This is a genomic window from Flavobacterium sp. N1994 (assembly GCF_025947145.1).
Lineage (GTDB): Bacteria > Bacteroidota > Bacteroidia > Flavobacteriales > Flavobacteriaceae > Flavobacterium.
The window spans coordinates 287,310-402,652 of sequence record NZ_CP109999.1 but is presented as its reverse complement, the minus strand read 5'-3'; the positions used below and the strand labels follow the sequence as shown (position 1 = coordinate 402,652).

The following is a 115,343-nucleotide window of genomic DNA, read 5'->3' as shown; positions in this document are numbered from 1 at the left end:
AAAGCCAAAGTTCTAGATTTAGCTTGTGGTAAAGGAAGACATTCGATTTATTTAAATCAGTTGGGCTTTGATGTTATTGGTGCCGATTTATCTGAAAATAGTATTGCAGAAGCCAATAAAAATGCTAATGATACGCTGCACTTTGTGGTTCATGATAAGCGTGAACCGTTTGAACAAAAATTTGATGCTATCTTCAATTTGTTTACCAGCTTTGGTTATTTTGAAAATGTAGAAGATGATATCAAAACCTTAGCCTCTATAAAACAAAGTCTTTCGGAATATGGGTTTGCAGTGATTGATTTTATGAATGCCCATCAAGTCATTGAAAATTTAATTCCAGAAGAAACCAAAGAAGTAGATGGGATTGTCTTTCATATCAAACGCTTTGTCATTGACGGTTTTATCATTAAAGAAATTGATTTTGAAGCCGATGGAAAAAAGTTTCACTTCACCGAAAATGTTCGAGCCTATACCTTAGAAGATTTTCAGAATATGATGAACCAAACGGGTATTTATCTGCTAGATACTTTTGGCGATTACAAACTGAAAAAATACCACAAAAACACTAGCGAACGTTTAATCATGATATTTAAGTAATGAATTATATTCTACCCTTACTATCAGTACTATTAGGCTATGGAATTGCGCTTGTCATAAAACCAAAAGACAAGCAGAATCTCAAATTATTACTAGCCTTTAGTGGTTCTTTCCTTTTGTCCTTAACCGTGATGCATCTTTTACCAGATGTTTATGAAAGTGGCAACAAAAGTGTAGGGGTTTTTATTATGCTTGGCATTCTATTCCAAATCATTTTAGAATTTTTTTCCAAAGGAGCAGAACACGGACACGTTCACGGACATGATAAAATGCTACAAATCCCATGGTTATTATTTATCAGTTTGTGTATTCACGCTTTACTAGAAGGATTTCCTGTAGGACATCATCACGAATTAGCCTACGGAATTGCTATTCATCATTTACCCATTGCGATTATCCTAACGACATTTTTTCTTAATGCCCAACTGAATAAAACCGCTTTGTTTTTCTTTATGTTGACCTTTGCGATAATGACTCCACTAGGGACATTAATTTCTGATAATTTCCCGATACTTAACGACTATTATACTCAAATTACTGCCGTCGTTATTGGGATACTATTTCATATTTCTTCCACTATTATCTTTGAAAGCAGCGAAGGACATAAGTTCAATATTGCTAAAATATCGATGATTATTTTGGGAATTGCTTTGGCATCCTTTCTTTAATGAAAATATAAAATCTCACAAAGTCACAAAGCAGCAAAGTTTCTTCAGTTAAATTTAATTTGATTCCCTTCTATTTGTTATTTTTGAAAGATAAAACCAATTAATTTGCGCCTTTGCGCCTTTGCGAGCAAAATGAACTTCACCAAAACCACAGAACAATCCTCACATTACGAGCATTTAGAGCAAATGTCGGTGGCCGATTTGTTAGCCAATATCAATAAGGAAGATAAAACCGTTCCGATAGCTGTTGAAAAATCTTTACCACAAATTGAAGCTTTAGTGGCTAGAGTAGTCGAGAAAATGAAACTCGGAGGTAGACTTTTCTATATTGGAGCCGGAACTTCAGGGCGATTAGGAATTGTAGATGCTTCTGAATGTCCTCCTACTTTTGGTGTTCCTTTTGATTTGGTTAATGGTATTATCGCAGGTGGTGACAAGGCCATAAGAAGAGCTGTTGAAAATGCCGAGGACGACGCTATTCAAGCCTGGATTGATTTACAAGAACATGGCATTACTACCGATGATGTAGTAATTGGCATAGCCGCTTCTGGAACTACTCCGTATGTCATTGGTGGTTTAGAAAAATGCAATGCTAAAAATATTGTTACAGGATGTATTACTTGTAATGAAGGAAGTCCGTTAGCCTTAACAGCTACCTTTCCTGTAGTAGTTGTCGTTGGACCAGAATTCGTAACAGGAAGCTCTCGTATGAAAGCTGGAAGCGCTCAAAAATTAGTGTTGAACATGATTTCTACTGCTACTATGATTCAGTTAGGGAAAGTAAAAGGCAACAAAATGGTCGATATGCAACTGAGCAACGACAAACTTGTGGACCGTGGCGTAAAAATGATTATGAGTGAAATTCCGGTTGATTATGAAAAGGCTTCTGAATTGCTCAAAGAATATGGCAGCGTTAGAAAAGCTGTAGATCATTGGAAATAAAATATAACTATAAAAACTATGCAAAAATTACTTCTAGCCCTTACTTTATTATTTGGATTAACTGCTTTTTCTCAAGGATTAACCTTGGACAATACGGCTCCCAAAGAAGTTAAATACGAACGAGGAAGATATTATGTCAATGGCATTCAGATACCCAGTTATCAAATGAAAAAAGTATTTGCTCCCAATTTGCATTCGGTAAAACTTTACAAAGAAGCTAAATCCAAAGAATCTATTGGTGGATTAGTCCTTGGTGTTGGGATAGCAATGAGTGTAGTTGATTTAGCCATTGGATTGTTTTCAGATATAAAATATCCAACGGCTTTAACTTATATTGGTGTTGGAGCAATAGCGGTCTCTATCCCCATTCTTTCGGGAAGAAGAGCTAAGATTGAAGAAGCTGTTAAATCCTATAACGACAGTCTTAAAAACACTGGTAGTTCGGAAAGCAATTTCGACATCAATGCGGTGGCCAATCAAAACGGTATTGGGATACAAATCAAATTTTAAAAACCATGAACAAGCCCCTATTAGAAAAAGGAATGAAATACCTATTGTACGCCTTACCCTTGATGTTCATTGGACCGTGTGTGATTTATAATGCATTTCAGAATAAAGATAATGTTTGGCATTACTTGGTTTTAGCAGTTGGAATTACTTTTTGTTTTTTAGCCGTGTTTTTTATGTTTAAAGGAGTGAAAGCAGTAACCGATTCCCTTTTTAATGATGATAAATAAATCCTATTTAGAAAGCGTTACCAAACAATTTCTCTACTACAAAACGTTGGGAGAAAAAGCGATGGAACAACTTGCACCAGAGCAATTATTTGTTTCAGTAAATGAAGATACTAATTCGATTGCTGTGATTGTAAAACACCTTTCGGGCAATATGATTTCACGCTGGACCGATTTCTTGACTTCGGATGGTGAGAAAGCATGGCGCAACCGTGACGGCGAATTTGATGAAACGATTACCAATAAAGAGGAACTAATGGAAGTTTGGAACAAAGGCTGGACTTGCTTTTTTGACACGCTGCATTCGTTAACCCCTGACCAATTAGAAACCATCATTTACATCCGCAACGAAGGTCATACCGTTATTGAAGCTATTAATCGTCAGTTGGCACATTATCCTTATCATATTGGTCAAATCGTGTTTTATGCCAAAATGCTAAAGCAAGGCGAATGGGATTCACTATCGATTCCAAAAAACAAATCGAATAGTTACAATGCCGATAAGTTTGCCAAAGAAAAAAGCATCAAGAATTTTACGGATGATGAATTAGATAAACTAAAATAAACTAGCCCCGATTGTAGCAAACTACCATGTAGTGCGGAAAGCGGGAAACAGCTCCTAAAAACAACGGAACTAAATTCAGCATAAATGAAAAAAATTACCTTACTCCTATTTGCCTTAGTCCTAATTTCTTGCAATAACCACGAACGAAACTGCAAAGAGTTTAGAACCGGGAAATTTGAATTTGCACAAACTATTAATGGTAAAAAACATACCTCCACTTTTATCCGAACTGAAAAATTACAAATCGAAACCTATAACGGTAAAACGGATACGGCAACAGTGCGTTGGATTAACGATTGCGAATTTATTTTACAAAAACTCCATCCTAAAAGCATGAAGGAAGAAAAAGCCATCAGTATGAAAATTTTGTTTACTGAAAAGAATACCTATACTTTTGAATATTCCTTTGTGGGAAGCAACGAAAAACAACGTGGTGTTGTAACAAAACTTGATTAACTCTTTTTAACCGCAACCCGAGGCGTAGCCGAATTGTATGGAGCGCAGCGGAATAAAACTCAAAAATAATAACATGGACATTTTATTTACACCCAATGCTTTAATAGCTTTACTTACTTTAACCTTTCTAGAAATCATTTTAGGGATAGACAACATTGTCTTTCTTTCTATCGTTTCAGGGAAATTACCACAACAAGACCAGCCAAAAGCACGTCGTGTTGGGTTATTATTGGCGATGGCGTTCCGAATTATTTTGTTGTTTGGAATTACTTGGGTGTTAAGTTTGCAAGACACTATTTTATCAATTGATTGGGGCTTTTTTGAAGCGCATATTACGGGACAAAGTTTAATCATTTTTGGAGGAGGTTTATTTTTGTTGTACAAATCGGTTACCGAAATTCACCACAAACTAGAAGGCGAAGAAGAAAGCGAAAAAGGAAAAGCCAGCAATGGTTTATCGGCTGCTATATTGCAAATTGCTCTATTGAACATTGTGTTTTCGTTTGATAGTATCTTGACAGCAGTAGGTTTAGTAAGTATGAAAGCCCCTGCGGAAGGTGGTTTTGGGAAAGAAGGTGCTATCATTATCATGATTTTAGCCGTAGTGATTTCGATATTTATCATGATGATTTTTGCTGGACCCGTTTCTAAGTTTGTCAACGAGCATCCTACCATCCAAATCTTGGGATTATCTTTCTTAATCTTAATTGGCGTAATGCTAATTGCAGAAGGCTCTCACCTTGCCCATTTTAAATTTGGCAATGACACTGAAGTCGGCACCATCCCAAAAGGCTACTTGTATTTTTCTATCTTCTTCTCGTTATTCGTAGAGTTCTTAAACCTGCGCATGAAGAAAAGCAAAAATGCCGTAAAACTGCATAACAGCGAGATAGTAGACAAGAAACTAAAAGATTCTGACCTTACCAATTAACTTCTTTTGAGTCAGTTCTAAAATTATTTTAGAGTGTTCCAAAACTATTTTAGAGTGTTCCAAAATTATTTTAGAGCGGTCAAAAATTATTTTAGAGTGTTCCAAAACTATTTTAGAGCGTTCGAAAACTATTTTAGAGTGTTCCAAAATTATTTTAGAGCGGTCAAAAATTATTTTAGAGTGGTCAAAAACTATTCTTGAAAGGTCAAAAATTATTTTTGAAGGTTAAAAAACTTTTTTTGAAGGTTAAAAAACTATTCTTTAAAGGTCAAAAACTTTTTATTAACGTTAATAAATAATTCTTTAAAGGTCAAAAACTATTTTTGAAGGTTAATAAATCATTTTTGAAAGGTCTAAAATAATTATTCCTTAAGAATTTTTATCTTTATCATATAAAAAGTTCTGATGTTCACTATTTTTTGAAGCAGCAGAAAGTTAGCATTAAGTATTCACAACTTATGAGAAAAACATTGATTTTATTGATTTTACAACTTGTGATTTCAAATGCTTTTGCTTGTAGCTGCAAATCTTTAGATTTTATTCAGAGATTTCAAACCTCTGAATTCATTGCAAGAGCAAAAATAATATCAATTAAAGATGATAAAGCTAACTCTCAATATTCAATTGCCACAATTCAAATATTGGAATTATTTAAAGGTTCAAAAGTCACTTCAATAAGAGTAAGCAAAGTTAGCTGTCCTTTATCTTTGAACATAAATACAGTTTGGCTGCTTTATGCTTCAGAAGAAAAAGGGAAATATCTTGAAACTAATGGATGTTCCGGAAGTTGGCAAATAGAAAAAATAGCAAAAAACTCTTCTGAAACAGATATTTTTTTTGACAGATTAATTCATCGACAATTAGAAATGTTACGATATTTAAAAAAATATAAAATTCAAAACGAGAATCCATATAGATTAGAATTTGGTTTTTATTCTGATTGCTATAAATCCTTTAAAGGTTATTTATTAAAAAAAACTTATGCGATTTATGAGGTTGAGATTTCAAAAAATCTTTCTGTAAAAAATATCAAAGAAATTAGAACGTTTGAAAACAAAGAATTGTCCTTAAAGATCGTGAACTGCATGCATAAAAATTTAATAGCTTTTAAAAGAGATATTAAGTCAATTCAAAAACCAATTAAATTATTAATTGCTTTTTATTATTTCCCAGCAGAAAATGGAAAGAAGAGTTCAATTAGCATAAGTGATGAAATTATCTATTAAGTAATTGCTAATGAAAGTATCTCACTCAATTCCAAATTTTGTAGTAAGTTCACTTTTACGTTTCGCAAGAAATTTTATCTTTAACAGAAAATAAAAGTTGAGATGTTGGCCTCTACTTATGATTAGTTAACGTTACTAGCACTATTTTATGACGAAATTCTTAAAATGCACTTTATTACTTTTTCCAATATTGACTTTTGGACAATATCCATTTGAGAAATGTAAAAGCCCTAAATACAAAACTTTGGAATTCGAAATTAAGGAAAAGGAAAATGTATTAGAGTATTCTAAAAATGTAACATCCTTTTTCAATGACAAAACAGCTTTAGAAGTCACCATAAATGGAGATTTAGAAAATTCAAAAAAAACATATATTAAAGTCAAAACAAAACTCAATAGTAAAAAGTATTTTGAAGAAATTCCAGTTCACGGCACTGATGGTTTTTATATTGCTGACTTCAATGGTGATGGAAAAAAAGATTTTAAAATTGTTTGTTTTTATATGGGTTGTGGACTCGCTTCTATGAATGTAAGGGTAATTTACTTTTTTCAAAAAGAAAATAAAGAATTTACCAAAATATCATTTGATGATATGATGGATGGAAATCGTATAGAAAGAGATTTAAATGGTGATGGAAACTTTGAAATAATTACAATGACATTACAAGATCATTTGAATCATAACTATTGGCTATTTAACGTGTACAACTTTGTAAATGGTAATTTGGTTTGTTTAAATGAGAAAGTTAATTACCCAATAATGGTACAATATTTATTTCGAGATAATTACAAAATATCTGAAAAATTAAGCCGAAAAGAAATGAAAAAGTACCAACTCAAAAAACCAGAAGCACTACTAATTGATAAATGATACTATCGCTAACAACCGTTTATAGTAATTGTAATGAAAAAAAATACTATCAAAACCCTTTCAGTTCTCTACTTATTAGCATTTCTTCTTTCCTGTGATAGACCCGTTTGTAAAAACACCAATCCAATATTTGATAAATACACTCCAGACACAAAAGAGTATAAAAATGAGTTAGGTAAACAATTAGCCAAAGTCGATACCTCCCAACTAAGTTATTGGATGGACAAGTATCAAGAAAAAAATAAGGCACCTTACCTATGGGTATATATTCAAGGAGATGGTCTCTGTGCTGAAGTTGTTTTAAAAGTAAATGACTCCCACAAAGGAATCGAAGGAATACTTGAAAATAAAGGCAAGGGTTATGGTGGTGCCGAATTAAAAAACCTAAAGTTTGATATCAAACAAGATAGTATAAAAACAGAATTTAGTTTTAAAGAAATTAGCGGGATTGTTGATTAAATAATTACTTGAAATAACAAAGAACCAAAGCTAAATGAAGCATCCCCGTAGCTAAATAGAGTATCCCCTTGGCTAAATAGAGCATCCCCTCAGCTAAATGAAGCACCCCCTAGCTAAATAGAGTATCCCCTTAGCTAAATGAAGCACCCCCGAAGCTAAATAGAGCATCCCCGTGGCTAAATGAAGCACCCCCGTAGCTAAATGATGCATCCCCGTGGGGTAAAAGAATATCCCATGGGGTGATTGAGCATCCCCGTGGGGTGATAGAGTTTCCCATTGTAAAGATAGGACTGGGCATAAAGGATAGAGAAGTAAGACCCCTTTTGTAACTAATAAATCCCGCCATAAGCGGGATTTACTTTTTATTCCAAGGATAAGGTTATCTGTCCATCGTCATCAGTCTCAGTTTGAATATCATCAGCAATAGGATTTTCCTCAGGCACTTCCATTTCTTCAGGTTGCTCTGGTTCTAGTTCTTCATAAGGAAGAGGATCCAAAAGATTCACCTGTTTTAATTTATCTGAGGTTAGTTGGTTTCCTAAAGCTTTAATACCTTTTACTGCAATGAATTCCTCTAAATTAACCGTTTGATTGTCTTTCTGAACACCTTTTACTTTAGCATAAACTATTTCTGCCATTGGGCGCCAATCGGTAGAAACGATTTCTAATTGCGACTTCTCATGTTCGGTAATAAAGATTTCTTCTTTGTTTTCGTTTTCCACCAAGAAGCGCTTGATAAAATAACGTTCCTTATCTCCATCATAATAAATGGCAGAAATAGGTTTGTTCGGATTCCATTTTTCCATCACAACGATATCTTCCTCAAAATGCGTAGTCAGTTCCGGAATAATCGTTTTTAGTTTCCCTGATTGATTGATAAGCAGTAAGCGGTCATTGGGTCTAAATTCACCAAGCAACTCCCCTCTTCCATCTACATTCAATCGTTGTACGGTATCATCAAACCAAACTTTACGCGGACGCAAAGTAGAGATTCCTTTTTCTTTTAATTCTATTTTCTTGATAGGATATTTAGTTACTGTATTTCCACGAGAAGCTCTTCCTTTGATAGCAATATCAGAGAAATCTAAATCCCATTTCAATTTCTTAATACTTCCCACTTGGCGAAGCAATACTGTAATTACTTCCGCTTCTCCATTTGGATTGGCAGAGAAATACAATACTTGTGACCCAGCTTTCTCTTGCGTTAAATCATAGAATTTATCACGAGTCACTCCGGAAACATTAAAACGTTTGATAAAAGTAGAACCATTTTTACCATCACGGTACATCATATTGTAAATGGTACGCTTATCATTCTTATCAAAAACAGCTATGTGAATAATATCTTTGCCTACAAATTTCTTGTCATCTACTTTAGCAATCATCATCTTACCATCTCGCAAGAACACAATCACATCATCAATATCCGAACAATCGGCTACATATTCATCTTTCTTTAAACCGGTTCCAAAGAACCCTTCTTCTTTGTTTACGTACAATTTAGTATTACGCAACACCACTTTCGTGGCTTCAATAGTATCAAAACTTCTAAGCTCTGTTTGACGCTCACGACCTTTACCGTATTTGTCTTTAAGCGTTTGGAAGAAGTTAATGGCGAAATCGATAATATGGTCTAAATCGTGTTTCACTTGTTCCATTTCGGCTTCCAACTTAGCAATCGCATCATCCGCTTTATCTGAGTCGAAACGAGTAATACGAATCATTGGAATCTGCGTCAACTTTTGCAAATCATCATCATTGATTTCTCTAACAAATGATTTCGAAAAAGGCTTAAACCTATCGTACATATATACATAAAGCGATTCTCTATCGGAATACAATTTGAAATAAATATACATTTCTTCCCGAATGAAAATCTTTTCTAGGGTAGAGAAATGCCATTTGTTTTCGAGTTCGTCTAATTGAATTTCTAACTCGCGTTTCAATAAATCAACCGTTCTTAATGTTGAAATTCTCAACATATCCGAAACACCAATAAATCTTGGTTTATGATCTTCAATAACGCATCCTAAAGGAGCGACTGAAGTTTCACAAGCAGTAAAGGCATATAAAGCATCAATAGTTTTGTCTGGAGAAACCCCTGGTGGAAGATGAATTAAAATCTCAACTTCTGCTGCAGTATTGTCTTCTATTTTTTTGACTTTTATTTTTCCTTTTTCATTAGCCTTCAGGATACTATCAATCAAAGTGGAAGTATTGGTGGAGAAAGGAATTTGGGTAATCACCAAGGTTTGTTTGTCCAATTGCCCAATCTTAGCACGCACACGAACACGTCCACCTCGCATCCCATCATTGTAACCCGAAACATCGGCAATACCAGCGGTTGGAAAATCAGGAAATAAAGTAAAGGGCTTGTTTTTTAAAACTTTGATCGAACAATCTATCAATTCATTGAAATTGTGTGGCAACACTTTCGTGGATAATCCTACAGCAATTCCTTCAGCTCCTTGCGCTAATAACAACGGAAACTTAACCGGAAGATTAATGGGTTCCGCTCTTCTCCCATCATAAGACATCCCCCATTGGGTAATTTTTGGAGAATACAACACATCATGACCAAACTTAGAAATACGAGCTTCTATATAACGAGAAGCTGCAGCACTATCTCCAGTGAGGATATTTCCCCAGTTCCCTTGCATGTCGATGATTAAATCTTTTTGACCAATTTGCACCATGGCATCTCCAATACTCGCATCTCCGTGAGGATGATACTGCATGGTATGTCCAACGATGTTCGCCACTTTGTTGTAACGCCCATCATCCAACTCTTTCATGGAATGCATGATACGACGTTGCACCGGTTTGAAACCATCTTCAATAGCAGGAACGGCACGCTCGAGGATTACATAAGAAGCGTAGTCCAAAAACCAATCTTTGTACATTCCTGTAACCTTGGTAATGGTGTCTTCTGGGTTTTCGTCGTTTTCGTAGAAATGATTGCCTGAAGATCTAATGTCTTCAAAACCTTCTTCTAGGGAATCCTCATTCGGTGACTCGTTCAACGCTTCGTTGCTTTCGTCGTCGTTTGGGATGTTATCGTCTTCTTCTTCGTCTTTCATATTTTTGTAGCACTATGTTACTCAAAGTTTTGCGCTAAGTTTCACAATGTTATAGTATTAATCTTTTTATTCCGTCCTTTAATGATTTTTTATAAAAGTTGAGAAGCAAACCTAATCTGCATTCAGAAAGTCGCATGTAAGTTAAACACTGGGCTGTATGTTCTATTGTAAAATCTTCAACTACTTTTAGTTCAACAATTACTTTATTATTTACTATTAAATCAACTCGATATCCACAATCCATTTTTATATCTTCATAAATGACTGGAAAAGGTTTTTCTTGCTTAACATCTAATCCGCACTTTTTTAATTCATAAGCCAAACATTCCCTATACACTTTTTCCAATAATCCTGAACCTAATGTTGTATGAACTTTAAAAGCACAATCCAAAATGATTCGGCTAATTTCATTTTCTTCAGTCATAATTATTCCTTTTGTTTCACAATGTCAATCAAAGTTTTGCTGTAAGTTCCACCAAGTTTTTAAAATTTATTTTGTGTGACTTTGTGTTAAACTTTGTTAAACTTTGTGCTACTACTTCTCCACCACATCCAATTCCACTTTCAAATTATTGATAATGAAAGTCTGTCTGTCAGGCGTATTTTTACCCATATAGAATTCCAATAAGGTTTCTATGGAGGTAGCTTTATCTAACATTACTGGATCTAATCGTATACTTTCACCAATGAAGTTTTTAAACTCATCTGGGGAAATCTCTCCCAATCCTTTGAATCGGGTGATTTCTGGTTTGGGTTTTAGTTTTTCTATGGCATCAATACGTTCTTGTTCGCTATAACAGTAAATCGTTTCCTTTTTATTTCTTACACGGAACAAAGGCGTTTGCAGAATATACAAATGACCATCTTTAATCAACTCAGGGAAGAATTGTAAAAAGAAGGTAATCAACAGTAATCTAATGTGCATTCCATCCACATCGGCATCGGTAGCAATTACGATATTGTTGTACCGCAAATCGCCCATGTCTTCTTCAATATCTAAAGCAGCTTGCAATAAGTTGAATTCCTCGTTTTCGTAGACAATCTTTTTGGTCATGCCATACGAATTCAAAGGTTTACCACGCAAACTAAATACCGCTTGTGTATTCACATCCCGTGATTTAGTAATAGAACCAGAAGCCGAATCTCCTTCAGTAATGAAAAGGGTACTTTCTAAACTTCGAGGGTTTTTGGCATCGGTCAAATGTACTCGGCAGTCACGGAGTTTTTTATTGTGTAAACTTGATTTTTTAGCTCTGTCTTTAGCCAGTTTACGTATTCCAGATAGCTCTTTACGTTCGCGTTCTGCTTGCAGAATTTTGCGTAATAATAAATCAGCTACTTCTGGATTTTTATGTAAAAAGTTATCGAGTTTGGTTTTGATAAAATCATTAACAAAGGTTCTTACTGAAGGACCATTCGGACCAATATCAGTGGAGCCTAATTTGGTTTTGGTTTGTGATTCAAAAACAGGTTCTTCTACTTTAACTGCAACAGCAGATACAATCGATTTACGAATATCTGAAGCTTCGAAAGGTTTGTTATAAAATTCCTTGATGGTTTTTACAATCGCTTCACGGAAAGCTCCTAAATGCGTTCCACCTTGAGTAGTGTTTTGTCCGTTGACAAAGGAATGGTATTCTTCTGAATATTGCGATTTACTGTGGGTTAAAGCGATTTCAATATCATCTCCTTCCAAATGAATCACAGGATATTGCATGTCTTCCTCAGTTATGGTTTCTTCCAGTAAATCTTTTAGACCAAATTCAGAAATGTATTTTTCACCGTTATAATAAATCGTTAAACCGCGATTTAAGTAACAGTAGTTTTTGAGCATCTTGATGATGTACTCGTTTCGGTATTTGTAGTTTTTAAAAATGGTTTCATCAGCCACGAAAGAAACTTTGGTTCCTCTACGTTTGGTAGATTCGATAACGTCTTCTTCTATCGTCAGATTTCCTGCCGAGAATTCCGCTGCTTTTTGTTGATTATCTCGAACCGATTCTACTCTGAAATAATTGGATAAAGCATTTACTGCCTTAGTCCCTACTCCATTCAAACCAACCGATTTCTTAAACGCTTTGGAATCGTATTTCCCACCGGTATTCATTTTGGAAACTACATCTACAACCTTTCCTAATGGGATTCCACGTCCGTAATCACGAACAGTAACCATTTTATCTTTGATTGTTACTTCAATTACTTTTCCAGCGCCCATGACAAACTCATCGATACAGTTATCAATGGTTTCTTTAAGCAGAATATAAATTCCATCGTCAGGAGAAGAACCATCACCTAGTTTCCCGATGTACATTCCGGGACGCATACGGATGTGTTCTTTCCAGTCTAACGAACGAATATTGTCTTCAGTATATTGATTTTGGTCTTGCATTGAAAATTATCGATTTTCAGCTAATATAGTGGAATTAGGATGATTTTTACAATGATAATTATCAAAGTTATTAAGAATGATATTGACAAAAAAACAAGAAAGTAAAGAATACAAGAAGCAAGAGAAAACATAAATTAAAAAACATAAAAAAACCGCTAAATTTCTTTAACGGTCTATTCTTTTTACTTCTATTCCCTTAACTTATACATTAAAACGGAAATGCATCACATCACCATCTTTTACAATATATTCTTTTCCCTCAACGCGAAGTTTTCCAGCTTCTTTTACTTTGGCTTCTGAACCAAAATTTGAAAAGTCTTCGTATGCAATAACTTCAGCACGAATGAATCCTTTTTCAAAATCAGTATGAATTACTCCTGCTGCTTTTGGTGCTGTATCTCCAACATTAATGGTCCAAGCGCGCACTTCTTTAACTCCAGCGGTAAAATAGGTTTGTAATTTCAACAATTTATAGGCAGCACGAATTAATACTGCCGAACCTGGTTCAGTCAATCCCATATCTTCTAGGAAAACTTGGCGTTCTTCGTAGCTTTCTAATTCAGTGATATCAGCCTCTGCTCCTACTGAAAGAATGATTACTTCTGCATCTTCATCTTTAACCAATTCGCGAACTTGGTCAACATATTTATTCCCGTTTACTGCTGCACTTTCATCTACATTACAAACATATAAAACAGGTTTGTTTGTGATTAATTGAAAATCTTCAAGTAACTCTACTTCGTCTTGATTTTGTGGTTCTACTGTTCTAGCAGATTTGGCTTGCAATAAGTTTTCGCGAATTCTATCTAAAAGTGCTTTTTCTACTTGTGCTTCTTTATTCCCAGTTTTGGCAGCACGATTTACTTTTTCTAAACGTTTTTCAACAGTTTCTAAATCTTTTAACTGCAATTCTATATCAATGGTTTCTTTGTCTCGAATTGGATTTACATTGCCATCTACGTGAACAATATTATCATTATCAAAACAACGCAATACATGAATAATAGCATTACATTCTCTTATATTAGCCAAGAACTGATTTCCTAAACCTTCCCCTTTACTGGCACCTTTTACTAATCCTGCAATGTCAACAATATCAACCGTTGCCATTTGAACTCGCTCTGGCTTTACTAATTCTTCTAAACGAGTAATTCTTGGATCAGGAACATTTACGACTCCAATATTAGGTTCTATAGTACAAAATGGAAAATTAGCGCTTTGTGCTTTGGCGTTTGACAAACAATTAAATAAGGTTGATTTGCCAACATTGGGTAATCCTACAATTCCTGCTTTCATATCTCTTTGATATTGATTTTATTATTAAAGAGCGCAAATATAGCGTAATAAAATCAAGATACAAAACCACAACATTTAAGCTACTTGACTTCTAAAAAAGTACTTTTTTTAAGTATATTTTATAAGGTTGCTATTATCAAAGCTACTGCTTTAGTTGGCTTTACTAAAGAATTAATCTAATTCACAATTTGTATAGTTTATATATACTTTAATTTGATTGGATGATTATTTGCACATGAGTATATTTGGATTTTAAAATTAAATTACGATTTATGAAAAAAATTACTTTATTGTTGTTTTTAATGCTCTTTTCGAAAGGGTTTTCACAAAATTTACCATTAGATTTTGAGTCTACTACAATACCTTACCCTTTTACCGATTTCGACGGAGGTGTTGCCACAAGAATTGCAAATCCACAAATTTCAGGCATTAATACTAGTGCCACTGTCATGCAAATGGTTAAAGGTCAGGGAGCAGTTTGGGCTGGTAGTAAAATCACCATGGCGGCTCCAATTAATTTTTCAACAGAAAGGCTTTTTAAAGTAAAAGTGTTTTGCCCTGTAGCCGGAAAAAGACTTTTATTAAAGTTTGAAGGCGCTGGATTTTCATTTGAAAAATTATCAGCACCAATAACTACAGCTAATGTTTGGGAAGAATTAACGTTTGATTTTTCATTAGATGCAGTAAACAATGTAAATAATCAAATTGTATTTATATTTGACTTGGGTACACAAGGTGATGGAGGTCCAAATTCAACCTATTTGTTTGACGATGTAACACAATCACTTGCTACTGGACCTATTTTAGATTTACCAGTTTTACCTTTAACTTTTGAATCAACTACAGTTGCTTATCCGTTTACTGATTTTGCAGGTGGCGCAACAACAATTCTACCAAATCCGTTTCCAGATGCTGTTAATCCAAGTGCAACAGTTGTTAGAATGATAAAAAACCAAGGTGAAACTTATTCAGGTAGTGTCATTCAAATGGCTGGACCAATTGATTTTTCTACCAATAAAATAGTAAAAGTAAAAGTTTGGTCACCAATTGCTGGAAAAAAATTAATGCTAAAGTTTGAAGGAAGTCCTGTTGATTTTGACAATGGAGCATTTGAAACAGAGGTAGCAACAACGGTCGCTAATGCTTGGGAAGAATTAACGTTTGATTATACTTCTCCTACTTTGTTTCCTCCAGTAAATAATAATGATAACAAAATTGTTTTTTTCTTTGATTTTGGTAATCAAGGCGATGGAAGTGCTAATTCAACCTATTATTTCGATGATATAGCTTTTTCGGATGGTTTATCAGCACCAAACTATTTCATTTCAAACTTTACTATGTATCCAAATCCAACTTCTAATCAACTGACTTTAGAAGCAATTGGCTCAATAGAAAAAATAACCATTTATACTATTTTAGGACAAGAAGTATTGACAAAAAACACTAATATCAATAACTCAACTATAGATACTAGTAGACTTCAAAAAGGGGTTTACATTGCAAAAGCAACAATAGACGGAAAAGAATCAATGATGAAATTTATAAAAGAATAAGATAAATGAATAGTTGAATTTATTCTCTAAATTCAATTTTCTTAATTATTTCTTCCTCTTCATCTGTAGCAGTTAATCCAGAAACTTCCCAATAATTGGTAAGGATAGAATTTTTCTTGTTGTAAAGCGTTTTATCTTTAAAGACATCGCTTTCTTTATAAACAAAATTTTTATCGCTAAAATTAGTTGTCACAAAACAATTTTTAACTTCGATATTGGTGGTTTTCTTTTTCTCTATTTTTTCGAAGCCAATTTCTTCTTTTGAACTTATCAAATAATAATCAAAACCATTTATGCGATACATAGCTTTAAAAAGAGATTTATAAATATTTTTGGAACCAACTGTTGTTTTATCTTTCATATTGGCCAAAGTTGTGGGAGAAACTACAGTACTGACTTCAATTATTAATTTTTTCTTTCTATCATAAAGGATGGAAAAATCATCTAGCAATCCTTTTACCTCTTTTTGAGGAGTTACTATCATTAAATTATATTCCGAATTGGAAGAGTATCCTTTTATCAAAAAATCATATTGCTTCTTGCTACTGGCCTCTAAAAGTGGATTAAGATATTTGAAGTTATAGTAATTCTCCATGATGTTATTCAAGTTATAACCTAAAGCATCATCCCCAAATTCATCGTAGACCAAACCATAGGATCTATTTTGCTCTACTAAAATAGTGTTTTTGAAATTTTTATAATTTCCATCCAATTGAAAATTAAGTAACCCATCATTATAATATGCATAGTCTCCGTTGAGTTTCATAAACTCTCTAGAATACACTTTCAATCGAGCTGGTATAGTTAATTTTTTAGTAGAATTAAGGACTAATTCTGTTAGAATTTTTTGTGGTGGAATTTTGGTGATAATAATTTCATCCAAATCGTTTACATTGTTTTTTAAATAAAAAACATTTTGTTTGTCTTTTAAAATACTTGATCGCAATTTGATAGGATTATAAGAAGAATGCGTTATTTGAATCGTTGTAATTCCATTGATAACAAAAGTAACTTCTCCTTCTGCATTACTCAATAAAGTCTGCTTAGTTTTTGCAATAAAAACCGTCGCGTCTTCTATGGGAAGATTGGTGTCAACGTCTTTTAGGATGATTGATTTTTCAACGTTTTGCGATAAGGCAACAACATTGCAAATCAAAAATAATAACAATGTAATTCTTTTCATAAGCAAACTTGGGTCAAAACAAATTTAACAAAAAAGTTATAGATAAAACAAAATTCTGATATTGTTAGTTAATTTGTTAAAAGCATTTCATGTTTTTTCTTAAAACAGTAGTGAAAAAATAGTAAATTGCAAATCAAACATCTAACCTCAATATTTATGAAAAAAATTACTTTACTATTATTAATCACTCCCTTTTCGGCAGTTTTTGCCCAACAAAAACCCAGCGAAACAAAGTCGGACAGCACGAAAGTTCAAGCGCTTCAAGAAGTACAAATTGTAGGTTCTAGAAACTCTAAACGAACTGTTTTAAACTCAGCAGTGCCAATCGATATTATCAATGTAAAAGACGTTACCACCCAAAGTGGTAAAATTGAAATCAACGAATTACTTCAATATTTAGCCCCCTCTTTTAATGCTAACAAGCAATCAGGTTCTGATGGTGCAGATCACGTTGACCCAGCTTCATTAAGAGGAATGGGACCCGATCAAACTTTGGTGTTAATTAATGGAAAAAGAAGACACCAATCTTCGTTAATCAATTTATTCGGTACTCGAGGTCGCGGAAATACTGGAACAGATTTGAATGCTATTCCAGCAAGCGCTATCAAAAGAATTGAAATACTTCGAGATGGAGCTGCGGCTCAATATGGCTCTGATGCCATAGCAGGTGTAATTAACATTGTATTAAATGATAACGTAGAGGAATTTAATGGTTCAATAACAACTGGAATTTATAGAAATGATCCTCAAGGCGATTTTCTTCCAGGAACTCCCAATACGCCAGGTTATCAATTAGATCAAGGCGGAAACGGAAACTCATATGGTAAAGATCATAAGTACGATGGTTTTTCTTTAAAAGCTGGTGCCAATTATGGTGTCAAACTTGGAAAAAAAGGTGGATTTGTAAATATAACAGGAGAATATCTATCTAAAGATAAGACACTACGTCCAGGTTTTGATTTCAGAAAAGGATTTGGTGAAGCCGAAATTAAAAGCTATAATGTAATGTTTAACATGCAAGTACCTCTTGCTGAAAAATTGGACTTCTATGCTTTTGGTGGAAGAAATGACAGAAATACGGATGCCTATGCTTTTACCAGAAATGACGGTCCAAGAGTTGTAGAATCTATATATCCTGGTGGATATACACCAAGAATTACTTCTAAAATTGTTGATAATTCAATTGCTTTTGGATTTAAAACAGAAGCTATGGGATGGAAAATTGATTTGAGTAATGCTTATGGAAAAAATGCATTTGATTATAGAATAAAAGGAACCATCAATGCGAGTTTAGAGAGTTTGTCACCAACTTCTTTTGATGCTGGTGGATTTAGCCTTAGTCAAAATACTACCAATCTTGATTTTTCAAAAAACTTTAAATCGGTTTTAAATGGTCTTAACTTTGCTTTTGGGGCAGAATATAGAGTTGAACAATATCAAATTACTGCCGGAGAAGTAGGTTCTTATGCTACTTATGATACAAATGGAAACCCAATAGACCCAAGTGTTTATCCTCAAACACATTTTGCTCCAATTGATCCTATATCAGGAGAACCTAGACCAGGAGGTTCTCAAGGATTCCCCGGTTTTAGCCCAGCTAATGAAGTAAATAAACAACGAACAAGCACGGCTTTATATGCTGATGCAGAATTAGATGTGTCAGATTCCTTTTTGTTAGGAACAGCCCTTCGCTATGAAAATTATAGTGACTTTGGAAACACATTAAATTTTAAATTAGCCTACAAACTAAAACTGACTGATAATGTGAGTTTAAGAGGTTCTTTTGGTACTGGATTTAGAGCACCATCATTGGCGCAAATCTATTTTAACACAAGCTTCACCAACTTTAACGGCAGCGGTGCTTCAGAAGTTTTGTTAGCCGCTAATGGTAGTGCTGTGACACAAGGCTTTGGTATTGATAAATTAAAAGAAGAAAAATCTATAAATGGTTCCGTTGGTTTGACAGGAAAGTTTGGAAAATTTACAACTACCGTTGATGGCTATTTGATTAACGTTAAAGATCGTATTGTACTTACTGGATATTTCGATGCTTCTGCTTTAAACTTAAATGTTGATCAAGCACAATTTTTTGTGAATGGTGTGAATACAGTTACCAAAGGAATTGATGTTGTTTTGGCCTGGAAAGATGCTATTGGAGCTTCAAAATTTGGTGCTACATTGGTTGGAAACATCAACAATATGGAAGTAACTAAAGTTAAAAACGGAAATCTTGATCAAGAAACGTTTTTTGGAGCACGTGAAATAGCCTTCTTAAAAGCTTCTGCTCCTAATAGTAAATTTGGTTTAAACCTAAATTATGCCAGAAAATGGTTTGATGTTGGAACCGCGTTTACACGTTTCAGTAAAGTAGTTCTTGTTGATTATGCTGGTTTAGATAATGTGTATGATCCAAAAATTGTAACCGATTTAACACTAGGATTTCAATTAATTAAATCTGTAAAATTGAGTGTGGGAAGCAACAACTTATTTAACGTTTATCCTACTAAACAAGATGAATCGGGAAATACTGAAGCTGGAGGATATTGGGATGCTGTTCAAATGGGCTTTAGTGGAGCTTATTATTATACCAGACTTAGTTTCAGATTTTAAGATTAATACACTCATTTTAATAAAAATCCTGAATCAACTTCAGGATTTTTTTATGGGTATTCTATAACTATTAAACAGAAAAATGTAACATACACAGGCGTCTTTCGAAATAGATTTGTAGTATACTAATCCATAAAAATAGTTGTTATGAAAGTTATATTCTTAAGTGCGTTTATTTTCCTGTTTTCAATTGCTGGACAGGCTCAAAACACCAATGTGAAATCGGAAATAAAAACAGTAACTACGACTGTAAAAGACTCTCGTGGAAAAAAGAAAATTGTAAAATCAGAAGAAACCAATGAAGTTCAAAAAATTGCTTTGGAAGAAGAAAAACCCAACACCTTAAATATCCCAATCAAAGATAGTCCTGTAGATGTAACTACTAAAACAAAAGTCATTGTCGATGGAGTTATTAAATCAGAAGAAGTAAATCATTCTTCCTATTACAGTTTAGGTGGTGAAAAATACCAAATACAATCTGATAAGACTGGCTATGTCATGACAAATCCCAAAACTAATACCTTATCTCTTTTGAGAAAAACTTCGAATAACAATTATATTTTTAAAAACAAGGATAATTTCTCTGTAGGCTATTTTGATGTCGATGGAAATCTTATTTTAGAAACTTATGATGAAAAGACAGATTCCGTTATTCAGGAAAAATATAGTGTCGTGAAACCATAATATAGTTCGATATCATAAAAAAAGCCCGAGTAAATTACTCGGGCTTTTTTTATTCATTATGTAAGAAGGATTGTCGGTTAAAGAGTGTTTCTTCACTTTCAACATGATTGTCATCAGGAACACAACAATCTACTGGACAAACTGCCGCACATTGTGGCTCTTCATGAAAGCCTTTACATTCGGTACACTTTCCTGGAACGATATAATAGATATCATCGGATATTGGTGTTTGAGCTGCATCTGCATCGACTTCAGTACCGTCAGGTAAAATTACTTTTCCTTTAAGTTTAGTTCCATCTTTATATCTCCAGTCATCTGCTCCTTCATATATCGCTGTATTGGGACACTCAGGTTCACAAGCACCACAGTTTATACATTCGTCTGTTATAATGATTGCCATAGCTTATTTTTAATTAATTTTGTGCAAAATTACAATCAAAACCATTCATAAACAAGTTACCTATGTTACAAATCGAGAAAAAAAAATGTTTTGTTGAATTAGGAAAGTTTTTAAGCCAATTTTCATTAGATATAAATACCAAAAACGAAACAGTACTTCATAATGATTTGTATTTTGATACGTTCAAAGACTTACTAGAACTTTCACAATCTCATAACGGATGGTTTACACCTGAACAAGTTTATTTTGCCGTTCAATCTTGGGCTGAAGCTTTAACAGAAGAGCATTTAAATCAATGGTTAGCTGCTTATAACTTAGAAGAAGTAAAATCAAAAACAGTCGGATTGATTTTAGCGGGGAATATTCCTTTAGTAGGCTTTCACGATTTTCTTTCGGTGCTAATTTCTGGTCATAAAGCTTTGGTAAAAACGTCTTCAAATGATCAACATTTAATTCAATTTTTAGCAAAGTATTTGATTACTGTTGAACCTGAACTTTCGAATTACATCACTTTTACAGATGGAAAGCTAGAAAACTTTGATGCTATCATTGCCACTGGAAGCAATAACACAGCACGTTATTTTGAGTTTTATTTTAAAGATAAACCAAGCATTATTCGCAAAAATAGAAATTCAGTAGCCGTTTTAAATGGAAAAGAAACCCATGAGCATTTGGTTCAACTTGGAGAAGACATCTTCCGTTATTTTGGTTTAGGTTGTCGAAATGTTTCTAAATTGTTTGTTCCGAAGGACTATAGTTTTGAAGCATTCTTTAAAGCCATTTATGAATACAAAGATGTCATTTTCTACGAAAAATACTCCAACAACTACGACTACAACAAAGCAGTATTCCTGATGAGTAATTTCAAATTATTGGATAACGAATTTCTTACCTTGAAAGAAGATACCAGCTATGCCTCTCCTATTTCTTCTGTATTTTATGAATATTATGAAAACATTGCTGATTTGCAAATACGCTTAACAAATGAAGCCGAGCAAATTCAGTGTATTGTTTCCAATAATCTAATTGAAAATTCCATTCCTTTTGGTAAAACTCAAAAACCCGAGCTATGGGATTACGCTGATAATGTGGATACTATAGCATTTTTGTTGTCTTTATAAAATTCGCAGCAAATGTTATAAACTATAACGTTTTCGTTAATAACATCGCTTAATTATTGCGAAATTCTAATCCCTTTTTCAAGTACGGTTTCCGAAATTTGCAACTCAATTTATTAGAAATCAAGCAACATGAAAAAACATAATTACAGCGCCGGTCCATGTATTTTGCCACAAGAAGTATTTGAAAAATCAGCACAAGCCGTTTTAAATTTTAACCATTCTGGTTTATCAATTCTTGAAATTTCACACCGTAGCAAAGACTTTGTAGCGGTTATGGATGAAGTTAGAGCTTTGACTTTGGAACTTTTAGGATTAGAAGGAAAAGGATATCAAGCTTTATTTTTACAAGGTGGAGCCAGTTTAGAGTTCCTAATGGTGCCACAAAACTTGATGAAAGTAGATGGAAAAGCAGCCTATTTGGATACTGGAACTTGGGCCAATAACGCTATCAAAGAAGCTAAGTTTTTTGGTGAAACCGTAGTGGTAGCTTCCTCTAAAGAACAAAATTACAATCACATTCCAACAGATTATACGATTCCATCTGATGCTAGTTATTTTCACTGCACTAGTAACAATACTATTTTTGGAACGCAAATGAAATCCTTTCCTAAAACCAACATTCCAGTGGTTTGTGATATGAGTTCTGATATTTTTTCAAGAAGTTTAGACTTTTCACAATTTGATTTGATTTATGCTGGTGCTCAGAAAAATATGGGTGCTGCCGGAACCACATTGGTTGTTGTAAAAGAAGAAATCTTAGGAAAATCAGGTAGAGCTATTCCAAGTATTTTAGATTATGAAAAACATATCAAAGCGGAAAGTATGTACAATACGCCAGCCGTTTTTGCTGTTTATACTTGTTTATTGACTTTACAATGGTTGAAAGCTCAAGGTGGAATTGCCTCTATTGAAAAAGTAAACGAAGCTAAAGCGAATCTACTTTACAATGAAATTGATAGAAATCCTTTATTCATTGGAACGGCTGATAAGAAAGATAGAAGTAACATGAACGCTACCTTCTTATTGGTAGATGAAAAAAACCAAGAAACATTTGACAAAATGTGGAAAGAGGCTGGAATTTCAGGAATTGCGGGTCATCGATCTGTTGGTGGATACAGAGCTTCTATGTATAATGCGTTGCCATTAGAAAGTGTTCAAGTACTAGTAGATGTGATGAAACAATTGGAAGAAGTAGTTAAACAAAACGAAGTTACTGCCTAAGCCATATCCCTAGCCCCGATAGGAGCTAGCTACCATGTAGCGCGGATAGCGGGAAACAGCTCCTAAAAATTTATAATTTATAATTCAAAAATTAAAATAATAGCATGAAAGTATTAGCCAACGACGGAATTTCTAAAAGTGGTATTGAAGCTTTAGAAAAAGGTGGTTTTGAAGTGATTACAACCAAAGTTGCTCAAGAACAAGTAGCCAATTATATCAACGAACATAAAGTGGATGTTATCATTGTGAGAAGCGCCACAAAAGTTCGCAAAGATATTATTGATAATTGTCCCAATTTGAAAATCATCGGTCGCGGTGGTGTTGGAATGGATAATATTGATGTGGAATATGCTCGAAGCAAAGGTTTACATGTAATTAATACGCCAGCATCTTCTTCTGAAAGTGTGGCTGAATTGGTATTTGCTCATTTGTTTACTGGTGTTCGTTTCTTGCAAGATTCTAATAGAAATATGCCTTTAGAAGGAGATTCTAATTTTGATGGTTTGAAAAAAGCTTATGCTAACGGAATTGAGTTACGCGGAAAAACATTAGGAATTATTGGTTTTGGACGAATTGGTCAAGCTGTTGCTAAAATGGCGCTTGGTCTTGGAATGAAAGTAATTGCTGCCGATAAATTTGTTGACAAAGCCGAAGTAAAAGTAGATTTCTATAACGGACAATTTATTAATGTGGAGTTTGAAACCGAACCTATGGAAGATGTTTTTAAACATGCCGACTTTATTACGCTTCACGTTCCAGCGCAAGAAGGATATGTGATTGGAGAAGCTGAATTACAATTAATGAAAGATAATGTTGGTATTGTAAACTGTGCTCGTGGTGGTGTGATTGATGAAGTTGCATTAATCGCTGCATTAGATGCTAACAAAGTATTATTTGCTGGTTTAGATGTTTTTGAAAACGAACCTACTCCAGAAATCAAGATACTAATGCATACAAAAATTTCATTAACACCCCATATTGGTGCGGCTACTTTAGAAGCTCAAGACAGAATCGGAACCGAATTAGCGGAACAAGTTATCAGCTTACTAAAAACAGAAAAAGTATAATAGCATTTTTTAATTGTAGAATATTTAATTAAATTTATTCCTCAATTTAAAAACTAAAAACATGTTTGAACAATTAACCGACCTAGTAAAACAGTTTGGCGGTGATGCTGTAGTAAACAATACTGCGGTTCCTAACGAACATAATGAAGCTGTGATGAGTGAAGCCAGCTCTTCTATTCTTGATGGCTTAAAAGAAATGGTGGCCAATGGAAATACAGCTGATTTAGCTGGTTTATTTCAAGGCGATAATGCTTCAGATGCTTCGAATCCTGTTGTAAAACAATTGACGGATAAATTATCTGGAAGTTTAGGAGAAAAATTTGGATTGGATAGTGATGCTGCTTCTGGAGTTGCAGGAAGTTTGATTCCAAAAGTACTAGGTTCTTTAATTGGTAAAGCAAAAGATCCAAACGATAGTAGCTTTCAAATATCGGATGTGATTAGTGCTATTTCAGGAGGCGACTCACAAGCGAGTGGCGGAATTATGGATGCCATTTCAAAATACGGAGGCCAATTGGGTTTAGACCAAGATGGAGACGGACAAGTTGGAATAAGTGATGCTGTGGCTGCTGTTACCAAAAAATCGGGAGGTTTAGGCGGATTATTGGGCAAACTTTTCGGAAGATAATTAGAATCAAAATATATTTAAAACCACGCTTTTAGCGTGGTTTTTTTTATGTGTTAAAATTGAACAAGCCTTGTTGGTTTTTAGTAATTTTATAACAAATAAAAATGTCATGAAAAAAATAGTGCTTTCATTACTCATCCTTATTGTCTTGGCTTCCTGTCATTTCGATAAGAATATGGTATCAAAAGCCAAAACTGATGAAGCATCAAAAGTTTCAGATACTGTTAGAATCGCAAATGATTCTTTGCAATATGAGGTTATTATTATTGATGGTGGATTTAACTCTTGGTTAGCTGGACATGGGAAACCAAGAGGTTTTTATTCGGAAACCTATTTAGAAAACCGAAACCAAACATACGTAAGCGAATGGAATAGCCGGGTTTCACAACCTCAGCGTTACAACCCCGATTTATATGAAATGCGTATCAATTACGATTCCAATATTCATTATGGTTATGAAGTAAACTATTTGATTTATAACTATATGATTTATTTTCAAATCGTCAACAAACAACAATTATCAGGATTTGTACCGAGACCATAAATTGAGTAAGTTTGTGTCACTTTTACGATTATGGGAAACTTTAAGGAACGCTGGCATATTAAATCAAATTGGCAATTGTTTGTCATCATCATAATTTTTGCCATTACTGGTTCAAGTGCTGCTTATCTTTCTAAACCTATCCTAGCCACCTTTGGCATAAGTAAAAATACTGTTTCTGCATGGGAATATTATCCGTTATATATCATTCTTATCTTTCCCATTTACCAGGTATTGTTGGTTAGCTTCGGATTTATCTTTGGACAGTTTGCTTTCTTTTGGGCATTTGAAAAGAAAATCTTAAAAAGTTGTGGATTAGGTTTCTTATTCTCTAAAAAAGAAAGCCCCGAATAAATCCGAGACTTCCAACCTAAAATTATATAAAATAACCACAGTAACTTCTATTTTTCTTGTTGAATTAAATTAAAGAAATCATTTCTATTTTCTTTTTCATTAAAAATCCCACCGTATTGTATCGTTGAGGTAAAACTACTTTCGTCTTTAATGCCTCGACTTGATACACACAAATGTTTAGCTTCCATAACTACTATGACATCTTCTGTATCCAGAACTGATTTTAATTCGTTGAAAATTTGCATAATCAAACGCTCTTGCACTTGAGGTCTGCGAGAATAATAATCAACAATTCTGTTCAGTTTGGATAAGCCAATTACCTTTCCGCTAGAAACGTAACCAATATGAGCTTTACCAATGATAGGTAGAAAATGATGTTCACAAGTCGAATTGAAACTGATATTGGCCTCCACCAACATTTTATCATAATGATAAGAATTTTCAAAGACCGATAATTTGGGTTTGTTTGCAGGATTTAATCCAGAGAATATTTCCTGAATAAACATCTTAGCAACTCTATGTGGTGTTCCTTTTAAGCTATCATCAGTCATATCTAAGCCAATCTCTTCCATAATAGCATGAAAATGCTTTTCGATGGAAATCATTTTGTCTTTGTCGGATTTGATAAAAGCGTCTGGTCTAAGTGGCGTTTCCGCAGAAGTCATTTGATGATTGTCGCCTATCAATTCAAATAATTCTTTTTCAATGGTCGTGTTCATAAGAAATATTTTTGTTCAACAAATTTAACAAATAATTAAACAAATTTTTTTAATTAACACAACTTTATAAATTATTCAAGCATAAATAAAAACTATACTTCACCATAAAAAAGAAAATACTTTGTTACTTTGTGAAAAATTGATTAGGATGATAACCGCCAAAAACATTCACAAATATTACGATACATTACATGTTTTAAAAGGAGTTGATTTGCATATTCAACAAGGTGAAATTGTTTCTATTGTTGGAGCTTCAGGAGCTGGAAAAACTACTCTATTACAAATTCTAGGAACACTTGATAATCCAGCGAAATCAAAAGACACTTCACTTGAGATAAATGGAGAAAACATACTGATAATGAAAGACAAAGCATTGTCAAAATTCAGAAATACTCATTTGGGTTTTATCTTCCAATTTCATCAATTACTACCAGAATTTACTGCGTTGGAAAATGTTTGTATCCCTGCTTATATTGCTGGAAAAGACAAAGCACCAACCGAAGTAGAAGCCAAAAGATTACTAGACTATCTAGGATTATCCGAACGAATACACCACAAACCCAACGAACTTTCAGGAGGAGAACAACAACGCGTAGCTGTCGCTCGTGCTTTAATCAACAAACCTGCCGTTATCTTTGCAGACGAACCTTCTGGAAATTTAGATACTCATGCCGCTGAAAATTTGCATCAGTTGTTTTTTAAACTGAGAGATGAATTTGGACAAACCTTTGTAATTGTCACTCACAACGAAGAGTTTGCTAATATGGCCGACCGAAAATTGGTCATGAAAGATGGACTAATCATTTAGTGCTATGATACTTATTTTACTCTGTTGGGTATACATTTTCTTTAGTGCAATGGCTTTTGGCATAGCTTTTAGCAAAGCATTGCGCATATCTAAATTGGAAATCGTTACTACAAATATACTTGGTTTATTTGCTATTACGCTTTTGGCCAGTGTTTGGGCTTTCTTTGGTCCCATTAATATCGGCTTTCACTTTTTATTATTACTGCTTACATTTCTTTTTTGTTGGTGGAATAAGTCCGCTTTCACTACTGTTTTAATTACAACTTATAAAGAAATACTATCCTACTCTACTCCTTTTAGAATGCTGTTCGTTAGCTTTTGTATTTTAATACTAGCACAAAGCGCCACCTTGCCCTTCATCTATGACAATGAAACCTATTATATCCAAACGATTAAGTGGCTTAACGAATATGGTTTTGTAAACGGCTTAGGTAATTTGCATTTGTTTTTTGGACAAACTAGTGGTTGGCACATTACACAAAGTGTCTATAGCTTTTCTTTTCTTTACGATCGCTTTAATGATTTGAATGGATTTTGTTTGTTGCTGGGTAATTTCTTTGCTTTCCAGAAACTGCATTCTTATTTCACTACTGGCAATCGAATGGAGTTGCTTTTTGGATTACTACCTTTTACCTATGTCTTTCTATTCCAATTTGTCAGTGCGCCATCCCCTGATTTTCCTGTGTATATGTTTGCCTTTATACTATTTTCACTGTATTTAGAAAACTCAATCGAAGGAAAGAAAACTGCTTTTATTGTAATTACAATACTAGCTCTGTTTGCCTTTTATAGTAAAGTTACCGCGGTAGTATTGCTCTTGTTCCCCATAGTTTTATTATTCAAACATTTCCATCATTTAAAGAAACACATTATACCCCTAACTTGTATCGGTAGTTTTGTGTTCTTACTTTTTGTATTAAAAAATACTGTACTCACAGGATACCCTTTATTTCCATTGCTTAACGGCAGAATGGATGATTTAGATTATACTATCCCTTCAGAAATCATGTCTTTTTTCTTTAGTAAAAGCATGTTACATTCTTTTTATATTCCGAATAGTGCTTATGATAACGCAGCTACTTTGGAACTCTTAAAACACTACTTCTTGTATAACGGATTGGCCAGTTATATTGGTTTGGTTACCGTATTCATCCTTTTCATAACACCTTTTGTAATTATCAAAAAGCATTTATCTAAATCGCTTTGGACCATTTATGCTGCCTTTGTCATATTGGTTGTTTTGTTGTGCTTTAGTTCACCACAGTATCGGTTTTATGTTTATTTTACCTTATTCTTTTCGCTATTAATACTATCGATGTTGATTAGTACTCAAAAATGGATACTTCGCTTCTATACCGCAAGTCTTATAATAGTTGGAATAGTAGTTCTTGTTCCCCTTTCGTTTGGTAGCATGACCGATAATGAGATGTTGACTAAAAACAGCACCTTACACTTGAAGGATATCCTACTACCTGAACCAAATTCAAAATGGCAGGGCGAGTTTAAGAAGACTAGTATTGGCAATATGTCATATCATTCACCTAAAGATATGTCTTACTTCTGGCTTACTGGCAATGGCGATTTGCCTTGTGTCAGCGGCATACAGCTTGAGTATTTTCAACAAGGCTTTTCTTTTATTCCGCAACAACGAAGTATGGATATGAAAGATGGCTTTTTTGCTCAAAAAGTAAGTAACCATGAATAAGCTAGAGCTTAAAGAGTTTCTTGATGAGAAAGTCTTACTTTACAACCATCCTACATTTATTGACAGTGACCCCATTCAGATTCCGCATCAGTTTAGTTTGAAGGAAGATATTGAAATTGCTGGCTTCTTAACGGCTACTATAGCTTGGGGAAACCGCAAGATGATTATCAACAATAGCAAACGAATGATAACAATGATGGGGAATTCTCCCTATGACTTTGTGATGCACCACACAGATTCGCAACTTGAAAACTTGGATAGCTTTGTACATCGCACTTTTAATAGTCAAGACTTCCTTACGTTTATCAAAGGTTTACAGCATATTTATACCAATCATCAAGGATTGGAATCGGCTTTCGCCAAAAATCAACAAGCTCTATCTATGCAACCTAGTATATCCGAATTCAAGAAATTGTTTTTTGAAGTTAGCCATCAGCCACGGACTATGAAACATGTTTCTGATCCTATGCAAGGTTCCGCTGCTAAACGTATTAATATGTTCTTACGCTGGATGGTACGACAAGATAAGGCTGGTGTTGACTTTGGTCTTTGGAAAAGTATTCCGATGGCCTCGCTTTCCTGTCCTTTGGATGTGCATTCAGGTAATGTGGCTCGGAAATTAGGCTTACTATCACGGAAACAAAATGATGGTAAAGCATTGGCTGAATTAGATGCTTCGTTACGTCAACTAGATGCTACTGATCCGGTGAAGTATGATTTTGCTTTGTTTGGACTTGGGGTATTTGAGGGGTTTTGAAAATATAGACTAAGGAAAAGGGATAAGAAAATAACTAATCTCTTATCCCTTTTTACTTATCCCTTTACTTTAAAAAGATTTGATTATCCCAAATCGCAATCGGAAACCGCCAGTGTTCTGTTCACCGTTCATGTTTTGAATTACGGGTAAGGAAACAGTTACCGGAAAACTCCATGATTTATAACTGATGTTATTGCCTACAGTGGCATACCCCATATAATAACCCGAATTGTCATCGGCAACATCATCTTCTTTTAGTTTGTCTAACCATTCGCCGTAATACCCTGCTGAGATGGCCCAACCTAAATTCGACACTTCTTGTTTTGGTTTCTCCTCAGTTTTGTCTTCTTTTATCATAGAACAAAAGGCATTCTGCCCCAATATTCTGTAGCTTAACGATAGGTTTTGAATGGCAATGCTACTATAGTAATTATCCTTGAACCCTTTGGTGGTTTGTTTGTATAAAGCATTAGCTTGCAAAGTAAGTTTATCCCAACTTTTAGCTACAATAATTCCGACCATAGGATCATAGGAACCTGAGCCTACCACTACAGTAGTATTATCGAAATTGGCATTTTTTTGAATACCCGTTGGCAATTCAATACCAGCTTGCAAGGCTAGATTAAAGTTGTTTTTAGAAAACACATTAAAAGTCCCTAACACCACTAAATCCCCAAAACCATTATCATTCCCTGTATTGGTATGCAAGAAAACATAAGGCACTAATGCTGAAAGGGTAATCGATTTGGTTACTCCATAACGAACACCGAGTGATTGGATAATCATACTAGTTAATGGGGCTTCATCATCAGCAACATCAGTTACTGGCGGAAGGTTTTGATTTATTTTTCTGTAATCGGTATAAGTTTCTATAACGAATTGGTTTTTGTTTAGGGTTAATATCCCGTTGTTAAAATCGCCATTAGCGGCACCTGCGCCAGCGCCAGCACAACAAGCACACTGACTATAGCCATAGGTAGATAGCATAAAAGCTACCACCATCATATAGATTGTATTTTTCATTTGTAAATTTTAAGTTATTCCATAGTAAACAAGGCTATCAATACTATTGAAAGCCAAAATTGTGTTGCTTTAAGTCTATGCTAAAGGTTGCGGTGGTTTTAACAGCGTGTTTTGAAAGCCGTTAAGTGGAGACGCTGTATACTCTGAAAAAATTGTGAGTTGCTTTGAAATAACTATAGGTATTGGTAACGCTACAGTTGGCATTTCGATAAAAGTATCTAGGTTTTTTATCTTTAAAACGGAGACTGGAAATTTGTTGTTCTCAGCTTCTTCGTCTGCAGCTTTTTTAAGTTGACGGTAGAGCACACATTTACCATTACAATGCATCATCGGTTTGAATCGGTTGATACATTCCGTTTTGATGATGTTGTCCTGATTGATATTCCAATAGAGAATATAGCCTGTCTGGTAAAGCGATTGCCAGAAAAGTGCAACTATGAATGATATGGCTACTAAAGGTTTCAAAGTGGATGCGAAATTACAGTTTTGAATTGTATTTGCCTAATTTACGTTTGCGGAAATATGACTACTGTTGACTAGTATTGATTAGTGTTGACTAGTATTGACTACTGTTGACTAGTGTTGATTAGTCAAATGGGCATTTTTAGAAGGTTCTTCGGATCATGTTCGGGTCATGTTCGGGTTTTGTTCGCAAAAGGGGTGCTTTTTGCGAACAACACCCGAACAAAGTAGGAATGAAATCCGTTAGTTATTATAAAAACAAAGTTGGCAAATAGTACAGAGCTTGTATGAGGTATGTGAAAAAACAGTACTTTAGTGGTAAGCAACCTATTAAAGTTATGAATATAAAATAGTTAGTAGTAATTACTTTACCTAAGCTGCTCGACACATTCCGATGACATCAGTACACTCGAAGTGACGTTATTCACTAATACTAAATTTATACTATGAAACAGCTATCCTTTTTCATCCTACTTCTTGTTACAGCAGGCACTATTCAGGCGCAGAATGCTAAAGATTTGGCTGTCGCTTTTATGCAACGGTATACCGAATTAGCTAATGGAAGCTACAAACAATTGTATGCGGACAAACTGTCAACAAAGGACACTATTGTGCAATTTGATGTGCCCAATATTACAGCCGCCGATCATACTATTCTTAACTGGAATCCAGATGAAGTAGAATATGTACTGACCTATAATCGAAATAATCCGTTGTGTGTGAAAACGGGTAAAGAAATCATAAAGGCAATGCAAATCTTAGCTAAGAATAAAGGGTTTGAATTATTTACTACTGATGCCGATTTTTATGCCTTATACAAAGGTTCAGAAGAGATAATGACTTACTGGCATGAACAATATGTTAATATTTACCCTAATGAATATTTGCATTTTCATATTGCAGCCGCCACTCCATTTAAACATTATCTTGCTGATGAAACGGTTGGTAAACCATTTCCTCCTCGGCCAACCAATACAACAGCTGCCCAGATTATAGAAGTTCCCGATGATGCCAATAAACGAACTCTAATGATGAATGGACTTTTTGTGAAAAACAAACTCACCAAAGGTTATATCCGTCTATCGGGTTACGGCCCTTTTTTTGATGGGACTTGGCTGAGCAGAAAATGGGATTATGACGGTAAAGATAGTACTCCTGTCCATTTTGTGCCGGCTGCTACCAATGACACCATACAAGGTCAAGCATTCGGCTTGGATTTCTCGACTTTCACGGCAGACTATCGCTATTTTAAAGGCGGATTAAAAATTGCCAAAAACAGCGTCCCTTGGTTGCTAAATCAGTATCAGCCCTATTATGAAGAACGGGAGCTTAAGAAACAAAAAGACTACGAGGCAGAGGATCTAAAAAAACATAGTGTTAGCTATGAAGAAGCTCAAAGAAATATTGAAATCAATCAAAGGAAAGCAGTCCAAGGAAGCAATAGTGCTACTCCTACATCAGGAGGAGCTACTCAAACCTATTCTAGTTTTAGTAAATGCACTGTATGTAATGGCGTTGGTTATACCGAGTATGATTGCGGACAAGGAGGTGGTCATCCGTGTCGCAAATATTGTACTCCCTGCAACGGTACTGGACAGGTTCATAATTAGAACTTCTTTGTACTCATTCATCCGAAAGGAACCTTTTTAACTCCTAAATCAGAATTCCCTATCTTTGCGGCACCCGAGACCAAAAATTGGTCGAACTGATGAAATAAATTAGAACTATAATGAGCACTTTCGAGCAATTCAATCTTCCAAAATCATTACAAAAAGCCGTTGATGAATTAGGGTTAACTACGCCTACTCCTATTCAGGAGAAATCTTTTTCGGTGATTATGTCGGGTCGCGATATGATGGGCATTGCGCAAACAGGTACCGGTAAAACCTTTGCCTACCTCTTGCCTATTTTAAAGCAATGGAAGTTTGTTGCCACCGATACGCCCAGAATAGTTATCCTAGTTCCCACAAGAGAATTAGTGGTTCAGATTGCTGCAGAAGTTGAAAAACTGACTCAGTATATGTCGGTTCGTACGCTTGGTGTTTATGGAGGTGTCAATATCAATACTCAAAAAAAAGCAGTCTATCAAGGAATTGATGTGCTTGTAGGTACTCCAGGTAGAATCATGGATTTGGCATTGGACAATGTGATTCGGTTTGATAGTATTCAGAAGTTGGTGATTGATGAGTTTGATGAGATACTGAATTTAGGTTTCCGAACTCAGGTAACTTCCATTTTGAGTATGATTAGAACCAAACGACAAAACATTTTGTTTTCGGCTACGATGACCGATGAAGTAGATGCCATGTTGGATGAGTATTTTGATTTTCCAGAAGAAGTTTCTTTAGCAGCTAGTGGCACTCCATTAGAGAAAATAGAACAATTGGGTTACAAAGTGCCTAACTTTTTGACTAAGGTTAATTTGATTATCGAATTACTCCAAGACGAAGCTTACGAAAGAGTGTTGCTTTTTGTCAATAATAAAAAAACAGCCGATTTATTAGCTGAGAAATTAGAGGAAGTGTTTCCTGAGCAATTTGGTACCATTCACTCGAACAAATCACAGAACTACCGTTTACAAACCATGGCCACCTTCCAAGCTGGAGAAATCAGAGGTATTGTAACTACGGATGTTATGGCTAGAGGTTTGGACATTTCCGATATCACACACGTTATTAATGTGGAATTCCCTGAAATACAAGAACAATACATTCACCGTATTGGTAGAACGGGTCGTGCGGATAAATCGGGGATTGCAATCAGTTTAGTTAGTCCACGTGAGGAAGAAATCATGATTGAAGCTGAGCTGTTGATGGAAAAAGAAATTACATTCCTTCCCATGCCTAAGAACGTGGAAGTAGCTGTTCGTCTGCTCGAGTTTGAAAAAGACAAGAAGAAGCTGAAAGTTATTTTAAAGACTAATAAACTGGAAGGTGGTGCGTCGTTTCATGAGAAGGCCAAGAAAAATACTAAAGTAAACCTGGGGGGGCCATCGAAAACTAAGAAAAAAACGGGAACTTCGGTGAACCGAAATATTCTTAAAAATCGAGCCGCTAAAAGGAAGAAGAAATAATTGATATTTGATACTTGATAATTGACAATTGATTGCTATTTTTGACAAATCAAAGATTCACCGAATTCCAATAAAAATTAGCCTCCTATGAGGTAAACTTTACCAAGAATGCAATTCAAACACCCAGAGATTCTTTACTTTCTTTTCTTATTGGTTATCCCAATTTTGGTGCATTTGTTTCAATTGCGTCGTTTTAAGAAAGAATATTTTACCAACGTCCAATTCCTAAAAGAACTATCGATACAAACCCGTAAAAGCTCCACTATCAAGAAATGGTTGTTGCTTTTTACCCGATTGTTATTGCTTACGTTTCTGATTTTAGCTTTTGCACAACCTTTCTTTAGTGCTAAGGATAGCAAGAAATCGGGGAATGAAATGTATATTATTTTGGACAATTCCTTTAGTATGCAAGCCAAAGGAAAGCAAGGGGAATTACTGAAACGTGCGGTTCAAGATTTATTAGAACATACCCCTCAGACGCAAAACTTTTCGTTACTTACCAACTCTGATAACTATTGGAACACCGATATAAAATCGATTCAAAAGGATTTACAGGATTTGAAATACAGTGCTGCTCCTTTCCAATTGGATAATTTGATTGCTAAAGTGAATGCTAGAAAGTCGGCCTTCAACAAAGACATTATCGTCATTACAGATGCTGTTGGTTTGGAAGCTAATCAGACTAAGAGTTTCCGAAAAGAAGACAATATTTACTTTATCCTACCAGAAGCTGAGCAGAAAAACAATATTGCTGTTGATAGTGTTTATATCCAACAAACATTAGATAGTTTTTATGAGATTGGCGTTAAACTATCCGCTAATGGGGATGATTTTAAAGACATTCCGATTGCGTTGTTTAATAAGAATAAGTTAATTGCTAAAACACTAATTAACTTTGAGACCAACACTAAAACCATCAACTTTACGATTCCTAAAGAAGATTTTCATGGGTATGTTTCGATTACGGATAAGGGATTGGCTTATGACAACACCTATTATTTCAGTATTTCAAAACCCAGTAAAACGAATGTTATCAGTATTGGTGATACCGATAAAAGCAACTTCTTAGGACGTATTTATACCAGTGATGAGTTTAATTATACAAATTATCCGTTAGCCAATTTAGATTATAATTTACTAGAAAAACAAGATGCTATTGTCTTGAATGAGCTTAAAGACATTCCACAAGCGCTGCAAACCACATTGAAATCGTTTGTTACTAAAGGGGGGAATCTTGTTGTCATTCCGGCTCAAGAGAGTAATGCAACTGCTTTGAATTCCTTTGTGGCTAACTTTGGAGCGTTGCAATTTAAAGCCTTAACTATTGGGGAAAGAAAAGTGACTAAAATCAACTTTAACCACCCTTTATTCAGTACAGTTTTTGAAAAGAAAATTGATAACTTTCAATATCCTACTACTAAGGCATCGTTTGGTTTGAGTAGCACCACGCCATCGGTTTTGACTTATGATGATCAAAGTGCTTTCTTGACTTCGTTACCAGGTGACTTGTCGTCTGTCTATGTTTTTGCGGCACCTATTAATAAGGCTAATAGTAACTTTCAAAACTCGCCACTCATAGTTCCGACGTTTTATAATATGGCTCAAAGTAGTCAAAAAACGGGTGTGAATGCCATTATCATTGGCGAAAGCCAACCGTTTATAGTGGATGCTTTATTATCTAAAGATGAAATCTTAACGGTAAAGAATGCAACTGAAAGCTTTATACCTGTGCAACAATTATTGAATACGAAAGTAAAAATGACTTTTGGAGACAATCCATCAGAAGCCGGAAATTTTGGTATCTTTAACGGAGGAAACTTGGTGCAAAACATCAGCTTTAATTATAACCGTACAGAAAGCAACTTATCCTTGGCTAATCCTGATGCGGTTGCCCAATATAAAGAAATAGATGATATTGAAACCGTGTTTAACACCATTCAAATAGATAGAACCGATACACAAATCTGGAAATGGTTTGTGATTTTAGCCTTACTCTTTTTAGCATTAGAACTACTCATTCAAAAATTTGTAAAATGAACCTAATTCTCCGAAAAGCCACCATTATTGACCCTGAAAGTCCTTTTCACAATCAAACAGTTGATGTAAAAATCACGAATGGTCTCTTCGAGAAAATTGGAACATCCTTACCTCAATCCGATACCCATCAAGAGTTTCAACAAGAAGGGTTACATATTTCTAGAGGCTGGTTTGATACTAGTGTTTCTCTAGGTGAACCAGGTTTTGAAGACAGAGAGACTATTACTAACGGATTAGAAGTAGCTGCTAAAAGTGGGTTTACAGGTATTGCTTTACAACCCAACTCCTATCCTATTATTGACAATCAATCCCAAGTACATTTTGTTAAGCAAAAAGCGGTTACTTCGGCAACGGAGTTATATCCTATTGGTGCCCTAACTAAAAACAGTGAAGGCAAAGATTTAGCAGAGCTATACGATATGAAGAATGCGGGGGCTGTGGCTTTTGGTGACTATGGTAAAAGTTTGGCAAATGCTAATTTGCTTAAAATTGGCTTGCAATACGTACAAGATTTTGATGGTTTAGTAATTGCCTTTTGTCAAGATGATAGCATCAAAGGAAACGGTGTTGTTAATGAAGGAGTAGTTTCTACTAGATTGGGATTAAAAGGAATTCCTAACTTAGCAGAAGAATTGATAGTCGCTCGAAACCTTTTTTTACTGGAATATACTGGTGGAAGATTACATATTCCAACGATTTCTACAGCTCAATCAGTAGCGCTTATCAAAGCGGCTAAAGCCAATGGATTAAAGGTTACTTGTAGTGTATCAGTACATCATTTGGTTTTAACTGATGAAAAACTGGAAGGTTTTGACACCAGATATAAAGTATCCCCTCCTTTACGAACGGATGAAGATAGAAAAGCATTAATTGCGGGGATCTTAGATGATACCATCGACTGCATTACAAGCGATCATAATCCGATAGATATTGAGCATAAAAAAATGGAATTTGATTTGGCTAAAAACGGAACCATTGGATTGGAAAGTGTTTTTGGTGCTTTGTTAACTGTATTGCCTTTGGACAAAGTTATTGCAAAATTAACTTCTGGTAAACATATTTTAAATATTGAAAGTCAAATTATTGCAGAAAATAATAAAGTAGCTATTTCACTATTTACAGCAACCGATAAATGGACCTTTGAGAAAGAGCATATTTTGTCGAAATCAAAAAACAGCGCCTTTCTAGGACAACAAATGCAAGGTCGGGTAATTGGAATTTACAGTAATGAAAAATTAGTATTAGCATAAATAATATACTATATGGAAAACTTAGATAAATCAAAAAACACAGCTATTGTAGCCTACTTAACCATTATTGGAGCGGTAATCGCTATTTTTATGAATCAAGAAGAAAACAAAAGTGAGTTTGCTTCCTTTCATATCAGACAAGCCTTAGGATTGTTTATTTCTTTCTTTTTGTTGGGCTATTTTGTGGGGTATGCTAATAGTTGGACCGCTACTTCTGCCTTTTACTTGTTCTATTTTATTCTGTGGATATATGGTTTTATCGGGGCGTTACAAGGACAGAAAAAACTATTGCCACTCGTGGGTGCTTTTTTCCAAACAACATTTAAAAGTTTATAATGAACCTATCGCTTCATCATCTCGTTAGAGAACCTAAAATAAAATTGGAGAAAAACCCTTTGCTCTTATTGCTTCATGGTTATGGAAGTAACGAAGAGGATTTATTTTCCTTTGCTGCTGAACTTCCCGATAACTATTATGTAATTTCTGCTCGAGCACCTTATGATATGATGTATGGAAGTTATGCTTGGTATGCTATCAATTTTGATGCAGATGAAAACAAGTTTTCTGATATAGGACAAGCTCGTGCTTCTCGAGATATTATTGCGAATTTCATTGATGAATTGCTTGCTAATTATGCTATTGATTCTGATAACGTAACTTTAATTGGCTTTAGTCAAGGTAGTATTTTGAGTTATGCAGTAGCATTATCTTATCCTGAAAAGATACAACGAGTCGTTGCTATGAGTGGGTATTTGAATACAGAAATTGCAGTGGATGATTTTGCAACTAATGATTTTACGAACTTAAAAATATTTGCATCCCACGGAATGGTTGATCAAGTCATTCCTGTGGAATGGGCAAGGAAATCAATACCCGTTTTAGAACAATTAGGAATTCAGGTAGTTTATAAAGAATATCCTGTTGGACATGGAGTTGCTCCACAAAACTTCTTTGATTTTAAGAACTGGTTACAATCCTAAAATAAAAAAAGGTCTTGAAAATTCAAGACCTTTTTTATTATTGTTGTTCTGTATCACTATTCATTACTTTTTGCCCTATTTCACCATCACCGGCAAACATGTTCTTACCTCCTTTTTTCAGGACATACCCTTTCCATGGAACTAATTGCCAATCATTTAAAACCCATGGTTTGCCTTCTGCTGCTCTTGATAATACAATTGACGTTGTATCTTTTGGGAGAAAAACTTCAGCTTTGCTAGCGTCTTCATTAAACAACACATAAGCACTTAGCGTCTCATCATCGTTATCTTGTTTATCCATAGGGTTGAGTTGGATTCCCGAAAAGCCTTTTACACATTCTTTATTTACTTTAGACCATACATATCCTGCAGATGCTAAGCAACCATTTTCATCTTTGTCATTGACCACCGTTGAGTCTTTTACTGTAATAGCCTTATTTTGACTCTCGTTTTCATCTTCCTTTTGATCAATTAATTTACAAGAAACAACCAAGAGTAAAAGTATAAGTACACTTATTTTTTTCATATTTAAATCGCTAATAGTGTTTAATTTAAGGCAGCAGGATATAAGTAAGAATTCATAATTTCAAAAGAAATTCCCCCTTTATCATCAACAAAATATTTCAATAAAACTTCTCCCCATAATTGGCCATTGCTATAATTGGCAATAATCCAACGATGGTTTAGTATTTTTACTTTATTGATAATAAACTTCTGTTCCCCCATTTTAGGTTGGTCAGTATATTTATTTCCAGCTGCATCATCGTTGTATGCTAAAAGTGCTTGTTTCACTTTTTCAGCAAAGGCATTAATATCTGTAATGTTATTTTCTACCAAATAATTTTGAGCCCTATCATTATTTTCTAATGAAAATGCATTCGCCTCATACAGTTTATCAGATAACTTGCTGATACTATCCGATAAGGTTTTTGATGGATTATCGTTTACATCAGTAGTTATAGCATTATCACTCTTTTCCTTTGATGTAAAATATTTATAAGTAAAAACATTCATCAATGCTGCAATGATAAAAAGATATAAAAACAGTGATTTCTTCATATTCTAAATTGTAATTTTTAAATTATCGTATGCCAAAAAAACATTAGGCGGTAATTTTTTTTGTACCTCTTCATGAAAACCCAAAAGATGACTGATATGTGTCAAATAGGCTTTTTCAGGCTGAACCAAATATATAAAATCCAACGCATCCTGCAAACTAAAATGAGAATGATGTGGTTCTTCTCGCAAAGCATTAACAACCAATACTTTTATTCCTTTTAATTTTTTAATTTCAATCTCATTAATAGATTTCACGTCTGTTAAATATACGAAATCTTGTATTCTATACCCAAAAACTTGTAGGTTACTATGATCTACTTCTACCGGAATAATTTCAATTGATCCAATATTGAAAGGCTCATTATTGTTTACAACAAATGATTGCACATTGGGAGCGCCAGGGTATTTATTTTCTGTTTCAAAAATGTAATCAAATCTCTTTTTCAAATTTTCTATAACTCGATGATGGGCATAAACGGGTATATCTTTTTTTTGTTTAAAGAAAAAGGGACGGATATCGTCCAAACCAGCAGTGTGATCAGCATGTTCATGTGTAAAAAGTAGAGCATCGAGTTGGGTACAATTGGAAGTTAACATTTGTTGTCTAAAATCGGGACCACAATCAATTACAAAAGATTGATTATCGCAAACAATCCATACAGATACTCTTAATCTTTTATCCTTACTATCATGGCTTTTACAAACAGGATGGTCACTCCCTATTACGGGAATACCTTGAGAAGTTCCAGTACCAAGAAAATAAACTTGCATAATAGCACGGTTTTTGATGATGTTTTTTTGTTTATTTATAAAAGTACTTTTTTTTAAGTAATGAATAACAAAAATAGACGTTAATTCTCTTTTATAAAAAGGGTATTTTACTAACTTTGCAATGTATACAACTATATTATGGGAGCATCTGGATTAGACATCAAATTAAAAGGCGATAAAGTTATTGAGCAAATTCCTTCGTTAAAGGATAAAGCTTTACGTATCAATCTTAATGATAATATTTACGGGACTTTTGCTGAAATTGGTGCTGGTCAAGAAACAGTAAGACACTTTTTTAGATCAGGAGGCTCATCAGGAACAATAGCCAAAGCGATGTCGGCATACGATAAAGATTTTAGTGATGCCATATATGGTATTGAAGATGATGGTAGATATGTTACTGAGAGCCGATTAAAAAATATGCTTTCACATGAAGTTCAATTAATTGAAAAACGTTTAAGTAGAGATAAGCATCCTAATAAATTATTTTTCAGTTTTGCCAATACCGTTTCAACAATAGATTTCGCAAAACAATTTAAAGGACATGGTTGGGTTGGTATAAAATACCAAGTAGAACCAGACGAAGATTACAATGAGATTATTCTTCACATGCGTTTTAAAGAAAATGATGCTCGATTACAACAAGAAACTCTTGGTGTATTGGGGGTAAACTTGATTTACGGTGCATTCTATAAATACAATGATCCTAAAAAATTACTACGTTATCTATATGACCATTTAGATAAAGATCAATTAGAAATTGACACTATTAATTTTTCTGGTCCTCGTTTTGCCAATGTTGACAATCGATTGATGAGTTTACAATTGGTTAAAAATAATATGACTGATGCAGTAATGTTTGGTCCTGACGGAAAAAACATTCTTCCGGCATCGATACTTTACAAAAAAAACATATTAGCTTTAAGAGGAAGCTTTCGTCCAGTTACCCAAGTAAATATGGATATGTATGAGAGATCGCTGAAGATGTTTTTGGAGGAAAGTAAAGTAGAAAAAGACAACACTTTGGTAATTTTTGAAATCACCTTATCCAATTTACGTTCAGAAGGTGAAATTGATGAAAGAGATTTTATGGACAGAGCTGAATTGCTATGTGCACTCGGACAGACTGTAATGATTTCTAATTTCCAAGAATATTATAAAGTAGTAGAATATTTCGCAAGTTATACCAAAGCTAGAATGGGATTGGCCATGGGAGTTAATAATTTGGTTGATATTTTTGATGAAAAATACTATCGCCATTTGAGTGGTGGAATTCTAGAGGCTTTTGGGAAATTATTCTATCGCGATTTAAAAGTTTTCTTGTATCCAATGGAAGATGAAAACGGTGAAATTATTACTTCTCAAAATCTTAAAGTTCATCCAAGAATGAAAGAGCTATATAAGTTCTTTGCTTACAACGGTAAAGTTGTAGATATCACTGATTTTGATAAAGGCCATTTAAAAATATTCTCTCGAGAAGTGCTGAAAATGATTAATGAAGGAATTCCTGGCTGGGAAAAATTGTTACCAGAAGGTATTGCAGAAATTATAAAACAACATCATCTTTTTGGTTACGACCCTAATAAAGTTTTACAAAAAGCATAACAAAAAAAGCCAAGAATTACTTCTTGGCTTTTTTTTATAAATATTATTTCAATATTTGTGCAGCATGTGCTTTAGTCTTGACATCAGATATTACATCCTCAATTATTCCTTCTTCGTTGATTACAAAAGTAGTTCTATGAATACCATCGTATTCTCTTCCCATAAATTTTTTTGGGCCCCAAACACCGAAGGCATTTATAACTGATTTCTCTACATCGGCTAATAAAGGGAATGGAAAGTTAAATTTCGTTTTAAATTTAGCTTGTGCTTTAGCGCTATCAGCACTCACACCAAGCAACTCATAATTGTTTGCTTTAAATCGTTCAAAATTATCCCGTAAATCACAAGCTTCAGCTGTACAACCCGGTGTGTCTGCTTTAGGATAAAAGAAAACCACTAATTTTTTTCCAGCATAATCTTCTAATTGGTGGAACTTATTATCTTGATCAAATCCTGAAAAATCAGGAGCTTTATCGCCTTTTTTTAGTGTTGTCATAATTTTAAAAATAAGAAAGTTTAAGTTATTTTTACAGTTCAAATTTAAATAAAATGACCAAACAAGAACGTGCAACGTTTGTTATTAATACGTTAAAAGAATTATATCCAGAAATTCCGATACCATTAAATCATAAAGATGCATATACGCTGCTGATTGCCGTATTATTATCCGCACAATGCACTGATGTTCGTGTTAATCAAATCACCCCTATCCTATTTTCTAAAGCTGATAACCCATATGATATGGTAAAACTATCAGTTGAAGAAATCAAAGAAATTATAAGACCATGCGGGTTATCTCCAATGAAATCAAAAGGTATATATGGTTTGTCACAAATTCTAATTGACAAATATAACGGTCAAGTACCACAATCATTTGAAGCCTTAGAAGCCTTACCTGCTGTTGGTCACAAAACTGCTAGTGTAGTAATGTCACAAGCCTTTGGAGTTCCTGCTTTTCCAGTAGATACACACATTCATCGTTTACTCTACAGATGGAATTTATCAAATGGAAAAAATGTTATACAAACAGAGAAAGATGCTAAAGCTCTTTTTCCAAGAGAAACATGGAATGATTTGCATCTACAAATTATTTGGTATGGGAGAGAGTATTCACCAGCACGTGGTTGGGATTTAGAAAAAGATATTATTACCAAAACTATTGGAAGGAAATCAGTTTTAGAGGAATATTATAAAAAAACATCCCGATAATTGTATCGGGATGTTTCTTAATTAGCAATTGTGTCGAAGTTCATATTACCTACTTTAACGATATTCAATGCACAAGAATATTGAAGTATTAAACGTATTGTTTCTTTTTTAGGTAACATAGTTTTTTTTGCTAATTTTTTTTTAGAGTAAAGTTTTGCCATATACTAATCAAATTGGTTTTATGATGTTTATTTAATAACGCAAAAAATTACTTTTTATTGTTTATGTCGGTAAATAAATTTGATTTTTTTCTATTACCTTTCTTAAATTAGTAATAGCGTAGCGCATTCTTCCTAAGGTAGTATTAACGCTTACGCCAGTAATATCAGCTATTTCTTTAAAACTCATGTCTGAATAATAACGCATCATAATCACTTCCTTTTGATCGTGAGGTAATTTTTCAATTATATTTTTCAAGTCGATATCCACTTGATTTTTGATTAACTCCGTTTCAATATTATGTGAGTTATCGGTTATTCTTGAAAAAATCAACAACTCATCTGTATCACGTTGAAAATAAGCTTTTTTATCATTTCGGAATTTATCTACTATTAAGTTACTTGCAATACGCAATACCCAAGATAGAAACTTACCTTCTTCGTTATAGTACTTTTTACTTTTTAAAGTATGAATCACTTTAAAGAATGTTTCTTGAAAAATATCTTCCGTAAGATCTCTATCCGAAACTTTAGAATAAATGTAGCCGTAGATTTTCGATTGATGTCTATTAATAAGTATTGAAAGCGAGTTTTCATCACCATCAATATACTTGTTTACTAATACCGCATCTGGGATTTGTATTTTTGCCATAACATTACCTTTTAGTAAGGGTTAAAAAAAGATTTTTTAATCTAAAAAGTAATTGTTTTCTATAGGCAAAAGTTCTTTGTGAGTTAATTATGTACCAAATTTAACATATTTTTAATTTAAAAAACAAATTAAATTTAAAAAAAAGACTAAAAATAATTAAATCCCTTTTAAATATTATTGATAGACTCTTATATAATCTATCAAAAAATCTTGTGGAAAAATAGTGTTATCAATGTCTTGACCTCCGAAATTACCACCAACAGCTCCATTTAAAATAAGATAAAAGGGTTGGTTAAAAGGCCATGTGTTGTCATTTTTTATTTTTGGTGAAAAAGTATAAACCGAATTATTGTCAACAAAAAACTCAATTTTATCTTTAGTCCAATCAATAGCATACAAATGAAACCCTTCTTCAGCATCCTTAATTATAGTGTTTTTTGTATTTATTGTTTCTCCATGACTGTCTTGAGTGTGTATTGAAGTGAATATTTTATTGGGAGCTCTTCCCACATATTCCAGAATATCAATTTCACCACACTTAGGCCAACCTACTTCAGAAATATTCGAGCCAACCATCCAAAATGCTGGCCACAATCCTTTACCAATTGGTAGTTTAGCTCTCAACTCAATTTTTCCGTATTGAAATTTTTTCTTGTTTTTTGTAGAAATTTTAGTCGATGTATAATCATTCCCTTCTTTACGAATCTGAATCACTAAATTACCCTCTTTAATAAAATGATTGTTTTTGGTATAAATTTGACATTCATTATTTCCCCATCCACATAAACTAGGGCAACCATCACCTAATTCAAGATTCCAAACTTCTTCATTAAGCGTTTTGGCATCAAAATTTTCTTCCCAAACTAATTTACGATTTGACTCTTGAGCTACACAAGAGTTAATGACAACTATGTAAAGGAGAATGAAGTATTTCATCTAAATATATTTAATTATTTCACAAGAATAGCTTCTAATTCTTCTAATGATTTTCCTTTAGTTTCTGGTAATAATTTTAGTATAAACAATAAGCCAATCAGTGCAAAAATGCCATACCAAAGAAAAGTCCATGTGCTTCCTAATTTATCTAATTCCCATGGAAAAACTAGCTGAACTATAAAACTAACTGCAGAGTTAATAAACCCGACAAATGAAATAGCAATCCCACGAATTTTATTCGGGAAAAGTTCAGAAAACAACACCCACATTACTGGTCCAAGTGAAATTGCAAATGAAGCCACAAAACCTAATATTCCAATTAAAATTAAAATGGCATTCATACTTATAGAAGCCGAAATAAGTTCTGATTCATACTTTTTTTCAACAGCTATTCCCAATGTTTCTGATATTGCATTTTTAAATTGAGTATCCGATTGAAACGTTTTATCTTGAAGAAGGCTTATTTTCTCAACACTAATTTCTTTAGGTAATTTTGAAATAGAATCTTTTGTCAAAGTATAGGTAGCGTCATTAAAACTGTAGGCCAACAAGAACATACTTAAAGCAACACCTATAACGCCTATAGTCAGTAATGGTTTTCTTCCTAGTTTATCAATCAATGCAATAGCAATAATCGTAAATACAACATTTATTAATCCAACTAAAATGGCTTGAATAAAAGAAGTATCTGTACCAATACCTGATTGCTCAAATATCATTGGAGCATAAAAGAAAACTGAATTTATTCCTGTAATTTGTTGCAAAACTGCAATTACAACTCCAATGGATAAAACTAACTTCATGGAGGGTAAAAACAAATCTTTAATAGTACTTTTCTCTTTAGGTTTTGAATCCAATAAAATACTACTTTTTATTTCTGCAATCATTTTTTCTGACGATTCATTATCACTTATTTTTTTCAAAACAAGTAATGCTTCATCATAACGTTCTTTCATTATTAACCATCGTGGACTTTGAGGCACAAAAAACAGACAGATGAAGTATATCAATGCTGGTATAGCTTCTAAACCTAACATCCATCTCCAATTGTATTCTTTAATCTTTAATGAATGAACCCATTCAGCATCTGAACTTGCCAAATGAACTATAAGATAGTTAGTAAAAAAAGCCAAAGAAATACCAATGACAATGTTTAATTGATTAAAGGAAACCATTTTTCCTCTGTTTTCAGCTGGAGAAATCTCAGCAATATACATTGGGGCCAAAATTAATGACATCCCAACTCCAATACCAGCAATAAGCCTTGCAATAACTAAGATTAAAAAAGAAGGGGCAACCGCGGATATTATGGCCGAAAAGAAATAAAGCAAAGCAGCATATTTTAACACCACATTTCTCCCTAGTTTATCACTTATTGGACCAGCAAACATCATAGCTAATGTTGCCGTTAATGACAAAGAAGCTACTGCCCAACCTAATTCTATTTTGGACAAATTAAATTCGGGTTCAATAAATTTTACAACTCCAGAAATAACGGAAGCATCAAAACCCATCAACAATCCGCCCATGGCAATAATAAGCGCATAAAGCTGTACCGAACTTTTATTTGTTTTCATAAAATACAATTACCAATATAGGAGTTTGATAGATCTTGAAAAAACTGAAATTTTAGTTTTTTTTTGGGGGTTTTCTATTTTAGTAAGTCTTCTTGAGCTTAATTATTTTTTAATGATTTTTGAATAGTTTATTCCATGCGAGTTTTCTACTCTTAAAAAATAAATACCTGTTTTAAAACTACTCATATCAATAACATGATCTGAATTCACAACCTCTTCAATATGTGTTTTTCCTAAAATATCAGTTAAAGTAATTTTATTTTGATCATCGAACAGATGCAAATTCAAAATATTTTCAACTGGATTAGGATAGACTAATTGCTTAAATTCTGTAACATCTGCATTACTTAATGAACAATTATTATTACCTACCACATAAGAAAAATAATTGGTTACTGATAGTCCACCAGCATAAGCAAATTTAACACCGTAACTGATGATTGAACCAGGGGTTTGTCCTGTAATGGTTTTAGTAAAATTATTACCTGAAACATTGGTCATTTGTACCTCTGAAAAAGGGGTTTGTTTCCACAAATAGGCTACAACTCCAACTTTGTCCGTATCTAAAAGTTCAAAATTGATTTTAACATCAGTTCCCAAAGTTTGGAATGTATAATTATAACCCGTTGTGAATGATCCTTGCTGTGCTAAAGAAGAAGTTCCCGAACATGCAATTAATGCGGTAGTTGTAGCATTTAATACAATTGGATTATTCAATGCGGTGTTACCTGTCAAATCGCTTGCAGCAACGCTAAAACTATAATTAGTATTTGGGGTTAACCCTGAAATAACAACAGATTTTTGAACACCAGAAGTTCCAGCATAAGTAAACGTTTGTGTTCCATAAGCAACGGTATAAACAACCGATCCTGAATTATCTGTCGCGTTTAACAATAACTCTACAGTAGAACTAGTTACTGCACCAACTGAAGCTGTGAAATTAATTGGTCTTTCGGTATCAACAAGTGTATTTTGATAAACACGAACATAATCAATGTCCATAGAAGTTTGTGTGAAATTGGGATCTATATTTCCTGCAGTTCCTCCCATGGCAACATTTAGTAAAAGATATTGCTCCTTATCAAATGGCCAAGTATTAGCATCTTTAACTGCTGGATTGTAAGTGTAATAAACAACACCATCTAGAAGAAAAGAAATTTGAAAGGGAGACCAGTTGACTGAATATATATGATAACTATTAGCTAAATCGGAGGCGATTGTTCCACCATTATTTACTGAATTTCCAAAAGAAGAAGGCGTGTGTAATGTTCCTTGAATATAATTAACTGGTTGTGATGGAAAAATGCCATGCTCCATGATATCAGTTTCACCACAAGCAGGCCAATCTGTTGTTCCGTAAGTCGATGCAAAATAGGCTCCTGGTTCATTTATGTTTTTACCCAACATCCATATAGCTGGCCAAGTTCCGGCTTCGAGAGGCACTTTTGCTCTCACATCAACACGTCCGTACTTGAAAGCAAATTTTGAATTGAGTCGAGCTGAAGTATATTGCTTTGTAATTCCTTGATCTGTGTATGGTTCTTTTTTAGCAACAATATGCAGAAAACCATTATCCACATAGGAATTAGTAGTTTGATTGGTATAATGCTGCACTTCACCACTAAACCAACTTGAACCATTGGGCAGTTGCGTTTGTTGAAACCAATTAGTTGAATTTATTGGTCCGTTGGTATTGAACTCATCAGACCAAACTAGATTGTTATAAACTATATCAACCTGAGCATGACATAATTGACTTAAAAGAAAAAATAAAAATAGAACTTGAAATGGGGTGTTTTTTTTCATAATAGCTTTTTTGTTTTTTAATAAATTACTATTTTAAAAAGTTAAACTCACACCTTTTAATTTTAATAATTTGATTTAATTGAATTAAAATTTTAATTTTTCATTTTTATCCCAAATTCCCCAATAGGCTCCGACTTCTCCCTCTGCTCCTACTTTCCATGACTCGTCAAATGAGGAGAAGTAGAAAATAGCAATATCATCTTGTTGCGACCAAAGTTGAGTGTTTAAAAAATATCTAAGAGCATTTTCTTCTGAAGGATGCGAATCTTTAAAACTTTCCCCTTTACTTGGCCAACCTGTTTCTGTTATAATTACTTTTTTGCCATTTGCCGCATGCAAAGCCTGATGATACATTTGTTTCATATGGCCTAATGAATATTCTAAATTACAACCTTCCCAATAAGGGTAACAATTCGTTAAAATCAAGTCACATGCTTCTGTTATTCTTGGTTTGATACTGAATTCATAATAGGCATCTACATAGCCAACAGGAATAGATTCAGGAAGCGCTTTTTTTACTCTAGAAATAAACTCTAAAAGCTCCTCTTCTGTTAAATCCTTACGATACATTACCTCATTTCCAACAGCAGCTATATTTACGAAACCTTCATTAGACAATTTAATTAATCCCTCGATTTCTTTTTCATTAACCTCAGGATCATCACCTAACCAGGCTCCAACTAATGTTTTGATGCCATGTTCTTTAGCAATTTTTGGAATAAACTCATTCCCTTCTGTACATGAAAAAGATCTGACCCATTTAGTATAAGGAGCAATAATTTTCATTCTTCGTCGAACTTGTTCTTCTGATATAATATCTCCAGGTTTTTGTCCGTCTTCATACATGCTAAAACAAAGTCCATGCATGCCTGATTTTAAAACTTCATCAAATAGATTATTTACTTCTTCTTTTGACTTATTTGTATAATCAATCCCATTATAATTATCAATCTCATTGGTAGCATCAAACTTAATTTGATAAAGCGAATCTTCTTTTCTTCTAAACGACATTAGTTTCTATTTTAACATCAAACTTTACTTTTTCATTTTTATCCCAAATACCCCATCTTGCGCCAACTTCACCTTCTTGATTCGTTTTCCAGGACTCATCAAATGATGAAAAATAGAATAACTCTATGTTTTTATTTTTAGCCCATTCTTGGGAAGCAATAAAATATTTCATAGCATTAAGTGAAGAAGGTTTAGCACTTTCTACATTTTCTCCTTTACTTGGCCAACCTGTTTCTGTAATAATTACTTTTTTGCCTTTTGCAACTTGTAGGCTTAACTCCATCATTCTATTCAAATAAGAAAGGGCATAATCATTATCTGTGCCTTCCCAGAATGGATAACAATTTACTAAAACAACATCGCAAGCATCTACCAAACTAGGTCTATCCAAAAATTGATAATAGGCATCTACATAACCAACTGGAATGGAGCTTGGCAACACTTGTCTAACTCTTTTGATGTATTGCAATAATTCTTGTTCTGAAATATCTTGGCGATGCAAGACTTCGTTTCCTATAGCAGCAACATCAACCAAACCAGCTTTAGCCAATTCAATAAGGGTATTGATTTCCTTTTCGTTTTTTTGTCTGTCGTTGCTAATCCATGCTCCCACTAAAGTTTTTAATCCTTTTTGGTGAGCAAGTTCTGGTATCAATTCATTCCCATCTGTGCAAGAAAAAGATCTAATCCATTTGGTATATGGAGCTACTACATCCAACCTTCTTTGGATTTGATTTTTAGATAAAATATCTCCAACTACTTGACCTTCTAGATATGGACTGAAGCATAAACCATGTAATCCTTCGTTTAAAATTTCAGAAAACTGTTCTCTAATCTCAACTTCACTTTTTAAACTTAAATCGATACCCGTTAAGGTGTTTAGAGAGATTCCGTTTTGCTCTAAAGAGAGTAATTTACCTGGAAGATAAGATGATGATTGCTTCTTAGTTTGGCCTTTTCTTGCATCTAATTCTTTTTTTATGTCTCTTGCTTTCTCTTCTGTTAGGTCATAGTTTCTCATTACCCACATAGCTATTAATGTACCTAATATTGGAATACCTGAGAAAAAAAGTCTTAGACCTGTGACTGCACCCTCTGTTTGAGTTGCTGCTCCTGGATGGAAATCTACAAAGGACATAATTACACCTGTTAATAATCCAGCAATAGCAAAACCAAATTTTACCATCCACCAATAGATAGCTCCAAAGATTCCTTCTCTTCTCTTACCTGAGGTCAATTCATCCATATCACAGACATCTGCAGTCATTGACATCATCAAAGTAAATAAACTTCCTATACCAAAAGAAAAGAAAGGTAAAGCGAATATGAACATGTAAGGTTTTCCAGGAATAAAAAGAAACCAAAGTAAAATATAGCCAAAAATGGATATTCCTTGACAAACTAAAAATGTTTTCTTTTTCTCCATTTTCTTAGACATCCAAGAAACTATCGGAATTACAACAAAAGTGGTTGATAGAGCTCCTAAACATCCAAAAAGTGTAGGCCAAATTCCTGCATCAGAGGAACTTCCATTAAATAAATAGTAAACCACTATAAAAAAAGTAAAACCAGCAACAGTGTTGAATGCATTAAAAATAAAGAAAGTCGCTATACACAATTTTCTGAAAGGGCTATTTTTAAAAGCTTCTACAAAACTCGAAAAAATTTCTTTTAAACTACCGCCCATAGTTTTGAACGTTAATGGAGAAAAACTCTCTTCCTCTTTTGTTGACTTACTTTTTATAAAAATGGCTGGAATCATTGCTAAAACCATACACGAAAGTCCTACCCAAACCGCTAAGGTTCTGGTGGCGGTATCAGCATTGGGAAACCAACTTGCATCATACATTACTACCCAAAACCAAGGTGCAATTACCCATGCCCATTGTCCAATCCATTGTGAAATTGCCATAATACTGGTTCTTTCATGAAAATCATCGCTCATTTCATAGCCCATGGCTACAAAAGGAACACTAAAAATTGATAGTCCTAAATAAAATACAATGGACCATACTAAAAAATAGTAAAAATTATAATCTATACTATTTTCTCTATATAATTGCCACATTACAACAAAAGAAATTCCCATTATAATGGCTCCAATAAAAACATATTGTCTTCTTCTTCCCCATTTAGATCTGGTGTTGTCTGATATGAAACCCATAATTGGGTCAATAAATGCATCTAATATTCTTGGGAGAAAAAAAGTAATTCCCCACATCCATGTTGGCATCCCTAAATTTTCGACCAAGACAACCATAAAAATACCTAGAGCCGCAGGAAACATTTGGTTAGCTAACATACCTAATCCAAAAGCTATTTTTTGACTCATTGGAACCAAATTCTTGGTGTTAGAATTATTATTATTTGACATAGTTAATAAATATTAAATTATAGAATCATCAGGACTTTATTACTACTGTTTGAATAGCTTTAGCACTAATGGAAATATTTTTTTTACTGTTATTGATACTTATTTCAAGTGTTTGATTTTTATCTGTTGGATTGAATATAACTACTGCTATCGTTCCGTCAGGGTTTTTTACAGCTGTTGCTATTATGTCTTTGTCGTTAATTGAACAACCTATTTTTACCGCTCCAGGTCTAATAAACTTACTGAAATGCGACATGACATAATACAATGGAGTAAAATAAACTTCATCCTTTTCAGGGTCAACTATAACGGGTGCTACACACCAATTTTTGAACCAGTTAGGGCCACCATGAGTATCCAAAACCATATTCCAATCAACCCATCCGTCAACCCAATTGTTTAAACATCCTATGATGTCAACAGCATATCGATTTACTGGAGCATACTTTGGATGCAAGTATTTATCTTTTTCACTGGCCCAATCCCAACCCCAATCTGTAGCTTCCTTTTTCCAATACCATTCATCATCTTTCCAATGAGGGATTTCAGAATCTACACAAGCTTCTGTTTGTATCAAATATTTATTAGGTGCTTTTTGATGAGCATATTGTAAAGCCTCTGGAAAGACTTCATAAGTACTCTCATACCAATGAATGGCTAATCCATCATAATATTTGGATGATTTTTCATCTTTGTACATTACGTCAACCCATTCTTGTATACCAGCTCTATTTTGATCGTAACCCAATATCTTTAGATCACCCCAACCGTCATTTTCTAATTTAGGCCCTAAATGATTTTCAACAAATTGGGTCATTTCAGCTGGAGAAAAAAGAGTGCTTTCCCAATTGTTTCCGTTTCCATGAGGTTCATTTATAACGGTTACTCCCCAAATATTAATTCCTTCCTTTTTATATGCTTCTAAATATTTAGAAAAATATAAAGCGAAAGTGTCATTGAATTGTGGTAGTAATTTTCCACCTATATATTTTTTATTGTCTTTCATCCATGGTGGACATGTCCATGGTGAAGCGATTATATTAAAACCTTGTTTTGAAATAGCCTTGGCATCTAATATCATCGGAATGATATCTTCTTTATCATCTTCAATCGTAAAGTGTTCTAGTTGCAAATCATTTTCAACTTTTGCATAAGTGTAATTGCTTAATGAAAAATCACAAGAAGCAATATGTGTTCTAGTAAGCGAATAATTGGCACCTTCTTCACTAAAATAAGCCTCCAATATTTTCTTGCGATTTGCTTTACTCAATCGATTGAGTAAAGAAGCCGAAGATTCGGTAAATGAGCCCCCGAAACCAGTAATGGTCTGAAATTTTTCATTGGGATTCAAAGTAATTATCAATGGATTTTCATTTAAAGAAAACGAATCCATTTTTTTTAAGGAATTCCCATTAGCTGAAGTCTCATACACTTCCATTTCCATACTTTTTGCTGATTTACAACTATTCAAAGTAACAGTGATGATAAATGAGATTATCAAAAATTTAATGTGATATATACTATATTTAAACTTCACTATTACTACTATTTTACTAATTTATTTGGCAATTTTACATCCGACCACAATGCCTTTTCATTTCCTTTATAGGTTTTTGTGATGGGCTTCCCATTTCTTGTTAACCCATCAAATATTCCTTTATCAACAGCACCCCAAAGTGCATATTTGGCTTCTGATTGTAAATTAATTAATCCAAAATGATTTTCGGATCCAACAGGATTTGTACTGTCTTTCCAATTTTCATCAAAAGCTTCAAAGTAAAAACAAGTAATACCCTTACTATTGGTCCAATCTCGCATCAGTTTATAGAATTGAGCTGACTTGTATTCATCTGTTGCTTTAGAACCTTTGTCGCCATAAAGTACGTTATCCAAGCTAGCCCAACCTGTTTCACCTATATGAACTGGTTTGTTGACACCGATGGATTTCATATAACTAACTACACTTTCATATTGTGAAATAGCGTAGTCTCTGGCTCTCATCATAGCGGCATCAACCTTTTCTTTATCTGACAAATGCTCTTCATTTTCCATTGTCCCCCAAAATACAGGATGATAATGAGTATCGTGCATTGGATAGGTATGTAAAGAAATATAATCAACCGCTTTAATCAATTGATTTAAGTCTTCAACATGATATTCTGCATCACCACCGCCCCAAGAAGCAAAATTATCTGAGCTTGTTATCCAAACATTTTTTGGTAATTTATCTTCTCTTTTTAGGCTTTGTAAATGATTAACCCATTTTAAAATGATATTGGGTGTAACATAATAACTAGTGGCCCATTTTACCATGGCTTCATTTCCAACGGCAATAATTTTAACGATATCCGGATATTCATTAGTTAATCTAACAGCTTCATCCATTTCTACAGCATTCCGATTACTCTCTTCATTATGAACTGGAGGCAGATCAGTCCAAGCATTTTTACAATCAATCCAAGCCCCCAACATTACATACATTTCAAAATTGGGATTCTCCTTTTTTAGTTCACTTATTGCATTTAATAAATTGGATGCTTCTTTATGATGAACATTATAGGTTCTTATCACTTTAATATTCATCGCAGAAAGAATTTTTAAGTCTTCCTTTAGCTCAGTAATTGTAGGTTCATTGTCCCTTGTTTGTGTTCGATAACCACCATAACAAATGGCTTGATATTTTGTGTTTCCTAATAATTTTTCTGCGGTCATTTCCTTTGAAACTATATTTCTAGTATTTATTTGATTACATGATATAAACAAGAGTAGTATGATGCAAATCAGTTTATTCATTATCTCAAGTAATCATCATTTAAAAAAACCATTACAGTAGAAATTTCTCCAGTTCGATTGAAAATTTTACTGCTTTGGTTATCATCTAATTCTAGAGTATTATATGTTTCTTTAGTTCCATTTTTAAAATACAATTCCATACTGTTTGTAGAAGCTTTTTTATATATAACCGGGACTTGACAAACGGTAAATGCCAAACTATCTTTTTCTAAAGTCATTCTCTTTTTTGTTCCATCAATTTGAATAAATACAGCTTCAGTATTTTGCGACAAAAACTCTTTTTTGTGAAGTAAATTAGGTTGGAATTGTAATTTCCCATCATTCATTATCACTCCTAATTCACCTATACGAGTAAGAATATCTTCCTTCACTTGACCTGTCATACCTGGTTGCTGTGCTCCTTTATTGAAAGGTGTATGCGAATAGGGATCCGTTGGAAAAGCACCATAAACATCTGGAGATTTATGGACTCCTATTCCGTTGCCAATTTCCTCAAAATGAGCAATTAGTGAATTAACAACACTTTGACTTTCGTTATTATTTATTGTTTCTTTAATGACTTCTATAACGGCTAGATGCAATTTAGAAACCATGTGCCAATAAATAGATCCTAAACCTTCATAACCATAGAATGTTCCTGAACGTCCAGTGAATGCCTTATGATTGAATACCTCTTCAAAAATTTGCAAAACAGTTGTTGTCTCAGTTGCAACCAATTCTTTATATTCTTGGTGATTTGCCAGTTGAGCCAAAGCTTCTTTTAAATCGTTGGCATTATGAAAATTACCATTGAAATGATAACCGCCTTTAATATCTTGATTGATCAAATGAAGATTCCCATTTTCAAGGAGTTTTTTCAATAAAAATGATTTTTCAACCTTGTTCTTTGGAATGGTATTTTTTTCTAAAAACTTTGGCAGTTTTTTATTTGGATATAAGATATAACTGTTTTGATCAGCTCTGTACAAAGCACTATTTCTTAGGGCATCTAAAACTTGAAGTGATTCTTTACCATCTAAAAATCCAGAACTTAAAACAGCTACCTGACCTTCTAACATTTCAGGCAAATAGGATATTGATACGCCATCATTTTCTATCGACATTAAATTATAAGCGTGATATAATTTATCTTCTCTTTGATTGGCTTTTATAGCATGTTCGATGAAATCGATACTAACCGCTACAAATTTCTTTAAACCATCCATAGAATGGGTTCTTTTCTTACCCCAAAATCCGCTGTTATAAACTTGATAACGATATTCTGAAGCAGCATGACCTAATGCATCGAGTATTTTCTTTCTATCTTGATTGTTTATTGGTCCCGAAAGTAATGGTTGAAAAGCAAGAAGACTTTCTCTAATGACATGATAAAACTCAACCATCTCATTAGATATTTTTATCGTTTCTTGATTTGAATTCTCCAATAATTGTTGGAAGAACTTCAAGAATCTTCTCAAGTAATATAGCGTAACCATGGATACTCCGTTACCCACTAAAGCATTATTAGCATCGTTCCATTCTGGACGTTGCGTATTCATCCAAATACCAGCTTCTGGTATGAAGTTTGACATTTTTGCTAATACTGTAGCCAGAATTTTTTCAATAAAATTTACATGGTAAATTTCATCGTTATTGTCTCGTAACAAAGCGCCATCGGCACCAATATTATCTCTTCGTTTATTGATTTTAGCATCCCATTCATGGTTAAACAAAATGGTATCCTTTGGATTTTGTAAAATATCTTGATACGGTTTTATAGTGTAGGGAACTGCTGCATAAACAAAACATTCTTTATCAAAATAAGAATTCAATTTACCAGGTTGGTATTTTTCTATAAACTCTAAAAACTTCAATAAATAGATGATTTGATGATCTCCCCAATACCCAATATAAGACCATGGATTATCAGGCTCTATAGTTTCCCAATCAAAACCTTCTTTAGTTACTCGATATGGATTATAACCATCAAAAGTTGAGGCATTCAAGAATTTGTGAATCATTCCATCAATAAATTCAGGATAGGCATACGCTAATGCTTCCCAGTTCTGAAATATGTCTCTCCAATTTCCTTGATAATCTAATATTTTTGAACCATCAATTTCGCTTCTAGTATTAATGGAGAATTTATTCCATGGACGACTTGGATCACCGTGTCTTCTGCTAAATTTTAGAGGCAAATATTCCGTGCAAAGGCGAATTAAATCAGCATCGTTATTTTCGGACACTAACTTTTCTAAATGAGAATATTCAAAAGCTTCCGGTAAATTTTTAAAAAAAGAGGTTTGATTTTCAAAAACCGTTTTATTTGCTTTTGAAATATAGTTTACAAAATCATTTTTCTCAATTTGATAATTATTATCAAAAATTCCACCACGCATAATGTTGAATAAAACGTTGGCAAAATGGCGAGTGTCTTTGCGTTTATCAGCAGTGAATTGTAAACCATCTGCAGTCGCATTGAGTGCAATAAGATTTTCTTTTCCTAATTCTATATCCTCAATTACTTTATCTTCTAATCCTTTATCATTACAGATGGCATCTGCTAATTGAATGACTTGTGATTGATTTTGATTTACATTGGCTATTATTTTCCAAGTCTTTGATGATTTATTGACCAAAAACAAATCTGTTGAAACAAAGTATGCCCCCTTTTCACCTTTAATATCCGTTTCCGTATAGAGTTTTTGCTCCTTTCGGAAAGCAGGTATTTGCAATGCTGACAGTAAATAATTAGGATTGTCTAAACCTAATGACCAAACAATATTAGCTTTTAAAGCTTCGCTAGGTTCTGCTTTATCTACGATTATAGCACTAAGAGCAAAAATGCCTAAACCGCTTTCTGTGTGGAGTTCGTTTCTTTTATAAGCATCAACTAAATTGCTTGTGGTTGCCTGCAAATCACTACTTACGCCATGAGGCATAATATTCTGAATTCCATCAAGAAATGAAATGGAGTAATCATGATCAGAATCATTTATAATTTCAGAGGTCTTAATGAAGCCATATATATTACTTGTACTCCATTGATATCTAAATGTTAATTGAAAATCGTGATGAATTTCTTCAAAAATGATTTTATTGCCGTATAGATTTTTATATAGATTTCGACTTAAATTATAGTTTTCATTAAATCGTTCTGAGAAGGGTTCCCAAATATGAGTTTGATTATCCGAATGAATTTGAAAAATAGATTTACTTCCTGTTATGTCAGCGAACTCAGTAATTTTATCATCAGTATAATAGGGAAAAAGAGCAAACTCTGCATTCTTTCTTCCTGCGGTTAATCCACCATTACTTGAAATAAACAACCAATGATTTGAATCGCTTACAATACTCATGAAAAAAGGGCGAATGCAATCATTATTATTAATTTTATAATAATGTTCACCCTCTAAAACGACCATTTCCATTGAAACCATCTTTTTTTGGTCTTCAATTTCATTTTCAATGGATAGATTTTGATTTTTATTCATCACAATTCTTAAATAGAATAATCAATATGTTTAAAATAATTAGTTGGTTGGTTCGCTATAAACCCTTACATAATCTATAATCATTTTTTGAGGGAAAGGGGTTCCAGCATTTGGATTACCAAGATAATTTCCGCCAACAGCCACATTTAAAATCATGTAAAAAGCATGGTCATAAACCCATTCGCCTGGAACATCACTTTTATTGATGCGATTGTATAAAAATCCATCAACAAAAAAATCAATTTTAGTTGCATCCCATTCAACAGCAAAGATGTGATAGTCAACATCAAATCGGCTATTTTGCAAAAAATAATTAGATGAAATGGCGTTTGCTCCAGAATATCCTGGACCATGAATAGTACCATTAATAATACTCGGCGACTGTCCTCTTAATTCCATAATATCAATTTCACCACATTTAGGCCAAGTAAAACCAGGTTGGTCTCCATTAGCACCTAAAAGCCAAAATGCAGGCCATAAACCTTGACCATAAGGAGTAATCAAACGAGCCTCAAAGCGTCCGTATGTTTGAGAAAACAAACCTTTAGTTTTAATTCTGGCTGAAGTATATTGTGAACCTCCTAAATTTTCTTTTTTGGCAGTAATTACCAAATTTCCATTTCCATCCATCGATACGTTTTCAGGACGATTGGTATAGTTTTCTAGTTCTTGATTTCCCCATCCACTATTACCAATATCATAGCCCCATTTAGAAGCATCTGGTAAATCTCCTGCAGCACCATTAAACTCATCACTCCAAGTTAATTGCCAATTTCGAGCATCTACACTTTGTTTCGTATCGGAGTTACAAGCACAAAAGGACACTGTTATTATTGATAAAAAAGTTATTTTTTTTATTAATGCTATTTTCATTTTTTATGTTTTTTAAAAATTGATTTAATTACGGAAATAGATATTGTCTAAATAGATTTCTCCATTGCCATCAAACTTCATTTGGATAACATTACTTAAATTTACTGGTGAGAATGAGGAAAGCGGTATATCCATACTTTTCCATCCTCCTGGAGATGGCACAGTAAGGGATACCGATTTTTCAACTGGCCCAGGGCTAATAAGATATACTTTCAGACTAGTTGAATTTGCAGTATAATAATCCAAATGCAAAAAGGTTTTCGAAGCTACATTTTGAGGCGTTCCAAACTGTAAACCTTGGTAATTTAGTCCCGCATATTTAAGGGTATTGTTACCTGCAATTGAAACTTGTGTCGTTACAGTAGTTTGGCCCCAATTTGGATTAAGATCTGAACCGGCAACATTTGTATAGGCATTACTAAAAATTGAAATTACATCAGCAGCAGGAGTTGTTGGAGTTGGTGCAGCAACAGTTGGTACTTGAGGGATTACACTTCCATCATTGTAGAAATAAATATTGTCTGCATAGAAGTTTGTGATGTTAGTCCCTTCAAAAATAATTTGTCCTAAATGAGTTCTACTGGTTAAACCAGGCATACTTGAAAAAGGAATATCTAAACTAATCCAGTTTTGCGATGTTAATGTTGGAGCTGTAATTGTAGTAACATAATTAGTATCATCACCACCTGCATAAACCCCATTAGCTCCCCAATCAATAACATTAATTTTAAAATTAGATCCTGAAGCAATCGCATTTGGCATATATAAATCAACATGTAAATGTGACATTAAAGAAGCATTTATCGTAGGAGTACTAAATTGAATTCCAACAAAATTAAAATTAGTATAATTCAATACATTATCTGTTCCAACGGTAAAATCCGCAGATTGTGTGGTTTGATAAGGCGCATAGTAACCATTATAGTAATCAACAGGTACATTGTTGTAGGCATTACTAAAAACAGAGATTACATCAGATGCATTTTCTGTTGGTGCTGGTGCTGCGTTAAAAGTTCCTGGAGAATTTATTGTTAAAGAACCAGTAGCTGGTTGCCCACCAAGTTTTGCTGTAATTACTGCAGTTCCAGCACCTACTGTGGTTACAACACCTGATTGATCAACTGTTGCTACAGCTGGATTGGATGAAGTGAAATCAAAATAAGCAGGACTTGCAGTTACATTTTGATTAATAGCATTTGGTAAATTGAAAGTTGCAATAAGTCCATCGATAGTTCTACTAACTCCATTAAAAGAGGTTTCCACTTTATTAACACCATTTAAAATTGAGCTCTGTCCATGTGCTATAGTTCCTAATTTTTCGAACTTAACTTCATCTATCCAAAAAGAATATCCATTTCCATTTTCTGGTCCTTCAGAATAATAGAACATTCCTTTTTCTATTTTTAGTTTTGAGGCATCTGGTATTGGAATTATATATTTTTTCCAAACAGTACTTAAACTCACACCATTGATAGATGCAGGGTATTTATTGGCACCTAAATCAAGTCCAAACCCAACAACATCTAAAGTTGCTGCAACCGAACTTTTTGCCCAAAAGGTTAATGCATCATAATCTGATAAATCTCTTCCAACAGTTGTAAAAAAAGCACCGCCAGCATATGACCCAAGCGGATCATTTACATTTGGAACATCAATACGCATAGATGCACTTGAATTATTGTAAGTGACATCATTATCTACTTGAAATGCAGAAGTAACTGTATTACTAAAAGCTGCATAGTTAAGACCCGCACTAAATCCATCTATAAAAACTTCTCCGTTTTTAGAATAAGCGGCAGTTTGAAAGTCATTAGGGTCGTTTGTACAACCTGAGACCGCGATTAAAATCATCCAGAAGGATAGTATTTTAAAGTTTGTTTTAAAATTTGATTTCATAGTATTTTTTTTAGTTTCCTATATTAATTATTACATAAGTTCTGATTTCCCATTCATTTCCATTTGGAAAACCTATAGCAGTAGGATCTGGAACAATATTTCCTGCTGGATCTAGAATTTGAGTTGGGTTGTATCTTGGTGAATATTGATCAAGAGAACGCCAAGTATATCGTAAACCAATTTTAGTTCCAGGTAATACAAACCAATCAGGTTTCCCAATCTCGGTTGAAATATCAGCCATTAATTGAAGTGGGAAGGTCAAATTAAAATCACGGTGATAATCATAAGGTCCCCAATCGTTAATTTTTACAGATGACATGAATTTAACTTTGTTATATATCATTCTTAAATCCATTCCATATCTATCAATAGTTCTTGCATCACTACCATTGGCTTGAGCGGTTCCTGCATACATATTGGCAATGAAACCAAAGTCTTTACTTAATTTTGAGACTAATCTTGTATTCATTTCCCATAAATCTTTAGCTGGTGCAGCGCCTGGGAATGCAAAAGTTGTTCTGCCGTTTGCTAAAATACCAATTGCTGCATCCTGTGTAGTTGGTAAGTGACGGAAAACAAAACCAGCACTAATAGCAAATTTAGAATCCTCAGTTCTGTCATTATCCCAATCATACATCCAAGTTCCTGGTGTTTGATCGTAAGTAAATAATATCTCTCCTGCCACTTGCTCTCTATTTGCTCTAACTACAAATGGATCGTCTAGAATGTTTCTTGGTCTTCCTGGTGCTGGAACTGAAGTATCAATTGGACCTTCAAGTGGTTTTTGCCATAAAAAGTTTGGAGCAATTTGGAATTTTCCAATGTTATAAGTAAGTCCAGTTAAGAAATTATATTGATTTCCACTTCCACTATCTTTCAAACGCCATCCTGTAAATGTTTTTGTTAAATCCGCACCACCATTAGCAACTAATCCCATGGCAGCAGCTTGACCATACCAGTTAAATTTACCACCTACATAAGTGAATTTGACTTTCCCACCAAAATTATCTTTGGCTTTAATTTGAAGTTGGTATACTTGTTCGTTACCAGCATCACCTCTTTCAACTTGGTAATCTCTACCATTCAATGGTTGTCCTGCCCATATTCCCCCTAAATCAATTCCTAATTTTCCAAATTTTCTATTTACTTGTAATGTAAAACGTCTTGTTTTTGGTTGTGGAATGGCAAATGAACTTTGAGTAGCACCTTGCTTAGCAATATCTTCATGATAAATACCAGTAATATCAAACTTGCTTACTCTTTTAGAGTATTTTAATAATACTGCAGGATTAGCTCCCCACCAAAGTTGTGGTCCAAAAGCTAATTTTAATCCGCTAAACATTTTTTTACCTTCCATTTCAAAACCAAAAGGAGCGCCACCATTATATGTATCTATTTGCGGACCATAATTTGCTTCAGGATATAAGCCAAAAAAGTCTCCTTCATAACCCCAGTGGTAATGACCCGTTCTATAAAACCCGTCTAAGTTGAATAACTTATGATTCCATTTATAACTAGCTCTGTAAACCTGAACTCTTTCATTAGATTGTAGAGTCAAATCACCATTATTACTATTGACAGTAATAGGTCTTCCACGATTTTCATAAAAAATTTCATCAATTGGATTTAGAGCTACATTACCTAAAATATTAAATTCAACATTTAGACTTGTATTAGCCGATGGATTAGCTTCAACTCCAATATAATAGGATTCCATGTGGTCAAATCCTAGCTTATTAGGATATTGTGTTGAATTTGCCACAGCATCATTTGGCGTTGTAATTAAAGAACCTCCTGTATTAAAGGTTGTAAACTCAGCGCTCAATCTGCTAAATCTAATTTTCCCACCTTTGTTAGCATCTAGGGCCGCTTTATCTCCTCTAGCTCTTAATGCAGCATCCATTATTTGAGCATTATCAAAATTGCTCTCAATACTTGCTATAGTAGTTCCAGCTGCATATGGATTTATTTGATGTAGATTTTTCAAAACATAATAAGCAGCACGAGGATATAATTGGTAAGAACCTTTTTCGTTAGTTGCGCCTTTTGCACAAATACCAAACCATTCTTCATTCATATTGTTTTCACCTTCAGTATAATCTTTTTGGTAACCCCCGTTTGACCATGAAGCATTGTTATCATGTTCATCTAAGTTTTTAGTTTGTCCGTATTTCCACCATCCATCACTAAACTGAAAAGTAAATCCTCCCAAAGCATTTCCAGCTTTACCAAGACCAGCAGCATTTTCATAAATTTCTTTCCAATTTCCTTTTAAATAAAAAGACTGTGATTTTTGATCTTCTTGATTGGTAAGAACGTTAAAGGCATCTGCTCCAAATTCTGATAATAAGACAGGTTTCCCATATTCCTTTTTTACTCTTTCAAAAAGGTCCCCGAAAGAAACACCTCTATAAACATTAGTTCCAAGTATATCAACATCTTTACATTCTTCAACAATTATATCTAAGAATAATAAATCACCATTACAAATAGCCATTGGGTGATTACTATCTATAGCCTTCATACTAACAACAGCTTCGTTAAATACTTTATATAACGAACGAGCTCGAATAGTTGATTTTCTGTCTTTAATTGGAATGTTTTCAGTTTCTGCACCATCCCAAAATAAACCATAGTTATTTTCGTTACCGAGTAAAAACAGTAGTAAGCCTTTAGTGTCTTTATAGTCAGTCACCATTTGCTTAGCTTCATTTAGTAAAATTTCTCGTGTTTTAGGATCTGAATACTCCGTATTAGGTTTCCAAACTCCGTCTATAGTTAAACCATATCTACCGAAAGTGTAGTTTAACATGGTGTAAATACCATAATTAGTATAAATATATTCTATCCATTTCTTAGGAATTCCGCTGTAAACACGTATAGTATTAACACCCATATTTTTTAATAATCCCATTTCTTCATCCAAAGCTTCTTGAATAAATTTATCGGATTGATTCCAAAGACTGTAGGAATAATTGGTTCCGATTGGAAAGTAGTCCCAATTCATTCCATTGACCATAAAATCCTTTCCATTAACAGTAAGTTTCATGCCTTCACTATTATTAACAACTACAACTTTGTTGTCTTGAGAATAACCGGATGATGAATAAATAATAAGGGTTAGAAATAAAATAAAATTTTTCATATAAGTAATAATTATTTGGTTTTTGTTGTTATTTTTTTTGAGATGATTAAAAACAGAAATTTAAGAGAATTAATTGTGTATAACTCATTTTTTAGTTTAATTATTATTAAAATCAATAAAAAAAAACTCTAAAATTTTAGATATAGTAAAATTACTTTTTTTATAATATCAAAAAAAAATAAGAGTTTATATAAACTATACAAATCGAGTTTAATAAATAAAAAATAGAATAGCAATGGTTTTATTGCTATTAGAGGTTTCTTAATGAAATATTAGTTAATGTAAATCATTAATTTTAAAAAAATGTATAGTTAATGTATAGTTAAAATATACTAAACGTTTAATTTTAAATTGAAAGTATATATTCAACTAGACCTGTTTCGTGTGGCAGATCCATTTTTTTACGCAAACGATATCGCTTAATTTCTACACTCCGAACTGAGATATTTAATAAAGGAGCTATTTCTTTAGATGATAGATTCAATCTTAAATAGGCACAAAGTCTTAAATCATTTGGTGTTAAAGATGCATGAGCGAGTTTTACTTTCTTTAAAAAATCTTTGTCGGCTGTATCAAATGCTTCTTTAAAAGCATTCCATGCATTATCAACTGATATGTTTTTATTGATAGTAGTTGTAATTACAGACTTAATACTTCTTGAACTCGTTTCATCAGAAGACTTCTTTAAATCTTCTTTAATCAATGATAATAATTCATCTTTCTTAATAAGACTCATGGTAGACAAAGCAAGTTCTCTACTCTTTTCATTAACATCTAATGAAAGTTGTTCGTTTCTCAATTTCATCAGTTGCTGTTCGTTTTCTAATTCTTTGATTTCTAGCAACAAATTATTCTCTTCAATTAATTTTTGCTTTTGTTTGAAGTAATATTTACTGTAGGCTTTATTAATGTAATAGGCTAAAAGTCCCATTAATAAAAAATAAATAATCAAGGCAAGATTAGTGGAATACCAAGGTTTTTCAATAATAAAAGAATAAGTAGCAATATTTTCAGGTTGAGAATTAACAACTTTTGATCTAACTTTAAAAGTATATTTACCAGGCGATAAATTTTTAAAACTAATTGTAGAATTTGAAGTCCACTCACTCCAATCATCTTGAAAACCTTCGAGAGAATATTGATATTCTGGTATAATATATTTATTATATTCAGGCACAGTGTAACTAAACGTTACATTATTTTCATTATGTTTAAACTTACCTGGTTCTGTGATTGAGAAACTGGTAAGCTTCTCATTTAATTTATTGATACTTATGTCTGAAATAGCAACATTATGATTCTTGAAACTTAGTTCATTAATATTAAAAGTATAATAACCATCTGTAGTTCCTATAAGATATTGAGAGTTTGAAAGTTGTGTAATATTTTCATAGCCTAACATCGAATTTGTAATTGATGATGGTATGGAAATTACATTATTTTTTAAATCAGAACTTAATTTATTAACCGTGAAGTAATTGATATGGCTTTTTGAAAATATCCATAAACGATTAGAATTATCTAAAATTAATTTTCCAGAAGTATATTCTCCATTTTCAAAAACCGAACTAAGTGATTTGTCTTTTTCAAATTGTTTTGTTTTGGGGTTTAGCTTAAAGATTCCCTCTTTGTATGCATAATAAATAGTATTGTTAAACTTAGATAAACCAGCATTTTTACCTTTAATGGGATTGGTATAACTATACAATTTTGACCCTTTTCTAAATTCAGAATCTAATTGAAAACGGAAGATACTTTTGTATTCATGACTCACATATACTTCATTGGAATTAGTTATTTCAAAATATTTAGAAGAATAATTAAAACCTGAAATCTTATTTCTAAACATCCATTGATTATTTATTTTTTCTAATACTGAAATTCCATAATAATTACCCTGAAGAATGATGTTATTCTTGTTGGGCACTACTTCAAACTTCCAAGTTCCTGATTGAGAAAATATTTGTTTAGAATTATCATTGTCAATTATATAAGTTCCTGAATCATGACCGCAAAAAAGAGTTCCATCAAGAACAAAAAGTGACCAAACTTGACCTTTTGTCCCTTTAATAAATTTAAATTGGCTATCATTACTCAAATAATCTTTGTAGAATAAACCTTGATTGGTTCCAATATATAATTTGCCCTTATGCAGTATAGAAGCATAGACAGTACCTAACATGCCTGAATTATCAAAAAAACTTCTGATGGAGGATTGTAAATTGATGCAATTGATTCCATTATCCAATCCAATCCATAGATTTCTATCCGAATCTTCAAGAATTGATAGCGCAGTGTTATTAGATAACCCTTTATTTTGAGTGATATGGTATTTTACTTTTCCATTTTTTGATAAAATAAAAACTCCATTGGAAATAGTCCCAACAGCAAAACTACCATCAATAAGCATTTGACTACTGTAAATACTGCTCGCAGCAATGTCAGAATCTGCTTCTGTGTTTATTTTAACTAAGTTACCATCAGATAATTTGTAAAACCCGTTAAACTGAGTATGAATTAATAACCCATCATCAACAGCAAAAACATTAACAATTTTATTGTTTTTTAATATTGAATTGTTTGAAACTAACTTGCTGGTACCGTTTTCAATTTCAAATAAATCATAATTAACTGTTTGATAATATATGGAATTTGATGTCTTAAAGGATTTTAAAATATCATTTTCAGGAATAATAATTTTGAACTTGTTGGTCTTAGTGTCATAAATATATATTCTGTTTAATGATTGAAAAATTACCCATTGTTCGTAATTTAAGATATTCCAAAATTGTTCATCAACTAGAATTTTAGATTTAATTTTTTGACTTAATGATGTATACCTCAGTCGTCCATTATCTTGTCTAATCCAAAATCCAAATTCCATGTAACAACCTGTAAATATTTTGTCTCCAATAACTTTAACAGATCTAACTATTGTTTCGTTTGGTGAGTCATAAAGCGTCCAATTAGAACCATTGAATTCTAATAACCCGTCATTATTAGCAAAATAAATATATTGCTTCTCATCTTGAGAAATCATCCAATTCTGATTTCCAGCATTATATGTTGATGAATTATACTTTAAAATAGGAGGTAAATCTTGAGCATAAATAAAATTAGTAAACACTACTAGTGTCACTGAAAATATAAACCTAATATGCAGGGGGCTTTTAGCTTTCATGATTTTACAATATTACGAATTCAAAAAATAATATTAATGTAATAACATTAGTAATTAAATGTATTGAATAAAAAAAAGAAAAAAGAAAAGCACGAAATAAATCTCGTGCTTTTCAAAACTAATTAACTTAAAAACTTATTCTTTAATAAATCTAGTTGATGAAACATTACCAGCTATAGTAGTTTTAACAATGTATACTCCAAGTTGAAGATTCGTTACATCTAAAGCAACCGTTTGACTACTTGTATTTTGAGAAATAACTTCTTGTCCTAAAAGATTATAAATAGCTACTTTATCAATATTTAAAACTGATTCAATGTTTAAAACATTTGATGCAGGATTTGGATACAATTTTACATTAGCAGCTTCAAAACTTGTAGTTCCTAATGTGTTTTTATGTAAATAAATATTATCATAATAAACAGTTCCTAAATCAGATGTAATCACGAATTGAACAAAATCAGTATTGTTGTTACCTCCTATTGCGTTAAAACTAGTTAATGGCAAGTCTATTGAAATCCATGTTCCTGGATTTGTACTTGGCAATATATTTGCGTTAGTTGCAGAATATTCAAAAGCATTTGTTTCTCCAGCTCCACCACTCCAATTAGAAAATTTAAAATTGAAACTTTTATCTTGAGTTGGTGTATCAGTGTAGATATCCATGTGAAAACGAGTAAAACCAGCAGCACTAAATCTACCCGCTAAAAAGGTAATTCCTTCGCAACCTAAACCAGTAATTTTATTAGTATTATCACCTGCTACTTGGACTAAAGTTGTATTACCAGGACACCAAGAATTATTATAGGTATTATCATCACCTGTATACCCCATAGAAGGAGAAACGCATGTGTAAGCATCACTAAATATAGATTTTACATCAGCTGCAGGTCTAGTTGGTGGTGTTGGTGCCGCTGTAGGTGGTCCAACTGCAGCAAAATGTACTGTATACGTTTTAGTTACACTAGTATTTTGAGAAGTTACTACAACAGTAGCATCACCAGGTAAAGAAGAAGCTTGAGTAATTACTCTTGTTGCATTAACATCAGTTGTTGTAGCAGAAGTAATCTGTGGAAATGTTGTAGAACCACTTGGCAAATCAACATTGTATGTAGTGATAGCAGAATTAAAACCTGTAACGGTAACACCATCTAATTTTAAATCACTTAAAGTAGCATCTGCACCAGCTGCAATAGGTGTTTTCCAAAAGTAAATATTATCTAAATAAATATCAACTGGTACAGTACTACCTGGACCATTAGCAGCAAATTTCATTTGAAATACAGAATTCCAAGTCATACCTGTAAAAGCACTCTTAGGAATATCAACACTATACCATGAACCTTGAGTATAGTTGATAGTAACAAGAGTTTCAGTTGTTCCTGTACCATTGTTAATTGGACTAACTTGTAAAGTTGTGCTTGCAGGATTAGCATTAGTCCATACATCTACGTGTAAATACTCCATACCAGCAGCATTCTGTGTTGTTACCTCAGTCCCCTGATAATTGAAATTGGTGTAAGCTAAAACTAAGTTGCCAGTCCCAGGATTGTAAGCAGGATTAACACAGCAAATACCTGATTGTCCCCAGTTGGGATTGTAATTAGTCGCTACATTAGAATAAGTATCACTAAAAACAGAAATAACATCCGCAGCATTTTTAGTTGGTGCAGGTGCATTGTTTGTAGGTTGTGCAAATCCTATAGTTGATACTAAGAGGAAAGTTAAAAAAGTAATTTTTTTCATAATTATATTATTATTTGTTCGTAATCAAAGTTAACCTATTCAAAACAAAATTGATTTTTTGTTTAACTATATAAAAACTATACAAGTCAAATTAATACTAAAACGTTTGAAATAAGTGATTAAAAGCTTAAATATATAGATAAACGGATAAATGATTTTAGAATTGATTTTAAATAATGTTGTGGTAATGTAAGGGTGAAAATTTATGTTTTGTTGTAATTTATTTATTTGCAATCTAAAATTTCTTAAATAATTAACCATAAAAAAACACTTTATGTAAAAAAAAGGTTCTTTTTAAAGATTATAAAAAACATACCCTTTCACACTCTTAAAAAAATTTATTTATTTCTATTGAATAACGTAATCTATAAATTAGTCATAATCCGATTTTATAACAAAAAATATATTAATCATAGTTTAACTAAAATGGGTTCTCATTTTAGAATTGATTACCTTTGCCCACTGTAAAAAAACGAGAATGAAATCTTCTGAAATTGCATCATTAGAACCTAAAAAAAACATCCTGATTAAAGGGGCACAAATTCATAATCTAAAAAACTTAGATGTAGTGATTCCGCGTAATGAATTGGTTGTTATTACTGGACTTTCTGGCTCTGGAAAATCTAGCTTAGCTTTTGATACTTTGTACGCTGAAGGACAAAGACGTTATGTTGAAAGCTTGTCTTCGTATGCACGTCAGTTTTTAGGAAGATTAGACAAACCAAAAGTAGAATACATTAAAGGAATTGCACCTGCCATTGCCATTGAACAAAAAGTAAACACCTCTAATGCCCGCTCTACAGTTGGTACTTCAACTGAGATTTATGATTATTTAAAATTACTGTTTGCCCGAATTGGAAAAACCTTTTCTCCTATTTCTGGTGATGAAGTGAAAAAGGATACCGTTACAGATGTAATTATAAAAGTTAAATCATTTGAATTAGATACGAAATGGCTATTACTCTCCCCTATACATTTAGAAGAAGGAAGAGCTTTAGAAGATAAGCTTAAAGTATTATTACAACAAGGGTTTGCAAGAATTTTAGTTAATAACGAAATGGTTCGTTTGGATGAAATACAACAGCATTCTTTAGATAATAAAGACGTCCTTTTGATTATAGATCGAATTGTCGTTAAAGAAGAGGAAGAATTCTACAATAGACTTGCTGATGCTATACAAACCGCTTTTTTTGAAGGTAAAGGGGTTTGCTATCTACAAGATTTAGCAACTAATACTCGCTTACCCTTTAGCGCTAATTTTGAATTGGATGGAATTACCTTTTTAGAACCCAACATTCATTTGTTTAGTTTCAATAATCCTTATGGTGCTTGTCCAACTTGCGAAGGTTACGGAAATGTTATCGGAATTGATGATGAGTTGGTAATTCCTAATACTGCTCTTTCGGTTTTTGAAAATGCTATTTTTCCATGGAGAGGCGAAAGTATGAGTTGGTATCGTGACCAATTAGTAAATAATGCTTATAAGTTTGATTTTCCTATTCACAAACCTTATTTTGAATTAACAGAAGAACAAAAGGATTTAATATGGAAAGGAAACAAATACTTTACTGGTCTGGATGATTTCTTTAAAGAATTAGAGGAGAAAAATTATAAAATACAAAACCGCGTTATGCTGTCTCGTTATCGTGGTAAAACCAAATGCACTACTTGCAAAGGCAAACGACTTAGAAAAGAAGCGAATTATATAACCGTTGGAGGAAAAACGATTTCCGAATTGGTTGATTTATCTATTAAACGATTGATTCCATTTTTCAATGAACTAACCCTTTCTGAATACGATCAAAAAGTAGCCAAAAGACTTTTGATTGAAATTAATAATCGATTGGCTTTTTTAAGCGATGTTGGTTTGGATTATTTGACTTTAAATAGAAATTCTGCAACACTATCTGGTGGAGAATCACAGCGAATCAACTTGGCAACCTCTCTCGGAAGTAGTTTGGTGGGTTCCATGTATATTTTAGATGAACCGAGTATTGGTTTGCATCCAAAAGATACTGAGCGCTTAATTAAAGTATTAAAAAATCTGCGTGACTTAGGGAATACAGTTATAGTTGTTGAACATGATGAGGATATCATGAAAGCAGCGGATAGAATTATAGACATTGGCCCAGAGGCAGGAACTTTTGGAGGGGAATTAGTAGCTGAAGGTAATTTTGCTGAAATCCTAAAAGCAGATTCACTAACCGCTAAATATTTGAATGGAGCGTTAGAAATATCAGTTCCTAAAAAACGTAGAACTTCTAAGAATTATATTGAGATAAAAGGAGCAAGAGAAAACAATCTCCAAAATGTAGATGTTGCCTTTCCGTTAGAATCTTTAACTGTGATTACTGGGGTTTCAGGAAGTGGAAAAAGTACTTTAGTCAAAAAAATACTGTATCCAGCCATGCAAAAAAAGTTGGAGGGTATTGGCGATAAAGCAGGTCAATTTACCGAACTCTCTGGAAGCTTCTCACACATCAAGCATATTGAATATGTTGATCAAAATCCTATAGGAAGAAGTTCTCGTTCAAATCCTGTGACTTATATCAAAGCTTATGACGACATACGTGATTTGTATGCCAAAGAAAAATTATCTAAAGTTCGTGGTTATCAAGCTAAACATTTTTCTTTTAATGTAGATGGTGGTCGTTGTGAAACTTGTAAAGGAGAGGGCTCTATAAACGTAGAAATGGTGTTCATGGCCGATGTTTCGTTACCTTGTGATACTTGTGGAGGAAAACGTTTCAAAAAGGAAGTTTTAGAAGTAGCTTTTGAAGGCAAAAACATAGATGACATTCTAACGATGACTATTGATGATGCGATTGCCTTTTTTGCTGAAAATAAACAAACTAAAATCACGCAAAAATTACAACCATTACAAGATGTTGGATTAGGATATGTACAATTGGGACAGTCATCCTCTACCCTTTCTGGTGGAGAAGCACAACGTATTAAATTAGCTTCCTTTTTAGTAAAAGGAGTAACCAAGGAAAAAGCACTTTTTGTCTTTGACGAGCCAACCACTGGCTTACACTTTCACGATATCAAAAAACTATTGGCTTCGTTTGAAGCTCTGATAGAAAAAGGGCATTCGATTATTGTAATTGAACACAACCTTGATTTAATTAAGTGCGCTGACTGGATAATAGATTTAGGTCCTGAAGGTGGTGAAAATGGAGGTCAAATACTTGCAATTGGCACTCCTGAAGAAGTGGTAAAGAATAAAAAATCAATTACTGGTTTTTATTTAAAAGACAAGTTATAAAAAAAGCCTTCTTTAGAGAAGGCTTTTTTATAAGAATAATAATTATTCTACTATAATCTTCTTAGTGATTCTCTTAGTTTTTGTTTGCAAAACCGCTAAATATATCCCTTTAGACATTCCTTCTAAAGGTATTGATTCAATTAAATGAGCATTTTGTATTTCTCTTTGGAAAACCACTTTTCCTTGAACATCGACCATGGAAAAGGAATAATTAGCTTCAGTAATGGTCCCCATATTAATATTCAAAGTGTCTTTTGCTGGACTTGGATAAAAACTAACCTGGCTGTCATTTTGAAAATCATCGTTTCCTAAAGCAGATGTTGCGGCTTTTGCAAAATGCATTGTGGCTCCAATTGTAGCTTTGGCGACGTTGTAATTATAAATAGGATCCATATAGATTAATAAATCCGTGTTGGTGTGTTTATGAGTTGTTTCATTGGTTTCAAAAAGCCCGGTTATAATTTCATTGTTACTTTGAAAAGACATATAGTCTGAAGCATAAGCATATGACAAATAAGTGTTTAATGGAGAATACAATCCGACACAAGTAATCAATTCATCAGTCATTGTTGCTGAAAGAGCATTGTTTGTAGAGGGCGAATTACTGGTATCTCTTTCGCAAGTAATAGTGTCATTGGTTAAACCTGCAACACCTCCTACCTCATCTAAATTTAAAACCAAACGAATATCCATTTTAGGGTTAGTTCCATTTACAATAGCACTTACATAATGCTTGCTTCCGTACAAACCATCTTCTTCTCCACTAAAATTGATGAATTTTATAGAATATTCTGTTGGAATGTTTCGTAACAATCGAGCGGTTTCCAAGATGGAAACTAATCCGCTTCCATTATCATTTGTTCCTGTACCGCCAATTGAGTCATAATGACCACAAACAATAACATAAGTATTGGGATAAACCGTACCCACTTTAGTAATAATAATATTTTTACATGTAGCTGGAGAGCCATTATAAGTATAATTATCTTCTTGAATTTGACTCGTGGTATAACCAAAACTCAAGTATTTATTTTTTAGCCAATTAACAGTATTATCCAAAGCAGAAGTGCCTCTTCTTTTTAATCCTAAAGATTCGTATTCCGTTAAGTTATTTGTGATATTCGTTTGAGAGCACTGCTCTACTATTGAACCATAATAAGGGATATAAACTTGGGCATTTCCTTTTAAGATGAATAAGAACAAGGCTAATGAAAATAGTAGGTTTTTCATTTAAATAAAAAATAATTATTAATGGTTTATAGATTAAAATCTAAAACAAATGTAATAAAAAAACAATCCAAGCAGGCAAGTAAAAAACAATAACATTGTTACCATTCACTGCAATACCATTTTATCATTGTGGCACTTTGTGGCAAGTATACAGCAATCTAGCGGCAATCTAGCAGCAATCTAGCAGCAATGTAGAGGCAATAAAGAAGCTATTAAAAAGCAATAAAAAGAATACCAAAAAACAATCTTAAGCAAATCTTAAGAATTGTTTTACCGACTTTGGCACGCTATTTGAATTTAGATCTAGCATCAGAAATATTTTCTGTTCGAAGAAGCTGAAAATCGAAAGAGTAAGCAAAATACAAATTCTATTGATTATGAAAAAAATTACCCTTTTAGTAGCTAGCATTTTACTGGTTGGAAGTGTAGCGAACGCATCAGAAGTAATCAACATTTCTGGTGAAGAAAGAAGAAACAGTTATAGTTTCGATGAACCAATCTCTTTTACAGAACGAGGCATTGAATTTTTCGTTTTTACTAATGGAGATTTTGATTTCAATACTCGTCCAGAAGACAGCCATGGTGATTATTATTATAAAGCCGCTGGAAAAAGAGGAGTTGTAACACAAGAAAGAAGACCTATGAATTATGGTACTCGTATAGAGCATGATAGTTTTGGTAGAGTAAGACGTATTGGTAACACGTTTATCAATTATGATGAAAGAAATAGAGTAAATCGTATTGGTAGTGTGTATATGAGATACAATAGAATCGCGCTTAGCCAAATTGGTGGCATGAAAATTGTTTACAACCGAAGAGGAGATATCGTGGATACTATTGGAAACATAAAAGGATATAGTAATTATGGCTACGCTTACCACTATAATAATCATGATGATGATTACTCTTCTAATTATACTTCCTCAAATTCTAATGATAGTAATTACTACTATTATAAAGCCGATGGCAGTAAAGGAAGAAATGAAGACGACAGAGAAAAAAAATAAGTACTGGTTAGGTTGAAAATTGGTTGGTTTGATGAGAAAATCCCGCAAAGTTGAAAAACAATGCGGGATTTTTGATTTATATTGTTCAAATAAAAATTAGTGACTTTCCTCCATTTCAATCGAATCCACATCAATGTTTTGCTTTTTCAAAATACCTTTTACTAAAAAGGCAAATAAAGTCAGATAAGCAAAGCAAACTACCGTTACGATATAGGATTGGTGAATACCGATAATATCCGATAATTTTCCTTGAATTGGAGGAATGATACCGCCTCCTAATATCATCATGATTAAGAATGCCGAACCTTGAGAAGTATATTTTCCTAACCCGATAATGGATAAACTAAAAATTGCTGGCCACATAATACTACAGGCTAAACCTCCGGCCAAGAAAGCATAAATAGCAATAGTTCCAGATGAAAATAAACCAATCAACATGGCTAACATTCCAAAAGTTCCAAAAATCATCAAGGTTCTTGCGGGTTTGTCTTTACTCATAAAGAAGGATCCTATTTGGATGAATATACAGAAAACATAATAATATAATGGTCTCATATCTTTTCCTGAAAGAATATTAACCCCCAAAATAATTCCGAATGCTATCAACGGTATGATTATTAAAGCTATTGTTTTGTTAGTGCCTTTTAGGTTAAATACGCTAATTGCCCCAGCCCATCGGCCAATCATCAGACTTCCCCAATACATTGAAATATAAGGAGCAATATCTGAAGATTGGATATTTCCAAATTCTTTTAAATGCAATAAACTCCCTAAATTACTACCAATAGCTACTTCAACACCAACATAAGTAAAGATGGCAAGCATTCCTAAAACCAACTGTGGGTATTGCATTGCACCCCAACCTTCTGCTTTTTTTTGTGCCGATGAATAGGATATTAATAATCCACCAACGACTACCGACAGAGCTCCAAACAGCCAATACATTCTGTATTTTTCTAAATCTTGCATTTGAACCACATCGTAAGCAGTAGTATCTATTTGATAGGTTTTAAAAATGGGAACAAAACAAATCACTAATAAAATAGTAAGTATAATCAATGACCATAGTGCTTTGTTTGCTTTTTCAATTGGTTCATCCGAAACACCTGTTGGTACCTTTTTTGAAAAATAAAATAAGGCAGCGGCGGCAATAAATAGTAATCCAACACCAACATATAAAATCACTACTTTACTTAATTCCAACATTCTAATTTGATCTTCTGTTACTGAAGCTGCAGTGCCAAATAATGCTAAACCAACAACAATAGGACCTATAGTGGTTCCAAAAGAATTAATTCCACCTCCAAGATTGACACGACTAGCTCCTGTTTTTGGATCGCCTAATAAAATAGCAAATGGATTAGCTGCTGTTTGTTGTAATGAAAAGCCAAGTGCTACTATAAACAATCCTACTAACATTCCTGTATATAAATTTGATTCTACAGCTATAATCATCGCTCCAGCCCCAAGTGCAGAAAATAACAGTCCATAAACAATACTTTTTTTAAAGCCCCATTCCCCTACAATATCTTTTCCTCTTCTATTTCCAAGTGCAAAAAGAAGTAAAGCTCCAACATAATAGGCAGTGTAGAAAGCAAAGTCTACCAACTGGGATTGAAATTGATCTAAATGAAAATACGTTTTACAAAAAGGAATAAAAATACTATTTCCAGCCGCAATAAAACCCCAAAAGAAAAAGACCGTAATTAGGGTGTAAAGTGCAGGATAATTGGTTTTGGTTGTACTCATAAATATAATAATTGGTTGGTTTAGTTACTAGGTTGGAAAGATATGGCTGCTCCACCGCCATTAGCCAAATGTAATTTAATTTTTGATTTTGAGGTAACCTCAACGGATCTGATAGCATATGATTTTGGATTTTTCTGCCAATCAGCGTCTTTTCCGTCTTCGTATATAGTGGCTTTATATTTTTTGTTAGGGGAAAGGAAATCCAGTTTTAGTTCAGTATCTCTTGCATTTTCATCTGTAATGGCTCCTAAAAACCAATTTTCAGAATGTTTGTCTTTTCTAGTAACGGTCAAATAATCCCCAGGTTCTGCTTCTAGGTATTTACTATCTTGCCAATCTACAGCTACGTCTTTGATAAATTGAAAGGCATCAGGATATCTTTCATAATTTTCAGGTAAATCCGCTGCCATTTGGACTGGAGAATACATCGTTATATATAAAGCCAATTGCTTCGCTAAAGTAGTATGTACTTGTTCTGTTTTCTTTGAGTCATAATAACTCATCTTGATTTCAAAAATACCCGGAGTATAATCCATTGGTCCCCCTAATAATCTAGTAAAAGGCAAAATGGTTTCATGCATTGGCGGATTACCCACACTCCATGCGTTGAATTCATTCCCTCGTGCGGCTTCAGCTGCGACGTAGTTGGGATACGTTCTACTATATCCTGTTGGGCGAGAACTCTCGTGAGAATCCACCATAACTTTAAAATCGGCTGCTCTTCTTGCTACAAAATTGAAATGGTTTACCATGGTTTGCCCATCGTGAAATTCACCACGTGGAATAATTCGACCCACATAACCCGTTTTTACAGCAGGGTATTCATATTCTTTCATCAGATTTAAGGCTCTATCTAGATGTCTTTCATAATTTGCTACTGAACCTGAGGTTTCATTGTGCATAATCATTTTCACCCCTTTTGCTTTAGCATAATCGTGTATGGCTTTCAAATCATAATCAGGGTAAGGTGTAGTAAAATCAAAAACGTCTTCTTTCCAATTGCCAAACCAGTCTTCCCAGCCCATGTTCCAGCCTTCCACTAATACGCCATCAAAACCATTTTTGGCTGCAAAATCTATATATCTTTTAGTATTTTCTGTAGTAGCTCCATGTTTTCCTGTTGGTTTTAACTGACCATCAGCCGCATTTTGGGCATTTTGAGACCCCGCATAATCCCAAGTAGATTTACCCACATGCATTTCCCACCATACCCCAACAAACTTCATTGGCTTAATCCAAGAAGTATCTTTTATTTTACATGGATCATTTAAATTTAAAATCATTTTTGAACTTACAATATTACGAGCATCGTTGCTTACCATGATGGTCCTCCATGGAGAAACACAAGGAGCTTGAAGATAGGCTTTGTCTCCAATAGCATTGGGAACCAAATGAGAAGTTAGTTTTAATTCACTTGGAACCAAATCCAAATGCATTACCGGATAATTCACTACCGCAGCTTCAAAAATATTAAGATACAAACCATCAGCCGATTTCATCATCAAAGGCGATTGGATGGTATATTTTCCAGCAATTGATTTTAACCCGATGCCATTGTTTTTATTGATATTATCGGTGTTTACATCTGATAATTTAGATTCTGTATAAGGGTATTCCTGACTGTCGAAATCCCCTGGTAACCAAAAGGTCTTGTGATCCCCTGCTAGGTTAAACTCTGATACTTCATCGGTAATAATAAAGTAGTTCATGTTTACTTGCTTTGGGAAAGCATAACGAAAAGCTACTCCTTCATCAAAGACCCTAAAAATGATATTCATCTTTCTATTGCTCAATGGTTGACTTAGAGCCACAGTCATTTCATTGTAACTGTTTTTTATATTGGACTGCTCGCCTAAAACAGGCTGCCAAGTTTCATTAACATTTTTATTACCGATACTATCTATTTTGAAATTAGCATCTAAATTACTAGCGTTCTTAACCTTTATACCCAAAAAACTTTTTAGCACTACTGCTTTGTTTTTATAGGAAACCTGATAAGTTGGTTTTCCGTTTTCCGATAACGAGAAGTTAAGGGTAATTTCTTTGGATGGAGATTGGACACTTTGTGAGTAGAGCTGTATCCCTAAAAATAGTAATCCAATGGAGGCGATTCTTTTCATGAAAATATTTTTTTCTAAATATAGTAACTTTTTAAAAACAAAAAATCCCGAATGAATCGAGATTTTAGTATAGTTATTAACTTTAAAAAAGAAGCCTAACTGTGAACGGCATTACCATCAACATAGTCCTGAAGATAAGCAAACCTTGGTGTTAGTTTTCCGTTTTCCGTAATTTTGGCTCGTTGTAGGATTCCGTCCTTATCCCCATTAAAGAAGGCTGGGATAACATGTTCCATAAACATTTCTCCAAAACCTTCGCTAGCATCTTTAGGCAATTCACAAGGCAAATTATCAACCGACATTACCATTACAGCACCTGGATGCGTATATGGGACTTCCGCATTAGTACTTGGCAGGTAACCAAAAAACGGGTCAGCAATAGTAGATGCTTTTATAGTACAAGCGATAGGTCCATCCACATCACAAGAAATATCAGCCACTACTTTGATTTTGCAATCAGGAGCATTTAGCATTTCTCGAGTTAAGATATCTGGGGAATCATTCCCATGAAAATGGCCTGCCATAAAAATATCGGCTACTTTGGTGAAGCGTTCAAAATTAGACGTATAGGCTTGAGGATTTTTATAGAAATCCGTATTACTGTCCGCTACTTTTCCGTCGATTCTTTTGTTGTAATCCAAAACATCAATTTGTGTGTAAACAGGTTCTGAGTAAATTTTGTTTAAAAAATCATCAGGAGAAACTTGTTTCAGTTTCATGCCATCCAGAATTTCTTTGGCTCCCATTCCTACTTTACCATGTCCAGTCAATACGATTTTGATGTTAGGCAAAATTTGTCTTTTTAGTCTAACGATTAAATCCTCTTTAGAATGCAGTGTTTCGGCTTTGGGGATGTTGAATAAATCATACTTTATTCCGAACCCTCTAAAACCATTATAAGCTCCTACAATTCCAGCATATCTTCCGAAACCAATTAAGCGTCGGTTAGTAGCATCGACTATAGTTTCATGGTCATATAGTTCGATATTTTTATCTAAAATCGCTTGTAATAACTTGCGGTTATGCACTTGCTTTTTGATGGTGTGGGAAAAGAAAAAGTATTTTTTATTCGGAATCAAATAATCCACTGGAATTTCTTTTACACCAAAAAACACATCACAATCCGAAATATCATCCGCTACTTCAATGCCTAAATTTCTATAGGCATCATCATTAAAAACTCTGATATCCGAACTTTCTACTTTGATAATCGCTTCAGGGTGCTCCTTTTGTAAACGAACCAATTCTTCTGGAGTGAAAACCACTCTTCTGTCTGGTGGATTTTTTCTTTCTTTTATAATTCCAAACTTCATTATGCTATTTTATTTCGTGCCAAAAGTAGTTGTAACGAAAACGTTTTCAAAACTTTTTTTAAAAAATAACTTTTGCATTACTTTTGATGGGATTAGTATGCCTAGACATTAATATAACAAATGTGTACTAATTCGTAAAAGCAAAAAATACCTGATTGCCACCGGCAATCCTCCTCTTAATCTCAAATGTGGAAAACCTGTTGATAGCTTTCTCAAAAAGTAGTTTTAGCATTTTACTGAATGGCTATATTTGTTTTTTTCAATACTATATCTAATGATTTCAAGATTCTCTCTATATACTACTACTGTAATTACCTTATTACTACTTACCTTTTCTTGTTCTAAACTAGAAAAGAATGAGGAAGGTATAGTGAAAGTTAACAAAAACGGAATTCCAATAATGCAACCTTCGCATGAGGAAATGCCTAAACTAAGTGCTGATTATATCAATGACAAAAAATATGGCGTTAGTCGGTATTTTGAAAAAACATGGTCAGAAAAAAATGATAATGTTGCTTTTTTGGTGGCCAAGAATGGGCAAATCATCTATGAAAATTACATGGGCTTTGCCAACAAAAGAACCAATGAAGTGATTAGTAAAGATATGCCTTTGCATATTGCATCGGTGAGTAAAGTATTGACATCAACCGCCATACTAATGTTAATAGATGCTAAAATGCTTAGCTTAGATCAAAAAGTAAATACCATTATTACTAATTTCCCTTACCCAGACGTAACCATTCAAACGCTACTGAATCACAGAAGTGGTATGAAAAACTATGCTTATTTCACTTATGAAAATAACAATTGGGACAAACATAAAACCTTAACCAACGAAGACATTGTAACCTTGATGGTGGAAAAAGAAATTCCATTAGAAACCAAAACAGATACGCACTTTAGTTATTGCAATACCAATTATGCAATGTTGGCTTTGGTTATCGAAAAGATTACTGGTCTTAGCTATCCAGAAGCGATGAAGGAAATGATTTTTAGTCCACTAGGAATGAAAGATACTTTTGTGTTTGATATTACCAAAGACCGTGACCTTATCGCTCCTTCCTATAAAGGGAATAATATGGAAATTGGTATTGATTATCTGGACGGAATTTATGGCGATAAAAACATCTACTCCACCCCTCGCGATTTGCTAAAGTTTGACAATGCCCGTTACGCTCCGTTTTTCTTAAACCCTGAACTGATTAAGAAAATCTATACAGGATACAGTCATGAAAGCAAAGGCATTAGAAATTACGGTTTAGGTGTAAGAATGATTGAATGGGAAAAAGGCGAACCTTTTTATTACCATAACGGATGGTGGCATGGGAATACTTCCTGCTTTATCACTTTGAGAAAAGAACGCGTAAGCATCATTGTGTTATCGAATAAGTTCACTAAAAAAACCTATCAAACTAAAAAGCTAGCCTCACTCTTTGGGGATTACCCATTCAAACTGGATGACGATGGTGAAGAATAGCCTAAAGCTACAATTCCATAAAACCTACTTTGCCTTAACGGTTTTACTATTTTGTATTGAAGTACTCATAGCCATGTATGTTCATGACACTATTGTAAGGCCATACATCGGGGATGTTTTAGTGGTTATCCTGATTTACTGTTTTATCAAATCCTTCCTTGATTTAAAGGTTATCACTGCTGCTATCTTTGTATTGCTTTTTTCCTTTGGAGTAGAAACGTTACAGTATTTAGCTATTGTAGATAAATTGCATCTGCAAAACTCTAAGATGGCCCGAACGGTAATTGGCACTTCCTTTTCTTGGATAGATATTCTAACTTATGTTATTGGAATTGGAATGGTGCTTTTAGTCGAAAAAACAGTCAAGAAAAGCTACTAATTCCTTTCTTTACTTATATTTGATAGTTGTCTTTGACAATGAAATTTTTATTTGAAACTCTATGACACCAAACCATAAACTCCACAAACAACTCGAACTAACCAACGAACAAACCTCTCCACTATTCCGAATCATGTGGATTCAGAACAAAGATGAGCCGCACCGACGTCATTTTGAAAACAACATTTGTGCCTTTCATATTGGGAATGGTTATATTCTATCGGTAGCACACAATTTGAAAGTGGAAGCCAACATCTTTAAATCAATTGATAATGGCTTGTATCTTACCAATATCTTCCCCTATCTAAATGCAGAACAAGCGCAGTTATTTGAAAGCTGTTACCCTTTGGAATTGGGGAATCAAAGACGCTATGCTAACATAACCAATCCGAATGATTATCAAAGTATCACCAACTTACTCAAGCAAATCAACTTTGACACGCGTTGGACTACTATGATGGATAGAAAAATCTGTCTGCCTCATTTGGTTATCCAATTCAAAAATGAGTTGTTTTATAATAATCCGGAACTTTCAGCTCATTTCAATCCTTCAACTTATTTCCCTGAGCCTTCCATTCAACGCCATACTTTTTTGGTGGAAGTGGAATTGGTAGAAGCCTTTTATAATGAAGATATTGCTTTATACAAAATCATCAACACACCAAAAGCTGTAATAAACGCTATGCCTAGTTTGGAAGTGGATTACTCTTTATTAGATGACAATCAGGAAAACTACTATTGCCTGCAAAGTTCACCAACTAGTGAAATTGGAAAACTCTTGAACAAAGCTCAGATAGAAGGTTTCACTGAACATTTTGCTATTTTCCAAGAGCGTATTGGTGGGAATTATAACTTAGAAGGATTGCGCTATTTAATCAAAGGCTATTTTAGATTTGGTTCTTCTGGGGCACCTTATGTGGTTTACGATGAAAAGACAACTACTTTCAAAGTCAATGCAGTGCAAAGTGAAGCTTGTCCGATACAGCTTTCCATCAACAATCAACGGGATGGGAATTTCCAGTATATCAATGCTATAGCTACTCCGTTACAGGTGATACAGGAACGATTGGAGAAACATATTAAATAAATAAAGGCGCTGTTTCCAGCGCCTTTTTATTCTAAAAATCTATCAGTCTAACCATTCTAAGAAGTCTAATATTCTAGCAACTCCAACAATGTTTTCTCGAACCGTTCTTTTGGTAAATATTGATCTTCCAAAGCTTTCACAAACGGAATAGCACTTTCTAGACTTCCTACTCTTCTTACTGGGGCATCTAAATGCTCAAAACATTGCTCCATAATCATCGCTGAAATATCACTTGCTACTCCACCAAAAAGGGTGTCTTCTTGTAGAATAATTACTTTATTGGTTTTCTTAACTGAGGCAAAAATAGCTTCAGTATCTAAGGGTTGTAACGTTCTTAAATCAATTAAATCAGCACTGATATCGGAATGTTTGCTTAAGGTATCTAATGCCCAATGCACTCCAGCACCAAACGAAATAATGGTTACTTGTGTTCCTTCTTTTAACAAGGCTGCTTTTCCAAACGGAATAGTATAATAATCCGAAGGCACATCTTGGTATACCGAACGATACAATTGTTTGTGTTCAAAGAACATGACTGGATTGGGGTCATTAATAGCGGTATTCAATAAGCCTTTCACATCATAAGGGAAGGCAGGGTAGACTACTTTTAGTCCCGGAGTCTTAGTAAACCAAGCTTCGTTTGTTTGCGAGTGAAAAGGTCCTGCTTGAGTTCCGCCACCACAAGGCATACGTACTACTACATCTGCTTTTTCATTCCAGCGGTAGTGTTGTTTGGCTAATAAGTTGACTATCGGATTAAATCCTGTGGAAACGAAATCAGCGAACTGCATTTCTACCACTGCTTTGTGTCCGTTGATAGACAATCCCATTCCGGCCGAAACTACAGCGCTTTCACAAATGGGAGTATTACGAACACGCTCTTTTCCAAACTGGGCTACAAAGCCATCGGTAATCTTGAAGGCACCACCATATTCAGCAATATCTTGCCCCATAATGACCAAGTTATCATGACGCTCCATAGATTGACGCAACGCATTAGAAATAGCATCCACTACTCTAATATTTTCTACTTTATCTGAAGGAGTAACTTCTTCAAAATCATATGGTTTGTAAACATCACCTAATTCTTCTTCTAAACTAGCTACTACTTCTGGTTCCGCTTGAGTTATAGCCCAATGCTCGTCAATTTCTTTCTTAATGGCTTTCGTAATCTTAGCCTCTTCCTCTTCCGAGAGCACACTGATTTCCGTAAGCCATGCTTTATAATTAGCAATCGGATCTTTTACAGCCCACATATCCATAAGCTCTTGCGGAACATACTTTGTACCACTCGCCTCCTCATGCCCACGCATTCTGAAGGTTTTAAATTCCAATAATACAGGTCTCGGGTTTTCCGCTAAGGATGCTTTAAACTCGCTTATTTTAGTAAATACTTCTAAGATATTATTACCATCAATGATGTGGCTTTCCATACCATACCCTATGCCTTTATCCGCAAGGTTTTCACAACGATATTGTTCATTTGTTGGGGTTGATAAACCATATCCATTATTTTCAATCACAAATAAAACAGGTAAATCCCAAACTGATGCAATATTCAACGCTTCATGAAAATCTCCTTCAGAGGTAGCTCCTTCTCCAGTAAAAACTGCGGTTACCTTTCCGTTTTTCTTTAATTTGTTTGCCAAAGCAATCCCATCGGCAACCCCTAATTGTGGTCCCAGATGCGATATCATTCCAATAATATGAAACTCTTGAGTACCAAAATGAAAACTTCTATCTCTTCCTTTGGTAAAACCCGTTTTCTTGCCTTGCCATTGTGAAAACAAGCGATGTAACGGAATATCACGACCTGTAAATACACCCAAATTTCTATGCATTGGTAAAATGTATTCGTCTTTATCTAATGCTGCCGTAATTCCAACAGCAATTGCTTCCTGACCAATACCCGAGAACCATTTAGACACTTTTCCTTGTCGCAATAGGATGAGCATCTTCTCTTCAATAAGCCTTGGTTTTAGTAATCTTTTATATAAATCCAATAATTGCACATTGGACAAGTCTTTTCTATCGAAATTCATGTAACTATTTTTAAGCATTGCAAAAGTATAAAAAGCATTAGGATGTAGTTGTAAATTATTTAAATAAATTCATTCTAACTATATCCTAATTGTAATTAATTGTGAAGGGGATTTTTACTATTCGAAAGTTTGATTAGTTATTCGTAAAAGTTTATCTTTATCAGAAACAAAAGATTCAACAACTACATGAAATACATCCTGATTTGTATCGTTGCCTTAAGTGCTATTTGTTGCAGTAAAACCACCTTTGATGCTGCATGGACTAAGAAAATGGCACCAGCTACCTACACGGCACGTTTTGAAACCTCTCAAGGAAATTTTGATATTCAGGTTACTCGTGCTTGGTCACCACAAGCCGCAGATCGTCTGCACCAGCTACTAACCCATCACTTTTATGACCATCAGCTTTTTTATAGAGTCGTTCCTAACTTTGTGGTGCAATTCGGCAATATCGACACTATCATCACCAAGAAATGGGAAAAATTTAAAGTTCCCGATGAGCCAGTAATCCAAAGCAATCTTAAAGGCTATGTTAGTTTTGCTCGAGCTGGAAAAGAAACTCGTGGAAATGATTTGTTTATTAACCTTAAGGACAACATAAGATTAGATACCATAGCCCCAGAAGGAGTTAGAGGTTATCCGGTTTTAGGGTACGTGACTCAGGGCATGGAGGTGGTAGAAAAATTGCATTCCGACTATGGCAATAAAACGATGGATGTCTATGATTCTTTAAGTTCCAATAGAAAAAAGTATTTAGAACTTTTTCCAAAATTAGACTCCATTAAAAAAGCGTATATCCTTAAAGACAAATAAGATTTCATTAGATAAAACCAACAAACTTATCATTCCGTTAACAAACAAACCACTTAAAAGAAGTATCTTTGCGCCTTTAAAAATGGGAGGCTTCCCAAATAAAACGTAACATTATGCAACAAATCCCAAGTGTTGACTTACGTGATTTCCTGTCGGACAACCCGGCACGTAAACAAAAGTTTGTAAATGAAATCGGAAAAGCCTACGAAGAAATCGGCTTCGTAGCATTGAAAGGTCATTTTTTAGATGACGAATTGGTGGAGAGTTTGTATGAAGAAGTGCGCCACTTCTTTGATCTTTCCTTGGAAACCAAAAAAACCTATGAAATCCCAGGTATTGGCGGACAAAGAGGCTATGTTTCTTTCGGGAAAGAATCGGCTAAAGGACGCTCTGCTGGAGATTTGAAAGAGTTTTGGCATTTTGGACAATACGTTAGTGAAGGTTCGAAATATGCCGGTCAATATCCTGACAATGTAGAAGTAGCAGAATTGCCTCGTTTTAATACGATAGGTAAAGAAGCTTTTCAAATGATTGAAAAAACTGGAGTGTATGTCTTAAGAGCATTGGCTTTGCATATCGGATTGAATGAATTTTACTTTGACAAATTCGTAAAAGACGGTAACAGTATTCTACGCCCAATACATTATCCCCCAATTACAGATGAGCCTAAAGATGGTGCGGTTAGAGCTGCTGCGCATGGCGACATCAATTTGATTACCCTTCTAATGGGAGCTCAAGGCAAAGGATTGCAAGTAATGAATCATGATGGAGAATGGATTGACGCTATGGCTGAACCCGACGAATTGATGATTAATGTGAGTGATATGTTATCTAGACACACCAACAACAAATTGAAATCGACCATCCATCAAGTAGTGAATCCAGCCCGAGAATTGTGGGGTTCTTCACGCTATTCTATTCCGTTTTTTATGCACCCTGTAAGCGATATGTCTTTGAATTGCTTGCCTGAATGCATTGATGCAGCACATCCTAAACAATACGAAGATATCACTGCGGGTGAATTCCTTCACGAAAGATTAGTAGAATTAGGCTTAATCAAAAAATAAATCTATATCTTTGAATAGTAATTTCCAAACCTCAATAACCCTTGAGGTTTGGATTTTTACTTTTTGTATTTTTAGAACACTATGGATTTACAAGACCAATTAAAAAAACTTTTTCCTGAACACCAACCTTCTAACAAACCTGAAGTTGTGGAAGAGCAGGAACATATTCTTTTTATCCAAAAAGAACCCATGATTTGCAAATATGAAAGACGTAAAGGCAAAGCTACCACTATCATCGAAGGCTATGAAGGCAGTGATGACGATTTTAAACTATTAGCCAAAGAGCTCAAAACCAAACTCAGCGTGGGTGGCACTTTTAAAGACAGCGCCATCATTATTCAAGGCGATTACCGAGATAAAATAATGACCTTACTCAAGGATAAAGGCTTTAAAGTAAAACGCGTGGGAGGATAGACTCAGTCGCAGTATTCAGTGGCAGTCGGCAGAAAAAATAATTTAACGAATCAAATTAAAGAATAACCAAATAACCATACAATGATTAAATCATCCGAATTAATATTAAACCCAGACGGAAGTGTTTATCACTTAAATCTAAAACCAGAACATATTGCTCACGACATTATTTTTGTGGGCGACCAAAATAGAGTTGAAAAAATCACACAGTTTTTTGACAGTATTGAATTTTCAACTCAAAAGCGTGAATTCAAAACACAAACTGGAACTTACAGAGGCAAAAAAATTACCGTGATGTCAACGGGTATTGGTCCGGATAACATTGATATTACTATGAATGAGTTGGATGCGCTAGTGAATATCGATTTAGAAACTCGCCAACCTAAAGAAATAGTAACTTCCTTAAACATAGTTCGAATCGGAACTTCAGGTTCATTACAAGAAGATATTCCTGTTGATAGTTTTGTAATGGGAGAATTCGGTTTGGGATTAGACAACATGCTTCGCTCCTACTTATTGGATGCCATCTCCGAAAAAGACATGGAAGATGCCTTTATTCAACATACCAACTGGGATATGAGAAAAGGAAGACCGTGCGTTATAGCTTGCTCAGAAACTCTGAAAAAGAAATTCGACAGCAATCAAATCCACAAAGGAATTACAGGAACTGCTGGTGGTTTTTACGGTCCACAAGGAAGAGTATTGCGTTTAGAAATTCAGGACCCAAGTTTGAACAGCAAAATGGACAACTTTAATTTCAACGGAGTGAGAATGGCCAACTTAGAAATGGAAACCTCTGCTATTTATGGCTTAGGAAAGCTTTTGGGTCATAACTGTTTATCGTTAAATGCTATCATAGCCAACCGTGCTAATGGTACCTTTAGTGAAGATCCATATAAAGCCGTGGATGCTTTGATTCAATATGCTTTGGGAAAATTGGCGGAGTAAGCAAGAATCAATAGACAAGACTTTAGTTTTATTTCTATTAATCTTTTAAGAATGAAAAACATAAAAATAGCTGGCGTCCCTGAACATTTCAACTTGCCTTGGCAATTGTGCATTGAAAATGGTGAGTTCGAGACCATGGGTATTGATTTGCAATGGACGGATATTCCGGAAGGCACTGGTAAAATGTGTCAAATGCTACGAGATGGCGATACTGATATTGCCGTTATCTTGACCGAAGGAATAGTAAAAGATATTGTCTCAGGAAACGATTGTTCCATTGTGCAAGTATATGTTGAAAGCCCCTTGATATGGGGAATTCATGTTGATGCAAAATCGGAATATAAAACGCTTTCTGATTTAGAGCATACCAAAGTAGCCATCTCTCGTTATGGTTCAGGTTCCCATTTAATGGCTTATGTTAATGCCCAAAATCAACATTGGAATACCGAAACACTCCAATTTGAAATCGTAAATACCATTGATGGTGCTGTAGAAGCTCTAACCAACGGAACTGCTGATTATTTTATGTGGGAGCGCTTTATGACCAAACCTTTAGTAGACAAGGGTATCTTTCGTCGTGTTGCCGATTGCCCAACGCCTTGGCCCTGCTTTGTAATTGCGGTAAGAAATGAATTCTTGGAAACCAACAAACAATCGGTTGCCTTGATTTTAGAAACCATAAACAACACTACTGCTGAATTTAAAGATATTCCAAGTATTGACAGAACTTTAGCATCCAAATACAACCAGAAACTAGAAGATATCCAGGAATGGCTATCCCTTACCAAATGGTCCCAAAAACCATTAGAAGAAAAAGTGTTAAACAAAATTCAAAATCAATTATTTGACCTTAAAATAATAGATAAAAAAGGTACTTTTGCTGAAATAGTAAAAGCAGTTTAGCTTTTGCCTTGGGCAATATGATCAAACTAAGACATCTTACTTATCAACAACTGAAAGAAATATTCAGGATAAAAAGTCCGTGGGATTTGATTATCATTTTTGTACTAAATATTCTGATTACTATTCCCATTTTTATCATTGCGCACCACAATTTCATTACTTTAGATTGGGCACATCATATTGATAGAATCTTACTATTCCTTGTAATACTTGTTGCTATTCAATTAATATTAAGAGCTTTAAGGAGGGTTACTTTAATTTCAGTTATACTATATCTCTTCATGCTCATTTACGGAAGTTTATCAGGCAAATATGGTTTTCAAAGTATTTTCGAAGATTATCGTTCGATGATATACTCTATGAATGATGACCCTTATCCACAAGATATTATCATTACTAAACTATTGCCATTTCCCAATAAATCTAAAATTTTAGATGCTGTCGAATATCAAAATCCTAAAATTAGAGATTTCGCCATCATGGCTATCAACAAGCATTTTAAAAATGTGAAAGGGTATAATGAGGATTGGACTATCATACAATCGTTTGCGATTTTTAAAGAAATCAATAGTAGATGGAATTATGTCAGTGACCCAAAGGGCCATGATTATATTGCCAAAGCTACTGAATCGGTTAAATATCTTTCGGGAGATTGCGACGATCATTCTGTTTTCATGGCAGCTTGCATCAAATCTATTGGAGGAACTACAAGGCTAATCCATACCAAAGGACATATTTATCCTGAATTATTAATTGGGACCAAAAAAGATTTGGAGCGTTTTAACTATGCCATCAAAAAAGTACTATTTCCTATAGAAAGTAAAGGTAAAACCATCAATTATCATATTGATGAACGAGGTAACATCTGGCTTAACCTGGACTACACCGCAACATATCCTGGCGGCCCCTTCATGAACGAAGAAATCCTAGGAGCTCTAACCTTAGAATAATTCACATTTTACAATTCACCATTCACAATTTAATTACTATATTCGTTTCTTAATAAAACGACCTATAATGAAGAAATTATTTAGTCTATTACTCCTTCTATCTCTAGCCTCACAAGCGCAAGAGAATACCGTACTTGCTAATAAAAAGAATGAATTCCGTGTGGATGTTTTGTCTGCCATAGTCTACACCAAAGCCAGTTTGAGTTACGAACGTTTTTTTGGGAAAGACTGGTCAACCGGTTTCAATGTGAATTTTTCGAATAGTACCAAACTAAACGATGATTTTGACAACGGATACCGAAACAACGTTCCTAAATTCGAATTCAATCCTTATTTAAGATACGCTTTGTCTAAAAGTAAATCAAGATACTATTTTGCCGAAGTTTTTGGTTCTTACAATGGGGGTGATTACAAAGAAATAGTCCGAATAACAGATATGGCATTGCCGGATTACTACACTACAAAAAAATCAAAATATACTGATTTTGGATTAGGCGGAAGTTTAGGTTACAAAATGTATTTCCATAATTCTATTGCACTAGAATTCATAGTAGGTTTTGGTAAAAACTTAATAGACAGAAACAAAAGTCCTGATGTGATTTCAAGAGTAGGGCTTAATTTGGGATACCGATTTTAAAATATAATAAAATGAAAAAATTAAAATATATAGCTCTTATAACCATCGCTTTATTAGTTACAAATTGCAATACTAATGATGACGGATTTTACAATAATGCTTTTGTTAATGTCCCTAATTTAGTTGCTATTGAAGCGCATACGCCAACTTATAACGTTGGTGAAAAATTATACGTTAATGCCAATTTCTCAAGGTATTTAAATGATGGGGCTCTTTTAGATATTTATCAATCAACAGGTGCCAATCAATTTACTTTTTCTTATGTTATAGAAAAACAAAACAGTTCCAACACTTGGGATGTAGTAACAGTAAATGATTCTCAATTAGACATCGTAAAAGGTACTGCCCAAAACGGTTCGTATGTTTATGGAATTTGTGAATACAATACCACTAATGAAACCTATGAATACCGAGTTGGATTTCCATTATTATCAGCTGGATCGTATCGTTTGAGTTTTGGCTACAACAGCGATTCTGTAAATAGCGTTGAATTACAATCTGTTAGCCCAGCAACACGTTTAATCCTAAACATCAATTCCTTGATTACAGGTTTAGATGGTGGGGGTTACTATCATTTTACGGTAAATTAATTTTACCATTTTATAGCTTCTTTTCCTAAACCTTCTAAGTAAAAATTAGTTTTACTAAAATGTTTATTTCCAAACCACAATCCTCTATTGGCACTCAATGGAGAGGGATGTCCAGTCTCTAAGACATAATGTTTATTTCGGTCAATTTTGGCGCCTTTCTTTTTAGCGAAACCTCCCCAAAGCAAAAACACAACGTGTTCCTTCTCATCCGATAGCTTCTGAATAACAGCATCTGTAAACGTTTCCCATCCCTTATTTTGATGACTCCCTGCTTCACTTTCTCTAACCGTCAAAGTAGCATTGAGCAACAAAACGCCTTGGTCAGCCCAACGCTCCAAATTTCCTGATAGCAGAAACGGAATCATCAAATCCGATTGAATCTCTTTGAAAATATTAATAAGCGAAGGAGGAAAAGCAATACCATCATTAACAGAAAAACACAATCCATTAGCCTGTCCTAAACCATGATAAGGGTCTTGACCAATAATGACTACCTTAACCTTATCAAACGGACAATGGTCGAAAGCCGCAAAGATTTCACTTCCCTTTGGAAAGCATCGTTTAGTAGCATATTCGTTTTTAACAAAGGAAATCAACGATTCAAAGTAGGGCTTTTCAAACTCAGTAGAAAGTACCTTTTGCCAAGAAGGATTTATTTTGATAAACATCTCTTAAAATTTTATCAAAAATAGTATTTTCAGTTGCAATATGCGTCGCATCCTTTGTAACTTTGAACCAAAGACCGCAATTGAATGATATCCATTACCGATAAAACATTACAAGACTTAGAATTCAACACCGTTTTGCAAACCATTTCAGACCGATGCAATACTGAAATAGGCAAACAAAAAGGGCTTGAGATAGTTCCCTTCAAAGACAAGGAAGCTCTGATGGATGCCTTGCTGCAAACATCGGAATACCTCTCCTCTTTTTCTAATAACAATGCCATTCCCAACCACGGTTTTGATAATCTTACGAATGATTTAAAGTTCTTAGCCATCGAAGATAGCTTTCTTGAAGTAAGTAGTTTCAGAAAAATAGCTACGCTCTCTGAAACGGTAAATGTGCTGTTGCTTTTCTTTAAAAAATTCCATGACTATTACCCAAAACTAAACGAGAAAGCCCTTCAAGTAGAATACACCAAATACATCATTCAGAAAATTGACGAGGTAGTTGATAAATACGGAGAAATAAAAGACAATGCGTCCCCAGATTTAATCAATATTCGTAGAGATATGAACTTGGTTCGTGGTAAAGTCAATCAAAGTTTCGGACAAGCATTAAGTCAGTATAATGGTTTAGGATATCTAGATGAAATCAAAGAAAGTATCGTTGATAATCGAAGAGTATTAGCTGTTATGGCGATGTACCGTCGTAAAGTAAAAGGTTCAATTTTAGGTAGTTCCAAAACAGGAAGCATTGCTTATATTGAACCCGAAGCAACCCTACGGTATTCAAGAGAACTAAGTAATCTAGAATACGAAGAAAGAGAAGAAATAACACGAATATTAAAGAAGTTATCCAATGATATTCGCCCTTTTTTAGAGCTTTTAAGACAATACCAAGATTTCTTAAGTGACATTGATGTTGTTGCCGCTAAAGCAAAATATGCTAGAAAAATAAATGGCGTTTTACCAACTATAACTACCGAGAAACAATTGTATTTCAGGGAAGCTTTCCATCCTATTTTATATTTAAACAATTTAGAGAAAAAGGAAACCACCTTTCCACAAACCATAGAACTCAATCCTGAAAGCCGAATTATTGTAATTTCTGGTCCAAATGCTGGAGGGAAAACCATATCCTTAAAAACAGTAGGTTTACTTCAATTAATGCTACAATGTGGCATATTAATCCCCGTTCACGAACGAAGCAAAACGTTCTTATTTGATAGAATCTTAACAGATATTGGTGATAACCAATCGATAGAAAATCACTTAAGCACATATAGTTATCGCTTGAAGAACATGAATTACTTCCTCAAAAAATGCAATGCTAAGACCTTATTCTTAATTGATGAATTTGGAACAGGTTCTGACCCCGAATTAGGAGGTGCTTTAGCCGAGATATTCTTAGAAGAATTCTACCACAGAGAAGCCTTCGGGATCATTACCACCCATTATTCCAATTTAAAAATCTTAGCTAACGAATTGCCGTTTGCTAGTAATGCCAATATGCTTTTTGATGAAAAGTCTTTGGAACCAATGTATAAATTAATTCTAGGGCAAGCAGGAAGTTCCTTCACTTTTGAAGTGGCTCAGAAAAATGGCATTCCCTTCGGATTAATCAACAGGGCCAAAAAGAAAATAGAAGGCGGCAAAGTACGTTTTGACAAAACCATCGCCACACTTCAAAAAGAGCGTTCCAAACTAGAAAAAACTTCTCTAAATCTAAAAGAAGAAGAAACTAAAGCACGGGAAGAAGGCAAAAAAATGGAAAGCATCAATTCGAAAATTCAAGAGAAGCTAGAACGCTATCAAGAATTGTATGATGCCAACCAACGTCTTATTTACATGGGACAAAAAGTAGATGATATTGCAGAGAAGTACTTTAACAATAAAGACAAAAAAGTACTAATTGGTGAATTCTTAAAGATGGTGGAAATAGAAAATTCCAAACGCAAAAAAGCTACGGTAAAAGAAAAAGTAGCCAAAGAAATTATTAAGAAAATAGTAACTCAAGAAGTAGAAGCCAAAGTAGAAGAAATTCGTGTAGCCAAAAAAGAAAAGAAAATCAAAGCGCTAAAGCTAGAAGCAGAAAAACCAAAAGTGACTTTAAAAGCTGGTGATCGAGTTCGAATGATTGATGGAAAATCAATAGGAACTATTGATAAAATTGAAAAGAATAAGGCTATAGTAAATTACGGTGTATTCACTTCAAAAGTAAGCATTGAAGAGCTTGAATACGTTCAAGCGAAATAATCCCAATTATGGAAATCATTGACTTACCAATAGACAAAAAGATTATCCTATTTGATGGGGTATGTAATCTTTGCAACTCTTCTGTTCAATTAGTCATTAAACACGACAAAAAAGATACTTTCCGATTTGTGTCTCTTCAATCTGAATTAGGTCAGAAGATTATAAATCACTTAGGGATTTCAGATGTAAACATTGACAGTATTATTTTGTACATTCCAAAAAGTGAGTATTACTATAAATCAGAGGCTGCTTTTAAAATTATTAAAGAATTAAATGGCTTTTATAACTATTTATCTGTTTTTTCAATTTTACCAAAATCTACCCTAAACTATATTTATGATATTGTTGCCAAAAACCGCTATAAATGGTTTGGTAAAAAAGAAAGTTGTATGATACCAACCCTAGAACTAAAATCTAAATTTTTGCAATAAAAAAAGCCATCATTTCTGATGGCTTCTTTATATGATTGAAGAAATTATTGTCTAACAATTTTCTTAACAGCAACTCCTTGGTCAGTAGTGATTTTCATCATGTACATTCCAGTTGCTAAATCACCAACTGAAATTTGACCTTCAGTAGCATTAACTTTTAAAGATTTAACTACTCTTCCATTCAAGTCAGTCATTTCAACAGAACTAACTACAGCATTCTGATCGTTAGAGAAGTTGATAACATTAGTTGTAGGGTTAGGGAAAACAGAGAATTTAGATGATAAGAAATCATTCGTTCCTAAAACTGAAGTCATATTAACTGTATCCAATCTCATTGTAGTAGCCGCAGTTGAAATACCAGTAAAATCATTAAACTCAAAATAATAAGTTCCTGCAGTGGTAGCTGTATAAGTAGGAGCCGTAACTTGTGTATAAGCTGTTGTTTGTAAAGCAGTTCCTGTCCAAATTACTGTTGGTGTTGTTGCCCCTGGAGGATAAACTCTTAATCTCAATGAACGGTTTGCAGTTGCAGTACTTTCTCTGTGGTAAAAACTTACAGTTACTTGCTCACCAGCTGACAAAGAAATAGGTCTTACGAAAACCGATCTGTTTGTAGCTGCAGTTGTTGAACTATTAGAAAAAACATATTGAGGACCTGCTTGAGCATTAGCGGCTGTTGTAGATGTAGACCATGTACCTTCCCATCCATCTTGAGCATAACCACCAGTTGTATCAAATCCATAAGCATATGGTAATGCTTTAGCTGTAAATACTGAATAAGGACCTACCCATGCAGAACCACATCCACTTCTTACATAAACCTGATAACGTGTATTAGGCGTTAAACCTGTAAAAGTATATGAATTTGTAGTAGAAGTGTTTGTAGGAGTTGATGGTGTAAATCCAGCAGTTCCTATGGCTAAATCATAACTTGAAGCTCCTTCATCAGACCAAGATACAAGAGCTGAGGTTAAAGTTACTCCATTAGTTACGTCTCTTGTTGGAGCCGTACATGTATTATTGTTTACAATACTAATATTATCCAATGCCAATAAAAACATATCACTAGAATAGTTTTGGAAAGCAAGATAAATTGTTTGACCAGAATAAGCACTCAAATCAATAGAATGTCTTACCCATCCTGTAGCGCTTTCAGGGTTAATATCTATTTCCTCTAAAGTAAAATCAGTAACAGCATTTCCTGCAGTTGATACATAAACTTTATAAGAATCAGGATAAGTTGGATCAAAAGCTAGACCATCCCAATACAGAGTGTTAGTTCCTGCTGGCAAAACAATAGATGGAGAAACTAACCAGTCATTAGAATCACCTGCTGGGGTATACCAAGAAGTACTCATAGCAACATTATTGTCAAACTCCTGAGCAGTACTTATCCAAGCATTGTTAACAAAAGACACACCTGCGTTTGGAGTTAGCCCATCAACATTGTACAATGTCCAACCAGCAATTCCAGGCCCTTGACCATCCCAATTTTCGCTAAAAACAACTTGAGAGTTACCAGTGTAAGAAAAACCAATAACAATTGAGAATAAAAGTAATAATTTTTTCATAAAATGTTTATTTTTTTAGTTATAAGAAGCGAATTTAAGAAAGTATTTTGATATAAATAAAATTTTAACTCTCTTTTTCATATTTTCCAACTACAGATGTTGCCAAAGCATTTCCTAAAACGTTGGTTGCACTTCTAAACATATCGCAAAAATGGTCAATTGGAAGTATTAAAGCAATACCTTCTATAGGTATTTTGAACATCCCACAAGTCGCTGCGACCACTACCAAACTAGCTCTTGGAACACCTGCTATTCCTTTGCTAGTAAGCATTAGAACCAAAAGCATAGTCATTTGAGTACCAAAATCTAAAGGAACTCCATAAGCTTGAGCAATAAAAATACTGGCAAAAGTCATGTACATCATACTCCCATCAAGATTAAAAGAATAGCCTAAAGGCAACATGAAAGATACTATTTTATCTTTCACACCAAAACGTTCCAATTCTTCTGTCAATTTTGGGAAGACTGCTTCAGAACTAGTAGTGCCAAATGCAATTATTAATGGACTAACAATATGTTTTAGTAATTTAGACATATTGTTCTTTAGAAAAATATAACCGATTAACAACAATACTATCCATAAAGTTGAAATTCCAACTAAAAAAGAACCGAAAAACTTCGCATAAGTAAGTAACAAATCATTCAAATCACGAATAGCAAACACACCTGCTATGGCTCCGAAAACTCCAATTGGAGCAAACTTCATCACATAATTTACCATCTTTAAAATGATATGTGAAGTTTTGTCTAAAGCATTTACAACAGGTTTGGCATTGGAACCTATAGAAGCAGCTGCTAATCCAAAGAAGATAGAGAAAATTACAATTTGCAATATTTCATTATTAGCCATAGCTTCCACTATACTTTTTGGGATAATGTGTTCAACAAAATTTTGAGCCGAGAACCCATCGGTCTTTTCAACAACTTCTGTTGCGGTTGACATGTCCACATTTCCTAATGCTAATCCAACTCCTGGCTTTAAAGTATTGACCCAAAACATTCCTATCAAAAGAGAAATAAAAGAGGCCGTAAAGAACCATCCTAATGCCTTACCTCCTATTCTTCCAACAGCTTTGATGTCACCAAGTTTAGCAATACCTACTACCAAAGTAGTAAATACCAATGGAGAAATAATCATTTGAACCAATCGGATGAAAATAGTGGCTAACATTTTGATGTAACCGCTAAAATCACTGGCTACGTCTTCTGAATAATTATTATGCACAAAAATTCCTAGAATTGCTCCCAGAAACATGGCTATAAGTATTTGAACGGTAAGATTAGAAAAAAGGGATTTCTTTGGAGTTTCGATAGTGCTCATTTATTTTTGGTATGTTTTGTTTAGTAAATAAAAATCGGCTAAAACTAGCGCAGCCATGGCTTCCACTATTGGCACAGCACGTGGAACTACACACGGATCATGTCTTCCTTTTCCTTGCTGTTCAACCAAAATATTTTGAGTAGTTAGTACTTCTTGTTTCTGAATCAAAGTAGCTACTGGTTTAAAGGCCACTCTGAAATAGATATCCATTCCGTTTGATATTCCTCCTTGAATGCCCCCTGAAAGATTAGTTTTTGTTGTACCATCTTCATTATATAAATCATTGTGTTCACTGCCTTTCATTTGGGCTCCGCAAAATCCACTACCATATTCAAATCCCTTGACTGCATTGATAGAAAGCATAGCTTTCCCTAATTCGGCATGCAATTTATCAAAAACAGGTTCTCCTAGACCAATGGGAACATTCTGAATTACACAAGTTATGGTCCCTCCAACGGTATCCCCTTCTTTGCGAATTTCTTTAATGTAGTTTTCCATTTTTTCGGCTGTAGCCAAATCGGGACAGCGGACTGCATTAGATTCAATTAGAGAAAAATCTAAATCTTGATAGGGTTTATCAATAAAAATAGTACCCACAGAGGAAACAAAAGCATTGATTTTAATAGTTGATACTACTTGTTTTGCAATAGCACCAGCAACAACTCTACAAGCCGTCTCACGAGCTGAACTTCTTCCGCCACCACGATAATCCCGAATTCCATATTTTTTTTCATACACAAAATCAGCATGACTTGGACGATAACTCTCTTTGATATGGGAATAATCATCCGACTTCTGATTGGTATTGGGAATAATAAATCCTATTGGAGTTCCTGTCGTTTTGCCTTCAAACAATCCTGAAAGAAATTGCACTTCATCTTCTTCTTTCCTTTGGGTAACAATGGAAGATTGACCTGGTTTTCTACGTTGCATTTCATTTTGAATAGCACTTAAATCCAATGTTATTCCTGCTGGACATCCATCAATAATTCCACCTAAAGCTTCGCCGTGTGATTCTCCAAAAGTGGTAAGTTTAAAAAGTGTTCCGTAGCTATTACCAGCCATATCTATTGTTTTAAACAAATATAGCGTAAAGTTTAAAAATGTAAAAGTTTATTATTTAAAAGTTAACCCTAACTAATTGTTGAGATAAATAAAAGTTTACAACAAAAAACAGCAAGCAAAGCGAGAAGAATATAATTTATTTTTCATAAAATATGCTGTAAATCAATATTTTAAATACTTAAACATAGTTTTATAAAGAAAAAATAATTTCAACTGTTTAGTGTAATTCACAATTATATAAGAGATTTGCAGAATTATGTAAGGAAGTTGGCATGATTTTTGGCAACTTTGCAAAAACTAATTTAAAAAATTAAACAATGAAAAAAATCATTTTATCTGCTTTCATGCTAGTGGGATTAGCATTTAGCGCACAGGCTCAAGACATTTCAAAGAACGCATTGGGTTTACGTTTAGGTAACAACGATGGTTTTGGTGGAGAGGTTTCTTACCAAAGAGGATTGTCTAAAAACAATCGTTTAGAATTAGATTTAGGTTGGAGAAACAGTAAAGACGTTGATGCTTTCAAACTAGTTGGTTTATACCAATGGGTTTGGGATATTGATAAAGGTTTTAATTGGTATGCTGGAGTTGGTGCTGGAGTTGGAAGTTGGAGATATGACAAAGGTGGAATAAGCCAAAATGGTACTATTCTTCTTGCTGCTGGAGATCTTGGTATTGAATATAACTTTCAAGAAGCTCCAATTCAATTATCTTTAGATTTTAGACCAGAATTTTATTTAAACAATACTGGTAGTAATCAATTTAGAGAAAATAGTTTCGGTCCAGACATTGCTTTAGGAATTCGTTACCGATTTTAATCCTATCATTATAAAAAAAATCCCGTCTTAAACAGACGGGATTTTTTTATTTAATAACAATCGGTTTCTTCGAATTGACTTTTACAATAGTATAAGGGTAAAGCGTTTCATCATCCGTAAGAGTAGCATCAATATTCTTTTGAGTATCTTTAATATAGAATTCAATTTGCGATGGAGTTTCTATCACTTTTTCAATCTTCATTCTATTATAACTTTCCTTTGTTGGTCCTGTATTAAAAATAACAAAACTGCTATTGTCAACATCTTGAGGTTTTATCAGTTTACGTAATGATTCATCTCCCAAAAGCATTTTGATTTCTTTCGACTCTGTCAATATTTCGTAAAACTTAATATTAGCACCACCATCGTTATTAACCATTAGTACTTCATACAAAGGTTTAGTAACGGTGCTTTTCGTTGACGAACATGAAACTAAAAACAAAACTAGTAGTGCGGCAATTCCTTTTTTCATTTTGATTTACTTTTTTGAAGCGCCTTATGATACAATTCTTCATAAAGTGGCAATATGTTTTTAATATCAAATTGTTTAGCAGTGCTTAATGCATTCTGTTTAAATGTTTTTAAAGTAACATCATCGGATAAAATAGTCAAAGCATTGGCTGCCATGCTATCAATATCTCCAACATTACTCAAATATCCCGATATTCCATCAAAATTCACTTCGGGTAAACCACCCGAGTTACTAGAAATAACAGGAACACTCCAAGCCATGGCTTCTAAAGCTGCCAATCCAAAACTTTCCGTTTCTGAAGGTAATAAGAACAAATCGGAATACGATAATATTTGGTCTATTTCGTGACTGTTGCCAAAGAAAATTACCTTGTCTTCAATACCCAATTCTTGACACAATTCTTCTGCTTTGGATTTTTCAGGTCCATCGCCTACCATCATCAACTTGGCTGGAATCTTTTCCTGAATCTTATAAAATATTTTAATAATATCTGGAATGCGTTTTACTTTTCGGAAGTTACTAATATGTGTGACAATACGCTCTTCCTTTTTTGCCATAACGGAACGCTGACAAGAAATCAGTGTCTCATTTCGAATCTTGTCCAATTCAATAAAATTAGGGATTACATGAATGTCCTTTTTGATTTTGAAATGATTATAAGTATCGTCTTTCAAACTTTGAGAAACCGAAGTCACCACATCCGATTTATTGATACTAAAAGTTACAGCCGTTTTGTATACGGGATGGTTTCCTACCAATGTGATATCAGTACCGTGAAGCGTGGTAACCATCGGAATATGTATGCCTTCACTTTTCAACATTTGCTTGGCCATATAACCCGCATAGGCATGGGGAATCGCATAATGCACATGTAATAATTCAATTTTATAAAGTTTAACCGTATCCACCAGTTTACTAGACAAGGCTAACTCATAAGGTTGGTAATGAAACAAGGGATATTCAGGAACATTGACCTCATGATAATGTACGTTCGAATTTAATAACGCTAACCGTACAGGTTGTCTATAGGTAATGAAATGTATCTCGTGTCCTCGGTGAGCGAGCTCCAGTCCTAACTCTGTGGCAACTACGCCGCTTCCTCCAAACGTTGGATAGCAAACAATGGCTATTTTCATAAATTGATTTTGTGGATACGAATTTAAGAAAATTAGGATTGAATATGACTAAAAAAGAGTTAAAGATTATTTATCCATAATCGCATCCTGAATCACTTTTTGAATGTCTTCACGGATATTTTGCTTGGAAAGCGTATTGGGTAAGTTAGAATCAGGATAGGTTCTATTGGAAAGAAAAATATAGACAATATCTGTTTTTGGGTCAACCCAAGCTATAGTTCCAGTAAAACCAGTGTGACCAAAACTCGACATCGAAACGCAACCACAAGTTGGGCCACCTCCACTAAGTTGTGGTTTGTCAAATCCTAAGCCACGTCGATTTCCTTCAGCACAAAACCAGCAAGTATTAAAATCATTAAAAGTAGCTTCAGAGAAATACTGCTGTCCCCCATAATTTCCTTTTTGAAGATACAACTGCATCATTTTGGCAATATCCATCGCATTCGAAAAAATACCAGCATGACCACCTACTCCATCTTCCATAGCAGCTTCCATATCATGAACATAGCCTTGTACTAAAGTATGACGGAAATAAGTATCGATTTCAGTGGGTGCAATAACACTTTTGTCAAATCTCTTTAAAGGATTATATAATGTATTATTCATCCCAAGCGATTTATAAAAATTATCATAAGCCAAATCCTCCAAATGCTTCCCTGTAGTTTTTTCTAAATATTGTTTCAGGATAATGAACGTAAAATCACTATATCGGTATTCCTTTTTTTCTATCAACGGACTATTAACAATTTTTTTCATAATAGTATCATGATAATCATCCCGTAAAAACAAACTATCGGAAACTCTTTTGGTAAATCCTTCGGTATATACTTTTTTATAGTATTTGTCTAAAGGCATTTTAGCCGAATCTAAAGTAGCTTTATAAAACGGAATCCAAGCTTGCAATCTGCCATAATGAGAAAGCAATTCCTTGAAGGTTATTTGCTGTTTATTTGAACCTTTGAAGATAGGTAACATTTCCCCCAAAGTAGTCGCTAAAGTAACTTTCTTTTGATCATACAACTGCATCACATTAGGCAATGTTGCCACCATTTTGGTCATCGAAGCTACATCATATAAGTCGGTGTTTTTAACTTTAACATTACCCTCATACGTTTGTTTCCCAAAAGACTTTTGATAAATGACTTTCCCTTTACGAGCGACTAAAATCTGCATACCTGGTGCCATTTTGCCATCAATAGCTTTTTGAGCAATAGTCTCAATTTGTTTCAGTTTTTCAGAACTCATATTGACACTTTCAGGAACACCAAAACTTAATCGGTTTAGTTTCTCAGTAGTTAAACCATCTCCTGCTTTATAGGTTTCGTTTATAGAAACTGATAATTTCCCTTTTGATTCTATTGCTCCGAAAAGGACTTCAGCCGAAACTAATTGAGCGATATCTTGATTTTGATAGGAGACTACCAATCCTTTAATAACATCAAAATTTTGAATTTGGGATAATACATAAGGCTTGGAAAAACAATCTAAAATAACTTTGTTTTGCGCACCAACTTTACTTATAATTTGTAATTCTGTATCCGTAAAAGCTGGGACTTTCCACCATGATTTATCTGACTTATGATAGCCAATAATTACGGTAGTGTAATCCTTTAATTTTACTAGTAACGAATCCACATTGGCATCCGAAACTTCAGTTACTTCAGTATATTTTTTTAAAGTAGTTACAAACGAACTGTTAGTGTCATCACCCAATTTTACATAGGCAATTTTTTGATTTAAATCTTTTATCGGTAATATTCCCTCATCATTTTTTACAACGGTAACCGCATTTTCATACAACTCATATTGCAACTGTTCATTGCTACTAGGATTAATATCATGGAATAGATTAATGGGTTCTACTGGCTTATATTGATTAAGTCCCGCTTTGTATTTATAATGCAAAATCTTTTTTACGGATTCGGCTAATCGACTTTCTGAAATTAGACTGTCTTGATACGCCATACAAATTTTTTCAGAAGCTAGGGGCACATTTTCAGCAAAAAGCAAGATGTCGTTTCCAGCTTGAAAGGCTTCTAAATCAATATCACCTGGCTTTCTGAAATTACTAGCCCCTTTCATATTCAAGGCATCGGTAAAAATAAGCCCGTCAAAACCCAACTCGTTTTTTAGGATGTTGGTTACCACATTATAAGAAATAGAAGTAGGATAGCCTTCTCTTGGTTCGATACTCGGCACATTCAAATGAGCTACCATTACAGAAACCAAACCTTCATCAAACATTCTTTTGTAGGGGTACAATTCTACTTTTTCTAAATGATCTAATGTTGCGTTAACTGTTGGCAAGGAAGCATGAGAATCAGTGGCAGTATCTCCGTGACCTGGGAAGTGTTTTCCAGTAGAAAATATCCCTTGATTTTGAGCTCCTGTCATCAAAGCGATGGCGTGTTCCGTGACATTGACTTTATTCTCGCCAAAAGAACGATAACCAATAATAGGATTCTTAGGATTGGTATTGATATCTAAAACCGGAGCAAAGTTGAAATGGACTCCCATTCTTTTACTTTCTTTGGCCATGCTAGTGCCTACTTTCTCTATCAATTTCAAATCTTTGATAGCACCTAAAGTCATATTGAAAGGATAACGGAAGGTAGAATCCAAACGCATGCTCATTCCCCATTCAGCATCAATTCCTATGAATAAGGGCACTTTTGATTTCGACTGAAAATGATTCGTTAATTTGGCTTGACGAAAAGGACCGCCTTGAAAAAATATTAATCCGCCTATTTTATTTTCAGTAATGAGTTTGTCGATGTCGGCTTCATGAGAGGCATCTCTATTAGAATAAGCCGCCACCATAAATAATTGCCCTACTTTTTCATCAAAGGAAAGTTGATTATAAACACTATCCACCCAATGAATTTCTGCATCAGTTTCAGGAAAAAAGTTTTTTCGTTCTGATTTTAAGTGTGGGATATAGATTTCTTCGTCTTCGGCAATTCCGGCTTTGGCTAAATGGGTATTGTTAGGTAATGCTTTGGTAGACGAACAATTCGTAACCAAAAACGACACCATCGCCAATGCGCTTATTTTGAACCAAAGACTCTTCATGTAAAAGGAATTAAAAGAAACGACTGTGCCAGCTTTCGCCTGCAGGAACTTCCCAACTTTCGTTAAACTCTTCGATACTATTCACTAAATTATTAAAAACGATGGTATTGGCAGTTACTGCTTTTTCTTTAGCCATCCGTTTAAAATCAAGTAATGATTTATGAGCTATGTGTTCTCCGTTTTTGAAAGTCACATTCATTTTATCTAACAAATCGACTTGGTATTTTTGCTCTAAATTTTGAATAAAAGCCACTGAAGAATCGATAGAACAACCCGTTGCTTGTTGCACTTCCTGATTGACTGCCAAAATGATAAAGCGATTGTATTTTAAAAGATAAGAAGCCTCTAAACCGGTTCCGTGTGCCGACCAGTTTTCAATAAAAGCTTTCAAATCATTTTCGATTTCGGTCATCTCGTCGTCTGAAAATTTGCGATTGGATGGGTAAATCCAAATTTTGGAATCTTCGGGTAAATTTTCAAAGGGAACGTACATGTAATTATTATTTTAAATTGTGAATTGTGTATTACAAATCTTGAGCGTTTGCAATCAGTTCTGCAATATCCATCACTTTGATATTGGCTTCTTGTTCTTTGGCTTTTACTCCGTCAGTCATCATGGTATTGCAAAACGGACAACCCGCTGCAATGATTTCTGGTTTAGTGGCTAAAGCGTCTTCGGTTCTTTCTACATTAATCTCTTTATCCCCTTTTTCAGCATCTTTAAACATCTGAGCGCCACCAGCACCACAGCATAAACCATTGGCACGCGAGCGTTTCATTTCCACTAATTCTGCATCTAACTTCTGAATTAAATCTCTTGGAGCTTCATAGATATTGTTAGCTCTCCCTAGATAACAAGGGTCATGAAAAGTGATTCTTTTTCCTTTGAACTGTCCGCCTTCAATGGTTAATCTTCCACTATCTAATAAAGATTTCAAGAATTCGGTGTGGTGAACTACTTCATACTTCCCTCCTAATTCAGGGTATTCGTTTTTCAGTGTATTAAAACAATGTGGACAAGCGGTAACGATTTTTTTGGCTTCATAAGCATTCAAAACCTCAATGTTCATCATAGCTTGCATCTGGAACAAAAATTCATTACCTGCTCTTTTGGCCGGATCACCAGTACAACTTTCTTCCGTTCCCAATACAGCAAAGGCAACATTGGCACGATTTAAAATACGCACAAATGCCTTAGTAATTTTTTTGGCTCTGTCATCAAAGCTACCCGCACAACCTACCCAAAACAAAACTTCGGGTTGCTTGCCTTGAGCCATCATTTCTGCCATCGTTGGCACATTTAATACTTCTGACATAATTTATTATTTATTCATGATGCTCGTCATCGAACACCTGAATGGTTACTTCTTTTTCTACTAAATCAGTGAACTTTCCTCTGTAACGAGTCGCTTTTACCAAGTGATTATCTATCCAGTGGTAGTTGCCTCCTCTTGGTTTTCCGAAAAGAATACCGTGGTATTTGAATCCGTGTTTTTTCAACCAAATCTCTGTATACTCTCTGTGAGCTTCGGTTCTTGAAGTAAAGAAAAATATAATATGACCTTCATCATACCATTTGTTCAACGTTACCAAAGCATCTGGATACACCTCTGCGGTCAACATTCTTTCTGGCTCTTCGTTTGGAATATCATCACAAACGGTTCCGTCAATATCAATTAAATAATTCTTTACCCCTTCAGGTAAAATTGGACTTAAATGCTGTCCGTTTTGCGTGATGCTTTGCAGTTTTTTTTCAATGTCTTCCGCTTTCATTTTGTTACTTTTTATAGTTTATCAAATTCATTCGACAAATCCTCAAGCCTCACAAATATGAGAATTCATCTGGTTATTATATTAATTTTCGTTTTTCCAGTTTAATCGATCTTGTTGGTTGTACTGCCATGGTGCACCGTTATTTTCTATATTGGTCATCATAGCATTTAAAGATTGTGGTGCTGCACTTTGCTCCATAACTAAATAGCGTCTCATATCCATAATAATGGATAACGGACTAATATTCACTGGGCATTCTTCCACACAAGCATTACAAGAAGTACAAGCCCATAGCTCTTCAGGAGTGATATAATCATTCAACAACGATTTGTTATCAGGAACAAACACCCCTTTGTTGGCATCTATATTTCTACCTACTTCTTCCATTCTGTCACGAGTATCCATCATGATTTTACGAGGTGACAATTTCTTTCCTGTTTGATTAGCCGGACAAGAAGAAGTACAACGACCACATTCAGTACAAGTGTAGGCGTTCAATAGTTGTACCCAATTCAAATCTTGTACATCCGAAGCTCCAAATTTGCTAGGTACAGCAGTTGCATCAGCAGGTGGTGCAGCAAACGGATCAGCATTAGGGTCCATCATCAGTTTTACTTCATTAGTAACACTTTCTAAATTATCGAATTGTCCTTTCGGATTCAAATCAGCAAAATAAGTATTAGGGAAAGCCAATAAAATATGCAAGTGTTTCGAATAGTACAAGTAGTTTAAGAATACTAATATTCCAATAATATGAATCCACCAAGCGGTCATTTCAATGGCTTCTACTTGCATTATATCAAATGAAGAAAACCATGGAGTAATAAATTGTGAAATCACATTCCCAGAGTTCATCGCTTGGAAATGCAAATCGGTGGCATTCATAATCAAGAACAACGACATCAATACGATTTCGAAATACAAGATAGTATCGGCATCTCTTTTTGGAGAACCATTCAAATCAGAGCTTGCAAAACGTTTTAATTTGATCACATTTCTTCGAATCCAAAAAACGATTACTGCCACTAAAACTAATACCGCTAATATTTCGAAAGAACCAATTAAGAAACCGTAAAATCCACCTAAGAATGAGAATACGCGGTGAGTTCCGAAAAGACCATCGATAATAATTTCAAGTACTTCAATGTTGATGATGATAAATCCGGCATAAACAATGATGTGTAAAAATCCAGCAACGGGTCTTTTTACCATTTTGGATTGTCCTAAAGCAATCATAGCCATGTTTTTCCAACGCGCAGATGGATTGTCATTGCGATTCACATCATGTCCCAAATTGATATTGCGCTTTAGCTTTTTTACATTTTTAGCAAAAAAACCAATTCCCACAACGAGAATAATAGCAAACAGTATGTTGTCGATATACATCATAGCAAGAGTTTTTACTTCTTAATAGTGTCGTTTACGGGTGCTTTATAAGGTTTGTTTTTCTTTCCAAACAGCGATACATTCACATAACGAGTAGGATTTAAACGCAAGTCTTGTAACAATAATTCCAACTCTTTAGAAGTTTTGGCGAAGTTGTTGTACAACGTTTCATCTTTGGCTAATTTGCCCAAAGTTCCTTTACCCGATTGTACATCGGCCATGATTTTATCAACGCTAGCTAATGTTTTTTCTAAGTTTTTAACCGTTTTACCAATGTTAATTTTAGCTAACGAATCAGATATCTTAGCAAAATTACCGGATGCTTTGTCAAAGTTGGTAATCGTAGAATTAATTTTTCCTTTATTTTCAGCCAACATTACATTGACATTCTCAGAAGCTACTTTGAATTCCGCTAACGTGGCATCTAAATTGGCAATACTGCTTTTTAAATTTTCTTTGGTTTTAGAATCTAAAATGGAGTTCACATTTTTAAGCAGACCATCCGCTGAAACAACCATCTTTTCTACTTTTTCTTGTAATGGTGTCAAACGTTGCGCCACTAAGGTAGTTAAACCGGGTTTGATGTCTCCTTTTAAAGTTATACCAGATTCTGCAATTTCTTTATCCTCAAAATTGGGAGTAATCATAATTTGCTTTCCACCTATCAATCCTGGCTCATAAATAGAAGCTATACTTGATTTTGAAATTGGAAAATCGGATTTGATTTGAAGTTCCACTCTGATTTTTCCTGAGTTATCGGTAAGGAATTCTACCTTGCTCACTTTACCAACATTGAGTCCGTTAATAGTAACTGGAGCCGATTTCATCAAACCTTCCACATTATCATACTGTACATAAAATGTTTTATAATTGGCTAATAAGTCCTTTCCTTTTAAGAAACTGTATCCCCAAATGAACAATGCAATCGAGATAATAACTAATATCGCGGTCTTAATTTCTCTAGTAATTTTCAATGCTGTTATTTTTTTGGCAAAGTTAAAATAAAATCCTATAACTCCTTGTTATTATTGTTTTAATGCTTCTTGAACTGAAACTTTTTTACCATTTTTAAAAGCAATTAAAAAGGCAGAACTATATCCTTTCGCTTTAGCTTCTGCTAACAAACGTTTGGCTTCTTCATAATTAGAAGTTTCTCCATACATGTATTTATACAAAGTCCCTTCTGAAGCCATAGAGATATTGCCCAATCCGTTGAAATTGCTCGGAACAAGTTCTAATTTCTTGCCACTAGCCGAAAGTTGTACTTTGAAGGAAGCTACTCCTGTTGAAACCACTTCTGGTTTTACCTCCGGTTTGGTTTCTGGCTTTTTCTCTGGTTTTTTAATTTCAGTCGGAGTCTTAACTACTGGTTTACTAGCGGTAGAGTCAATAGATTTTACAGGGTCAATTCTCTGTGATGGTTTAATCATAGTGTCACTATCATTGGAACCAAAGTATTCTTTTTTGTAACTGATAATAGCATTAGCAATCGATTCGGCTATTTCTTGTTGCCCTTCTTCTGAATCTAACTTGGCGCCCTCTGCTTGATTTGAAATAAAACCCATCTCTATCAATACTCTAGGCATATAAGCTTTGTGTAATACCATATAAGGCGCTTGTTTAACTCCTCTGCTTTTTTTACCTACTTGAATGAATTGCGCTTGTACTTTTCCGGCTAGGGCAATACTATTATCCAAATACTCTTCTTGCATGATGGTCATGCCTATCAAAGATTCTGGCGACTTTGGATCGTACCCTTCATACTTTTGCTTATAATCTTTCTCTAAGGTAATTACCGAGTTCTCTCGTTTTGCCGCTTCAAGATTGGAAGCATTTTTAGACATACCCATTACATAAGTCTCACAACCATCTGCCGCATTATTGGGATTAGCATTACAGTGAATAGATACAAAGATGTTAGCATCCGCTCGATTAGCAATGTTTGCGCGCTCCACCAAATCAATAAACTGATCGGTTTTTCGGGTGTAAACCACATCTATACTAGAGTTTTTTTCTAATAGTTTCCCCACCTTTAAGACTACCGCCAAGGCAATATTCTTTTCTATATGACCATGATACACAGCACCATAATCATGATCTCCGTGTCCAGCGTCAAGGGTAACTTTGAACTTATCTTTGTTTTGTGAATAGACCGTACTACAAAATAATACTGTCAATAAAGACAGTATTTTTAGCGTATTATTATATTTACTTATTCCTTTCAAAATATTTTTTTGCGAAGTTAATTATTATTTCCTACTAGATGGTAACCTTAACAATTTTGTCCTCTTTTATCATCACAATAAAGGCATCTTTAAATCCTTTATTTCGGGCTTCCGACTGTAATTGTTTGGCTTCCTCTAAATCTGTGGTTTCTCCATACATATACTTATAGATACTTTCATAGTAATGAACAGAAACCTTTTTTAATCCTTTAAAATTAGAAGGGCTTGTAGCTATTTTTTTTGAACCTGCTGATAATTGCACTTTATAGACTGGAGCCGATGCTTCCACAACAGGTAGTTTTTTTTCAATTATTTCTTTAGCTTTTACAGTATCTTCTTTTCTTTTTTCTATAGTATCTTCTTTTCTTTTTTCAACGGTGTCTTTTTTGGTCGGATTAACAGTAGGTGTCTCCTCTCTTTCAGAAGCAGCAGAAGATTCTCCAAAGTAATCTTTTCTATAACTTACAATAGCATTAGCAATTTGATGTGCCATTTTACTTTGTCCCTCCTCTGAATTCAAAAATTCTCCTTCCTCTGCATTGGATAAAAACCCTAACTCAATCAGAACTCCTGGCATACCAGCGGCATCTAACACCCATAGTGGCTCTTGCTTTACACCTCTTGTTTTTCGGTTTAAGTTATTAGAAAAATTATCTTGAATTTTTGTGGCTAATTGAATGCTATTGTTCAAGTTGTCTTCTTGTTTTATAGCTAATCCAATTAGTGTTTCTGGCTTTTTAGGGTCAAATCCTTGATACGTTTCTTTGTAATTATCTTCTAAAAGGATTACCGAATTCTCTCGTTTAGATACTTCTAAATTCATATTACTTCTAGTCAACCCCATCACAAAAGTCTCTGTTCCCGAAGGTTCAAAATTCTTAACCGAGTTGCAATGAATAGCCACAAATAAATGAGCATTCGCCTTGTTAGCAATCTTTGGTCGCTCTACCAATTCTATAAAAACATCTGAAGTTCTAGTATAAATAACTTTAAACCCCTTTTCACCTTCTAGCAATTTCCCCACTTTCAAAGTGGTAGCTAAGGCTATATCCTTTTCAACATACCCATGATAAGAATTCCCAGGATCCTTACCTCCGTGACCAGCATCTAATACAATAGTGAACGTTGGAATCTTTTGAGAAAATACCGATTCACAAAGCAACAATACCAAAACTAGCAGTATAGAAGTATTTTTATTTTTGAATATCATCTCCAAAAGTTAATTTTAATTAAAACACAAAGGCTATAAAACTTATATTTCCTTATTTTTGACCGAAAATATTGTTTAAGTTTGCCTCGTCAAAAATCAAGCCATATTTCTACAAAAATAGCATTAAACCGTTGCAAAGAAACTTATTTTATATCGTTTTTTTAACAATTTTCCTAACATTAGGAAACCTAAAAACATACCCACAAGAGCTACCCAAAAAAAAGAAATCTTTTGCCTCTAAAAATCAAAAAGATACCCCTAAAAAAGAGGTTGTAACCAACCCAAAATCCACAGATACTATCAAACTAGATAGCATCAAAAAGAAAAAGCCTATTCTAGAAGGTAAAGTAAAATACAAAGCCCTGAAGTCGGCCAAGATTGACCAAAAGAAAAAGCTGGTGACCTTATACGATAAAGCCGAATTGTATTATCAGGATATCGAATTAAAATCGGGGATTATTATTTTTGATTACCAAAAAAATGAAGTCTACGCAGGCCGAATAAAAGATTCTACGGGTGCTTTAACGCAAAGACCTGTTTTCAAACAAGGAAACAATATTGTGGAACCCGATTCTATTCGTTTTAATTACAAGACGAAAAAGGCATTGGTTTGGAATTCAAGAACTAACCAAGGGGAGTTTAATGTAAAGGCTCAAGTAACCAAAAAAGAAAATGACTCGGTGTACTTTATGAAAAGTGCTCGATTTACAACGGCCAAAGACATCGATAATCCTGAATATTATTTCCAAACCAGTAAAGTAAAAATGGTACCCGGTAAAAAAGTAGTGGTAGGCTTAACGCACATGGTGATTGCCGATGTCCCTACTCCTCTAGCCCTGCCGTTTGCCTTCTTTCCAATGACAGAAAAAAGTCGTTCGGGTTTGATTATCCCAACTTATAGCGACAGTAATACCAGAGGATTCTCTTTGCAAAATGGAGGGTATTATTTTGCCTTGAGTGACAATTATGATTTAGCCATATTGGGCGATTATTACACCAACGGAAGTTATGCTTTAAGGTTTCAATCCTCTTATGCCAAGAAGTATCGGTTTTTGGGGAATTTGAATCTAAGAATTGAAAACCTAATCAATAGCGAAAGAGGCTATCCTGATTATTCCAGAACCAATATCTACAATATTCAGTGGACGCATTCTAAAGACTCGAAGTCAAATCCGAACTCTCGTTTTTCAGCTTCGGTGAATTTGGGTAGTAGTAAGTATTTTGTGAATTCCATCAATCAAAGTAATATCGGAGGGAGATTAAACAACACCTTAAGCTCTTCCATTTCCTATTCCAAGACTTTTAATTCTATTCCGCAAGTCAATTTGTCTTTAACGGCTACGCATTCGCAGAATACGAATACGGAACAAATTAATATGACGCTGCCAACCCTTCAACTTAGTGTCGACCGTATGTATCCTTTTGCACCAAAAGATGGCGTAAAGAAAGGCTTCTTCAAAAACATCAATTTACAATACAACCTAAGAGCGGAAAACCAAATCACCACTACCGATTCACTGTTCTTTAAACCTAAGATGTTTCAAGATGCTAAAGTCGGTTTCCAACACAGCATTCCTTTAAGTACTAATTTCAAAGTATTCAAACATTTTAGTGCTACTACGGCTATGAATTATAACGAAGTGTGGTATTTAAAAACCATAAGAAAACGCTATGACCCTGCCCAAAACAAAGTAGTAGATGATATCGTACAAGGTTTTGATGCTTTTAGAACGTATTCGCTTTCCTTTGGATTGGGAACTACTATTTATGGAACCTTCAACTTTGGCGAAAATAAAAGGATTCAGGCTATTCGACATGTCATGCGTCCGAATGTTTCTTATAGTTACACGCCAAGTTTCTCTAAATATTACGACACCTATGATCCTGATGGAACCGGAACCATTAGAAAAGATTATACCCGATTTGATGGTGGTATTTTTGGTGCCCCAGGAAGAGTAATGTCAAACAATGTGGGATTCAGCTTGAGTAATACTTTTGAAGCTAAGGTAACCGATAAAGATTCGACGAAAACGGAGCCTAAGAAAATCATGCTGTTGAACAATTTAAATTTCTCCACCAATTACGATATTTCTGCCGATTCCCTTAAGTGGTCGCCTATGCGTGTTAGTGGTGGAACACAATTGTTAAATAAGAAAATGAACGTGAACTTTGCCGCTACACTCGACCCTTATGCCATAAACAACACTGGAAAACGTATCAATACATGGAACATTGATAATGGTGGAAGTTTGTTCAGAATGACTAGTGCCAATATGACTTTGAACTACGCCTTCTCTAGTAGCGATGTGGATGATGAAAAGAAAAAGAAAGACAGTCAAACCGAAAAAAACGGAGGTCGTAAAGATGATTTATTTGGTAGCAGTGTAGATTTGAGCGACCGGCGACAGAGTCAGTTTGGGGAAGATAATAAAAACAAGGAGGAAACGCCTTCCGAGTTTTTTAAATACAAATTACCCTGGGACATGAACCTCGCCTACTCCTTGACGTATTCGAACAGCAATCGGGAGAAGAAAATAACCGGAAATTCCTTGATGGTTTCTATGAATACCGATTTAACACCAAAATGGAAGATTGGAGTTTCCAGTGGATATGACTTTGTACAAAAAGGAGTGACTTTTACTCAGCTTCGTTTTGAAAGAGATTTGCTGAGTTGGCGTATGGATTTCAATTGGGTTCCTTTCGGAGATAACCCGTATTGGGGCTTCTTTATCGGAATTAAAGCGGGCGTCTTGAGTGATATTAAGTGGGATAAACGTAACCAAGCGGATAGAGTTATTAGATAGTTTTAAGTTTTGAATTATGAGTGATAAAAAGATAATTTTTACAGATAAGGCTCCAGCTCCTATTGGCCCTTATAACCAAGCCGTTTTAGTGGGGAATACTTTGTATACTTCGGGGCAAATTGCCTTGGACCCTGTTACGATGGAGTTAATTTTGGATGACATTGAAACCGAAACTAAGCAAGTCATGGAAAACATGAAAGCCGTTTTAGCCGCTGCCGAGATGACTTTTGACCACGTAATAAAAACAACCATCTTCATCATGAACATGGGCGACTTTGCCCGAATAAATGCCGTTTACTCTCAATACTTTGACGAAGCTGCTGCCCCTGCCCGTGAAACCGTTCAAGTTGCAGGCTTACCTAAAGGCGTGAATGTGGAGATTTCGATGATTGCAGTGAAGTAGTTTAACTCTAGATCTCTCATCTATTTTATATAACAACTTCGAGGGAACTCGGAGTTTTTTTGTAAACTTTTCTAACTGTTATATAGCAAATCCCTTTTCTATTAGACAACCCATAGTGCCATTAGCATGTCCGATAATGTCCGGTTTTGTCCTATATTGTCTCTTTGTTCGATCATTAAGTGTAGTTTGTTCGATACATGTTCGATATTCGTTCGGTAGCGTTTTGGCAAAATGGACCTTTTACCGAACGAATATCAAACCAATATAGAACAACATAAAAAGAAGATGGAAAATCTAATAAAAATCCTTTTATACATTTAGCAGTTTTAAAAATAATAGTACATTTGATTGAATACAGTTACAAAATAGGAACTGTCAACCAAAAAAGGGTTGTATACAGTGGATAAAGTAACGGGGGTATACAAGTTACAAGCCATTTTATGACGACACTGCTAAAAATAGGGTTTTGTTTATTCTTTTTATCTCAAACTTATGAGTACAATTTCAATCGAAAATTGACTTATGAAATTACCGATTTAAAAAACCAAAAGAAAAACCATCTTGTTTCTTATTTTTTAAATGAGCAAGACAACAGCTACTTTTCTACTAACAATACTTTTGATAATAATAGAGAAGATGTTACACTTTTGGATCAAAATGGAATTTACTGGAAAGGCCAAATAAAACATGAAGATTTAACAAAATCTGAAATTCTATTGAAAAATGGAACGTTATTACCATATCAAAACCCATATAAATTTCAAGTTGACAATTATGATTTTGAAGAATTAAAAGATACCGTTTTAAACAATAGAACTTGCAAACGTTTTATGTTGAGAAACAATGTAATAAAAAATGAAAAGAAGAAAAAACTTGGTAGAGAAATCTATGTAATTGATACCTCTGCAAACATCAAACCTTTGTTGACCTTTTGCACTGCATATGAAGTATGGAAAAGCAGAAAAAATATCCCAAATGGGCTTATTATAGAAAAGTATTTTTACAATTTTAAAGGCGAGATGATAACCAAAGAGAAATTAAAAAGCAGTGAAAATATAAACATTAAATTTAAAGTCGCTTCAGAATAAAAACGTCTTGTAACAACCGTGTAGCAATGGCTGATTTCGGTTTTTTTTGGAAAGTTCACGGCTACGGGAAATTTTTAATATATTTAAATGTTCCGCGATAGAATAACGCTACTCTCAGCAAACGGACGATTCGTTAACTACTTTTTACAACCACCCTTCAACCACAAAATCAAACAATAAAAAATCAAATCACACGTTATACCAATTATGATGACGACAATAAAAAAATTACAAACGGTGAAACTTATCTTATTGATGGTTATAACCTTTGCCGTTTCACAAGACAGTATGGCCTGTAGTGGATATAAAATTACCATTGGGAATAAGACCATATTAGGAAGCAACGAAGATGCTTGGAGAGTAACACCTCATATTTGGTTTGAAAAAGGAAGAGGTAACGGTAAATACGGAGCTGCATTTACAGGTTCAAGATTTGACGGAGCCAACGGATACGCACCCCAATCCGGAATGAATGAAATGGGGCTCGCCTTTGAAAGATTGGTTTCCTACCACCCCCAGCAAGAACCCTTTGCCAACAAAAAAACTATAGCCAACCCCACCCAATATTTGAAAGACATTTTACACACTTGCAAAACAGTAGAAGAGGTCCAAAAATATATTAGCCAGTATGATCACAGCTATTTCATGGAAGATGTTTTTATTTATGTAGATAAATCTGGGAAATATCTTGTGGTTGAGCCTTATATATTGACTATCGGAAACAAACCGACTTATGTGATATCCAACTTCTGCCCTTCCATAACGCCAGAACAAAATGCCAATAAAGTAGACCGATACCGTAAAGGAGTAGCGTTTTTAAAGAACGGCATCGACACCACACTACAGTTCTGCACCGCATTATCGGATACGATGCACGTTTGCAGACAAAAAATTGGAGATGGAACTTTACTTTCGTCTATATGGGACTTAAAGAACGGAACGGTAAACTTATATTTTTACCACAACTATAAGACCACCGTTCAATTCAACCTAAGCGA

Annotated in this window: 97 protein-coding genes (2 of these 97 cut by a window edge); 51 read left to right on the top strand and 46 right to left on the bottom strand. The window is 34.2% G+C overall.

The features are described from left to right. The 11 genes from OLM53_RS01910 to OLM53_RS01860 form a co-directional block, all read left to right on the top strand. Positions 1 to 597 carry the 3' portion of a class I SAM-dependent methyltransferase gene (locus OLM53_RS01910; RefSeq protein ID WP_264521372.1) on the top strand. Its footprint begins 147 nt before the window's first position, so 597 of the gene's 744 nt are visible here — the last part of the coding sequence; its start codon lies beyond the left edge, outside the window; it ends in the stop codon at positions 595 to 597. Next, positions 597 to 1,265: a ZIP family metal transporter gene (locus tag OLM53_RS01905; RefSeq protein WP_264521371.1), complete on the top strand. Its 669-nt coding sequence runs from the start codon at positions 597 to 599 to the stop codon at positions 1,263 to 1,265. Before OLM53_RS01910 ends, OLM53_RS01905 begins: the two co-directional genes overlap by 1 nt. 132 nt (positions 1,266 to 1,397) lie before the next feature. Further along, positions 1,398 to 2,207 (top strand): N-acetylmuramic acid 6-phosphate etherase, encoded by an 810-nt coding sequence (murQ, locus tag OLM53_RS01900; RefSeq protein WP_264521370.1) that lies wholly within the window; start codon positions 1,398 to 1,400, stop codon positions 2,205 to 2,207. Between the two features lie 18 nt (positions 2,208 to 2,225). Then, positions 2,226 to 2,717 (top strand): hypothetical protein, encoded by a 492-nt coding sequence (locus tag OLM53_RS01895; RefSeq protein ID WP_264521369.1) that lies wholly within the window; start codon positions 2,226 to 2,228, stop codon positions 2,715 to 2,717. A gap of 5 nt (positions 2,718 to 2,722) precedes the next feature. Next, on the top strand, positions 2,723 to 2,944 hold the full coding sequence (locus OLM53_RS01890) for a DUF6095 family protein (RefSeq protein WP_264521368.1): 222 nt from the start codon (positions 2,723 to 2,725) through the stop codon (positions 2,942 to 2,944). Continuing rightward, on the top strand, positions 2,931 to 3,506 hold the full coding sequence (locus OLM53_RS01885; RefSeq protein WP_264521367.1) for a DUF1572 domain-containing protein: 576 nt from the start codon (positions 2,931 to 2,933) through the stop codon (positions 3,504 to 3,506). The genes OLM53_RS01890 and OLM53_RS01885 overlap by 14 nt, the downstream gene beginning before the upstream one ends. An 84-nt stretch (positions 3,507 to 3,590) precedes the next feature. Beyond that, entirely contained in the window at positions 3,591 to 3,962 is a 372-nt protein-coding gene (locus tag OLM53_RS01880) for a DNA topoisomerase IV (RefSeq protein ID WP_264521366.1), read from the top strand. A gap of 73 nt (positions 3,963 to 4,035) precedes the next feature. Beyond that, positions 4,036 to 4,893 (top strand): TerC family protein, encoded by an 858-nt coding sequence (locus OLM53_RS01875; protein ID WP_264521365.1) that lies wholly within the window; start codon positions 4,036 to 4,038, stop codon positions 4,891 to 4,893. 458 nt (positions 4,894 to 5,351) lie between these two features. After that, a complete protein-coding gene (locus OLM53_RS01870; protein WP_264521364.1) occupies positions 5,352 to 6,119 on the top strand; it encodes a hypothetical protein in 768 nt (255 codons plus the stop codon). Between the two features lie 244 nt (positions 6,120 to 6,363). Further along, on the top strand, positions 6,364 to 6,990 hold the full coding sequence (locus OLM53_RS01865) for an FG-GAP repeat domain-containing protein (protein ID WP_264521363.1): 627 nt from the start codon (positions 6,364 to 6,366) through the stop codon (positions 6,988 to 6,990). A gap of 33 nt (positions 6,991 to 7,023) precedes the next feature. Further along, positions 7,024 to 7,449 carry a hypothetical protein gene (locus OLM53_RS01860; protein ID WP_264521362.1) on the top strand — a complete coding sequence of 142 codons (426 nt, stop codon included), beginning with the start codon at positions 7,024 to 7,026 and terminating at the stop codon, positions 7,447 to 7,449. A gap of 362 nt (positions 7,450 to 7,811) precedes the next feature. Here OLM53_RS01860 and OLM53_RS01855 read toward each other — a convergent pair whose 3' ends face one another. The 4 genes from OLM53_RS01855 to ychF form a co-directional block, all read right to left on the bottom strand. Further along, positions 7,812 to 10,529, bottom strand: a complete 2,718-nt coding sequence (locus OLM53_RS01855; protein ID WP_264521361.1) for a DNA gyrase/topoisomerase IV subunit A — start codon at positions 10,527 to 10,529, stop codon at positions 7,812 to 7,814. A gap of 49 nt (positions 10,530 to 10,578) precedes the next feature. Further along, positions 10,579 to 10,953, bottom strand: coding sequence for a GxxExxY protein (locus tag OLM53_RS01850; RefSeq protein ID WP_264521360.1), 375 nt, complete (start codon positions 10,951 to 10,953; stop codon positions 10,579 to 10,581). Between the two features lie 111 nt (positions 10,954 to 11,064). Continuing rightward, entirely contained in the window at positions 11,065 to 12,918 is a 1,854-nt protein-coding gene (locus OLM53_RS01845; protein WP_264521359.1) for a DNA topoisomerase IV subunit B, read from the bottom strand. Between the two features lie 201 nt (positions 12,919 to 13,119). Continuing rightward, positions 13,120 to 14,214 (bottom strand): redox-regulated ATPase YchF, encoded by a 1,095-nt coding sequence (gene ychF, locus OLM53_RS01840; RefSeq protein ID WP_264521358.1) that lies wholly within the window; start codon positions 14,212 to 14,214, stop codon positions 13,120 to 13,122. Between the two features lie 272 nt (positions 14,215 to 14,486). Here ychF and OLM53_RS01835 point away from each other — a divergent pair, with 272 nt between their 5' ends. After that, positions 14,487 to 15,767: a T9SS type A sorting domain-containing protein gene (locus OLM53_RS01835; RefSeq protein ID WP_264521357.1), complete on the top strand. Its 1,281-nt coding sequence runs from the start codon at positions 14,487 to 14,489 to the stop codon at positions 15,765 to 15,767. Between the two features lie 19 nt (positions 15,768 to 15,786). On the opposite strand, the gene OLM53_RS01830 is transcribed toward OLM53_RS01835, so the two are convergent. Next, positions 15,787 to 16,950 (bottom strand): hypothetical protein, encoded by a 1,164-nt coding sequence (locus tag OLM53_RS01830; protein ID WP_264521356.1) that lies wholly within the window; start codon positions 16,948 to 16,950, stop codon positions 15,787 to 15,789. Between the two features lie 156 nt (positions 16,951 to 17,106). On the opposite strand from OLM53_RS01830, the gene OLM53_RS01825 reads away from it, so the two are divergent. Together OLM53_RS01825 and OLM53_RS01820 are read left to right on the top strand one after the other, a co-directional pair. Beyond that, positions 17,107 to 19,560 (top strand): TonB-dependent receptor plug domain-containing protein, encoded by a 2,454-nt coding sequence (locus OLM53_RS01825; RefSeq protein WP_264521355.1) that lies wholly within the window; start codon positions 17,107 to 17,109, stop codon positions 19,558 to 19,560. Positions 19,561 to 19,707: 147 nt separating this feature from the next. After that, a complete protein-coding gene (locus tag OLM53_RS01820; protein WP_264521354.1) occupies positions 19,708 to 20,244 on the top strand; it encodes a hypothetical protein in 537 nt (178 codons plus the stop codon). 49 nt (positions 20,245 to 20,293) lie between these two features. Here OLM53_RS01820 and OLM53_RS01815 read toward each other — a convergent pair whose 3' ends face one another. Next, positions 20,294 to 20,644: a 4Fe-4S dicluster domain-containing protein gene (locus OLM53_RS01815; RefSeq protein ID WP_264521353.1), complete on the bottom strand. Its 351-nt coding sequence runs from the start codon at positions 20,642 to 20,644 to the stop codon at positions 20,294 to 20,296. 62 nt (positions 20,645 to 20,706) lie between these two features. Between OLM53_RS01815 and OLM53_RS01810 the strand changes: the two genes are divergently transcribed. The 6 genes from OLM53_RS01810 to OLM53_RS01785 all read left to right on the top strand — a co-directional run bounded on the left by OLM53_RS01810 (position 20,707) and on the right by OLM53_RS01785 (position 25,576). After that, positions 20,707 to 21,765, top strand: a complete 1,059-nt coding sequence (locus OLM53_RS01810) for an acyl-CoA reductase (RefSeq protein WP_264521352.1) — start codon at positions 20,707 to 20,709, stop codon at positions 21,763 to 21,765. Between the two features lie 129 nt (positions 21,766 to 21,894). Then, a complete protein-coding gene (serC, locus tag OLM53_RS01805) occupies positions 21,895 to 22,986 on the top strand; it encodes a 3-phosphoserine/phosphohydroxythreonine transaminase (RefSeq protein WP_264521351.1) in 1,092 nt (363 codons plus the stop codon). 104 nt (positions 22,987 to 23,090) lie between these two features. Then, on the top strand, positions 23,091 to 24,053 hold the full coding sequence (locus OLM53_RS01800; protein ID WP_264521350.1) for a D-2-hydroxyacid dehydrogenase: 963 nt from the start codon (positions 23,091 to 23,093) through the stop codon (positions 24,051 to 24,053). Positions 24,054 to 24,114: 61 nt separating this feature from the next. Then, complete coding sequence (locus OLM53_RS01795; protein WP_264521349.1) at positions 24,115 to 24,681, top strand: hypothetical protein; 567 nt, start codon at positions 24,115 to 24,117, stop codon at positions 24,679 to 24,681. 109 nt (positions 24,682 to 24,790) lie between these two features. Further along, complete coding sequence (locus OLM53_RS01790; protein ID WP_264521348.1) at positions 24,791 to 25,225, top strand: DUF6146 family protein; 435 nt, start codon at positions 24,791 to 24,793, stop codon at positions 25,223 to 25,225. 30 nt (positions 25,226 to 25,255) lie between these two features. Continuing rightward, positions 25,256 to 25,576, top strand: a complete 321-nt coding sequence (locus OLM53_RS01785; protein WP_264521347.1) for a DUF6787 family protein — start codon at positions 25,256 to 25,258, stop codon at positions 25,574 to 25,576. 47 nt (positions 25,577 to 25,623) lie between these two features. Here the strand turns inward: OLM53_RS01785 and folE are convergent, their stop codons facing one another. Further along, entirely contained in the window at positions 25,624 to 26,295 is a 672-nt protein-coding gene (gene folE, locus OLM53_RS01780; RefSeq protein WP_264521346.1) for a GTP cyclohydrolase I FolE, read from the bottom strand. A 148-nt stretch (positions 26,296 to 26,443) separates the two neighbouring features. On the opposite strand from folE, the gene OLM53_RS01775 reads away from it, so the two are divergent. Genes OLM53_RS01775 through OLM53_RS01765 form a run of 3 tightly spaced genes read left to right on the top strand, consistent with a single transcriptional unit; the run spans position 26,444 to position 29,565 of the window. Continuing rightward, entirely contained in the window at positions 26,444 to 27,103 is a 660-nt protein-coding gene (locus OLM53_RS01775) for an ABC transporter ATP-binding protein (RefSeq protein WP_264521345.1), read from the top strand. A 4-nt stretch (positions 27,104 to 27,107) separates the two neighbouring features. Further along, positions 27,108 to 28,808 carry an LIC_10190 family membrane protein gene (locus tag OLM53_RS01770; protein WP_264521344.1) on the top strand — a complete coding sequence of 567 codons (1,701 nt, stop codon included), beginning with the start codon at positions 27,108 to 27,110 and terminating at the stop codon, positions 28,806 to 28,808. After that, positions 28,801 to 29,565, top strand: coding sequence for a TIGR02757 family protein (locus OLM53_RS01765; RefSeq protein WP_264521343.1), 765 nt, complete (start codon positions 28,801 to 28,803; stop codon positions 29,563 to 29,565). The genes OLM53_RS01770 and OLM53_RS01765 overlap by 8 nt, the downstream gene beginning before the upstream one ends. Before the next feature lie 69 nt (positions 29,566 to 29,634). Here OLM53_RS01765 and OLM53_RS01760 read toward each other — a convergent pair whose 3' ends face one another. Together OLM53_RS01760 and OLM53_RS01755 are read right to left on the bottom strand one after the other, a co-directional pair. After that, positions 29,635 to 30,588 (bottom strand): transporter, encoded by a 954-nt coding sequence (locus tag OLM53_RS01760; protein ID WP_264521342.1) that lies wholly within the window; start codon positions 30,586 to 30,588, stop codon positions 29,635 to 29,637. A 75-nt stretch (positions 30,589 to 30,663) separates the two neighbouring features. Next, positions 30,664 to 31,053 (bottom strand): hypothetical protein, encoded by a 390-nt coding sequence (locus tag OLM53_RS01755; RefSeq protein WP_264521341.1) that lies wholly within the window; start codon positions 31,051 to 31,053, stop codon positions 30,664 to 30,666. Between the two features lie 443 nt (positions 31,054 to 31,496). On the opposite strand from OLM53_RS01755, the gene OLM53_RS01750 reads away from it, so the two are divergent. The 6 genes from OLM53_RS01750 (at position 31,497) to OLM53_RS01725 (ending at position 38,390) form a co-directional block, all read left to right on the top strand. Next, on the top strand, positions 31,497 to 32,660 hold the full coding sequence (locus tag OLM53_RS01750) for a hypothetical protein (protein WP_264521340.1): 1,164 nt from the start codon (positions 31,497 to 31,499) through the stop codon (positions 32,658 to 32,660). 119 nt (positions 32,661 to 32,779) lie between these two features. Next, entirely contained in the window at positions 32,780 to 34,123 is a 1,344-nt protein-coding gene (locus tag OLM53_RS01745; RefSeq protein ID WP_264521339.1) for a DEAD/DEAH box helicase, read from the top strand. 108 nt (positions 34,124 to 34,231) lie between these two features. After that, positions 34,232 to 36,160 (top strand): vWA domain-containing protein, encoded by a 1,929-nt coding sequence (locus OLM53_RS01740; RefSeq protein WP_264521338.1) that lies wholly within the window; start codon positions 34,232 to 34,234, stop codon positions 36,158 to 36,160. Further along, positions 36,157 to 37,410, top strand: coding sequence for a dihydroorotase (locus OLM53_RS01735; RefSeq protein ID WP_264521337.1), 1,254 nt, complete (start codon positions 36,157 to 36,159; stop codon positions 37,408 to 37,410). Before OLM53_RS01740 ends, OLM53_RS01735 begins: the two co-directional genes overlap by 4 nt. A 12-nt stretch (positions 37,411 to 37,422) precedes the next feature. Then, on the top strand, positions 37,423 to 37,746 hold the full coding sequence (locus tag OLM53_RS01730; protein ID WP_264521336.1) for a hypothetical protein: 324 nt from the start codon (positions 37,423 to 37,425) through the stop codon (positions 37,744 to 37,746). Then, the gene (locus tag OLM53_RS01725) at positions 37,746 to 38,390 is read left to right on the top strand and encodes an alpha/beta hydrolase (protein WP_264521335.1); all 645 of its coding nucleotides are present in this window, start codon (positions 37,746 to 37,748) and stop codon (positions 38,388 to 38,390) included. The genes OLM53_RS01730 and OLM53_RS01725 overlap by 1 nt, the downstream gene beginning before the upstream one ends. Before the next feature lie 37 nt (positions 38,391 to 38,427). Here the strand turns inward: OLM53_RS01725 and OLM53_RS01720 are convergent, their stop codons facing one another. The 3 genes from OLM53_RS01720 to OLM53_RS01710 are packed head-to-tail and all read right to left on the bottom strand — an operon-like array spanning position 38,428 to position 40,220. Then, positions 38,428 to 38,916, bottom strand: a complete 489-nt coding sequence (locus OLM53_RS01720) for a hypothetical protein (protein ID WP_264521334.1) — start codon at positions 38,914 to 38,916, stop codon at positions 38,428 to 38,430. A gap of 20 nt (positions 38,917 to 38,936) precedes the next feature. Further along, entirely contained in the window at positions 38,937 to 39,449 is a 513-nt protein-coding gene (locus OLM53_RS01715) for a hypothetical protein (protein WP_264521333.1), read from the bottom strand. A gap of 3 nt (positions 39,450 to 39,452) precedes the next feature. Beyond that, the gene (locus OLM53_RS01710) at positions 39,453 to 40,220 is read right to left on the bottom strand and encodes an MBL fold metallo-hydrolase (RefSeq protein ID WP_264521332.1); all 768 of its coding nucleotides are present in this window, start codon (positions 40,218 to 40,220) and stop codon (positions 39,453 to 39,455) included. Between the two features lie 138 nt (positions 40,221 to 40,358). Here OLM53_RS01710 and OLM53_RS01705 point away from each other — a divergent pair, with 138 nt between their 5' ends. After that, entirely contained in the window at positions 40,359 to 41,825 is a 1,467-nt protein-coding gene (locus OLM53_RS01705; protein WP_264521331.1) for a TonB-dependent receptor, read from the top strand. A 43-nt stretch (positions 41,826 to 41,868) separates the two neighbouring features. Here OLM53_RS01705 and bcp read toward each other — a convergent pair whose 3' ends face one another. Next, the gene (gene bcp, locus OLM53_RS01700) at positions 41,869 to 42,321 is read right to left on the bottom strand and encodes a thioredoxin-dependent thiol peroxidase (RefSeq protein WP_264521330.1); all 453 of its coding nucleotides are present in this window, start codon (positions 42,319 to 42,321) and stop codon (positions 41,869 to 41,871) included. A gap of 53 nt (positions 42,322 to 42,374) precedes the next feature. Between bcp and OLM53_RS01695 the strand changes: the two genes are divergently transcribed. After that, positions 42,375 to 43,034 carry an endonuclease III domain-containing protein gene (locus OLM53_RS01695; protein ID WP_264521329.1) on the top strand — a complete coding sequence of 220 codons (660 nt, stop codon included), beginning with the start codon at positions 42,375 to 42,377 and terminating at the stop codon, positions 43,032 to 43,034. A gap of 222 nt (positions 43,035 to 43,256) precedes the next feature. On the opposite strand, the gene OLM53_RS01690 is transcribed toward OLM53_RS01695, so the two are convergent. From OLM53_RS01690 to OLM53_RS01625, 14 genes are all read right to left on the bottom strand, one after another. Further along, positions 43,257 to 43,844 (bottom strand): RNA polymerase sigma factor, encoded by a 588-nt coding sequence (locus OLM53_RS01690; RefSeq protein ID WP_264521328.1) that lies wholly within the window; start codon positions 43,842 to 43,844, stop codon positions 43,257 to 43,259. Between the two features lie 174 nt (positions 43,845 to 44,018). Next, positions 44,019 to 44,780 carry a glycoside hydrolase family 16 protein gene (locus OLM53_RS01685; protein ID WP_264521327.1) on the bottom strand — a complete coding sequence of 254 codons (762 nt, stop codon included), beginning with the start codon at positions 44,778 to 44,780 and terminating at the stop codon, positions 44,019 to 44,021. A 14-nt stretch (positions 44,781 to 44,794) separates the two neighbouring features. Then, the gene (locus tag OLM53_RS01680; RefSeq protein ID WP_264521326.1) at positions 44,795 to 46,357 is read right to left on the bottom strand and encodes a sugar porter family MFS transporter; all 1,563 of its coding nucleotides are present in this window, start codon (positions 46,355 to 46,357) and stop codon (positions 44,795 to 44,797) included. A 102-nt stretch (positions 46,358 to 46,459) separates the two neighbouring features. Continuing rightward, positions 46,460 to 48,163 (bottom strand): family 16 glycosylhydrolase, encoded by a 1,704-nt coding sequence (locus OLM53_RS01675; RefSeq protein WP_264521325.1) that lies wholly within the window; start codon positions 48,161 to 48,163, stop codon positions 46,460 to 46,462. A gap of 84 nt (positions 48,164 to 48,247) precedes the next feature. After that, the gene (locus tag OLM53_RS01670; RefSeq protein ID WP_264521324.1) at positions 48,248 to 49,174 is read right to left on the bottom strand and encodes a glycosyl hydrolase family 17 protein; all 927 of its coding nucleotides are present in this window, start codon (positions 49,172 to 49,174) and stop codon (positions 48,248 to 48,250) included. Continuing rightward, positions 49,164 to 51,548 (bottom strand): MFS transporter, encoded by a 2,385-nt coding sequence (locus OLM53_RS01665; protein WP_264521323.1) that lies wholly within the window; start codon positions 51,546 to 51,548, stop codon positions 49,164 to 49,166. The genes OLM53_RS01670 and OLM53_RS01665 overlap by 11 nt, the downstream gene beginning before the upstream one ends. Positions 51,549 to 51,576: 28 nt before the next feature. Then, positions 51,577 to 52,992 (bottom strand): glycoside hydrolase family 30 protein, encoded by a 1,416-nt coding sequence (locus tag OLM53_RS01660; RefSeq protein WP_264522406.1) that lies wholly within the window; start codon positions 52,990 to 52,992, stop codon positions 51,577 to 51,579. Positions 52,993 to 53,093: 101 nt separating this feature from the next. Continuing rightward, complete coding sequence (locus OLM53_RS01655; protein ID WP_413614252.1) at positions 53,094 to 54,341, bottom strand: glycosyl hydrolase family 17; 1,248 nt, start codon at positions 54,339 to 54,341, stop codon at positions 53,094 to 53,096. After that, complete coding sequence (locus OLM53_RS01650) at positions 54,341 to 57,814, bottom strand: hypothetical protein (RefSeq protein ID WP_264521321.1); 3,474 nt, start codon at positions 57,812 to 57,814, stop codon at positions 54,341 to 54,343. Before OLM53_RS01650 ends, OLM53_RS01655 begins: the two co-directional genes overlap by 1 nt. Before the next feature lie 39 nt (positions 57,815 to 57,853). Next, complete coding sequence (locus tag OLM53_RS01645; protein WP_264521320.1) at positions 57,854 to 58,687, bottom strand: glycoside hydrolase family 16 protein; 834 nt, start codon at positions 58,685 to 58,687, stop codon at positions 57,854 to 57,856. Positions 58,688 to 58,711: 24 nt separating this feature from the next. Beyond that, on the bottom strand, positions 58,712 to 60,583 hold the full coding sequence (locus tag OLM53_RS01640; protein WP_264521319.1) for an Ig-like domain-containing protein: 1,872 nt from the start codon (positions 60,581 to 60,583) through the stop codon (positions 58,712 to 58,714). A gap of 10 nt (positions 60,584 to 60,593) precedes the next feature. Continuing rightward, positions 60,594 to 63,728: a glycosidase gene (locus OLM53_RS01635; protein WP_264521318.1), complete on the bottom strand. Its 3,135-nt coding sequence runs from the start codon at positions 63,726 to 63,728 to the stop codon at positions 60,594 to 60,596. 346 nt (positions 63,729 to 64,074) lie between these two features. Continuing rightward, positions 64,075 to 66,909, bottom strand: coding sequence for a triple tyrosine motif-containing protein (locus OLM53_RS01630; RefSeq protein ID WP_264521317.1), 2,835 nt, complete (start codon positions 66,907 to 66,909; stop codon positions 64,075 to 64,077). A gap of 135 nt (positions 66,910 to 67,044) precedes the next feature. Beyond that, positions 67,045 to 68,655, bottom strand: coding sequence for a T9SS type A sorting domain-containing protein (locus OLM53_RS01625; protein WP_264521316.1), 1,611 nt, complete (start codon positions 68,653 to 68,655; stop codon positions 67,045 to 67,047). A gap of 478 nt (positions 68,656 to 69,133) precedes the next feature. Between OLM53_RS01625 and uvrA the strand changes: the two genes are divergently transcribed. After that, positions 69,134 to 71,923 carry an excinuclease ABC subunit UvrA gene (gene uvrA, locus OLM53_RS01620; RefSeq protein ID WP_264521315.1) on the top strand — a complete coding sequence of 930 codons (2,790 nt, stop codon included), beginning with the start codon at positions 69,134 to 69,136 and terminating at the stop codon, positions 71,921 to 71,923. A 42-nt stretch (positions 71,924 to 71,965) separates the two neighbouring features. On the opposite strand, the gene OLM53_RS01615 is transcribed toward uvrA, so the two are convergent. Next, entirely contained in the window at positions 71,966 to 73,153 is a 1,188-nt protein-coding gene (locus OLM53_RS01615; protein WP_264521314.1) for a M28 family peptidase, read from the bottom strand. Between the two features lie 377 nt (positions 73,154 to 73,530). On the opposite strand from OLM53_RS01615, the gene OLM53_RS01610 reads away from it, so the two are divergent. Next, complete coding sequence (locus OLM53_RS01610) at positions 73,531 to 74,160, top strand: hypothetical protein (RefSeq protein ID WP_264521313.1); 630 nt, start codon at positions 73,531 to 73,533, stop codon at positions 74,158 to 74,160. 96 nt (positions 74,161 to 74,256) lie between these two features. Here the strand turns inward: OLM53_RS01610 and OLM53_RS01605 are convergent, their stop codons facing one another. The 3 genes from OLM53_RS01605 to OLM53_RS01595 form a co-directional block, all read right to left on the bottom strand. Beyond that, a complete protein-coding gene (locus OLM53_RS01605) occupies positions 74,257 to 75,909 on the bottom strand; it encodes an MFS transporter (RefSeq protein ID WP_264521312.1) in 1,653 nt (550 codons plus the stop codon). Positions 75,910 to 75,929: 20 nt separating this feature from the next. Then, positions 75,930 to 78,029 carry a glycoside hydrolase family 97 protein gene (locus OLM53_RS01600; protein ID WP_264521311.1) on the bottom strand — a complete coding sequence of 700 codons (2,100 nt, stop codon included), beginning with the start codon at positions 78,027 to 78,029 and terminating at the stop codon, positions 75,930 to 75,932. Positions 78,030 to 78,124: 95 nt separating this feature from the next. Beyond that, complete coding sequence (locus OLM53_RS01595; protein WP_264521310.1) at positions 78,125 to 79,342, bottom strand: NAD(P)-dependent oxidoreductase; 1,218 nt, start codon at positions 79,340 to 79,342, stop codon at positions 78,125 to 78,127. A 274-nt stretch (positions 79,343 to 79,616) separates the two neighbouring features. Here OLM53_RS01595 and OLM53_RS01590 point away from each other — a divergent pair, with 274 nt between their 5' ends. From OLM53_RS01590 to OLM53_RS01580, 3 genes are all read left to right on the top strand, one after another. After that, complete coding sequence (locus OLM53_RS01590) at positions 79,617 to 80,819, top strand: serine hydrolase domain-containing protein (RefSeq protein WP_264521309.1); 1,203 nt, start codon at positions 79,617 to 79,619, stop codon at positions 80,817 to 80,819. Next, the gene (locus OLM53_RS01585; RefSeq protein WP_264521308.1) at positions 80,806 to 81,198 is read left to right on the top strand and encodes a DUF2809 domain-containing protein; all 393 of its coding nucleotides are present in this window, start codon (positions 80,806 to 80,808) and stop codon (positions 81,196 to 81,198) included. Before OLM53_RS01590 ends, OLM53_RS01585 begins: the two co-directional genes overlap by 14 nt. Positions 81,199 to 81,259: 61 nt before the next feature. After that, entirely contained in the window at positions 81,260 to 82,285 is a 1,026-nt protein-coding gene (locus tag OLM53_RS01580; protein WP_264521307.1) for a hypothetical protein, read from the top strand. 65 nt (positions 82,286 to 82,350) lie between these two features. Here the strand turns inward: OLM53_RS01580 and OLM53_RS01575 are convergent, their stop codons facing one another. Then, positions 82,351 to 84,327, bottom strand: a complete 1,977-nt coding sequence (locus OLM53_RS01575; RefSeq protein WP_264521306.1) for a dehydrogenase E1 component subunit alpha/beta — start codon at positions 84,325 to 84,327, stop codon at positions 82,351 to 82,353. 186 nt (positions 84,328 to 84,513) lie between these two features. Between OLM53_RS01575 and OLM53_RS01570 the strand changes: the two genes are divergently transcribed. From OLM53_RS01570 to OLM53_RS01535, 8 genes are all read left to right on the top strand, one after another. Next, positions 84,514 to 85,140 carry a peptidylprolyl isomerase gene (locus tag OLM53_RS01570; protein ID WP_264521305.1) on the top strand — a complete coding sequence of 209 codons (627 nt, stop codon included), beginning with the start codon at positions 84,514 to 84,516 and terminating at the stop codon, positions 85,138 to 85,140. A 113-nt stretch (positions 85,141 to 85,253) separates the two neighbouring features. After that, entirely contained in the window at positions 85,254 to 86,207 is a 954-nt protein-coding gene (locus OLM53_RS01565) for an isopenicillin N synthase family dioxygenase (protein ID WP_264521304.1), read from the top strand. An 81-nt stretch (positions 86,208 to 86,288) separates the two neighbouring features. Further along, positions 86,289 to 86,621: a translation initiation factor gene (locus tag OLM53_RS01560; RefSeq protein ID WP_264521303.1), complete on the top strand. Its 333-nt coding sequence runs from the start codon at positions 86,289 to 86,291 to the stop codon at positions 86,619 to 86,621. A gap of 81 nt (positions 86,622 to 86,702) precedes the next feature. After that, positions 86,703 to 87,569: a nucleoside phosphorylase gene (locus OLM53_RS01555; RefSeq protein ID WP_264521302.1), complete on the top strand. Its 867-nt coding sequence runs from the start codon at positions 86,703 to 86,705 to the stop codon at positions 87,567 to 87,569. Between the two features lie 51 nt (positions 87,570 to 87,620). After that, positions 87,621 to 88,472, top strand: a complete 852-nt coding sequence (locus OLM53_RS01550; protein ID WP_264521301.1) for a substrate-binding domain-containing protein — start codon at positions 87,621 to 87,623, stop codon at positions 88,470 to 88,472. Between the two features lie 17 nt (positions 88,473 to 88,489). Beyond that, complete coding sequence (locus OLM53_RS01545) at positions 88,490 to 89,422, top strand: transglutaminase (RefSeq protein ID WP_264521300.1); 933 nt, start codon at positions 88,490 to 88,492, stop codon at positions 89,420 to 89,422. A 67-nt stretch (positions 89,423 to 89,489) separates the two neighbouring features. Next, positions 89,490 to 90,059 (top strand): DUF3575 domain-containing protein, encoded by a 570-nt coding sequence (locus OLM53_RS01540; protein ID WP_264521299.1) that lies wholly within the window; start codon positions 89,490 to 89,492, stop codon positions 90,057 to 90,059. 11 nt (positions 90,060 to 90,070) lie between these two features. Beyond that, positions 90,071 to 90,649, top strand: a complete 579-nt coding sequence (locus OLM53_RS01535; RefSeq protein WP_264521298.1) for a hypothetical protein — start codon at positions 90,071 to 90,073, stop codon at positions 90,647 to 90,649. A 2-nt stretch (positions 90,650 to 90,651) separates the two neighbouring features. On the opposite strand, the gene OLM53_RS01530 is transcribed toward OLM53_RS01535, so the two are convergent. After that, a complete protein-coding gene (locus OLM53_RS01530) occupies positions 90,652 to 91,317 on the bottom strand; it encodes a uracil-DNA glycosylase (RefSeq protein ID WP_264521297.1) in 666 nt (221 codons plus the stop codon). Positions 91,318 to 91,401: 84 nt separating this feature from the next. On the opposite strand from OLM53_RS01530, the gene OLM53_RS01525 reads away from it, so the two are divergent. Then, positions 91,402 to 93,570, top strand: a complete 2,169-nt coding sequence (locus tag OLM53_RS01525; protein ID WP_264521296.1) for an endonuclease MutS2 — start codon at positions 91,402 to 91,404, stop codon at positions 93,568 to 93,570. 14 nt (positions 93,571 to 93,584) lie between these two features. After that, positions 93,585 to 94,001: a thiol-disulfide oxidoreductase DCC family protein gene (locus OLM53_RS01520; protein WP_264522405.1), complete on the top strand. Its 417-nt coding sequence runs from the start codon at positions 93,585 to 93,587 to the stop codon at positions 93,999 to 94,001. Between the two features lie 44 nt (positions 94,002 to 94,045). Here OLM53_RS01520 and OLM53_RS01515 read toward each other — a convergent pair whose 3' ends face one another. The 3 genes from OLM53_RS01515 to aroC all read right to left on the bottom strand — a co-directional run bounded on the left by OLM53_RS01515 (position 94,046) and on the right by aroC (position 97,958). Then, positions 94,046 to 95,572: a T9SS-dependent choice-of-anchor J family protein gene (locus OLM53_RS01515; RefSeq protein ID WP_264521295.1), complete on the bottom strand. Its 1,527-nt coding sequence runs from the start codon at positions 95,570 to 95,572 to the stop codon at positions 94,046 to 94,048. A 64-nt stretch (positions 95,573 to 95,636) separates the two neighbouring features. Continuing rightward, the gene (locus tag OLM53_RS01510; RefSeq protein WP_264521294.1) at positions 95,637 to 96,893 is read right to left on the bottom strand and encodes a dicarboxylate/amino acid:cation symporter; all 1,257 of its coding nucleotides are present in this window, start codon (positions 96,891 to 96,893) and stop codon (positions 95,637 to 95,639) included. Beyond that, the gene (gene aroC, locus OLM53_RS01505) at positions 96,894 to 97,958 is read right to left on the bottom strand and encodes a chorismate synthase (RefSeq protein WP_264521293.1); all 1,065 of its coding nucleotides are present in this window, start codon (positions 97,956 to 97,958) and stop codon (positions 96,894 to 96,896) included. A gap of 317 nt (positions 97,959 to 98,275) precedes the next feature. Between aroC and OLM53_RS01500 the strand changes: the two genes are divergently transcribed. Beyond that, complete coding sequence (locus tag OLM53_RS01500) at positions 98,276 to 98,776, top strand: porin family protein (RefSeq protein ID WP_264521292.1); 501 nt, start codon at positions 98,276 to 98,278, stop codon at positions 98,774 to 98,776. A gap of 46 nt (positions 98,777 to 98,822) precedes the next feature. Here the strand turns inward: OLM53_RS01500 and OLM53_RS01495 are convergent, their stop codons facing one another. The 10 genes from OLM53_RS01495 to OLM53_RS01450 form a co-directional block, all read right to left on the bottom strand. After that, positions 98,823 to 99,248, bottom strand: coding sequence for a hypothetical protein (locus tag OLM53_RS01495; RefSeq protein WP_264521291.1), 426 nt, complete (start codon positions 99,246 to 99,248; stop codon positions 98,823 to 98,825). Then, positions 99,245 to 100,384 (bottom strand): N-acetyl-alpha-D-glucosaminyl L-malate synthase BshA, encoded by a 1,140-nt coding sequence (gene bshA, locus OLM53_RS01490; RefSeq protein WP_264521290.1) that lies wholly within the window; start codon positions 100,382 to 100,384, stop codon positions 99,245 to 99,247. The genes OLM53_RS01495 and bshA overlap by 4 nt, the downstream gene beginning before the upstream one ends. 66 nt (positions 100,385 to 100,450) lie before the next feature. Beyond that, on the bottom strand, positions 100,451 to 103,456 hold the full coding sequence (locus OLM53_RS01485) for a glycoside hydrolase family 3 N-terminal domain-containing protein (protein ID WP_264521289.1): 3,006 nt from the start codon (positions 103,454 to 103,456) through the stop codon (positions 100,451 to 100,453). Positions 103,457 to 103,466: 10 nt separating this feature from the next. Continuing rightward, positions 103,467 to 103,949 (bottom strand): ABC transporter ATPase, encoded by a 483-nt coding sequence (locus OLM53_RS01480; protein WP_264521288.1) that lies wholly within the window; start codon positions 103,947 to 103,949, stop codon positions 103,467 to 103,469. A gap of 31 nt (positions 103,950 to 103,980) precedes the next feature. Continuing rightward, positions 103,981 to 104,772: a (Fe-S)-binding protein gene (locus OLM53_RS01475; RefSeq protein ID WP_264521287.1), complete on the bottom strand. Its 792-nt coding sequence runs from the start codon at positions 104,770 to 104,772 to the stop codon at positions 103,981 to 103,983. A gap of 10 nt (positions 104,773 to 104,782) precedes the next feature. Continuing rightward, positions 104,783 to 105,229, bottom strand: coding sequence for a phosphoheptose isomerase (locus OLM53_RS01470; RefSeq protein ID WP_264521286.1), 447 nt, complete (start codon positions 105,227 to 105,229; stop codon positions 104,783 to 104,785). An 81-nt stretch (positions 105,230 to 105,310) separates the two neighbouring features. Further along, positions 105,311 to 106,618: a (Fe-S)-binding protein gene (locus OLM53_RS01465; protein ID WP_264521285.1), complete on the bottom strand. Its 1,308-nt coding sequence runs from the start codon at positions 106,616 to 106,618 to the stop codon at positions 105,311 to 105,313. 11 nt (positions 106,619 to 106,629) lie between these two features. Continuing rightward, the gene (locus OLM53_RS01460; protein ID WP_264521284.1) at positions 106,630 to 107,589 is read right to left on the bottom strand and encodes an MlaD family protein; all 960 of its coding nucleotides are present in this window, start codon (positions 107,587 to 107,589) and stop codon (positions 106,630 to 106,632) included. Positions 107,590 to 107,640: 51 nt separating this feature from the next. Continuing rightward, the gene (locus OLM53_RS01455; protein WP_413614261.1) at positions 107,641 to 108,831 is read right to left on the bottom strand and encodes an N-acetylmuramoyl-L-alanine amidase family protein; all 1,191 of its coding nucleotides are present in this window, start codon (positions 108,829 to 108,831) and stop codon (positions 107,641 to 107,643) included. A 43-nt stretch (positions 108,832 to 108,874) separates the two neighbouring features. Beyond that, positions 108,875 to 110,050, bottom strand: a complete 1,176-nt coding sequence (locus OLM53_RS01450) for an N-acetylmuramoyl-L-alanine amidase family protein (RefSeq protein ID WP_264521282.1) — start codon at positions 110,048 to 110,050, stop codon at positions 108,875 to 108,877. Positions 110,051 to 110,181: 131 nt separating this feature from the next. Here OLM53_RS01450 and OLM53_RS01445 point away from each other — a divergent pair, with 131 nt between their 5' ends. From OLM53_RS01445 to OLM53_RS01430, 4 genes are all read left to right on the top strand, one after another. Continuing rightward, on the top strand, positions 110,182 to 112,854 hold the full coding sequence (locus OLM53_RS01445; protein ID WP_264521281.1) for a putative LPS assembly protein LptD: 2,673 nt from the start codon (positions 110,182 to 110,184) through the stop codon (positions 112,852 to 112,854). Between the two features lie 16 nt (positions 112,855 to 112,870). Beyond that, positions 112,871 to 113,257, top strand: a complete 387-nt coding sequence (locus OLM53_RS01440) for a RidA family protein (protein WP_264521280.1) — start codon at positions 112,871 to 112,873, stop codon at positions 113,255 to 113,257. Positions 113,258 to 113,697: 440 nt separating this feature from the next. Further along, on the top strand, positions 113,698 to 114,345 hold the full coding sequence (locus OLM53_RS01435; RefSeq protein WP_264521279.1) for a hypothetical protein: 648 nt from the start codon (positions 113,698 to 113,700) through the stop codon (positions 114,343 to 114,345). Positions 114,346 to 114,552: 207 nt separating this feature from the next. Next, positions 114,553 to 115,343, top strand: partial view of a hypothetical protein gene (locus OLM53_RS01430; protein ID WP_264521278.1) — the 5' portion only. It continues 517 nt past the right edge of the window; only the first 791 of its 1,308 coding nucleotides appear in the window; its start codon is at positions 114,553 to 114,555; its stop codon lies off the right edge, out of view.

What these genes read in the sequence shown, in the direction of transcription:
- OLM53_RS01905 (WP_264521371.1), top strand. Translation starts at nt 597, where the DNA reads ATGAATTATATTCTACCCTTACTATCAGTACTATTAGGCTATGGAATT.
- murQ (WP_264521370.1), top strand. Translation starts at nt 1,398, where the DNA reads ATGAACTTCACCAAAACCACAGAACAATCCTCACATTACGAGCATTTA.
- OLM53_RS01895 (WP_264521369.1), top strand. Translation starts at nt 2,226, where the DNA reads ATGCAAAAATTACTTCTAGCCCTTACTTTATTATTTGGATTAACTGCT.
- OLM53_RS01890 (WP_264521368.1), top strand. Translation starts at nt 2,723, where the DNA reads ATGAACAAGCCCCTATTAGAAAAAGGAATGAAATACCTATTGTACGCC.
- OLM53_RS01885 (WP_264521367.1), top strand. Translation starts at nt 2,931, where the DNA reads ATGATGATAAATAAATCCTATTTAGAAAGCGTTACCAAACAATTTCTC.
- OLM53_RS01880 (WP_264521366.1), top strand. Translation starts at nt 3,591, where the DNA reads ATGAAAAAAATTACCTTACTCCTATTTGCCTTAGTCCTAATTTCTTGC.
- OLM53_RS01875 (WP_264521365.1), top strand. Translation starts at nt 4,036, where the DNA reads ATGGACATTTTATTTACACCCAATGCTTTAATAGCTTTACTTACTTTA.
- OLM53_RS01870 (WP_264521364.1), top strand. Translation starts at nt 5,352, where the DNA reads ATGAGAAAAACATTGATTTTATTGATTTTACAACTTGTGATTTCAAAT.
- OLM53_RS01860 (WP_264521362.1), top strand. Translation starts at nt 7,024, where the DNA reads ATGAAAAAAAATACTATCAAAACCCTTTCAGTTCTCTACTTATTAGCA.
- OLM53_RS01855 (WP_264521361.1), bottom strand. Translation starts at nt 10,529, where the DNA reads ATGAAAGACGAAGAAGAAGACGATAACATCCCAAACGACGACGAAAGC.
- OLM53_RS01850 (WP_264521360.1), bottom strand. Translation starts at nt 10,953, where the DNA reads ATGACTGAAGAAAATGAAATTAGCCGAATCATTTTGGATTGTGCTTTT.
- OLM53_RS01845 (WP_264521359.1), bottom strand. Translation starts at nt 12,918, where the DNA reads ATGCAAGACCAAAATCAATATACTGAAGACAATATTCGTTCGTTAGAC.
- ychF (WP_264521358.1), bottom strand. Translation starts at nt 14,214, where the DNA reads ATGAAAGCAGGAATTGTAGGATTACCCAATGTTGGCAAATCAACCTTA.
- OLM53_RS01835 (WP_264521357.1), top strand. Translation starts at nt 14,487, where the DNA reads ATGAAAAAAATTACTTTATTGTTGTTTTTAATGCTCTTTTCGAAAGGG.
- OLM53_RS01830 (WP_264521356.1), bottom strand. Translation starts at nt 16,950, where the DNA reads ATGAAAAGAATTACATTGTTATTATTTTTGATTTGCAATGTTGTTGCC.
- OLM53_RS01825 (WP_264521355.1), top strand. Translation starts at nt 17,107, where the DNA reads ATGAAAAAAATTACTTTACTATTATTAATCACTCCCTTTTCGGCAGTT.
- OLM53_RS01820 (WP_264521354.1), top strand. Translation starts at nt 19,708, where the DNA reads ATGAAAGTTATATTCTTAAGTGCGTTTATTTTCCTGTTTTCAATTGCT.
- OLM53_RS01815 (WP_264521353.1), bottom strand. Translation starts at nt 20,644, where the DNA reads ATGGCAATCATTATAACAGACGAATGTATAAACTGTGGTGCTTGTGAA.
- OLM53_RS01810 (WP_264521352.1), top strand. Translation starts at nt 20,707, where the DNA reads ATGTTACAAATCGAGAAAAAAAAATGTTTTGTTGAATTAGGAAAGTTT.
- serC (WP_264521351.1), top strand. Translation starts at nt 21,895, where the DNA reads ATGAAAAAACATAATTACAGCGCCGGTCCATGTATTTTGCCACAAGAA.
- OLM53_RS01800 (WP_264521350.1), top strand. Translation starts at nt 23,091, where the DNA reads ATGAAAGTATTAGCCAACGACGGAATTTCTAAAAGTGGTATTGAAGCT.
- OLM53_RS01795 (WP_264521349.1), top strand. Translation starts at nt 24,115, where the DNA reads ATGTTTGAACAATTAACCGACCTAGTAAAACAGTTTGGCGGTGATGCT.
- OLM53_RS01790 (WP_264521348.1), top strand. Translation starts at nt 24,791, where the DNA reads ATGAAAAAAATAGTGCTTTCATTACTCATCCTTATTGTCTTGGCTTCC.
- OLM53_RS01785 (WP_264521347.1), top strand. Translation starts at nt 25,256, where the DNA reads ATGGGAAACTTTAAGGAACGCTGGCATATTAAATCAAATTGGCAATTG.
- folE (WP_264521346.1), bottom strand. Translation starts at nt 26,295, where the DNA reads ATGAACACGACCATTGAAAAAGAATTATTTGAATTGATAGGCGACAAT.
- OLM53_RS01775 (WP_264521345.1), top strand. Translation starts at nt 26,444, where the DNA reads ATGATAACCGCCAAAAACATTCACAAATATTACGATACATTACATGTT.
- OLM53_RS01770 (WP_264521344.1), top strand. Translation starts at nt 27,108, where the DNA reads ATGATACTTATTTTACTCTGTTGGGTATACATTTTCTTTAGTGCAATG.
- OLM53_RS01765 (WP_264521343.1), top strand. Translation starts at nt 28,801, where the DNA reads ATGAATAAGCTAGAGCTTAAAGAGTTTCTTGATGAGAAAGTCTTACTT.
- OLM53_RS01760 (WP_264521342.1), bottom strand. Translation starts at nt 30,588, where the DNA reads ATGAAAAATACAATCTATATGATGGTGGTAGCTTTTATGCTATCTACC.
- OLM53_RS01750 (WP_264521340.1), top strand. Translation starts at nt 31,497, where the DNA reads ATGAAACAGCTATCCTTTTTCATCCTACTTCTTGTTACAGCAGGCACT.
- OLM53_RS01745 (WP_264521339.1), top strand. Translation starts at nt 32,780, where the DNA reads ATGAGCACTTTCGAGCAATTCAATCTTCCAAAATCATTACAAAAAGCC.
- OLM53_RS01740 (WP_264521338.1), top strand. Translation starts at nt 34,232, where the DNA reads ATGCAATTCAAACACCCAGAGATTCTTTACTTTCTTTTCTTATTGGTT.
- OLM53_RS01735 (WP_264521337.1), top strand. Translation starts at nt 36,157, where the DNA reads ATGAACCTAATTCTCCGAAAAGCCACCATTATTGACCCTGAAAGTCCT.
- OLM53_RS01730 (WP_264521336.1), top strand. Translation starts at nt 37,423, where the DNA reads ATGGAAAACTTAGATAAATCAAAAAACACAGCTATTGTAGCCTACTTA.
- OLM53_RS01725 (WP_264521335.1), top strand. Translation starts at nt 37,746, where the DNA reads ATGAACCTATCGCTTCATCATCTCGTTAGAGAACCTAAAATAAAATTG.
- OLM53_RS01720 (WP_264521334.1), bottom strand. Translation starts at nt 38,916, where the DNA reads ATGAAAAAAATAAGTGTACTTATACTTTTACTCTTGGTTGTTTCTTGT.
- OLM53_RS01715 (WP_264521333.1), bottom strand. Translation starts at nt 39,449, where the DNA reads ATGAAGAAATCACTGTTTTTATATCTTTTTATCATTGCAGCATTGATG.
- OLM53_RS01710 (WP_264521332.1), bottom strand. Translation starts at nt 40,220, where the DNA reads ATGCAAGTTTATTTTCTTGGTACTGGAACTTCTCAAGGTATTCCCGTA.
- OLM53_RS01705 (WP_264521331.1), top strand. Translation starts at nt 40,359, where the DNA reads ATGGGAGCATCTGGATTAGACATCAAATTAAAAGGCGATAAAGTTATT.
- bcp (WP_264521330.1), bottom strand. Translation starts at nt 42,321, where the DNA reads ATGACAACACTAAAAAAAGGCGATAAAGCTCCTGATTTTTCAGGATTT.
- OLM53_RS01695 (WP_264521329.1), top strand. Translation starts at nt 42,375, where the DNA reads ATGACCAAACAAGAACGTGCAACGTTTGTTATTAATACGTTAAAAGAA.
- OLM53_RS01690 (WP_264521328.1), bottom strand. Translation starts at nt 43,844, where the DNA reads ATGGCAAAAATACAAATCCCAGATGCGGTATTAGTAAACAAGTATATT.
- OLM53_RS01685 (WP_264521327.1), bottom strand. Translation starts at nt 44,780, where the DNA reads ATGAAATACTTCATTCTCCTTTACATAGTTGTCATTAACTCTTGTGTA.
- OLM53_RS01680 (WP_264521326.1), bottom strand. Translation starts at nt 46,357, where the DNA reads ATGAAAACAAATAAAAGTTCGGTACAGCTTTATGCGCTTATTATTGCC.
- OLM53_RS01675 (WP_264521325.1), bottom strand. Translation starts at nt 48,163, where the DNA reads ATGAAAAAAAACACCCCATTTCAAGTTCTATTTTTATTTTTTCTTTTA.
- OLM53_RS01670 (WP_264521324.1), bottom strand. Translation starts at nt 49,174, where the DNA reads ATGTCGTTTAGAAGAAAAGAAGATTCGCTTTATCAAATTAAGTTTGAT.
- OLM53_RS01665 (WP_264521323.1), bottom strand. Translation starts at nt 51,548, where the DNA reads ATGTCAAATAATAATAATTCTAACACCAAGAATTTGGTTCCAATGAGT.
- OLM53_RS01660 (WP_264522406.1), bottom strand. Translation starts at nt 52,992, where the DNA reads ATGGAAATGGAAGTGTATGAGACTTCAGCTAATGGGAATTCCTTAAAA.
- OLM53_RS01655 (WP_413614252.1), bottom strand. Translation starts at nt 54,341, where the DNA reads ATGAATAAACTGATTTGCATCATACTACTCTTGTTTATATCATGTAAT.
- OLM53_RS01650 (WP_264521321.1), bottom strand. Translation starts at nt 57,814, where the DNA reads ATGAATAAAAATCAAAATCTATCCATTGAAAATGAAATTGAAGACCAA.
- OLM53_RS01645 (WP_264521320.1), bottom strand. Translation starts at nt 58,687, where the DNA reads ATGAAAATAGCATTAATAAAAAAAATAACTTTTTTATCAATAATAACA.
- OLM53_RS01640 (WP_264521319.1), bottom strand. Translation starts at nt 60,583, where the DNA reads ATGAAATCAAATTTTAAAACAAACTTTAAAATACTATCCTTCTGGATG.
- OLM53_RS01635 (WP_264521318.1), bottom strand. Translation starts at nt 63,728, where the DNA reads ATGAAAAATTTTATTTTATTTCTAACCCTTATTATTTATTCATCATCC.
- OLM53_RS01630 (WP_264521317.1), bottom strand. Translation starts at nt 66,909, where the DNA reads ATGAAAGCTAAAAGCCCCCTGCATATTAGGTTTATATTTTCAGTGACA.
- OLM53_RS01625 (WP_264521316.1), bottom strand. Translation starts at nt 68,655, where the DNA reads ATGAAAAAAATTACTTTTTTAACTTTCCTCTTAGTATCAACTATAGGA.
- uvrA (WP_264521315.1), top strand. Translation starts at nt 69,134, where the DNA reads ATGAAATCTTCTGAAATTGCATCATTAGAACCTAAAAAAAACATCCTG.
- OLM53_RS01615 (WP_264521314.1), bottom strand. Translation starts at nt 73,153, where the DNA reads ATGAAAAACCTACTATTTTCATTAGCCTTGTTCTTATTCATCTTAAAA.
- OLM53_RS01610 (WP_264521313.1), top strand. Translation starts at nt 73,531, where the DNA reads ATGAAAAAAATTACCCTTTTAGTAGCTAGCATTTTACTGGTTGGAAGT.
- OLM53_RS01605 (WP_264521312.1), bottom strand. Translation starts at nt 75,909, where the DNA reads ATGAGTACAACCAAAACCAATTATCCTGCACTTTACACCCTAATTACG.
- OLM53_RS01600 (WP_264521311.1), bottom strand. Translation starts at nt 78,029, where the DNA reads ATGAAAAGAATCGCCTCCATTGGATTACTATTTTTAGGGATACAGCTC.
- OLM53_RS01595 (WP_264521310.1), bottom strand. Translation starts at nt 79,342, where the DNA reads ATGAAGTTTGGAATTATAAAAGAAAGAAAAAATCCACCAGACAGAAGA.
- OLM53_RS01590 (WP_264521309.1), top strand. Translation starts at nt 79,617, where the DNA reads ATGATTTCAAGATTCTCTCTATATACTACTACTGTAATTACCTTATTA.
- OLM53_RS01585 (WP_264521308.1), top strand. Translation starts at nt 80,806, where the DNA reads ATGGTGAAGAATAGCCTAAAGCTACAATTCCATAAAACCTACTTTGCC.
- OLM53_RS01580 (WP_264521307.1), top strand. Translation starts at nt 81,260, where the DNA reads ATGACACCAAACCATAAACTCCACAAACAACTCGAACTAACCAACGAA.
- OLM53_RS01575 (WP_264521306.1), bottom strand. Translation starts at nt 84,327, where the DNA reads ATGAATTTCGATAGAAAAGACTTGTCCAATGTGCAATTATTGGATTTA.
- OLM53_RS01570 (WP_264521305.1), top strand. Translation starts at nt 84,514, where the DNA reads ATGAAATACATCCTGATTTGTATCGTTGCCTTAAGTGCTATTTGTTGC.
- OLM53_RS01565 (WP_264521304.1), top strand. Translation starts at nt 85,254, where the DNA reads ATGCAACAAATCCCAAGTGTTGACTTACGTGATTTCCTGTCGGACAAC.
- OLM53_RS01560 (WP_264521303.1), top strand. Translation starts at nt 86,289, where the DNA reads ATGGATTTACAAGACCAATTAAAAAAACTTTTTCCTGAACACCAACCT.
- OLM53_RS01555 (WP_264521302.1), top strand. Translation starts at nt 86,703, where the DNA reads ATGATTAAATCATCCGAATTAATATTAAACCCAGACGGAAGTGTTTAT.
- OLM53_RS01550 (WP_264521301.1), top strand. Translation starts at nt 87,621, where the DNA reads ATGAAAAACATAAAAATAGCTGGCGTCCCTGAACATTTCAACTTGCCT.
- OLM53_RS01545 (WP_264521300.1), top strand. Translation starts at nt 88,490, where the DNA reads ATGATCAAACTAAGACATCTTACTTATCAACAACTGAAAGAAATATTC.
- OLM53_RS01540 (WP_264521299.1), top strand. Translation starts at nt 89,490, where the DNA reads ATGAAGAAATTATTTAGTCTATTACTCCTTCTATCTCTAGCCTCACAA.
- OLM53_RS01535 (WP_264521298.1), top strand. Translation starts at nt 90,071, where the DNA reads ATGAAAAAATTAAAATATATAGCTCTTATAACCATCGCTTTATTAGTT.
- OLM53_RS01530 (WP_264521297.1), bottom strand. Translation starts at nt 91,317, where the DNA reads ATGTTTATCAAAATAAATCCTTCTTGGCAAAAGGTACTTTCTACTGAG.
- OLM53_RS01525 (WP_264521296.1), top strand. Translation starts at nt 91,402, where the DNA reads ATGATATCCATTACCGATAAAACATTACAAGACTTAGAATTCAACACC.
- OLM53_RS01515 (WP_264521295.1), bottom strand. Translation starts at nt 95,572, where the DNA reads ATGAAAAAATTATTACTTTTATTCTCAATTGTTATTGGTTTTTCTTAC.
- OLM53_RS01510 (WP_264521294.1), bottom strand. Translation starts at nt 96,893, where the DNA reads ATGAGCACTATCGAAACTCCAAAGAAATCCCTTTTTTCTAATCTTACC.
- aroC (WP_264521293.1), bottom strand. Translation starts at nt 97,958, where the DNA reads ATGGCTGGTAATAGCTACGGAACACTTTTTAAACTTACCACTTTTGGA.
- OLM53_RS01500 (WP_264521292.1), top strand. Translation starts at nt 98,276, where the DNA reads ATGAAAAAAATCATTTTATCTGCTTTCATGCTAGTGGGATTAGCATTT.
- OLM53_RS01495 (WP_264521291.1), bottom strand. Translation starts at nt 99,248, where the DNA reads ATGAAAAAAGGAATTGCCGCACTACTAGTTTTGTTTTTAGTTTCATGT.
- bshA (WP_264521290.1), bottom strand. Translation starts at nt 100,384, where the DNA reads ATGAAAATAGCCATTGTTTGCTATCCAACGTTTGGAGGAAGCGGCGTA.
- OLM53_RS01485 (WP_264521289.1), bottom strand. Translation starts at nt 103,456, where the DNA reads ATGAAGAGTCTTTGGTTCAAAATAAGCGCATTGGCGATGGTGTCGTTT.
- OLM53_RS01480 (WP_264521288.1), bottom strand. Translation starts at nt 103,949, where the DNA reads ATGTACGTTCCCTTTGAAAATTTACCCGAAGATTCCAAAATTTGGATT.
- OLM53_RS01475 (WP_264521287.1), bottom strand. Translation starts at nt 104,772, where the DNA reads ATGTCAGAAGTATTAAATGTGCCAACGATGGCAGAAATGATGGCTCAA.
- OLM53_RS01470 (WP_264521286.1), bottom strand. Translation starts at nt 105,229, where the DNA reads ATGAAAGCGGAAGACATTGAAAAAAAACTGCAAAGCATCACGCAAAAC.
- OLM53_RS01465 (WP_264521285.1), bottom strand. Translation starts at nt 106,618, where the DNA reads ATGATGTATATCGACAACATACTGTTTGCTATTATTCTCGTTGTGGGA.
- OLM53_RS01450 (WP_264521282.1), bottom strand. Translation starts at nt 110,050, where the DNA reads ATGATATTCAAAAATAAAAATACTTCTATACTGCTAGTTTTGGTATTG.
- OLM53_RS01440 (WP_264521280.1), top strand. Translation starts at nt 112,871, where the DNA reads ATGAGTGATAAAAAGATAATTTTTACAGATAAGGCTCCAGCTCCTATT.
- OLM53_RS01435 (WP_264521279.1), top strand. Translation starts at nt 113,698, where the DNA reads ATGACGACACTGCTAAAAATAGGGTTTTGTTTATTCTTTTTATCTCAA.